98 protein-coding genes and 1 tRNA gene (1 of these 99 only partly in view) are annotated in these 115,343 nt (G+C 61.0%); 46 read left to right on the top strand and 53 right to left on the bottom strand.

Going from position 1 to position 115,343, the window contains the following annotated elements:
* Window positions 1–749 precede the first annotated feature (749 nt).
* Window positions 750–986 carry a helix-turn-helix domain-containing protein gene (locus CWC48_RS30455; protein ID WP_218261619.1) on the top strand — a complete coding sequence of 79 codons (237 nt, stop codon included), beginning with the start codon at window positions 750–752 and terminating at the stop codon, window positions 984–986.
* 576 nt (window positions 987–1,562) lie between these two features.
* Here the strand turns inward: CWC48_RS30455 and CWC48_RS19955 are convergent.
* The 7 genes from CWC48_RS19955 to CWC48_RS19925 all read right to left on the bottom strand — a co-directional run bounded on the left by CWC48_RS19955 (window position 1,563) and on the right by CWC48_RS19925 (window position 8,494).
* The gene (locus tag CWC48_RS19955; protein WP_078049512.1) at window positions 1,563–1,793 is read right to left on the bottom strand and encodes a hypothetical protein; all 231 of its coding nucleotides are present in this window, start codon (window positions 1,791–1,793) and stop codon (window positions 1,563–1,565) included.
* A 398-nt stretch (window positions 1,794–2,191) separates the two neighbouring features.
* Window positions 2,192–2,590, bottom strand: coding sequence for a hypothetical protein (locus CWC48_RS19950; protein ID WP_078049513.1), 399 nt, complete (start codon window positions 2,588–2,590; stop codon window positions 2,192–2,194).
* A gap of 188 nt (window positions 2,591–2,778) precedes the next feature.
* Window positions 2,779–3,929 (bottom strand): IS3 family transposase gene (locus CWC48_RS19945; protein WP_100490110.1). Its coding sequence is split into 2 segments (ribosomal slippage): window positions 2,779–3,695 and window positions 3,695–3,929, totalling 1,152 coding nucleotides; the frame shifts between segments, so codons are not numbered across the junction.
* Window positions 3,930–4,053: 124 nt separating this feature from the next.
* The gene (locus tag CWC48_RS19940) at window positions 4,054–4,833 is read right to left on the bottom strand and encodes an IclR family transcriptional regulator (protein ID WP_100490109.1); all 780 of its coding nucleotides are present in this window, start codon (window positions 4,831–4,833) and stop codon (window positions 4,054–4,056) included.
* A gap of 120 nt (window positions 4,834–4,953) precedes the next feature.
* The gene (locus tag CWC48_RS19935; protein WP_058424970.1) at window positions 4,954–6,270 is read right to left on the bottom strand and encodes an MFS transporter; all 1,317 of its coding nucleotides are present in this window, start codon (window positions 6,268–6,270) and stop codon (window positions 4,954–4,956) included.
* An 86-nt stretch (window positions 6,271–6,356) separates the two neighbouring features.
* On the bottom strand, window positions 6,357–7,556 hold the full coding sequence (locus tag CWC48_RS19930; RefSeq protein WP_100490108.1) for a CaiB/BaiF CoA-transferase family protein: 1,200 nt from the start codon (window positions 7,554–7,556) through the stop codon (window positions 6,357–6,359).
* Complete coding sequence (locus CWC48_RS19925) at window positions 7,553–8,494, bottom strand: hydroxymethylglutaryl-CoA lyase (protein WP_071492792.1); 942 nt, start codon at window positions 8,492–8,494, stop codon at window positions 7,553–7,555. Before CWC48_RS19925 ends, CWC48_RS19930 begins: the two co-directional genes overlap by 4 nt.
* A gap of 329 nt (window positions 8,495–8,823) precedes the next feature.
* On the opposite strand from CWC48_RS19925, the gene CWC48_RS19920 reads away from it, so the two are divergent.
* Window positions 8,824–9,750: an SMP-30/gluconolactonase/LRE family protein gene (locus tag CWC48_RS19920; protein ID WP_100490107.1), complete on the top strand. Its 927-nt coding sequence runs from the start codon at window positions 8,824–8,826 to the stop codon at window positions 9,748–9,750.
* Between the two features lie 108 nt (window positions 9,751–9,858).
* On the top strand, window positions 9,859–11,145 hold the full coding sequence (locus CWC48_RS19915) for a CitMHS family transporter (RefSeq protein WP_100490106.1): 1,287 nt from the start codon (window positions 9,859–9,861) through the stop codon (window positions 11,143–11,145).
* Between the two features lie 86 nt (window positions 11,146–11,231).
* Here the strand turns inward: CWC48_RS19915 and CWC48_RS19910 are convergent, their stop codons facing one another.
* The 3 genes from CWC48_RS19910 to CWC48_RS19900 are packed head-to-tail and all read right to left on the bottom strand — an operon-like array spanning window position 11,232 to window position 13,697.
* Window positions 11,232–11,900, bottom strand: a complete 669-nt coding sequence (locus CWC48_RS19910; protein ID WP_256581726.1) for a hypothetical protein — start codon at window positions 11,898–11,900, stop codon at window positions 11,232–11,234.
* Between the two features lie 3 nt (window positions 11,901–11,903).
* Window positions 11,904–13,265 (bottom strand): M48 family metallopeptidase, encoded by a 1,362-nt coding sequence (locus CWC48_RS19905; RefSeq protein WP_256581725.1) that lies wholly within the window; start codon window positions 13,263–13,265, stop codon window positions 11,904–11,906.
* A 3-nt stretch (window positions 13,266–13,268) separates the two neighbouring features.
* The gene (locus tag CWC48_RS19900) at window positions 13,269–13,697 is read right to left on the bottom strand and encodes a hypothetical protein (protein ID WP_100490105.1); all 429 of its coding nucleotides are present in this window, start codon (window positions 13,695–13,697) and stop codon (window positions 13,269–13,271) included.
* A 173-nt stretch (window positions 13,698–13,870) separates the two neighbouring features.
* On the opposite strand from CWC48_RS19900, the gene CWC48_RS19895 reads away from it, so the two are divergent.
* Window positions 13,871–14,818 (top strand): AraC family transcriptional regulator, encoded by a 948-nt coding sequence (locus tag CWC48_RS19895; protein WP_100490104.1) that lies wholly within the window; start codon window positions 13,871–13,873, stop codon window positions 14,816–14,818.
* Between the two features lie 186 nt (window positions 14,819–15,004).
* On the opposite strand, the gene CWC48_RS19890 is transcribed toward CWC48_RS19895, so the two are convergent.
* Window positions 15,005–15,080: transfer RNA gene (locus CWC48_RS19890), tRNA-Asn, on the bottom strand.
* A 60-nt stretch (window positions 15,081–15,140) separates the two neighbouring features.
* Complete coding sequence (locus CWC48_RS19885) at window positions 15,141–16,037, bottom strand: LysR family transcriptional regulator (RefSeq protein WP_078049520.1); 897 nt, start codon at window positions 16,035–16,037, stop codon at window positions 15,141–15,143.
* Window positions 16,038–16,138: 101 nt separating this feature from the next.
* Between CWC48_RS19885 and lldD the strand changes: the two genes are divergently transcribed.
* Window positions 16,139–17,269, top strand: a complete 1,131-nt coding sequence (lldD, locus tag CWC48_RS19880) for an FMN-dependent L-lactate dehydrogenase LldD (protein ID WP_099492300.1) — start codon at window positions 16,139–16,141, stop codon at window positions 17,267–17,269.
* Here lldD and CWC48_RS19875 read toward each other — a convergent pair.
* From CWC48_RS19875 to CWC48_RS19865, 3 genes are read right to left on the bottom strand one after another with little or no spacing between them, the layout of a single operon-like run.
* The gene (locus CWC48_RS19875; protein ID WP_099492299.1) at window positions 17,266–18,498 is read right to left on the bottom strand and encodes a CaiB/BaiF CoA-transferase family protein; all 1,233 of its coding nucleotides are present in this window, start codon (window positions 18,496–18,498) and stop codon (window positions 17,266–17,268) included. The two genes, lldD and CWC48_RS19875, sit on opposite strands and share 4 nt — an antisense overlap.
* Window positions 18,499–18,524: 26 nt before the next feature.
* Window positions 18,525–20,054 (bottom strand): 3-hydroxyacyl-CoA dehydrogenase, encoded by a 1,530-nt coding sequence (locus CWC48_RS19870; protein ID WP_100490103.1) that lies wholly within the window; start codon window positions 20,052–20,054, stop codon window positions 18,525–18,527.
* Window positions 20,055–20,056: 2 nt separating this feature from the next.
* Entirely contained in the window at window positions 20,057–20,842 is a 786-nt protein-coding gene (locus CWC48_RS19865) for an enoyl-CoA hydratase (protein WP_100490102.1), read from the bottom strand.
* A 358-nt stretch (window positions 20,843–21,200) separates the two neighbouring features.
* Between CWC48_RS19865 and CWC48_RS19860 the strand changes: the two genes are divergently transcribed.
* The 4 genes from CWC48_RS19860 to CWC48_RS19845 all read left to right on the top strand — a co-directional run bounded on the left by CWC48_RS19860 (window position 21,201) and on the right by CWC48_RS19845 (window position 25,764).
* Window positions 21,201–21,977, top strand: a complete 777-nt coding sequence (locus CWC48_RS19860; protein WP_252994303.1) for an IclR family transcriptional regulator — start codon at window positions 21,201–21,203, stop codon at window positions 21,975–21,977.
* A 69-nt stretch (window positions 21,978–22,046) separates the two neighbouring features.
* Window positions 22,047–23,201 carry an acyl-CoA dehydrogenase family protein gene (locus CWC48_RS19855; protein ID WP_078049524.1) on the top strand — a complete coding sequence of 385 codons (1,155 nt, stop codon included), beginning with the start codon at window positions 22,047–22,049 and terminating at the stop codon, window positions 23,199–23,201.
* A 54-nt stretch (window positions 23,202–23,255) separates the two neighbouring features.
* The gene (locus CWC48_RS19850; protein WP_100490101.1) at window positions 23,256–24,530 is read left to right on the top strand and encodes an MFS transporter; all 1,275 of its coding nucleotides are present in this window, start codon (window positions 23,256–23,258) and stop codon (window positions 24,528–24,530) included.
* A gap of 307 nt (window positions 24,531–24,837) precedes the next feature.
* Entirely contained in the window at window positions 24,838–25,764 is a 927-nt protein-coding gene (locus tag CWC48_RS19845; protein WP_078049526.1) for a GGDEF domain-containing protein, read from the top strand.
* 19 nt (window positions 25,765–25,783) lie between these two features.
* Here the strand turns inward: CWC48_RS19845 and CWC48_RS19840 are convergent, their stop codons facing one another.
* The 7 genes from CWC48_RS19840 to CWC48_RS19810 all read right to left on the bottom strand — a co-directional run bounded on the left by CWC48_RS19840 (window position 25,784) and on the right by CWC48_RS19810 (window position 33,570).
* On the bottom strand, window positions 25,784–26,551 hold the full coding sequence (locus CWC48_RS19840) for a TenA family transcriptional regulator (protein WP_250883706.1): 768 nt from the start codon (window positions 26,549–26,551) through the stop codon (window positions 25,784–25,786).
* A 79-nt stretch (window positions 26,552–26,630) separates the two neighbouring features.
* Window positions 26,631–29,093 carry an EAL domain-containing protein gene (locus CWC48_RS19835; RefSeq protein ID WP_100490100.1) on the bottom strand — a complete coding sequence of 821 codons (2,463 nt, stop codon included), beginning with the start codon at window positions 29,091–29,093 and terminating at the stop codon, window positions 26,631–26,633.
* A gap of 71 nt (window positions 29,094–29,164) precedes the next feature.
* Window positions 29,165–30,982, bottom strand: coding sequence for an ABC transporter ATP-binding protein (locus CWC48_RS19830; RefSeq protein ID WP_099492293.1), 1,818 nt, complete (start codon window positions 30,980–30,982; stop codon window positions 29,165–29,167).
* Window positions 30,975–31,577, bottom strand: coding sequence for a DsbA family protein (locus CWC48_RS19825; RefSeq protein ID WP_177409499.1), 603 nt, complete (start codon window positions 31,575–31,577; stop codon window positions 30,975–30,977). The genes CWC48_RS19830 and CWC48_RS19825 overlap by 8 nt, the downstream gene beginning before the upstream one ends.
* Window positions 31,578–31,613: 36 nt before the next feature.
* Window positions 31,614–32,555: a rhodanese-related sulfurtransferase gene (locus CWC48_RS19820; protein ID WP_078049531.1), complete on the bottom strand. Its 942-nt coding sequence runs from the start codon at window positions 32,553–32,555 to the stop codon at window positions 31,614–31,616.
* Window positions 32,556–32,751: 196 nt separating this feature from the next.
* Complete coding sequence (locus CWC48_RS19815; RefSeq protein WP_069077894.1) at window positions 32,752–33,045, bottom strand: BolA family transcriptional regulator; 294 nt, start codon at window positions 33,043–33,045, stop codon at window positions 32,752–32,754.
* Between the two features lie 6 nt (window positions 33,046–33,051).
* Window positions 33,052–33,570 carry a DUF2059 domain-containing protein gene (locus tag CWC48_RS19810; protein WP_003236690.1) on the bottom strand — a complete coding sequence of 173 codons (519 nt, stop codon included), beginning with the start codon at window positions 33,568–33,570 and terminating at the stop codon, window positions 33,052–33,054.
* A gap of 193 nt (window positions 33,571–33,763) precedes the next feature.
* Between CWC48_RS19810 and CWC48_RS19805 the strand changes: the two genes are divergently transcribed.
* The gene (locus CWC48_RS19805; RefSeq protein WP_100490098.1) at window positions 33,764–35,146 is read left to right on the top strand and encodes a class II fumarate hydratase; all 1,383 of its coding nucleotides are present in this window, start codon (window positions 33,764–33,766) and stop codon (window positions 35,144–35,146) included.
* Here CWC48_RS19805 and CWC48_RS19800 read toward each other — a convergent pair.
* From CWC48_RS19800 to pap, 3 genes are all read right to left on the bottom strand, one after another.
* Window positions 35,143–36,099: a DMT family transporter gene (locus CWC48_RS19800; RefSeq protein WP_078049533.1), complete on the bottom strand. Its 957-nt coding sequence runs from the start codon at window positions 36,097–36,099 to the stop codon at window positions 35,143–35,145. The genes CWC48_RS19805 and CWC48_RS19800 overlap by 4 nt on opposite strands.
* Before the next feature lie 499 nt (window positions 36,100–36,598).
* Complete coding sequence (locus CWC48_RS19795; protein WP_100490097.1) at window positions 36,599–37,783, bottom strand: thiolase family protein; 1,185 nt, start codon at window positions 37,781–37,783, stop codon at window positions 36,599–36,601.
* A 108-nt stretch (window positions 37,784–37,891) separates the two neighbouring features.
* Window positions 37,892–39,406, bottom strand: a complete 1,515-nt coding sequence (gene pap, locus CWC48_RS19790) for a polyphosphate:AMP phosphotransferase (RefSeq protein ID WP_100490096.1) — start codon at window positions 39,404–39,406, stop codon at window positions 37,892–37,894.
* Window positions 39,407–39,547: 141 nt separating this feature from the next.
* On the opposite strand from pap, the gene mnmC reads away from it, so the two are divergent.
* Entirely contained in the window at window positions 39,548–41,536 is a 1,989-nt protein-coding gene (gene mnmC / locus CWC48_RS19785) for a bifunctional tRNA (5-methylaminomethyl-2-thiouridine)(34)-methyltransferase MnmD/FAD-dependent 5-carboxymethylaminomethyl-2-thiouridine(34) oxidoreductase MnmC (protein WP_078049536.1), read from the top strand.
* On the opposite strand, the gene CWC48_RS19780 is transcribed toward mnmC, so the two are convergent.
* Window positions 41,533–46,365 (bottom strand): NEL-type E3 ubiquitin ligase domain-containing protein, encoded by a 4,833-nt coding sequence (locus tag CWC48_RS19780; RefSeq protein WP_100490095.1) that lies wholly within the window; start codon window positions 46,363–46,365, stop codon window positions 41,533–41,535. The two genes, mnmC and CWC48_RS19780, sit on opposite strands and share 4 nt — an antisense overlap.
* A 309-nt stretch (window positions 46,366–46,674) precedes the next feature.
* Between CWC48_RS19780 and CWC48_RS19775 the strand changes: the two genes are divergently transcribed.
* The 4 genes from CWC48_RS19775 to CWC48_RS19760 all read left to right on the top strand — a co-directional run bounded on the left by CWC48_RS19775 (window position 46,675) and on the right by CWC48_RS19760 (window position 51,805).
* Window positions 46,675–48,447 carry an N-acetylglutaminylglutamine amidotransferase gene (locus CWC48_RS19775; protein ID WP_078049538.1) on the top strand — a complete coding sequence of 591 codons (1,773 nt, stop codon included), beginning with the start codon at window positions 46,675–46,677 and terminating at the stop codon, window positions 48,445–48,447.
* Window positions 48,448–48,450: 3 nt separating this feature from the next.
* Window positions 48,451–50,184, top strand: coding sequence for an N-acetylglutaminylglutamine synthetase (ngg, locus tag CWC48_RS19770; protein ID WP_078049539.1), 1,734 nt, complete (start codon window positions 48,451–48,453; stop codon window positions 50,182–50,184).
* Between the two features lie 149 nt (window positions 50,185–50,333).
* Window positions 50,334–51,518, top strand: coding sequence for an osmoprotectant NAGGN system M42 family peptidase (locus CWC48_RS19765; RefSeq protein WP_015885092.1), 1,185 nt, complete (start codon window positions 50,334–50,336; stop codon window positions 51,516–51,518).
* A 59-nt stretch (window positions 51,519–51,577) separates the two neighbouring features.
* Window positions 51,578–51,805, top strand: coding sequence for a YheU family protein (locus CWC48_RS19760; RefSeq protein WP_003192759.1), 228 nt, complete (start codon window positions 51,578–51,580; stop codon window positions 51,803–51,805).
* A 2-nt stretch (window positions 51,806–51,807) separates the two neighbouring features.
* Here CWC48_RS19760 and csrA read toward each other — a convergent pair whose 3' ends face one another.
* Entirely contained in the window at window positions 51,808–52,011 is a 204-nt protein-coding gene (gene csrA / locus CWC48_RS19755; protein ID WP_078049540.1) for a carbon storage regulator CsrA, read from the bottom strand.
* A gap of 128 nt (window positions 52,012–52,139) precedes the next feature.
* Entirely contained in the window at window positions 52,140–52,955 is an 816-nt protein-coding gene (locus tag CWC48_RS19750; RefSeq protein ID WP_078049541.1) for an SDR family oxidoreductase, read from the bottom strand.
* Between the two features lie 328 nt (window positions 52,956–53,283).
* Between CWC48_RS19750 and CWC48_RS19745 the strand changes: the two genes are divergently transcribed.
* Complete coding sequence (locus tag CWC48_RS19745; RefSeq protein WP_015885095.1) at window positions 53,284–53,436, top strand: DUF3309 family protein; 153 nt, start codon at window positions 53,284–53,286, stop codon at window positions 53,434–53,436.
* Between the two features lie 71 nt (window positions 53,437–53,507).
* On the opposite strand, the gene CWC48_RS19740 is transcribed toward CWC48_RS19745, so the two are convergent.
* The 5 genes from CWC48_RS19740 to CWC48_RS19720 all read right to left on the bottom strand — a co-directional run bounded on the left by CWC48_RS19740 (window position 53,508) and on the right by CWC48_RS19720 (window position 59,228).
* Window positions 53,508–55,595, bottom strand: coding sequence for an LTA synthase family protein (locus CWC48_RS19740; RefSeq protein WP_099492288.1), 2,088 nt, complete (start codon window positions 55,593–55,595; stop codon window positions 53,508–53,510).
* 344 nt (window positions 55,596–55,939) lie between these two features.
* Entirely contained in the window at window positions 55,940–56,131 is a 192-nt protein-coding gene (locus CWC48_RS19735) for a PLDc N-terminal domain-containing protein (RefSeq protein ID WP_003172956.1), read from the bottom strand.
* Between the two features lie 68 nt (window positions 56,132–56,199).
* Entirely contained in the window at window positions 56,200–56,730 is a 531-nt protein-coding gene (locus CWC48_RS19730) for a hypothetical protein (RefSeq protein ID WP_099492287.1), read from the bottom strand.
* Window positions 56,731–56,771: 41 nt separating this feature from the next.
* Window positions 56,772–57,287, bottom strand: a complete 516-nt coding sequence (locus CWC48_RS19725) for an ankyrin repeat domain-containing protein (protein WP_078049544.1) — start codon at window positions 57,285–57,287, stop codon at window positions 56,772–56,774.
* Window positions 57,288–57,401: 114 nt separating this feature from the next.
* Window positions 57,402–59,228: a long-chain-acyl-CoA synthetase gene (locus CWC48_RS19720; protein WP_100490094.1), complete on the bottom strand. Its 1,827-nt coding sequence runs from the start codon at window positions 59,226–59,228 to the stop codon at window positions 57,402–57,404.
* Window positions 59,229–59,580: 352 nt separating this feature from the next.
* Here CWC48_RS19720 and CWC48_RS19715 point away from each other — a divergent pair, with 352 nt between their 5' ends.
* Window positions 59,581–59,859 (top strand): DUF3509 domain-containing protein, encoded by a 279-nt coding sequence (locus CWC48_RS19715; protein WP_010208870.1) that lies wholly within the window; start codon window positions 59,581–59,583, stop codon window positions 59,857–59,859.
* Between the two features lie 73 nt (window positions 59,860–59,932).
* Here the strand turns inward: CWC48_RS19715 and CWC48_RS19710 are convergent, their stop codons facing one another.
* The 4 genes from CWC48_RS19710 to aroC form a co-directional block, all read right to left on the bottom strand.
* A complete protein-coding gene (locus tag CWC48_RS19710; RefSeq protein WP_078049546.1) occupies window positions 59,933–60,202 on the bottom strand; it encodes a response regulator transcription factor in 270 nt (89 codons plus the stop codon).
* A 211-nt stretch (window positions 60,203–60,413) separates the two neighbouring features.
* Window positions 60,414–60,944, bottom strand: a complete 531-nt coding sequence (locus CWC48_RS19705) for an acireductone dioxygenase (protein ID WP_100490093.1) — start codon at window positions 60,942–60,944, stop codon at window positions 60,414–60,416.
* Entirely contained in the window at window positions 60,941–62,104 is a 1,164-nt protein-coding gene (locus tag CWC48_RS19700) for an MFS transporter (RefSeq protein ID WP_100492427.1), read from the bottom strand. The genes CWC48_RS19705 and CWC48_RS19700 overlap by 4 nt, the downstream gene beginning before the upstream one ends.
* Window positions 62,105–62,201: 97 nt before the next feature.
* Entirely contained in the window at window positions 62,202–63,293 is a 1,092-nt protein-coding gene (gene aroC, locus CWC48_RS19695; protein ID WP_078049548.1) for a chorismate synthase, read from the bottom strand.
* A gap of 143 nt (window positions 63,294–63,436) precedes the next feature.
* Between aroC and CWC48_RS19690 the strand changes: the two genes are divergently transcribed.
* Entirely contained in the window at window positions 63,437–64,399 is a 963-nt protein-coding gene (locus CWC48_RS19690; protein ID WP_100490092.1) for an alpha/beta hydrolase, read from the top strand.
* Between the two features lie 99 nt (window positions 64,400–64,498).
* Window positions 64,499–65,305 carry a hypothetical protein gene (locus tag CWC48_RS19685; RefSeq protein WP_058424625.1) on the top strand — a complete coding sequence of 269 codons (807 nt, stop codon included), beginning with the start codon at window positions 64,499–64,501 and terminating at the stop codon, window positions 65,303–65,305.
* Between the two features lie 987 nt (window positions 65,306–66,292).
* Here CWC48_RS19685 and prmB read toward each other — a convergent pair.
* Window positions 66,293–67,201, bottom strand: coding sequence for a 50S ribosomal protein L3 N(5)-glutamine methyltransferase (gene prmB / locus CWC48_RS19680; protein ID WP_078049551.1), 909 nt, complete (start codon window positions 67,199–67,201; stop codon window positions 66,293–66,295).
* Between the two features lie 240 nt (window positions 67,202–67,441).
* On the opposite strand from prmB, the gene CWC48_RS19675 reads away from it, so the two are divergent.
* From CWC48_RS19675 to CWC48_RS19655, 5 genes are all read left to right on the top strand, one after another.
* Entirely contained in the window at window positions 67,442–68,032 is a 591-nt protein-coding gene (locus tag CWC48_RS19675) for a cysteine hydrolase family protein (protein ID WP_078049552.1), read from the top strand.
* Window positions 68,033–68,174: 142 nt separating this feature from the next.
* Window positions 68,175–68,495, top strand: a complete 321-nt coding sequence (locus tag CWC48_RS19670; RefSeq protein WP_078049553.1) for a hypothetical protein — start codon at window positions 68,175–68,177, stop codon at window positions 68,493–68,495.
* A gap of 75 nt (window positions 68,496–68,570) precedes the next feature.
* Window positions 68,571–69,128 (top strand): Smr/MutS family protein, encoded by a 558-nt coding sequence (locus CWC48_RS19665; protein WP_078049554.1) that lies wholly within the window; start codon window positions 68,571–68,573, stop codon window positions 69,126–69,128.
* A 78-nt stretch (window positions 69,129–69,206) separates the two neighbouring features.
* Entirely contained in the window at window positions 69,207–69,752 is a 546-nt protein-coding gene (gene folE / locus CWC48_RS19660; RefSeq protein ID WP_003442011.1) for a GTP cyclohydrolase I FolE, read from the top strand.
* Window positions 69,753–69,854: 102 nt separating this feature from the next.
* Entirely contained in the window at window positions 69,855–70,226 is a 372-nt protein-coding gene (locus CWC48_RS19655) for a glutathione S-transferase N-terminal domain-containing protein (protein WP_078049555.1), read from the top strand.
* A 95-nt stretch (window positions 70,227–70,321) separates the two neighbouring features.
* Here CWC48_RS19655 and CWC48_RS19650 read toward each other — a convergent pair whose 3' ends face one another.
* From CWC48_RS19650 to CWC48_RS19640, 3 genes are read right to left on the bottom strand one after another with little or no spacing between them, the layout of a single operon-like run.
* Window positions 70,322–70,636 (bottom strand): hypothetical protein, encoded by a 315-nt coding sequence (locus tag CWC48_RS19650; protein WP_099492378.1) that lies wholly within the window; start codon window positions 70,634–70,636, stop codon window positions 70,322–70,324.
* Window positions 70,633–71,958 carry an acyclic terpene utilization AtuA family protein gene (locus CWC48_RS19645; protein ID WP_100490091.1) on the bottom strand — a complete coding sequence of 442 codons (1,326 nt, stop codon included), beginning with the start codon at window positions 71,956–71,958 and terminating at the stop codon, window positions 70,633–70,635. Before CWC48_RS19645 ends, CWC48_RS19650 begins: the two co-directional genes overlap by 4 nt.
* A 1-nt stretch (window position 71,959) precedes the next feature.
* Window positions 71,960–73,252, bottom strand: a complete 1,293-nt coding sequence (locus tag CWC48_RS19640) for a CitMHS family transporter (protein ID WP_100490090.1) — start codon at window positions 73,250–73,252, stop codon at window positions 71,960–71,962.
* Between the two features lie 111 nt (window positions 73,253–73,363).
* Here CWC48_RS19640 and CWC48_RS19635 point away from each other — a divergent pair, with 111 nt between their 5' ends.
* Window positions 73,364–74,254 (top strand): LysR family transcriptional regulator, encoded by an 891-nt coding sequence (locus CWC48_RS19635; RefSeq protein ID WP_099492376.1) that lies wholly within the window; start codon window positions 73,364–73,366, stop codon window positions 74,252–74,254.
* 21 nt (window positions 74,255–74,275) lie between these two features.
* Here the strand turns inward: CWC48_RS19635 and CWC48_RS19630 are convergent, their stop codons facing one another.
* Window positions 74,276–74,878, bottom strand: coding sequence for a glutathione S-transferase family protein (locus tag CWC48_RS19630; protein ID WP_078049560.1), 603 nt, complete (start codon window positions 74,876–74,878; stop codon window positions 74,276–74,278).
* Window positions 74,879–74,888: 10 nt separating this feature from the next.
* Window positions 74,889–76,055: a PLP-dependent aminotransferase family protein gene (locus tag CWC48_RS19625; protein WP_100492426.1), complete on the bottom strand. Its 1,167-nt coding sequence runs from the start codon at window positions 76,053–76,055 to the stop codon at window positions 74,889–74,891.
* Window positions 76,056–76,136: 81 nt separating this feature from the next.
* Here CWC48_RS19625 and CWC48_RS19620 point away from each other — a divergent pair, with 81 nt between their 5' ends.
* From CWC48_RS19620 to CWC48_RS19610, 3 genes are all read left to right on the top strand, one after another.
* Window positions 76,137–76,565, top strand: coding sequence for a MarR family winged helix-turn-helix transcriptional regulator (locus CWC48_RS19620; protein ID WP_078049561.1), 429 nt, complete (start codon window positions 76,137–76,139; stop codon window positions 76,563–76,565).
* Between the two features lie 182 nt (window positions 76,566–76,747).
* Window positions 76,748–78,094 (top strand): NCS2 family permease, encoded by a 1,347-nt coding sequence (locus CWC48_RS19615; RefSeq protein ID WP_078049562.1) that lies wholly within the window; start codon window positions 76,748–76,750, stop codon window positions 78,092–78,094.
* A 10-nt stretch (window positions 78,095–78,104) separates the two neighbouring features.
* A complete protein-coding gene (locus tag CWC48_RS19610) occupies window positions 78,105–78,743 on the top strand; it encodes a LysE family translocator (protein ID WP_099492375.1) in 639 nt (212 codons plus the stop codon).
* Here the strand turns inward: CWC48_RS19610 and CWC48_RS19605 are convergent.
* A complete protein-coding gene (locus CWC48_RS19605; protein WP_100492425.1) occupies window positions 78,727–83,910 on the bottom strand; it encodes a dermonecrotic toxin domain-containing protein in 5,184 nt (1,727 codons plus the stop codon). The genes CWC48_RS19610 and CWC48_RS19605 overlap by 17 nt on opposite strands.
* 155 nt (window positions 83,911–84,065) lie before the next feature.
* Entirely contained in the window at window positions 84,066–84,419 is a 354-nt protein-coding gene (gene uraH, locus CWC48_RS19600) for a hydroxyisourate hydrolase (RefSeq protein ID WP_078049565.1), read from the bottom strand.
* Between the two features lie 389 nt (window positions 84,420–84,808).
* Between uraH and puuE the strand changes: the two genes are divergently transcribed.
* The 7 genes from puuE (at window position 84,809) to CWC48_RS19565 (ending at window position 92,037) form a co-directional block, all read left to right on the top strand.
* Window positions 84,809–85,735: an allantoinase PuuE gene (gene puuE, locus CWC48_RS19595; RefSeq protein WP_078049566.1), complete on the top strand. Its 927-nt coding sequence runs from the start codon at window positions 84,809–84,811 to the stop codon at window positions 85,733–85,735.
* Window positions 85,732–86,247: a 2-oxo-4-hydroxy-4-carboxy-5-ureidoimidazoline decarboxylase gene (gene uraD / locus CWC48_RS19590; protein WP_078049567.1), complete on the top strand. Its 516-nt coding sequence runs from the start codon at window positions 85,732–85,734 to the stop codon at window positions 86,245–86,247. The genes puuE and uraD overlap by 4 nt, the downstream gene beginning before the upstream one ends.
* Before the next feature lie 41 nt (window positions 86,248–86,288).
* Window positions 86,289–87,284: an allantoicase gene (gene alc / locus CWC48_RS19585; protein WP_078049568.1), complete on the top strand. Its 996-nt coding sequence runs from the start codon at window positions 86,289–86,291 to the stop codon at window positions 87,282–87,284.
* A gap of 119 nt (window positions 87,285–87,403) precedes the next feature.
* Window positions 87,404–87,907 (top strand): ureidoglycolate lyase, encoded by a 504-nt coding sequence (locus tag CWC48_RS19580; protein WP_100490089.1) that lies wholly within the window; start codon window positions 87,404–87,406, stop codon window positions 87,905–87,907.
* Window positions 87,908–87,958: 51 nt separating this feature from the next.
* Window positions 87,959–89,260, top strand: coding sequence for a urate hydroxylase PuuD (locus CWC48_RS19575; protein ID WP_078049569.1), 1,302 nt, complete (start codon window positions 87,959–87,961; stop codon window positions 89,258–89,260).
* 194 nt (window positions 89,261–89,454) lie between these two features.
* A complete protein-coding gene (locus CWC48_RS19570) occupies window positions 89,455–90,801 on the top strand; it encodes a nucleobase:cation symporter-2 family protein (protein ID WP_016976352.1) in 1,347 nt (448 codons plus the stop codon).
* A gap of 450 nt (window positions 90,802–91,251) precedes the next feature.
* On the top strand, window positions 91,252–92,037 hold the full coding sequence (locus tag CWC48_RS19565; RefSeq protein WP_078049570.1) for an outer membrane protein OmpK: 786 nt from the start codon (window positions 91,252–91,254) through the stop codon (window positions 92,035–92,037).
* A gap of 53 nt (window positions 92,038–92,090) precedes the next feature.
* On the opposite strand, the gene CWC48_RS19560 is transcribed toward CWC48_RS19565, so the two are convergent.
* Both CWC48_RS19560 and CWC48_RS19555 read right to left on the bottom strand, forming a co-directional pair.
* Window positions 92,091–93,224, bottom strand: a complete 1,134-nt coding sequence (locus tag CWC48_RS19560; protein WP_100492424.1) for a patatin-like phospholipase family protein — start codon at window positions 93,222–93,224, stop codon at window positions 92,091–92,093.
* Window positions 93,225–93,266: 42 nt separating this feature from the next.
* Window positions 93,267–94,199 (bottom strand): lipid A biosynthesis lauroyl acyltransferase, encoded by a 933-nt coding sequence (locus CWC48_RS19555; protein WP_099492369.1) that lies wholly within the window; start codon window positions 94,197–94,199, stop codon window positions 93,267–93,269.
* A 119-nt stretch (window positions 94,200–94,318) separates the two neighbouring features.
* Between CWC48_RS19555 and minC the strand changes: the two genes are divergently transcribed.
* The 8 genes from minC (at window position 94,319) to CWC48_RS19520 (ending at window position 102,511) form a co-directional block, all read left to right on the top strand.
* Entirely contained in the window at window positions 94,319–95,056 is a 738-nt protein-coding gene (minC, locus tag CWC48_RS19550) for a septum site-determining protein MinC (RefSeq protein WP_078049573.1), read from the top strand.
* 200 nt (window positions 95,057–95,256) lie between these two features.
* Window positions 95,257–96,069 carry a septum site-determining protein MinD gene (gene minD / locus CWC48_RS19545; protein WP_003175251.1) on the top strand — a complete coding sequence of 271 codons (813 nt, stop codon included), beginning with the start codon at window positions 95,257–95,259 and terminating at the stop codon, window positions 96,067–96,069.
* A 3-nt stretch (window positions 96,070–96,072) separates the two neighbouring features.
* Window positions 96,073–96,327: a cell division topological specificity factor MinE gene (minE, locus tag CWC48_RS19540; RefSeq protein ID WP_003175252.1), complete on the top strand. Its 255-nt coding sequence runs from the start codon at window positions 96,073–96,075 to the stop codon at window positions 96,325–96,327.
* A gap of 95 nt (window positions 96,328–96,422) precedes the next feature.
* Window positions 96,423–97,058, top strand: coding sequence for an RluA family pseudouridine synthase (locus CWC48_RS19535; RefSeq protein ID WP_078049574.1), 636 nt, complete (start codon window positions 96,423–96,425; stop codon window positions 97,056–97,058).
* A 197-nt stretch (window positions 97,059–97,255) separates the two neighbouring features.
* Complete coding sequence (locus CWC48_RS19530; RefSeq protein ID WP_025854984.1) at window positions 97,256–98,545, top strand: M18 family aminopeptidase; 1,290 nt, start codon at window positions 97,256–97,258, stop codon at window positions 98,543–98,545.
* 207 nt (window positions 98,546–98,752) lie between these two features.
* Window positions 98,753–98,929 (top strand): hypothetical protein, encoded by a 177-nt coding sequence (locus tag CWC48_RS30375; protein WP_177409498.1) that lies wholly within the window; start codon window positions 98,753–98,755, stop codon window positions 98,927–98,929.
* A 52-nt stretch (window positions 98,930–98,981) separates the two neighbouring features.
* A complete protein-coding gene (locus tag CWC48_RS19525) occupies window positions 98,982–101,147 on the top strand; it encodes a mechanosensitive ion channel family protein (protein WP_100492423.1) in 2,166 nt (721 codons plus the stop codon).
* 17 nt (window positions 101,148–101,164) lie between these two features.
* On the top strand, window positions 101,165–102,511 hold the full coding sequence (locus CWC48_RS19520) for an amidohydrolase (RefSeq protein ID WP_100492422.1): 1,347 nt from the start codon (window positions 101,165–101,167) through the stop codon (window positions 102,509–102,511).
* 113 nt (window positions 102,512–102,624) lie between these two features.
* Here the strand turns inward: CWC48_RS19520 and CWC48_RS19515 are convergent, their stop codons facing one another.
* From CWC48_RS19515 to CWC48_RS19495, 5 genes are all read right to left on the bottom strand, one after another.
* Entirely contained in the window at window positions 102,625–102,846 is a 222-nt protein-coding gene (locus CWC48_RS19515; RefSeq protein ID WP_065873388.1) for an MbtH family protein, read from the bottom strand.
* Between the two features lie 82 nt (window positions 102,847–102,928).
* Complete coding sequence (locus tag CWC48_RS19510; protein ID WP_100492421.1) at window positions 102,929–104,323, bottom strand: aspartate aminotransferase family protein; 1,395 nt, start codon at window positions 104,321–104,323, stop codon at window positions 102,929–102,931.
* Window positions 104,324–104,586: 263 nt separating this feature from the next.
* A complete protein-coding gene (locus CWC48_RS19505) occupies window positions 104,587–105,354 on the bottom strand; it encodes an N-acetylmuramoyl-L-alanine amidase (protein WP_100492420.1) in 768 nt (255 codons plus the stop codon).
* A gap of 124 nt (window positions 105,355–105,478) precedes the next feature.
* Complete coding sequence (locus tag CWC48_RS19500; protein ID WP_100492419.1) at window positions 105,479–106,801, bottom strand: ATP-binding protein; 1,323 nt, start codon at window positions 106,799–106,801, stop codon at window positions 105,479–105,481.
* Window positions 106,798–107,478, bottom strand: coding sequence for a response regulator (locus CWC48_RS19495; protein ID WP_025858611.1), 681 nt, complete (start codon window positions 107,476–107,478; stop codon window positions 106,798–106,800). The genes CWC48_RS19500 and CWC48_RS19495 overlap by 4 nt, the downstream gene beginning before the upstream one ends.
* A 164-nt stretch (window positions 107,479–107,642) precedes the next feature.
* Here CWC48_RS19495 and dsbD point away from each other — a divergent pair, with 164 nt between their 5' ends.
* Genes dsbD through dsbG form a run of 3 tightly spaced genes read left to right on the top strand, consistent with a single transcriptional unit; the run spans window position 107,643 to window position 110,958 of the window.
* Window positions 107,643–109,370 carry a protein-disulfide reductase DsbD gene (gene dsbD, locus CWC48_RS19490; RefSeq protein WP_100492418.1) on the top strand — a complete coding sequence of 576 codons (1,728 nt, stop codon included), beginning with the start codon at window positions 107,643–107,645 and terminating at the stop codon, window positions 109,368–109,370.
* Window positions 109,370–110,221, top strand: a complete 852-nt coding sequence (locus tag CWC48_RS19485) for a TlpA disulfide reductase family protein (RefSeq protein WP_078049581.1) — start codon at window positions 109,370–109,372, stop codon at window positions 110,219–110,221. The genes dsbD and CWC48_RS19485 overlap by 1 nt, the downstream gene beginning before the upstream one ends.
* The gene (gene dsbG, locus CWC48_RS19480) at window positions 110,197–110,958 is read left to right on the top strand and encodes a thiol:disulfide interchange protein DsbG (protein WP_078049582.1); all 762 of its coding nucleotides are present in this window, start codon (window positions 110,197–110,199) and stop codon (window positions 110,956–110,958) included. The genes CWC48_RS19485 and dsbG overlap by 25 nt, the downstream gene beginning before the upstream one ends.
* Window positions 110,959–111,067: 109 nt before the next feature.
* Here dsbG and CWC48_RS19475 read toward each other — a convergent pair whose 3' ends face one another.
* Window positions 111,068–115,343, bottom strand: partial view of a non-ribosomal peptide synthetase gene (locus CWC48_RS19475; RefSeq protein WP_100492417.1) — the end only. 8,603 nt of this gene lie beyond the right edge of the window; only the last 4,276 of its 12,879 coding nucleotides appear in the window; the start codon falls outside the window, past its right edge; its stop codon occupies window positions 111,068–111,070.

Genomic DNA, 115,343 nt, shown 5'->3' with positions numbered 1-115,343 from the left:
TCAAGAAAGTACTCATTAATCGAATTCTCAATCATAGACCTACATCTAAACTCTTGCACAAACTCATTACCAGTAGACGTTTTTTGGTCTGCAGCATACTCATAAATTATTCTTCTCGAAAAACTAACACCCGAAAATACGAACCAGCCCCCCCCACGTATTCATGCATCGCATATAAGCTTTCACTTTCACTTTTACTTTTATACTTAACCCATTCCCCATCTTTACCGAGAGCATTCAACACCCCCCTCAAGCTCCCATTCAATGTACTCAGTATCTCTAGCGGGATCATATACGTAGTGAATTGGAAAAATCTTCTCAACTTAGGAGCATTCCTCATCTCCGCACTCAACAACCTTTAAACTCAAGGCATCCTTGATTAACTTTGACTTTTTAAGAGCCAGCCCCTTCTCGACAAAAACCCGAACAACCCCTTCATTGAACACCCACTCTCCATATGTACAGTCAAATGTAATTAGAGAATCAAACCCCACTGAAACTATCATTTTATTTTCTCTAAAACGATGGTCTTCATACTGTCTAGATCCTTAATAACACTGCCATCTGTACGTAAAAATGTTTGAGGCGTTCTAGTTCGGCTTCGCGGATGCGGGCCATCAGGTTTTCTCCTAAAATGCGTCAACAATCATATTAGCTATATTTAATTAATCCTAATATGCTATCTCACGTCAAGCGCCAAAAAAACGAGGCATAGACTCATGGTCCATTTCCCAACGCTGGTTCTGCCCATGAGCTTCCCGCAACGCTTGGCGGCCCTGCGCAAAGAGCGCGGACTGACACAGCAACAGATGGCTGACACCATAGGTGTGCATATTTCGCAGCTACGGCGCTATGAAGCAGGCACAACGCAACCGACCATCGAAGTCTTTCGAAGGACCGTTCTGGCTCTGAGTGTCAGCGCCGATATGCTGCTATTTGATGAGGGAGAACGTGGGCCGGATGACCGCCTGAAACTTCAGTTTTAGGCCATTTCCAAGCTGGATGACAAAGAGCGCGAAGCCCTGGAGACAGTGATCAGTAGCGTATTGCCTATGCACGACGCCAAGCGCTGGACACAAGCTGCGACTAAAAGAGACAGCTTGCCGGGCCAATAAAACGGGCCAACCTTGAAAAAAGGACCAGTTCTGTGGGGCTGCCGCTGTGTATAACAAATGCTATACAACTCACGTCAGTGCTTGCTGGGTGAAACACTCGTTTTGTATTACAAATGTATAACAGCACCCAGAAAACAGAAACCGGATAACTAATTGATAAATATAGAAAATACCCACCTCGCGAGAGGTGCTTGATGTGTATTGAGATTTTGCTCCTGTTAAGGAGCGAAAATTCATGCTGAAAAAGGGCGTATTGAGCAGGTAGACCGTAGGTCGTCAGGTTGGTAGACAAAAAGGAGACAAAAGGACTACAAAAAGGGTACAGCTTGAGTACAAGAAGACTACAGGATGAGTGCAGGAAGGCGGCAAAAAGGGTGCAAATAGAGTGCAAAACACCGGCGCAAGGCCGGTGTCGATAGTGCCTGATCAAGTTGGGTATATTGAAAACTACATCTGTCGAATATCAGATAAAAAATCATAAAATTCTTTTTCTGTCATCTCAAACTCTGGCCCTTCGACCATTGCCATTAATAACAACAACGCAATGTCTAAATCTTTTGTGAGAGAAAGGCATGGATCTTGGTAAATATCAAGTGCCTCTTTTGATATTTTAAAAATAGCAAATCCATCAGCAACTACTCTTCCAAGTCTGTCAGCCACTATGTCTTCCATGCTCATTGCTGCCCCCAACTCTTTAGCTCTGCTCCGGTCGGAGGCTAGTGCTGAGCATCAACCGGCTGCCCATTAATACTTTTTGGGTGGACACGGATTACTTCTCCTGCATGGTCATAGCTTTCTATCCATTGCCTCGTACTGCCCGTTTTAGGATCAAACTCCGTGGCGAAAGAAGCACCCAGAGTAGGTCCTTCTGTCCGTGCAGGAACCTCTTGTGTGTAGTAACGAATACGGCCATCAGGCAGTGTTCTAGTGACCGCTGCTGTCTCTTGAGCTTTTTGTAGCCCTGATAGTTTCGCTCTCAATGCAGCTTGGGCATTTGCACTTGTGGCTTCAGTAGCTACAACTTCACCCGTTGTAGCAGTAGCTTTTGCACCATTTAGGCAGGAGAAAAATTAACTTTAAACATCATCGACCATACTCTTCAAAAAATTGACACCATACTCGTCTCGAATTGCATACACGCTCTCATATTGAAAAGAGAGTACAAACCTTAGGTTTGTACCAATAGAAAACTCCGTAAGAAAAATCTTAATGTCATTCCAACTCTCAGAGAGGGACTTAATAGGCGAATGAAATGCACCTCGCACACCGACCTTCCAACCAACTTCTACACCCTCTGCGGCTACGGCATCATGAGGGACAATATAGCGAAAGACAAAATAGCAGTTCGAACAATTAAAATTCCCAGTCAAATATTTTTCATCAACTGAGTGGTCAGCTCCCATTTTTGATAGAGCTAAGGAAACCTTATCAAATGAGGTGCCTTCTTCAACCTCAAGGCTCATAGTAATAGTCATTTTGAAGCCTCAATCACCCTGAATTCATTATTTTTCATCAAATAAAGCTTTTTCAGTCCCTCAACAGGGCGAGATAGTAATGCTTTCTCTATCTCGCCAAATGTTAGTGGAGAGTCCGCCAAATTCACAACAACACTGCTAGCCTGTTTTTCAACCTTCTCAGTGACAGTTGAATCGCCCCGGATTCTCTAGACACCTTGCAAGCTCATTGCGTAACGCTTTTCAAACTCTACCGGTGACAGCTGATTGTTGAAACCATGGCGGCGTTTTACGTTGTAGAACATCTCGATGTAATCGAACACATCACTACGAGCATCTTCCCGCGTGATGTAGATTTTTCGCTTGATCCGTTCCCGTTTTAGAAGCTGGAAAAAGCTCTCGGCCACGGCGTTGTCATGACAGTTGCCTCGGCGACTCATGCTGGCAACCAAATTGTTTGCGCTCAAAAAGCTGCGCCAGTCGGAGCTGCTGTACTGGCTGCCCTGGTCGGAATGAACCATCACCTCTTGCTTCGGTTTACGCCTCCAAACCGCCATCAACAACGCATCAATAGCCAAATCACTGGTCATCTGCGCCTTCATTGACCAGCCAACGACCTGACGAGAAAACAGATCCAGCACCACCGCCAAATACAACCAGCCTTCATACGTACGAATGTAGGTGATGTCGGTGACCCAAACCTTGTTGGGTTCCACGACATCGAACTGGCGCTTCAGCAAATTGGGTGAGGCGACCGCTGGCTTACCGCCGTACTTTCCAGGGCGGCGTCGATAACCTGTCTGAGAGCGCAGCCCTTCAAGACGCATCAGCCTTGCCACGCGATGGCGCCCGCAAACTTCACCGACCTCGCGCAGATCGTCATGGATTTTGCGATAGCCATAAACGCCGCCACTTTCCAGCCATGAATGCTTGATCAAACCCAGCAGTCGCTGGTTGTCTTTGGCGCGTGCAGATTGCGGCTCAGACAACCAGGCGTAATAGCCACTTGGATGGACTTTCAGCGTCAGGCAAAGCCGTCGAATGGAATAGTCGCCGGCTCGCTGCTTGATAAAGGCGTACTTCAACCGCACTCCTTGGCAAAGTACGCGGCGGCCTTTTTTAAGATATCTCGCTCTTCAGTGACGCGCTTGAGCTCCGCTCGCAGACGACGCAGTTCAGCGTGTTGATCATCGTCTTGCTGTCGTTCTTCTAGAGGTTTGCTGTAGCGCTTTATCCAGGCATAGAGGCTATGCGTCGACACACCAAGACGTGCTGCCACCTCAGCGACAGGCAGCTTCTTTTCGGCCACTTGATTGACCGCTTGGATTTTGAATTCTTCGGGATAACGTGGGTTGCTCATGGCACCTCCTAATTGGCCTCAGTTTAAGGCAAAGAGGTGTCTACGAAACCCGAGGCGATTCAAATGTCTGCTTTTGGCCGACTGCTGCCTCTCACAACATCGGCCCTAAGCGGTCGCTCGCCGGTTAACGACGGACCATCGATTCGCCCAGACGTGTCAGAGCTGCACGTAGTTCTCGGTCATTACCTCCGAGCGCATTGCTGGCGATGACTGCGTTTCTCAACAGGATCGACGCCGCATGTTCGATGTGTTCCTTGAGCAGACGGTCGGACGGACCGGACAAGGTCAGCGCCCCTTTCAACTCATGGCCCATGGCAAACACCGGCACTGATACGGCGGTAGTTTCCGGGTCCCGCTCGCCGAAGGAACAGGCCCAGAAGCGTTCGCGGACCTCGGTCAATGAAGGCTCCGCATCGCGGGAAAAGGCCCGAAGGATCTTGCCTGACGCTCCGGCCTGCAACGGAAAGCGCGCGCCTTCCAGCACCGAAACCCGCACCGCACGCTTGGGCTCGACCCGAAACAACACGACGCGGCTGCCGTTTTCCAGCACGTAGAACGAAGAGGTTTCACCGCTTTCCTCAGTGATCGACTCCAGCAAGGGGTGAATCACGTCGCGCAGTCGAAACGAGGTCTGGTACAGCTGCGACAAACGCAGCGGCTCAGGGCCGACCGAGTAACGACCATCGGTGAGGCGACGGACGAACCCGGCTTTTTCCAGCGAGGCGATCAGGCGCAGGATGGTGCTTTTGTACAAACCCGTCCGCCGCGCGATTTCGGCCAGCGCCAGACAGTCCTGCTCGATGCTGAAGGCCGACAAAATGGCAAATGCGCGGTCGACGGCAGCCACGCCGCCTTCAGCATTGGCGGCCTGGTCGGAAAGGTTTTTTTCAGATTCGGTAGTCATAGACACTCATTGTCGATTCGTCGCTCGCAGGCGGCGGATGATTCGCAAACCACCCCGCCAACCCGCAAGACAATATCAGAGCCGCCCGATCCCTTCTGAAAAAAGTGCAGCCGCTGCTCACTACTCGCGCAGGAAGAAGCGAAGCGAGACGACCATTGCTGCGGCAACGAACATGATGCAGCCCATGACCATCAGACCTGCGGTGAACGACCCGGTGTAGTCCTTCAAAAAGCCCATCAGGTAAGGCCCGACAAACCCGCCAAACGCGCCAATGGAATTGATCAGTGCGATTCCACCCGCTGCGGCTTGCCCGCGCAGGAACTTGCCCGGCAAAGTGTAGAAAATCGTCTTGCCAGCGATCGTGCCGATCAGCGCTAAAGTGATCCCTGCCAGTGCCGGAACCAGCGCGTCCATTCGCAGCGCCAGGATTAACGCAAAGCCTGCCAGCAGCATGGCCACGGTCAGGTTGAAAATGCCTTTGCCGGTACGGTCCACATGTTTGGCCCAGATCAGTAGCGCTACAGTGGCAAAGAAGTACGGAATGGCCGCAACCCAGCCGATCATGCTGACTTCGACACCATGGGCCTTGAGCATCTGCGGCAACCAGATACCGATGCCGTAGGAGCCCAGGGTGAAGCTGAAGGTGATCGAGCTGAGAATCCACACGCGTGGGTCTTTGAGTGCGGCCTTGAAGCCATGGCTGTGCTGACCTTTGCTCTGCTCTTCGGCGAGCATGCCGGTCAGCACATGGCGTTCTTCGGCGGTCAGCCATTTGGCCTCGGCCGGGTGGTTGGTCAGCACCTTCAAGGTAATCAAACCGAGGATGCACGCTGGCACCCCTTCGATGAGAAACATCCATTGCCAACCCGCAAGCCCGAGCAAACCGTGCATCTGCAACAGCCAGATCGACAGCGGCCCACCCACCAGAAACGAGATCGGCGTGGCCACGGTAAACCAGGCCAACACCCGCGTGCGGTATTGCGCGGGGAACCACAGGGTAAGGAAGAAAATCACGCCGGGAAAGAAGCCGGCTTCAGCGATGCCGAGGATCAAGCGCACAATATAGAAGCTGTACGGCCCGACGATCATCGCGGTGGCGGCAGCGGCCAGGCCCCAAGTGATCATGATCCGCGCCATCCAAAGGCGGGCGCCGAAACGGTACATCGCCAGATTGCTCGGCACTTCGCACAGGCAGTAGCCGAAGAACATGATGCCCGCGCCAAGACCGAACTGCGTGGCGGTCAGGCCCAACTGCTCGGTCATCTGCAACGCGGCGTAGCCGACGCTGGTGCGGTCCAGGTAATTGAAGAAATACGCCAGCGCGAGCAAGGGGATCAAGCGCCAGGCGGCCTTGTGCAGGACGCGGGTCTGCTCGGCATCCAGGGAGCGCACGCTGCTGATATCGCTGCTGTGCGGGGGTGTCGTGACGATGGCCATGACGGGTTTCCTCAGCATTTATTTTTATAAGGCTGACGGCGAGAATGTCCGTCAGCTACAGGAATCAGGAATCCCTTCCAGCGGTATCAGCGAACGATGCCACGCCCGCGCAACGCTTCGATTTCACCCGACGCGTAGCCCATTTCTTCGAGCAGCTCGGCAGAGTGACTGCCCATTTGCGGCACATTGAGGCGGGTATTGAAGCGACGACCATTCATCTCGAACGGCAGCATTGGCACCTTGACCGCGTCGCCGTTCTCCAGCGTCAGATGGGCCAGCCCACCCGACTCGTTCAGGTGCCGGTCCTCGAACAGGTCCTGCGGCCGCTGGATCGGCGAAAACGGCAGGCCCGTCTGCTCGCACAGGTCCATGACCTCCTGCTTGCTCATTTGCGCCAGACGCTCGCGGACCTGCGGCAGAATCCTCGCCCGGGCCTGCACGCGCTGGGTGTTTTTCACCAGTTCAGGGTCGCGCCCCAGCTCTGTAAAGCCAAAACCCTGGCAGAAATTGACCCACTGGCTATCGCTCACCACGCCCATGAACACCTGCTCATCGCCCAGGGTATTGAACACGTCGTAGATCGCCCAGGCTGACAAACGACTGGGCATCGGCGCGGCAGGCTTGCCAGTGGTTGCCATCTGCATCATGTGTTGCCCCACCAGAAACGCTGAGTTCTCGAACAGCCCGGTCTGCACGAACTGCCCTTCCCCGGTGTTTTTGCGTTGCCACAGCGCCGCCAGAATCGAGATGGCGCTGAACATACCGCCCATTACGTCATTGACCGAGGCACCGGCGCGTAGCGGGCGGCCTTCGGGACCCGTCATGTAGGCCAGGCCCGTCATCATCTGCACCACCTCGTCCAGCGCAGTGCGATGTTCATACGGCCCCGGCAGAAAGCCTTTCATCGAGCTGTAGATGATGTCCGGCTTGATCGCCTTGACCTGCTCGTAGCCCAGGCCGAGCTTGTCCATGGCGCCGGGACGAAAATTCTCGGTGACCACATCGGCGCTTTCGATCAGCTTGCGCACCGCGGCCATGCCTTCCTCGGTCTTGATGTCGACCGCGAAGCTTTTCTTGTTGCGGTTGTAGGTCATCCAGTAGCCAGCGCCGGAGCCGGTCAGACGACGCGTGTTGTCACCCTCGGGCGTCGGCTCGACCTTGATCACTTCAGCGCCGAGGTCAGCCAGCACCAGTCCACAGGTCGGGCCCATGACCATGTGCACGAACTCGACCACGCGCACGCCTGCCAGCGGCAGCGCCTGAAGGTTCCGATTGAGCAGGCTCATCGCGCACCTCCGGCGTAATGGAAATTCTTGCCGACGCCTGCGTCAGGGATGAAGCCATACAGCGGCTCTCCCGGCAGGCCCTGTTTCAGCCAGGCGCGAGCGGCCACCAGCTTGTCGATGTCCACGCCGGTGCGCAGGCCCATGGACTCGAGCAGGTAGACCAGATCCTCGGTCACGATATTGCCCGACGCCCCCGGCGCATACGGGCAACCGCCGATACCGCCCTGAGAGGCATCGATGGTGGTGACGCCAACGTCCAGCGCCGCGACCACATTGGCCAGGCCCTGCCCACGGGTATTGTGAAAATGCGCGCTGCCGGCCTTGCTGCCGATCTCGTTGCGCAGACGGGTGAACACGCGACGCACCTGCGCCGGATTGGCGTACCCCACAGTGTCGGCGAGCCCGACTTCATCGACGCCCAGCTCGACCATCGTAAGGGCCATGCGCAGCACGTCGTCCTCGGGCACCTCGCCCTGAATCGTGCAACCGAACACCGTCGACAGCCCGGCCTCGACCTCGACGTGCGGGAAGCGCTCGTTGCGCAGGGCCATCACCGTGCGCACTTCGTCGTAGACCTGTTGATGGGTCTTGCGGATGTTGGCCAGTGAATGGGGCTCGCTGACGGAAATGGGCAGGGTGATCTTTTGTACGCCCGCGTTGAACGCTGCCTCGGCGCCCTTGAGGTTCGGCACCAACGCGGTAACGAACACGTCCGAACGCTGACGCATGTGCGCCACCAACTCGGCGGCATCGGCCATTTGCGGCAGCAGTCGGGGGGACACGAACGAGCCGACCTCGATCTCCTTCAAGCCCGCGTCGGCCAGGGCCGTCAGCCATTGAAGCTTGAGCGCAGTGGGCATGGTCGCGCTAATGCTTTGCAGGCCATCACGGGGGCCGACCTCGCTGATCAGGATGTCCAGGTTGTTATTAGAGTTCATCGCCGGGTCTCCGGGTGGTGGAATGCAATAGTTCTATCTGACAGAACACTGTTCTGAAATAATCATGAGCCGACAAAATCCCACTGTCAACGCCTCTCATCCCAAGCGATGCGCCAGGGCGCTCCCGAGAGCGTTGGGAGTGCCTGGTGATGAATGGCGAAATGAAAAACAGACAATCCCGGTGGGTTGACAGCTGAAAAAATAAAGTCGAACCTTGTTCTATCTGCAAACACAACGTTCTGCCAGATAGAACAAAAACAATAAGGCGAAAAGGTCTCGTCACCAGCAAGATCGGTGCTTTCCGTTCGCCCCCCGTAGGAGCTGATCCTGTGAGCCTGTATGCCCCGCCTCGCGATTTGTCGACCCGCGTGTTCACCACGCTGCCCGAAGAATTCTGGAAAGACGGCGACTCCGACTGGGTACGCGCCAACAAACCAGGGCAGAAGGTCAAAAGCTTTCTCGAAGGGCCGTCCTTCGACCGGGACGGCAACCTGTACGTCACCGACATTCCCTACGGCCGCATCCTGCGCATCGACCCTCATGGCCACTGGACGTTGATCGCCGAGTACGATGGCTGGCCCAACGGTTTGAAAATCCACCGCGACGGGCGGATTTTCATCGCCGATTACAAGCAAGGGATCCTGACGCTCGCTCCGCACACCGGCGCGGTGACGCCGTTCCTCACTCACAGCCGCAGCGAAGGCTTCAAGGGTGTCAACGACCTATTCTTCGATGCCGGCGGCAAGCTGTACTTCACCGATCAGGGCCAGACCGGCCAGCAGGACCCGACCGGTCGCGTCTACGCCTATGATCTGGAAAAGCAGACCCTCACGCGTCTGATCGACAACGGCCCGAGCCCCAATGGCCTTGTCATGGACCTCGCGCAGAACGCGCTCTTCGTGGCGATGACTCGGGGCAACGCTGTCTGGCGCCTGCCGATCCAACGCGACGGCGGCACCAGCAAGGCGGGCATTTTCACCGCCATGGCCGGGGGCGTCAGTGGCGCCGACGGCATGGCGCTGGACAGCGAAGGCAATCTGTATGTGTGCGATGCCGGTAACGGCTGCGTCTGGGTGTTCGACCCTCACGCCGTGCCGCTGTACCGCATTCGCTCGTGCACCCAAGGCCGCACCCTGACCAACCTGGCGTTCGGTGGCGAGGGCAATCGGCAATTGTTCATCACCGACTCTTCTACCGGTTCCATCCTGGTCGCCGACCTGCCCCACAGCGGCCAGCCGATGTTCTCGCACCACTAAACCCGCAACACGCTGAATCCTGTGCGCCTGCTGCACCGGCTTCGTTCGGCCCGAAGAACGCGAGCCGTCCCGCGCTCGCCCCCTACAAAACCAATAAAAGGGATGCCCATGTTGATCTTTCTGAGCTACGCCATGATCGTCTGCTTCATGTACCTGATCATGAGCAAGCGCCTTTCACCGCTGGTGGCGCTGCTGCTGGTGCCGATCCTCTTCGGTTGCCTCGGCGGTTTCGCCACGCAACTGGGCGGCATGATGTACGACGGCGTGAAGATGCTCGCCCCCACCGGCATCATGTTGACCTTCGCGATCCTGTATTTCTGCATGATGACCGACGCCGGTCTGTTCAACCCGCTGATCAAGGTGCTGTTGCGGCTGGTCAAGGGCGATCCGCGCAAGATCGTTGTCGGCACCGCCGTGCTGGGGTTGTGCGTTGGCCTGGACGGCGACGGCGCAACCACGTACATCATCGCCACAGCAGCTTTTTTGCCGCTGTATCGTCTGACCGGCATTCGTTTGCAGGTCATGGCCACCGTGCTACTGCTGGCCATCGGGGTGATGAACATCCTGCCGTGGGCCGGGCCGTTTTCGCGAGCGGCCAGTGCCATGCACGTCGACATCACCGAGCTGTTTTTACAGATGGTTCCCATCATGATTGCTGGCGGTGTATGGGTGATTTTTGCCGCCTGGTGGCTAGGTCGAATGGAATACCGCCGTTTGGGTATTGTCAGCGTCAGCGAAGACAAGGTGCTCGAAGGCTACGCACACGTTCGCCTGAGCGACCCGAAATTTCTGTTCAATGTGGTCCTGACGGTCGCCCTCATCAGCTCGATGATGCTCAGCCTGATGCCGCTGCCGATCCTGTTCATGGTCGCCTTCGGCCTGGGTTGCCTGATCAACTACCCGACGCTCAAACAGCAGAAGGAAGTCATCGGTCGGCACGCCGACAATGTGTTGGCCGTGACCCTGCTGATTTTTGCGGCGGGCATCTTCGTCGGCATCATGGGCGGCACCGGGATGATCAAGGCTATCTCCGATAACCTGATCGCCATCCTGCCAGAGCAGGCTGGCCACGGCATGTCAGTCATCACCGCGCTGCTCAGCATGCCGTTCACCTACGTCCTGACCAACGACGCGTTCTATTTTGGAGTGCTGCCCATCCTCGCCGAAACCGCTACCCACTACGGCATCGGCCCCCACGAAATGGCCATCGCATCGTTGATCGGCCAGCCAGTGCACCTGCTCAGCCCGCTGGTGGCCTCCACTTACCTACTGTGCGGGCTGCTGGACATTGACTATGGCGATAACCAGCGGGTCTCGCTGAAGTGGACCTTCGGCACCGTGCTGGTGATGTTGGTCGCGGCCATCGCAACTGGCGCGATCACGGTCATAAACTGAATGCTCAACAGGTTGATTTGCGGATCTGGATGTCAATGCAGCGAGGCAATTTCAACAACCCTGAACCGGCTCTACCGTACAACCGCTCAGGAATCGCGCTGAGTGCCCTGGCGCAGCGCATCAAGATGTTGTTGGGCCTGGGCGGCTTGGCAATAGGCGTTGAGGATGCCTGCGATCTGGTCGTCATCCAGGGTATGGCCCTCATGCATCACGCCGGCGGATTGAATCAGGATCTGCGGCTGGGGTTTGTTCAGGGCCAGCGCCTGGTTGCCGAACAGCTGTCGCGTGGCGCGATGCACAGGCAGGGGCGCACCGGGTCGCAAAATCAGTTTCTGCACGGTCAGCCAGCCTTCCTCACTGACGCTGACGTCGGCAATTTCGACGAGATCGACCGGCGCACTCAAGGTGTCCACAAACAACTGGCGGCGGGTCAGGCGCATAAAGGTATGTTGCCCGGCGTTGCGGTGCTGCCAAGTGAGCAGTACGAACACCACGGCCATCACCGCGGCACACACGGCCAAGCCGTTGTAACCTCGGTGCAGCCCGAAGCCCAGCAAGCCCAGGGCAATCAGCAAAAACAGCGGACCGCGCACCTTGTAACGGCGCGAATTGGTGAATTCGGTCTGCTCGGGCACGCGATGGATGACCTGCTCGAGTTCGGCGATCGCACGCTCGCGCTGAACTTCGCGGGAGTCGGCATATTCCTGACTGAGTGTGCTGGCGAGATCCGACAGCGGATCGGAGGGTTGGGTCATGGGTCATTCTCCTTGAGCGATTGATATAGGCGGTGATACAGGCAGCCCGACATCGGAGGACGATGCATGGGTGAATTGGCTGAACCAGTGGCGGTCGTGCTCGGTAGGCACGCGAGTGGCCTGGGCCAGCAGGTCGTCATCCAGTCGCACGCCCAGTTGCTGCATGCGCAGTGCTGTCGGCGGGTGCGTATCGAACGGGTGCGCGATGGCATGGTCCAGCGCTGCCTTGTCCAAGCGCAGCGGTGTATGGAGCAGGTGGTCGGTAAGGGCCTGGATCAGGTTCGGGTGGCGCTCGGTGAGCAGCGTGTGGATCTCACCGTCGAGCGCGATAACGCGTAACAGTGCCTGGCAAAATAAGCGCTCACCGCCGATGTTGCCGCCCACCCTATCTGCGACCAATTCCTGGGCGCGGCCCCAGTGGTGCACCGCCAGTTGAAAGTGGTGCAGGAAACGCTGCGTCATCCAGATTGCCGGGCGCTCGACCCACGCCGGGTCGGCATCCCCAGCGCTGATATACGAAAAGTGCAGGCACATCAGGCTGAAATGCGCCCCGATCTCGCTGCCCCGTTCGGTGTCGCGACTGCTGAAATGGCCCAGCTCATGGCCGATGATCGACGCCGCTTCGGCCTGGCTCAGGCTCGAGAGGTAGGTCAGCGGCAAGTAAAGGGTGCGCCCGCTGAGCACGTCACCGGCGGGTTGCAGCGCGACATCGACGCTGGTGACGAAAAACGCCTGGTCGATGCCCACCACGATATGGTCGGGCACCGGCGCGCCGGCCGTATTGGCCAGTTGCTCAACCCACGCCCATAAGGCCGGTGCCTTGGCGCGCCCCAGGGTTTGGCCCAGAAACGCCGAGGAAGGCCGGTCCAAGGCGTGCCATTGCCGGCGCAACCGCTCAATCAACAGACAGCCTGTCCAGAGCACGGTAATCACTGGCACCGCCACCAACAGCATGAACCAGCCGCCGGCCTTGAAGTGGCTCCAGCCCCAGCTCAGTTCATACAGCAGGCACAGCGCCAGCGCGCAGACCAGCAGCCCGGTGTAGGCCACCAACCAGTGGCCCAGAGCACGCCAGCAGAGGAACAGACGGCCGTAAAGAAAGTCCTTGGATTGCCGCGCGCGCCATGCGTCCAGCCGCATCTTGAGCCATGTTGAGAGCCCGGCCACCAACGCGGCGATGGCCAGCCAGTACGCCAACCCCGCCAGGGCCTGACGCACACGCAGCCAGGCGTAGTCGCCGTCGATACTTTGCGCGTCCCGCAGCACTTCATCGGCGCGCCAGCTCTGCAGACTGGCCCACCCCATCAGGGCCAGCGGCAGTACCAGTATCGTCAGCGCCCACGACCACCGTGCGAATCGACCCACTGCTCAGTTGGCCTGCAAATAATCGGTCAGGAATGCCTGCGCATTGCCTTGGCTGGACAGGAACTCGTCATAGCCAACGTTCAACGCTTGAGCTTCGCCGGGCAAGTACAGCTCGCCCCAGCCTTGACGCAGCACCAGCACGACGAACTTCTGGCCGTCCACGGTGGTGGAATAGCGGGTGTCCTTGCCGGTCTTTTCCACGGCCATTTTCTGGATCTTCATGTTCCAGTCGTGGTCCACGCCCTCTACCTGCACCAGCGCCTGATTGTCACTGCGCGTGCCGATGCGCAGGGTCCAGACTTTCACGCCGCCTTCGCCGGCATAGGCCAGCACTTTTTCCGCGACTTCCGGGCGGTTGTCAGCCTGGGCGATCCCCGCAATCACGGCCAGAACCAGGCCCAGCAGCGCTGCCCACTTGCGATATATCAACATTTACGGTTTCCTCGACAGTTCAAAGCCGACCATTGAAATCAACGCGCCGACGCCTGCCAAGCGGCCCGGCCGGGGCGCACAACAATAAGGCCGTGACTCACAACAACTGATCGGGCTGCCCGATGTCGATATCATGCAACGCTGCCCACCCGCTCTGACGGACGCTTTTACCAATGGACCGCCGCAACCCCTATCTGGACACCCACTTCTGCTTCGATCACCCAGAGGCCCTGGACCAGGCCGGTGTATTCGATGACAGCGCGCAGCAGGTCATGGGCAGCGCGATCGGCCATTACCGTGCGCAGACGGTGCGGCCGCACCTGCAGTATTTCGACTGCGATCTGCGGTTCCCCGAACCGTTACGCATCCACAAGGTGCTGCCCGACAGCGTGTGCATCGTGCAGGTACTGGGTGGGCAATGGCAGCATCGGGTAGACGGTCGGCTAAATGAATACACCCCCGGCGCCCCCCATGTGCTGGGCTTGAGCGAAAGCATGGAAGCCATGGACCAGATGCCTGCCGGTAGCCGTGCGCGCATGGCCGGGCTGCGCATCGGCGGCGACTATCTGCGCCAATTGGCCGAAGAAGACCCGTCACTGCAATCGCTGGCCAGGCTGCTCGACGATGGCATGCACTTTTCAGAACTGCACGGCTGTCGCGCCGTCGGGCGTTTGTTCGAGCGCCTTTATCACTCGCCCTACCAGGGGGCGTTGGAACGGCTGAACCAGGAAAGCCTGAGCCTGGCCGTGCTGGTCGAGCTGGCCACGCACCTGGCGCCACAACCGGCCAAGCCCACGGCCCCGTTGCGCAGCCATTCGGACCTGGCACATGAAGCACGCTTCAAGCTCGACGCAAACTTGATGAAACCACCCGGCACGCTGGCGCTGGCACGGGAACTGGGCGTGGGTGAAACCACCCTCAGACGTGCCTTCAGCCGGGTGTACGGCCAATCGATGCTCGATTATGTGCGCCAGCAGCGCCTGGAGTTGGCGCGCACCCTGCTGCGCCAGCGCAAATGGCACGTGGCGCAGATTGCCCACCGCCTGGGGTACGCCAACCCTGCCAACTTCAACCACGCCTACAAGGCGTACTTCGGTCATCCGCCTGGGGCTGAATCCTGACGTTCGCTACGCCGACTCTGCCGTCTTTGGTTGAAACCACTGCAGCGACTTTCATGGGGCTTCCCTCTGAATCGTAGGATTAGAGACGCCTTCATGCCTATCACGCTGTGCGCTTTGATCCCCCCCAGAGAAATCCAAGGCAAAAAAAAGCCTGCATCTCTGCAGGCTTCTCTTTATGTCGCTATCTGGCTCCACGACCTGGACTCGAACCAGGGACCCAATGATTAACAGTCATTTGCTCTACCAACTGAGCTATCGCGGAATGCGCCGTATGTTACTGATTGAAAAGGAGAAGTCAAGCTTTCTCTGGCACTCGGCGTGATTAAACCGGATGGCCGGTTGAAACGGCGTGCTCCCTAGCCAGTTCCAGCCAGGCCAGGGCGGCGGGTGGCAGGTGGGCGCTGGCGCGCCAGGCCAGGGCGATGTGCCAGTCGGTGTGCGGTTCGTCCAGAGGGATCAGGGCGATGCCGGCGTGTTGATGCTTGTGCGCCAGCATGCGTGGCAGGAAGGCCACGCCCAGGCCGGCCGCGACCAGGTCGACAATAAAGTCGATCTGCCCGCTGCGGGCTGTCACTTTGGGGGTGACGCCTTTGCGCTCACAGGCGGCGAGGATCTTGGCATTCAGGGCGAAGCCGGCTTCGAACAGGATGAACGGCGAATCGGCCAGGTGGGTGAAGTCGATACGCCCGAGGTGAGCCAGTGGGTGGCTGATGGGCAGCACGGCCATCAGCGGCTCATTGCGCACCGGCTGGTAATCGAAGTCTTCGTCGACCGGCAGCAACAGCGCCGCCAGGTCGACCTCCCCCGCTTCCAGGCACTCGCGCAGGCGTTTGCTGCCGTATTCGGTGAGTTCGATGTCGATGTCCGGGTAGCGGCTGCGGTAGGTGGCGAACATTGTTGCGAAGAGCACGCCGCAGCCCACGGGTGGCAGGCCGATGCGCAGCACGCCACGCTTGAGGCCGCGCAGGTCGTTGATTTCGGCCACCAGGTCATTGCGCTCGGCGAGCAGCACCAAAGCGCGGCGGTAGGCAATTTCGCCGGCAGCGGTGAGTTCGTTGCGGTGGCCCAAGCGATTGAGCAGCGGCGTGCCCAGTTCCTCTTCCAGGGTCTTGACCGCCTTGCTTACGGTGGATTGAGTCAGGGCCACCACCTCGGCAGCCTGGGAGAAACCGCCCTGGCGCACCACTTCGACAAAGGCCCGCAATGTTCTGAGGTTCATCAGTATTCCTTTGGCGACTGGCTACCAGTGATAAAAGTTGTTTTTATCATGCCAGAGAGTTGCCTATCCTGAACCCACTTTGCCTTGTGGAGCCCCTAATAATGATCATCTCGTCCGCCTCCGACTACCGCGCAGCCGCCAAGCGCAAGCTGCCGCGCTTCCTGTTCGACTACATCGATGGCGGCGCCTACGCCGAACACACGATGCGTGCGAACAGTTCGGACCTGGCCGAGATCAGCCTGCGCCAACGCATCCTGCGCAATGTGGACAACCTGAGCCTGAAAACCACCCTGTTCGGCCAGTCACTGGACATGCCGGTGATCCTCAGCCCGGTCGGCCTCACCGGGATGTACGCGCGGCGCGGCGAAGTGCAGGCGGCCAAGGCAGCGGCGAACAAAGGCATTCCGTTCTGCCTGTCGACGGTGTCGGTCTGCCCGATTGAAGAAGTGGCGTCGCAAAGCGCGCAGGCGATCTGGTTCCAGCTGTATGTGCTCAAGGACCGTGGCTTCATGCGCAACGCGCTGGAGCGCGCGCAAGCCGCTGGGGTCACCACCTTGGTGTTTACCGTGGACATGCCCACGCCCGGCGCGCGCTATCGCGATGCTCATTCGGGTATGTCCGGGCCGTTCGCGGCACAGCGGCGCATGCTGCAAGCCGTGACCAAGCCGCAGTGGGCGTTCGACGTCGGGTTGATGGGCCGCCCCCACGACTTGGGCAATATCTCCAAGTACCTGGGCAAACCGACCCATCTGGAAGATTACATTGGCTGGCTGGCGAACAATTTCGACCCGTCGATCAGCTGGAAAGACCTGGAGTGGATCCGTGAGTTCTGGAAAGGCCCGATGATCATCAAAGGCATCCTCGACCCCCAGGACGCCAAGGACGCGGTGAGCTTCGGCGCCGACGGCATCGTGGTCTCCAACCACGGCGGCCGCCAGCTGGACGGCGTGCTGTCCACCGCCAAGGCCTTGCCGCCGATTGCCGATGCAGTGGGCGATGACCTCACGGTGCTGGTGGACTCGGGCATCCGCTCCGGACTGGACGTGGTGCGCATGCTCGCCCTGGGTGCCAAGGCGTGCCTGCTGGGACGCGCCACCGCCTATGCACTGGCCGCCGATGGCCAGCACGGCGTGGAAAACCTGCTGGACATCTTCGCCAAGGAAATGCGCGTGGCCATGACCCTGACCGGCGTCACCTCCATCGAGCAGATCGACCGCACCACCCTGGTCTAACCCTGCTGCTCGACGATCCCGCGTGCCTTGAGTTGGGCCAGTTGCTCCGGCGTCAGGCCCAACCGCCCGCCGAGGATATCGTCGGTGTGTTGCCCCAGCATCGGCGCCGGCCGCACATACTCCACGGGCGTACCAGACAGCTTGATCGGGCTGCCGACCATGGCAAAGTCCGGGTTGCGGGGGTGGGGGATTTTCACCATCAGGTTGCGGGCAATCACCTGGGGCTCTTCCAGGGATTGGGCGATGGAATTGATCGCCCCCACCGGTACTTTCGACGCATGGATGCACGCCACCCACTCATCGGCGCTGCGTCCCAGGAAGTGCGCCGAGAGCAGCGCGACGATTGCTTCGCGATGCGCCACGCGGTCGGCATTGCGGCGAAAGCGCGGGTCGTCCGGCAGGTGTGGCAGGCCAATGCTCTGGCACAAGGCAATGAACTGGCTGTCGTTGCCGCAGGCGATGATGAAGTCGCGGTCGGCGGCGCGGAACACCTGGTAAGGCACGATATTCGCGTGGGCATTGCCATAGCGCTGCGGCACCTTGCCCGAGGCCAGGTAATTCATGCTCTGGTTGGCGAGCGTGGCGACCTGCACATCCAGCAGCGCCATATCAATGTATTGACCCACACCGGTACGTTCCCGGCTGAGCAGCGCGGCCTGGATTGCCACGGTGGAATACAGGCCGGTCATCAGGTCGGAAAACGCCACGCCGACTTTTTGCGGGCCGCCGCCCGGCAGGTCATCACGCTCACCGGTGATGCTCATCAGGCCGCCGATGCCCTGGATGATGAAGTCGTAGCCGGGCTCTTCGGCACGCGGACCGGTCTGGCCGAAGCCCGTGATGGAGCAATACACCAGGCGCGGGTTGAGCTCTGCCAGGGTCGCGTAGTCCAGACCGTAACGGGCCAGGGAGCCCGCTTTGTAGTTTTCGATCAATACATCCGAGCTGGCCGCCAGTGCGCGTACCAGCTCCTGGCCTTCGGGGCTGGCCATGTCGATGGCCACGGATAACTTGCCACGGTTGGTCGACTGGTAATACGAAGCTTCGCCCGACGACTCGCCGTTGTCAGCCTTCATCCAGGGCGGCCCCCAGCCACGCGTGTCGTCGCCGCTTTGGGGGCGTTCGATCTTGATCACTTCCGCACCGAGGTCGGCCAACACTTGCCCACACCAGGGACCGGCCAACACACGGCTTAAATCCAGCACCCGCAAACCTGTCAATGCACCCATTGTTCTTATCCTGTGAGGTTGGGAAATCAGCCGAGTGTCGGCTCTTCATGGCGCAGGGAAATCCCCAGCATCGCCCGCCGCCGCAACCAGGGGCTGGGGCGGTAACGCGGGTCGTGGGTGAGTTCGCTCATGCGCTGCAAAATCGTCAGCAGCCGCCGTGGCCCAAGGGCATCGCCCCACGCCAGCGGACCATTGGGGTAGCCCAGGCCGAGCTGCACCGCCTGGTCGATATCCTCGACGCTGGCAATGCGTTGCTGGGCGATGTCACACGCCAGGTTGACCACCATCGCCAAGGTGCGCTGCGCCACGAAGCCAACGCTGTCACCGATCACCGTGACGCCCACGCCATCCGCCGCCAGCAAGGCGTGTGCCGCGTCGCGCATGGCCGTGGATGTCAGCGGGTTTTGCATCAGTGTGCGATGGCGTGACAGGTCCGTCAGCAGGTCGACGCACAGGGTCCGTGCAGGGTCGGTATCGAAACGCACGCAGGCGCTGGTGGCATCGAGGCCATACGGGGCCAGCAGGCACAACGCGTCGGGCGAGGGTTGCGCGGCGTGCTCCACGTGGGCGCCCGAGTTGATCACCAGGGCACTCAAGCGCTCGTAATCTTCACTGTTCTCGGTGGCGATCCATACCGGTGGCTGCTGTTGCACACGGGGCACCGGCTGGGGTTGCGGGCCGTTGATGAGCTGGCCGTTCTCATAGTGGTAGAAGCCATGGCCGGTCTTGCGCCCGAGGCGGCCGCCCACCAGCATCTGCCGGGTCAGGGGCGACGGTCTGTAGCGTGGCTCCTGATAGAACTGGTTGTAGATCGACTCCATCACCGGGTGCGACACGTCCAGGCCGGTGAGATCCAGAAGCTGCAGCGGCCCCATGCGGAACCCCGCGCCGTCGCGCAGGATGCGGTCGATATCGCCGCGCTCGGCGATGCCTTCATCCAACATTTTCAGGGCCTCGGTGCCGTAGGCACGGCCGGCGTGGTTGACGATGAACCCCGGAGTGTCCTTGGCGCGCACACCGCGATGGCCGATCCGCGCCACCAGCGCCAGCAGCGCGTCACCGACCGCCGGCGCGGTGGCCAGGCCGTCGATCACCTCCACCACACGCATCAGCGGCACCGGGTTGAAGAAATGCAGCCCGGCCACGCGCTCAGGGCGCTGGCAACCGGTGGCGATGGCCGTGACCGAGAGTGACGAGGTGTTGGTCGCCAGGATGCAGTTCGGGCTCACGATACCTTCAAGCTGTTGCAGCAGCCCGCGCTTGGCATCGAGGTTTTCGACGATGGCTTCCACCACCAGGTCGCAGCCCTCCAGCTCGTCGATGAGGCCGACCACCTGCAAGTTGGCCAACGCCGCGTCCATCGCCGCCTGGCTGATCTTGCCCTTGCTTACCAACGTCGCAAACGTGCTGTCGAGGTGGTCCCGCGCCGCTTGCGCAGCGCCGTCACGGGCATCGAACAGGCGCACCGCCACACCGGCTTGAGCGGCGATTTGCGCAATGCCTGCGCCCATGACACCGGTGCCCACCAGCCCCATCGTATTCAGGGTGTCGGTCATGCTTATTCCCCTCGGTATTGCGGCGTGCGTTTCTCGAAGAACGCCGCGGTGCCCTCCTTCTGGTCCTTGGAATCGAACAGCAATTGGAACGCCTTGCGCTCCAGCACCAAGGCGCTTTCCAGCGGTAGGTCGGCACCGGCCAGCATCACTTCCTTGATCTGCTGCACCGCCAGTGGCGGCAGCGCGGCGATCTGCGCGGCCAGTTCCAGTGCGCGCGGCAGTGTCTGGTCGTCGCTGACCATTTCGCTGAGCATGCCCATCGCCAGGGCTTCCTTCGCACTGACCATGCAGCCGGTGAGCGCAATGCGCATCGCCTGGAACTTACCCACCGCACGCACCAGGCGCTGGGTGCCGCCCGCGCCCGGCATCAAGCCCAGCTTGACCTCGGGCTGGGCAAAGCGCGCCGATTCGCCAGCCACGATCAGGTCACAATGCATCGCCAGCTCGCAGCCACCGCCCAGGGCAAAACCGTTGACGGCAGCGATCACCGGCTTAGGGCAACGGCTGATGGCTTCCCACAGGTATTCGGTATGGCGGCGGTACATATCAATCGCGCCCGCTGCGGCGAACTCCTTGATATCCGCCCCGGCGACGAAAAACTGTTCGCCACCGGTCAGCACAATGGCGCGTACATCCTGGCGCCGGGACAGCGCACGGAAATGCTCGGCAAGGGCTTCACGCACCTGGGCATTGAGGGCGTTCTTGACCTCGGGCCGATGGATAAGGACCACGGCCACGCCATTGTCCTGGACGTCGAGGGTCACTACGGGTGGGTTAGCGCTGGTCACATTCACTCCTGCTACAACGTTCTTGTTAGTGGAATTGTTATTGGTTTCGCTGTGCGAAATAACATTCCGTATTTATCGATAATCATAAGTATCGACCCCGCACGTGTAAACGTAAAAACCCTAAGCCTGACTAAAACGATCGATAACTTGCTGTTTTAAAGGCTTTTATCAACGTTAACTATCACAGATTAAAAAGTTGCTTAGTTTCGCTGTGCGGAATACTATTTTGTTTTGTTGATTTTATAAAAATATGAGGATTAACATGCGCCGTCGAAACGCGGACTCGGACACCCCAGGAGCTCCTGCAGGAAACGTCCCTACAGGCAACAACGCCTTCGAGCATTTGTTGATTGACCCGATGAACAACGATGAGGAGGAAGACAAGGACCGCCAGTTCGTCACCGCCCTGGCCCGTGGCCTTGAACTGCTGCGCTGTTTCACGCCGAGCGAGAGCGTGCTGGGCAACCAGGAACTGGCGCGCAAGACCGGGCTGCCAAAGCCGACGATCACCCGCATGACCCACACGCTGACGCGCCTGGGTTACCTCAAGCACCTGCCGCAGTCGGGCCGGTACCAGTTGGAGGTGGGCGTGATGGCGTTCGGTTACGCGATGCTGTCGAACCTGTCGATCCGGGCCGTGGCGCATCCGTTGATGGAGACCATGGCCAGGTACGCCCAGGCTGCCGTCGCGATGGCCACCCGGGACCGCCTCGACGCGGTGTACCTGGATGTGGTCCAGGGCGAAGCGAATATGACCATGCGCCGCCAGGTGGGTACGCGGTTGCCGTTGCACTTGAGTTCAGCAGGCCGCGCCTGCCTGGCAGCGATGCCGGAAAACGAGCGGGATTTCATTCTCGACCACATCCGCCAGCGCCATCTGGAGGACTGGCCGACGATCCGCAAGGGGCTGGAACGCGCCTTCCGGGACTACACCGATTTCGGCTACTGCATGTCGATCGGTGAGTGGCACCGCGATGTCAACGCCATCGCCGTACCGCTGCGACACGCACAACACGGCTTGCTGGCATTCAACTGTGGCGGACCGAGTTTCCACCTCTCCCGGGAGAAACTCGAAGACGACATCGGCCCACGCCTCAAGCACATGGTGAACAATATCGAGGCCGCCACCCGCTAGCTGGACCGGTGCATGGCCTCGGCAGATCGACGATAACAGGCCCGCCGAACGGGCCGCTGAGGAATGCACATGATCCGAGACGCACAAACGCTTCATATCCTGGTGGACGCCATTGCGCAGTTCGTCGACGAAGCGCTGATCCCACGGGAAAACGAAGTCGCCGAGACCGATGAGATCCCGGCGGATATCGTCAGCCAGTTCCAGGACATGGGCCTGTTCGGCCTGACCATTCCCGAAGCCTACGGCGGCCTGGGCCTGACCATGGAAGAAGAGGTGACTATTGCCTTTGAACTGGGCCGCACCTCCCCGGCCTTCCGCTCCTACTTCGGCACCAACAATGGCATCGGCTCCATCGGCATCCTGCTCGACGGCACCGATGCGCAGAAAGAACACTACCTGCCGTTGCTGGCCAGCGGCGAGCTGCTCAGCTCGTTCTGCCTCACCGAACCGGACTCCGGCTCCGACGCCGCCTCGCTGAAAACCACGGCGGTGCGCGATGGCGATGACTACATCATTAACGGCACCAAGCGCTTCATCACCAATGCCCCACACGCCGGGATCTTTACGGTAATGGCGCGCACCAATCCTGGCATCAAGGGTTCGGGTGGGATCAGCGCTTTTATCGTCGAACGTGAAACGCCAGGCCTGTCGTTGGGCAAGCGCGACCACAAGATGGGCCAGCAAGGCGCCCACACCAGTGACGTGATTTTCGACAACGTGCGTGTGCCCGCCAGCCAGTTGATCGGTGGCGTGGAAGGCGTGGGCTTCAAGACCGCCATGAAGGTCCTCGACAAAGGCCGCTTGCACATCGCCGCCGTCAGCGTGGGCGCAGCCGAGCGCATGTTGAGCGACGCGCTGAACTATGCGATCGAACGCAAGCAGTTCGGCCAACCGATTGCCGAGTTCCAACTGATCCAGGCCATGCTCGCCGACAGCAAGGCTGAAATCTACGCCGCGCGCTGCATGGTGCTCGACGCCGCCCGCCAGCGCGACGAAGGCCGGGACATCGGCACCGAAGCCTCGTGCTCGAAGATGTTCGCCACCGAGATGTGCGGCCGCGTCGCTGACCGTTGCGTGCAGATCCATGGTGGTGCCGGTTACATCAGCGAGTACGCCATCGAACGTTTCTACCGGGATGTGCGCCTGTTCCGACTGTACGAAGGCACGACGCAGATCCAGCAACTGGTGATTGCCCGCAACATGATTCGCGCGGCGCAACGCTAAGCCTCACCGCACCACCATACCCAATGCCCTAACAACTACAAGCAAGGTATCGTTATGGAAGTCGCCGCATCGGCGGGCGCGTTGTCGCCTGCACAAAGCAAACTGTGGATCATCGTTTTTATCTTCTGCTTCCTTGGCCTGTTGATCGATGGCGCAGACCTGATGCTGCTGTCCTACAGCCTCAGCAGCCTCAAGGCCGAATTCGGCCTGACCAGCGTCGAGGCCGGCAGCCTCGGCAGTTTCACCCTGGCCGGCATGGCCATCGGCGGCATCTACGGTGGCTGGGCCTGCGACCGCTTCGGCCGGGTGAAGACCGTGGTGTGGAGCATCGTGCTGTTCTCCGTGGGCACGGCGATCCTGGGCATGACCCACAGCTATTGGCAGTTCGCGAGTACGCGGTTTTTCGCCTCCCTCGGCCTGGGCGCGCTGTATGTGGCGTGCAATACGCTGATGGCGGAATACGTGCCGACCCGCTACCGCACCACCGTGCTCGGCACCCTGCAGGCGGGTTGGTCGGTGGGTTACATCGTCGCCACCCTGCTGGCCGGCTGGATCCTTCCCGAGCACGGCTGGCGCTGGCTGTTCTACGTGGCAATCATCCCGGTGATCCTCGCGGTGCTGATGCAACGCCTGGTTCCCGAGCCCCAGGCCTGGCTGACCGCACGGGCCGAGCGAGCACGGGAGAAAGCCACTGGTAGCCAGCAGGCCATGACGAAAAAGCCCGACGGCATGTTCAAATTGATCTTCAGCGACCCGAAGGCCAGCCGCATGTTTCTGCTATGGGCCCTTACCGCAGGCTTCCTGCAGTTCGGCTACTACGGCGTGAACAATTGGATGCCGTCCTACCTGGAAGGCGAGTTGGGGATGAACTTCAAGTCAATGACCAGCTACATGGTCGGCACCTATGCGGCGATGATCTTTGGCAAGATCCTCGCGGGGCTGGCGGCGGATCGCCTGGGACGTCGCGCCGTGTTTGCATTTGGCGCCCTGGGCACGGCGGTCTTCCTACCGGTAATCGTGTTGTTCCAAAGCCCCGAGAACATCTTGTGGATGCTGGTGGTGTTCGGCTTCCTGTACGGGATTCCCTATGGCGTCAATGCCACGTACATGACCGAAAGCTTCGAAGCGAAGTTTCGCGGCTCTGCAGTGGGCGGCGCCTATAACATCGGGCGCATTGGTGCGGCAGTGGCACCGGCGGCCATCGGTTTCCTGGCGTCCCATGGCTCGATCGGCATGGGCTTCCTGGTGATGGGCGGCGCGTATTTTATCTGCGGTGTGATCCCCGCGTTGTTTATTCGCGATAAGCAGTTTGATCCGCAAAAACAGTAAGCCCCGCCTTCAGTTGCCAAATAACTGGCGTCATCATTCGGCGACTGTTTTTAGCGATAAAAACAGTCGCTTGATTTATAAGCCATTTAATTAGATTGAACCTATTTGGCATGAATCTCGCTCTAACCTCACCCAAGCAGGTTAAGCGATGACAAGACGTGCGGCAGTACCCAGGGGTTATAACCCTTGGCAAAGCGGTCTAAACTGTTACCTATGTTTTACGGAACTGAAGGAACAGTAAGACGCTTGGCACTCGCCACTCTCATCGAGCCTGTAAGACAGCTATGTGCTTTGAGGCCGATCGCTTATGAAAACACCTACCCAGACCAACGCAATTGACTTTGACACCGCCAAATTGCAACGCCTGGGATTTGGTCAGCCATCCCTCCTTCCACGCCGCCCCACGACCCTTGCGCAACTTCGCCAGCAGCTGAGCCAGCAATTGCAAACCAGCCTGGAACCGGAGCGCATCCTCGGCGTGTTCTTCCGCGAGATCCAACGCCTGGTACCGCTGGACGCCCTGCAGTACCGCCATCAAGCCAGCGACTTGCGCCTGGAGTTCGGCCATCGCGGCCACCATTCGGTGAGCTACTGCCTGAGCCATGAGGGCGAGCACCTCGGCGAGCTGATCTTTCGGCGCAACCAGCGTCTGGTGGAAGAAGAACTCGGCCAGCTCGAATCCCTGCTGTCCACCCTGCTCTACCCGATGCGCAACGCCTTGCTTTATCGCGCCGCCACCCGCAGCGCGCTGCGCGACCCGCTGACCGAGACCGGCAACCGCATCGCCATGGACCAGACCCTGCAACGGGAAATCGACATGGCGCGTCGGCACCTGAACCCGCTGTCGTTGCTGATGCTGGACATCGACCACTTCAAGACCATCAACGACACCCACGGTCATGCCGCTGGCGATAACGTACTGCGCGCCGTCGCCGGGGCGATCAAGGGCCAGTTGCGGAACGTGGACATGGTGTTTCGGTTTGGCGGGGAAGAGTTTCTGATCCTGCTGTCCAACACCGGCCGTGACGCGGCGGCGATGGTCGGTGAACGCCTGCGCCAGGCGGCACAGAACCAGGAATACTGGGCGGACGGGACACGGATCGAATTGACGGTCAGCCTGGGTTGCTCGACCCTACTGGCCGCCGAGTCTGGCGAAAGCCTGCTGCGCCGGGCCGACAGTGCGTTGTACGTGGCCAAGCGCGAAGGCCGCAACCGCCTGGCAATGGCGGGGTAACCCCCGCCATTGAATGACGTCAGGCTTCGCTGGCGACCCGCGCCTGGCGTTCACGCAGCACGGCTGGGGCTTTTTCTTTCTCCAGGCGCATGCAGCTTTCCAGGAACAGGTACATGTAGTCGTAGCTCTTGCACACGGCCTGGCGCAGCTCTACCTGCAATTCCTTGCTTGGGTTCATCCCGGCCAGGGTGCAGATGATCTCCAGTGCTTCCCACGGATGGGCGTCGTCGTACTGGGCGTGCATCTTCAGCCACTTCATTGCACGCTTGCGCTCTTCCTCGGGGAAGGCGGCCGCGTAGACACCGGTAGAGCACACCACCGCAGACCACTCCCCCGTCGCCCCCTCGATCGCGTAGTTGGTCGCGGCAATGGCCACGATCAGCGAATCGGCGGAGCTGGTGTGCCAGCACCAGTGGCTCAGCGCATGCAACTCCGGCGGCACGTTCTGGGCCTGCAACTCCTCCAGGCTCACACCGTGGGCACGGGCCCAATGCACCCAATAGTCGGCGTGGTTGAGTTCCACGCGAATATTGCGCATCAGCCAGCGGCGCGCCATGTCCTCCCCAGGATGGCGGGCGAATTTGGTCTTGGTGAGGTTCTGTGCCATGTACAAGGCAAACTGTTCCACCACTGGCCAGCCACCGATCAGGTAGTGACGCATGGTCTTGGCGCTGAGCGCGTTATCGCGCATGCGCTGGTACAGTTCGTGTTCGACAACGCGGCGCTTGCTCTCGCTACAGTCCAGGATCAGTTTCTGAGCCCAGGCGGGGTAACTCGAGGCTTCCATAAGCGGGCCGGTTCTGATGAATGTGTCGATCACTGTTAAGGCTCCTTTTTAAGTGTGATTGTACAGACCAGCAAATGTTTCAGCGGAATGTGCCGGGCGCCTTGAATAACAGAGGCTGCGGCCGCACAGGTCGACACTGCAAGCTATCAAAGGTAAACAATTGCGGTCGTTCAATCAGGTAGCCCTGAGCGTAATCCACACCAATCTCGAGTAACGCCTGTTCGATTTGCGGTGTCTCAACAAACTCTGCAATTGTGCGCTTACCCATGACATGGCCGATGTGGTTGATCACTTCGACCATCGCGCGGTTAATCGGGTCGTCCAGCATATCCTTTACGAAACTTCCATCGATCTTCAGGAAGTCTACAGGTAAATGTTTGAGATAGGCGAATGAGGACATTCCGGCACAGAAGTCATCCAGGGAGAAATGACACCCTAAGGCTTTGAGTTCATTAATAAAGCGGATCGCACTGCCCAAGTTTGCAATCGCACTGGTTTCAGTAATTTCAAAACAAATCATTCCTGGCGGAATATTGTATGTATGAAACTTCTCACGTAAAAACCCAAGGAAGTCATCATCGCCAATGGTGATGCCTGACAGATTGATCGCACACATAGCCATGGGGCGCTCCGGACGCTCCAGCAGGCAACGGGCGATGATCCTGAACACGTTCTCCACCACCCAACGGTCCAGGGATGTCATCAACCCGTAACGCTCGGCGGCCGGGATGAAGCTGTCGGGCAGGATGATCCGCCCGGCCTCGTCATGCAGGCGCAGCAGAATCTCGATATGCCCATCGCCGCCGTCGGTGTGGCCCAGCGGTGAGATCTCCTGGGCGTACAGGCAGAACCGGTTCTCTTCCAGCGCCATGTGCAAGCGCTGCACCCAGGCCATTTCGCCAAAGCGCAGCGACAGTTCAGAATCGTCGGCGTGGTACACCTGCACACGGTTGCGGCCTTTTTCCTTGGCCATGTAGCACGCCATGTCGGCGGCGCGCAGTGAGGTTTCCAGGGTGGTCGGGGTGTTCCCGAGGTGCACCAGGCCGATGCTGACGGTGGTCATGAATGGCCGGCCCTTCCAGACGAAGTGCAGGCTTTGCACAGTATGGCGCAGGCTCTCGGCGATTTTTTCCGCCACCGCCGGCGGGCAGTTCTCCAGCAGAATCCCGAACTCATCGCCGCCCAGGCGCGCCAGGGTGTCGCCCTCGCGCAGGTCCGACTGCAGCAGCGCGCAGATATGCCGCAGCAACTCGTCACCCGCCGCATGGCCACAGGTGTCGTTGACCAGCTTGAACTGGTCCAGGTCGAGGAACATCAAGGCATGGCGCCCGCCGTTTTGCTGAGTGGAAGGATGCAGCACCTGCTCCAGGCGGAACTCGAACTCGCGGCGGTTGGCCAGGCCGGTCAGGGCGTCGTGGGTCGCCTGCCAGGACAGGTTGGCGATGTATTGACGCTCCTGGGTCATGTCATGCAACACCAGCACCGCCCCCGTGATTTTGCCGGCACTGCGGATCGGCGCGCCCACCAGTGTCACCGACACCGTGCTGCCATCCAGGCGCTGGATGGTTTTGGAGTGTTCGCTGCCCCCGCTGAGCTGGCCCTTGACGATATGCTCGATCAAGGTAAAGCCGTCAGGCTGGGCATTGTCATCCAGCAACTTGAACAGCGCCGCCAGCGGCAGCCCCTGGGCCTGGGCCGAATTCCAGTGGGTCAGCGCCTCGGCTGCCGGGTTCATATAGGTGATGGCGCCGTCGACGTCGGTGGTGATCACCCCGTCGCCAATTGACTCCAGGGTGATCTGCGCCCGCTCCTTCTCTTGCTGCAGTGCGTCGGCAAACGCGTGGCGCTGGGTCAGCAGCTTATGGGTACGCAACAACGCCAGCACGATCAGGCCCAGGGCCGTCGCCAGGTTAGTGATCAACAGCAGCCGCAGGATCATCCGCGAGCCTTCGCCCAAGGCATCGCTGAAGGCCTTGGCCGCTGGCGTCACACCTTCGTTGATGGCGATGATGTGCGCCTTCCATTGCCGCACATCGTTGGCACTGACCTGGTCACGGGTGATTGCACCGTGCATCTCCCGCGCCAGGTCATCGAGTTGCACCAGGTAGCCATCGCCCACGGTCCATAGCTCGATGGCTTTTTCCAGATAGCTGAAATGGCGAAAGTTGAGGTACAACCAGATCAGGCTGGAGACGTCATCCGGGTGGTTGCCGCCCTTGAGAATCCCCAGGCGTGCAGCGCTCAGGTCGGGGGTGGAGCGGTCCAGGGCGATGCGCAGCTCATGCCCGCCCTGGGGCACGGCGATGGCCTGCTGGTATTTGAGGTAAGTGGCTTCGTCGCGGTTGTCGGCGTAGAGGGTCAGATAGTAGATGGCGTCCTTCTGGCCCTTGGACCACAGGCTTTCGCCAGCCACGTAACCACGCACCGCCGAGAGCACATAAAGACTGACGCAGCCTAACAATGCCTGGAACAGTACGACGGCGATAAAGGGCCAGACAATGCCCAACAGCCTTGGCGTTCCGAGAGTCCGCTTTTGCTTCATGAAGTCCCTTGCACATGCACTGCTGGATACGCACGCGAAAATCCGCTTCCGATAGCTCAGCCTAGGCTAAATCAACGCACTTGTTGTAAGTGTCCGTAGAGTTTGGCGTACAGCCCACCGTCAGCAATCAGTTGCTGATGGTCACCGTCCTCTGCAATGTGACCGCCGTCGAACACTAATACTCGATCGGCCTGCTTAACCGCCGACAGGCGGTGGGCAATAATCAGTGTAGTACGCCCACTGAGGAATCGCGCCAGCGCCTGGTGCAGGTTGTACTCGGTGGCGGCGTCCAGGGCGGAGGTGGCTTCGTCGAGTATCACCACCTTCGGTTCGGCCAACACCATGCGCGCAATCGCCAGGCGCTGACGCTGCCCGCCGGAAAACCGCACGCCCGAACGCCCGACCACACTGTCCAGGCCCATGGGCAAAGCCCTGACAGTAGCATCCAACTGGGCGATTTCCAGTGCCTGCCAGCAGGCCTGGTCACTGCGCTCACGGCCCATGGTCAGGTTGGCACGCACGGTGTCGTTGAACAGCGCAGGGTGCTGCAGCACCACGGCGACGTGCTCGCGAATTGTCTCCAGGCCGATTTCCTGCTGGGTTGCACCGCCAAAACGGATCGTGCCGGCCTGGGGCGTGTAGAGCCCGAGCAACAGTTGCACCAGGGTGCTTTTGCCCCCGCCGCTGGCGCCGACAATCGCCACCTTTTCACCGGGCGCAATGGCCAGGTTCAACTGGTCGAGCACCAGCTCTTCGCCATAGCCGAAATTGAGGCCACGCACTTCGATGCCGACGGTCTCACGCCCGGTGAAGGGGTCTTGGCCACCGGCGTATTGCGGCTCATCGGCGCGCGCCAGCAGCTCATTAATCCGCGTCAGCGCCCCGCCCGCTGCGTAGTAGGCATATTGCAGGTTGAGCAATTGCTCCACCGGACCAATCATGAACCACAGGTAGCTGAACACGGCGAGCATCTGGCCGATGGACAGGTCGGAAAACAACACCGTCAGCATCGCCGCCGCGCGGAAGATGTCGATGCCGAACTGGAACAGCAGCCCGCTGGCACGGCTGGAGGCGTCGGTTTTCCACTGCGAGTGGATCGCGTAGTCGCGCACCTCCTGGGCACGCTGGCCCAGGCGCCCGAGGAAAAAGCCCTGGCGGTTGCCGGCGCGCACTTCCTGGATCGCGTCCAGGGTTTCGGTCAGCGCCTGGGTAAAACGCGAGGTGCTGTCGTTTTCCAGTTTTTTCAAGTGTTTGACGCGCTTGCCCAACTGCACCGTGGCGTAGATCACCAGTGGGTTGAACAGCAGGATCAGCAACGCCAGTTGCCAATGCATCCAGACCAGAATGGCCGAGGTGCCCACCAGGGTGAGCATGGCCACGAGGAAACGGCTGAGGGTTTCGCCGACGAATTTATCCAGGGTATCCAGGTCGGTGACCAGGTGCGTGGTGACAGTGCCACTGCCCAGGCTTTCATATTCGCCCAGTGATATACGCTTGAGCCGTTCGATCAGCCGCACGCGGATGCGATACACGATGTCCTTGGCCAGCCGCGCAAACAGCCGTGCCTGCACCACGTTGAACACCAGGGCGCCGCAGCGCAGGCACAAGGTCACCAGCAGCATCAAGCCGATATAGCCGGCTGCCTTCTGCCAGCCCAGGGGCAACGCGTGGTTCATCACCTTGAGGGCGGCATCGCCATGGCCCAGCAGCACTTCGTCCACCAGCAACGGCAAGAGCAGCGGGATGGGTACGCTGCACAGGGTCGCCAGTACCGCAACGCCATTGGCGATCCACAGGGATTTCTTGTGGCGCAGGGCCAGGCGGCGAATTTCCGCCCAGGTCAGGCGGTCGATGCGTTTACCGGGTTCTTTGTCGGGCTGATCATGCACAGGTTGCTCGCTCCAGCCATCGACCCAACAACGGCGACAGCTCGGACAGCGGCTGATACCCATTGGTCAACAAGGCCAATTGGCCATTACGCTCGGCCAGCAACGTCGGGAAACCGGCGATGCCCAAGTCTTGTACCCAGGTGAAATCGGCAGCGGTGGCCGCGTGTTGCTCGGCGCGGTCGAAGGCGCCGGCAAACTCGATACGCGGGATGCCCGCCTGCTCGGCCAGCTCCACCAGCACACTGGCGAGGGTCACGTCGCGGCCCTCGACGTAAAACGCGCGCTGGATCAGCCCCAGCAACTTCCAGGCACAATCCGGCGCCAGGCTGCGGGCAGTGACGATGGCACGGCACGCAGGCTCAGTGTCGTAGACAAATCCCTCGGGCAACGCACCTTCACGCTTGAACGACTGGCCGGTGGCGTCGGTGACCGCCTGCCAGTGCTCCAGGATATAGCGCCGGGTCGTCGGCTCCAGCGCCGCGCCGCTGCCGGTGCGCAAGCCACCCACCACCAGGTGCAACTCCACGCCGGCCGCCTGGGCCTGCTCCACCAACGCTTCGGCCACCGGGGCAAAGCCCCAGCACCAGGAACACATCGGGTCCATTACATAGAGCAGGCGCGCGGACATGGCTCAGGCCTCGGAAGGAGTTTGCTTATAGTTGAAGCCAATCGGGTGCGGCATGTTGCGGGCCTTGGCCAGCTCGATCTGCTTCTGGCGGTCAATCGCGCTGCGACGGGTCTTCTCCGGCAGCTTATCCCAGCAATGCGGGCAACTGATGCCAGCCACGTAGTGCTCGGAGGCGCGGTCTTCGACGCTCACCGGTGTGCGGCAGGCATGACATTGATCGTAGTCGCCTTCGCTGAGGTCGTGGCGCACGGTCACGCGATTATCGAAAACAAAGCAGTCGCCCTGCCATTTGGTGTCTTCCTGGGGCACCTCTTCGAGGTACTTCAGGATGCCGCCCTTGAGGTGGTAGACCTCGTCGAAACCTTCGCTGAGCATGTAGCTCGAGGCTTTCTCGCAACGAATGCCGCCGGTGCAGAACATGGCGACTTTCTTGTGCTTGGCCGGGTCGAAGTTGGCTTTGATGTAGTCGGGAAATTCGCGAAAACTGGTGGTTTTCGGGTCGATCGCACCTTCGAAGGTGCCGATGGACACTTCGTAGTCGTTACGGGTGTCGATCAACAGCACTTCCGGGTCGCTGATTAGCGCGTTCCAGTCCTGCGGGTCGACATAGGTGCCAACCTTTTTGTTCGGGTCGACGCCTTCGACACCCAGGGTCACGATCTCTTTCTTGAGCTTGACCTTGGTGCGGTAGAACGGCTGGTCGTCGCAGTAGGATTCTTTGTGGTCGATGTCGACCATGCGTGGGTCGTTCTTCAGCCAGGCCATCAGGCCATCAATGCCTTCACGGCTGCCGGAAACGGTGCCGTTGATGCCTTCTTCGGCAATCAGCAAGGTGCCTTTGATGCCGTTGTCGACCATCGCCTGCAGCAATGGCTCGCGCAGGGCGACGTAATCTTCGAGGGTGACGAACTTATACAGTGCCGCCACGACAATCGGTTGAGTCATGGGTGTTCTCTCCAGGTGGCTACCCTCGTAAGGGGTGAACCGGATTTGGGCAGTTGCGAGTTTTAAGCTGCAAGCTGCAAGTAAAAGCGAAAGCAAAAAAAACGCGCCGACTAGGCGGCGCGTGGGATTCTAACAAAAACGCAGAGGCAAGCGCGCTTCAATCTTGCAGCTTGAAACTTGAAGCTTGCAGCTGCTGTCAGTGCCCTCCGGCGCAGGTCGGCGAAGCCGGGGCTGCGTCGATTTTCGCCCATTCCTCAGGCGTGTAGGTATGCAGCGCCAGCGCATGAAACTCGCTCATCAGGTCACCCAGGGTGGCGTAGACCTTCTGGTGGCGCTTAACGCGGTTGAGCCCCTCGAACTGCGGGCTGACCAGCACGGCCTTGAAGTGGGTCTGCAACCCACGGCTGTGCATATGGCTTTCATCCAGCACGCTCAAGTGGTCGGTGCCCAAGGCGGCAAGCGCCGTTTCGATACGCTGTTGCATGGTCATTCCTGCTTACTTCTTCTTGGCCGGTGCGGCGGCTTTTGGCGTCAGCTCGTTGGTCATGTCTTCCAACAGCTTGTTCACTACCGGTACGGCGCTTTCCAGCTTGGCCTGGGTCATCTGGGCCGATTGCTGGGTCAGCTGCGGCATTTTTTCCAGGACTTTCTTGCCCAGTGGCGACTGGTAGAAGGCAACCAGGTCCTTGAGCTCGGATTCGCTGAAGTTGGTGGTGTAGAGCTTGACCATGTCAGGCTTCAGCTTTGGCCAGCCAATGGCCTGGTCCAGGGCGGCGTTGGCCTTGGCCTGGTAGCTGTCCAGTACGGACTGCTTGGCGGCAGGCGCCTTGGTCTGCTCGAAACGCTGGGCGAACATTTGCTGCACTTGCATGTACACCGGGGTACCCAGCTTGTCGGCATGAGCCAGGGTAAGGAAGGCTTCGGCACTGGCGTTATGGCTGGCGGTATCGGCAAAGACTTGGCCGCTGGCGCAAACCAGAGCAACCGCGGTACAGATGGCACGAAGACGAGTCATCGAGTTTCCTTTTCTAGCAGGCGAGGTAAGACCCCAAGGGCGCCCATTCTGCGCCTAAAAAACGCCATGGCTCAACCCCACCCCTTGTCGCGCCTGGATTTGCGGCGCTCAATCCGATGAAAAGTCTTTTAGGGGAACCCCCAGGGCCCATCACAGCCTAAACTGCGCAAACGAACCTGAAGGAGTGTGCCCGATGAGCCGTATCGAAACCGACAGCCTGGGAGAAGTCCACGTCCCGGATGACGCTTACTGGGGCGCCCAGACCCAACGTTCGCTGGTGAACTTCGCCATTGGCGAACAGCGCATGCCCCTGGCGGTATTGCACGCCCTGGCCTTGGTCAAGAAGGCGGCGGCACGGGTCAACGACCGTAATGGCGACCTGCCCGCCGATATCGCCCGCCTGATCGAACAGGCCGCCGACGAAGTACTGGCGGGCCAGCACGACGACCAGTTCCCCCTGGTGGTCTGGCAGACCGGCAGCGGCACCCAGAGCAACATGAACGCCAACGAGGTGATCGCCGGGCGCGCCAATGAACTGGCGGGCAACAAGCGCGGCGGCAAGAGCCCGGTGCACCCCAACGACCACGTCAACCGTTCCCAGAGTTCCAACGACTGCTTCCCTACGGCCATGAGCATCGCCGCCGTACAAGCGGTGCATCAACAACTGCTCCCTGCGATCGCGACCCTGTCCGGCGGGCTCGCCGAGCAGGCTGCCAAGCATATGAAGCTGGTGAAAACCGGGCGCACCCACATGATGGACGCCACGCCGATCACCTTTGGCCAGGAACTCTCGGCCTTTATCGCCCAACTTGATTACGCTGAACGCGCCGTTCGCGCGGCCCTTCCCGCCGTGTGCGAACTGGCCCAGGGCGGCACCGCCGTCGGCACCGGGCTCAATGCGCCCCACGGTTTTGGCGAGGCGATTGCCTCCGAGCTGGCCGCCCTGTCGGGCTTGCCGTTCGTCACCGCGCCGAACAAATTCGCCGCCCTCTCCGGCCACGAGCCGCTGGTGACCCTGCACGGCGCACTGAAGACCCTGGCCGTGGCCTTGATGAAAATCGCCAACGACTTGCGCCTGCTGGGCTCGGGCCCGCGCACCGGCCTGGCCGAGGTGAAGTTGCCGGCCAACGAACCGGGCAGCTCGATCATGCCGGGCAAGGTCAACCCTACCCAATGTGAAGCGCTGTCGATGCTGGCCTGTCAGGTCCTGGGCAATGACGTGACCATCGGCATTGCCGCCAGCCAGGGGCACTTGCAGTTGAATGTGTACAAGCCGGTGATCATCCATAACCTGCTGGAGTCCATCCGCCTGCTGGCCGATGGCTGCAACAACTTCCAGGAGCACTGCGTGGCCGGTCTCGAACCGGATGCCGTGCAGATGGCCGAACACCTGGAGCGTGGGCTGATGCTGGTCACAGCGCTCAACCCGCACATCGGCTACGACAAGTCCGCAGAGATCGCCAAGAAGGCCTATGCCGAAGGGCTGACGCTACGGGAGGCCGCGCTGGACCTGGGCTACCTCACCGATGCGGAATTCGACCAGTGGGTGCGCCCCGAAGACATGCTCGGCGCCTAGGACGCCATGCGCAACCGCCGGGCCTTGAGCCCGGCGAGCAATGATGGCGCCAGCGCCACGGTCGCCGAGCCCAGCACCACCACCAACGCCCCGGTATACCCCAGGGCGTTGATCTCTTCGGCCTGCACGTATTCCGGCCACAGCCACGCCGCCAAGGCCACCGCCACGAACGTCACCAGAGGCGTGAGCGCCAATGTCGCACTGACCCGCGAGGCTTCCCAGTGGGCGAGCGCTTCGGCAAAGGCGCCGTAGGCCACCAGCGTATTCATGCAACACGCCAGCAACAGCCAGCCTTGCAGCGGGCTCAGGTCCAATGCCTCCAAGGGATGCGCCCAGGGTGTCAGCAGCGCGGCGCAGCACAGGTAGATCACCATCATCACTTGCAGCGAATTCCACACCGTCAGCAATTGCTTCTGGCCCAGGGCGTAGAACACCCAAATGGTAGTGGCGAGCAGGATGGTCAGCACGCCGGCGGTGTAGGCACCGAGCGAGGTGAGCATTTCTTCCAGGCGCTGGTTGAAGAACAGGCCAAACCCGATGATCAATACCACCAGGCCCACGCCCTGCCCCAGGCTGAAGCGCTCCTTGAACACGAACACACTGGCGATCATCAAGAAGATCGGCCCCATCTGCACCACCAACTGCGCGGTGCCGGGGCTGAGCATTTTCAGGCCCACCAGGTACAACACATAGTTGCCCACCAAGCCACACACCGCCATCCCCACCAGCCAGCCACCCTTGGGGCCGAGTACCTTGCGGCTGGGCAAGCGCCTGGTGAGCGCCAGGTAGACGAACAGGCAACCGCCGGCCACGGTCAGTCGAAACCAGGTGACGGTGATCGGGTCCATCACCTGCAGGACCTGCTTGAGTTTGATCGGCAGAATGCCCCACAGAAACGCGGTCAGCAGGGTCAGGAGAAAACCATAGACCCAGCGGCCGGAAGAGATGTGCATGAGTGCCCCGAATGCCTGAGGAAGTGGAAGCCGCATTCTAGGGGCAAGCGAACGATCCGGGATACGCCGCCGTTCAAAATGTAGAAGCTGGCTTGCCAGCTCCAGAGTGCAAAAAAACGTACCTACGATGCGAAGCGAGTCGCTCTTGATCTCGCTTTTGATCCTAGGCGCCCCGTCAAACACGCTGGCCGGAATTCGACAGGGACTTGGGGGGTAAACCGGCAGGGATGCCGGTTTAGCCGCCCCGCGCCATGGATGGCGCGTGGCGGCGGCCCCCCAAATACCTGGCGGATTACGGGCACACCGAGCGTGAGCGAGGTGCCGAGTGTTGGGGCAAGAGCCCTTTGGTTACTTTGGGCTGGGCCGGCATTCCGGCTCTTTTCCAAAGTGACCCGCCGTAAGGGCGGAACCCATAGCAGCCGTTACCCAAATAACGGATATGTACACCGCACCACCGCCATCGCTGTCAAGCCAGCGCCTACAAGGGCCGCGTTAAGCTTCAGCGCACAGCTTCGAAAAGCCCGCTGGCACCCATGCCGCCGCCCACGCACATGGTGACGATGCCGTAGCGCAGGTTACGCCGCTGCAACTCACGCACCAGGTGCCCCACCTGCCGCGACCCGGTCATGCCGAAGGGGTGGCCAATAGAAATCGAGCCCCCATTGACGTTGTACTTGGCATTGTCGATTTCCAGGCGGTTACGCGCATACAGGCACTGGGACGCAAATGCTTCGTTGAGTTCCCACAGGTCGATATCCGCCACCTGCAAGCCTTTGGCCTTGAGTAGCTTGGGCACCGAGAACACCGGGCCGATGCCCATCTCGTCCGGTTCGCAGCCGGCGACGGTGAAGCCGCGGAAAAACGCCTTGGGCTTGAGCCCCAGCGCCAGGGCTTTTTCCAGGCTCATCACCAGGGTCATCGAAGCGCCGTCGGAAAGCTGCGACGAGTTGCCCGCCGTCACCGAGCCGTCTTCGGCAAATACGGGCTTCAAGCCTTGCAGGCTGGCCAAGGTGGTGTCCGGGCGATTGCAGTCATCACGGTCGACCACACCATCGAGCACCTGCACCTCACCGGTATTCTTGTCCTCGACCTTGTACTTGACCGTCATCGGCACGATTTCATCGTTGAACAGGCCGTCGGCCTGGGCCTGGGCGGTGCGCTGCTGGCTTTGCAGGGCGTACAGGTCCTGGTCTTCGCGGCTGACGTTGTAGCGACGCGCGACGATCTCGGCGGTCTGGCCCATGGGGAAGTAGATGCCCGGCATCTGCTCCTTCAGCAGCGGGTTGATCAGGTTGTCGGTGTTCACGCTTTTCATGGTCAGGCTGATGGACTCGACGCCGCCGGCGACGATGATGTCGCTGCAGCCCGAGGCAATCTGGTTGGCAGCGATGGCAATCGCCTGCAAGCCCGAAGAGCAGAATCGGTTGAGGGTCATGCCCGCGGTCCCCGTGCCCAATTGCGAGAGCACCGCCACGTTGCGCCCAATGTTGTAGCCCTGGGCGCCTTCGTTGGAGCCGGCGCCGACGATGCAATCTTCCACCGTGGCCGGGTCGATGCCATTGCGCGCGAGCAGCGCATTGACGCAATGGGCGGCCATGTCATCCGGACGGGTCTGGTTGAACTTGCCGCGAAAGGATTTGGCCAGGCCGGTTCGCACGCTGTCGACGATCACTACTTCACGCATGGGCTACCTCGATCTTGTCATTGTTGGAGAGATGGATCGAGGATAGATCCAGCTCAGCGCAACCGCGACGATCATTCACCCCGCCTATGCAAAAGCATGGCGTCGAACCTACTTCTTGCGTTTCTTATCGTGCTTGTCGGTCTTGGCGAACGCCTCTTCCAACGCCAGGTTAATGGTGCGCAACACCTTCACCCGTGCCCAGCGCTTGTCATTGGCTTCCACCAGGGTCCAGGGCGCGACTTCGGTGCTGGTGCGGTCGACCATGTCGCCCACGGCCGCACGGTAGTCGTCCCATTTGTCGCGGTTGCGCCAGTCGTCTTCAGTGATCTTGAAGCGCTTGAACGGAATCTCTTCGCGGGCCTGGAAGCGTTCCAACTGGGTCTGCTTGTCGATGGCCAGCCAGAACTTGACCACAATCACCCCCGCGTCGCGCAGTTGCTCTTCAAAGTCATTGATCTCGCCATAGGCGCGCATCCAGTCCGCCGTGGTGCAGAAACCCTCGATACGCTCCACCAGGACGCGGCCATACCAGGAGCGATCAAACACGGTGAACTTGCCCCGCGCCGGGATTTTCTGCCAGAACCGCCACAAGTACGGCTGGGCGCGCTCGTCCTCGGTGGGCGCGGCAATCGGCACGATATGGTACTGACGCGGGTCAAGCGCCGCCGCCACGCGCCGGATAGCCCCGCCCTTGCCCGCCGCGTCATTACCTTCAAACACAGTGACCAGAGCGTGCTTGCGCATGCGTTTGTCCCGCATCAGGCCGGAGAACCGCGCCTGTTCGGTGATCAGTTGTTCCTCGTAATCGTCCTTGTCCAGGCGCAGCGTCATGTCGAGGCTGTTAAGCAGGCTCATCTGGTCGACGGCGGTGGGCAGCGGCGCCGGGTTCATGCCACTGGCCTTGCCTTTGGGCAACTTCAAGGCGTTCTGCAAGCCTTCGAGCAGGATCTTGCCCACGGTCAGGCTGCGGTAGTTGCTGTCGACGCCTTCGATCACATGCCACGGCGCATAGTCGCGGCTGGTACGGCGCAGCACGCGCTCGCCGAAATGCACGAACTTGTCGTAGGTCTCGGACTGCTGCCAGTCCAGCGGGCTGATGCGCCAGCTGTGCAGCGGGTCATCGGCCAGGGCCTTGAGCCGCGCCTTCATCTGTTTCTTGGACAGGTGGAACCAGAATTTGAAGATCAGCGCGCCTTCGTCGCAGAGCATTTTTTCCAGGCGTTCGGCGCCGGCAATGGCCTGGTCGAGCCGTGCGTCCTTGATCTGCCCGTGCACGCGGCCTTGCAGCATCTGGCTGTACCAGTTGCCGAAAAAGATGCCCATGCGCCCTTTGGCCGGCAGTTGCCGCCAGTAGCGCCAGGCCGGTGGCCGTGCCAGCTCTTCGTCGGTCTGCTGGTCGAAGGTGCGCACTTCAATCAGGCGCGGGTCCATCCATTCATTCAACAGCTTGACGGTCTCGCCCTTGCCGGCGCCCTCAATGCCGTTGATCAGGATGATCACCGGGAAGCGCTTTTGCTGCTGCAGTTCGTATTGCACTTCCAGCAAGGCTTCGCGCAGGGCGGGCACCTCGGCCTCAAAGGTGTCTTTGTCGATGGCGTGACCGATTTCGGCGGATTCGAACATGGGCAGCTCCGTTTCAAGATGGATCAAGACTAGCGGATTGGGCAACGCCATGCGGGAGGAAATTCCACCCGCGCTTGCCATGGGTCAATTCAAAGCCTGTTGATCGGCTAGAATGGCGGCCTTGTATTAGCCGAGCCGCCCATGAACCCCATCACCCACGCCCAACTCGACTGGGATGACCAAGGTCGCCCGCACTCGCGGGTGTTCGACGACGTGTACTTCTCCGACCAGTCGGGCCTTGAAGAAACCCGTTATGTGTTCCTTGAACAGAACCGTCTGCAAGCGCGTTTTGCTGCGCTGCCGGTGGGCGGGCGGTTGGTGATCGGCGAGACCGGGTTCGGCACCGGCTTGAATTTTCTGTGTACCTGGCAACTGTTCGAGCAACACGCTGTGGCAGGCGCACGCTTGCATTTCGTCAGCGTGGAAAAGTACCCACTGAGCCACGCCGACCTGCAACGCGCCCTCAACCTCTGGCCCGAGCTTGCGCCCTTCGCCGCGCCTCTGCTGGCCCAGTACGTCGCCATTCATCAAGGCTTCCAGCGCCTGGTGCTGGATAACGGCCGCGTGACGTTGACCCTGCTGATCGGCGACGTCCTGGAGCAATTGCCGCAACTGGATGCACAGATCGACGCCTGGTTCCTGGACGGCTTCGCCCCGGCGAAAAACCCCGAGATGTGGACCGCTGAACTGTTCGCCGAGTTGGCCAGGCTGTCAGCACCGGGTTGTACCATCAGCACCTTCACCAGCACCGGCTGGGTGCGTCGGCTGATCAACGCCGCCGGGTTCAAGATGAAGCGCACGCCGGGGATTGGCCATAAGTGGGAGATCCTGCGCGGTGAGTTTCTCGGTTGGCCTTCGGATAAACCAACGCCTGCACAACCCAAGCCGTGGTTCGCCCGCCCCCCTGCCCCTCAGGGTGAGCGCCAGGCATTGGTGCTCGGCGGCGGCCTGGCCGGTTGCGCCACGGCGGCCAGCCTGGCGGCGCGGGGTTGGCAGGTGAGTCTGCTGGAACGCCATGCGGCCCTCGCCCAAGAGGCTTCCGGTAACCCGCAGGGGGTGCTGTACCTCAAGCTATCGGCCCATGGCACGGCGTTGTCGCAACTGATCGTCGCCGGGTTCGGCTACACCCGCCGCGTGCTCGAACACCTGCATCGCGGCGTGGACTGGGACGGTTGCGGCGTGCTGCAACTGGCCTTCGACGCCAAGGAAGCGCAACGCCAGGCACAACTGGCCGACGCTTTCGCCCCGGACTTGCTGCACCTGCTCGACCGCGAACAGGCCCAGGCCCGCGCCGGCATTGCGCTGGAGCACGGCGGGCTGTTTTTCCCAGAGGGCGGCTGGGTGCATCCACCGGCCCTGTGCGAATGGCAGGCGCACCGGCCTGGCGTCCGCGTACTCACCCACCATGAGGTGCTCGACCTGCGCCGAGTCGACGGCCAGTGGCAGGCCTGGGATGGCGAGCAGCTGCTGGCCAGCGCCGCCGTGGTGGTGCTGGCCGGTGCGGCCGAGGTCAAGCGCTTTGCCGCCAGTGCCGAGTTGCCCCTCAAGCGCATTCGCGGGCAGATCACCCGTTTGCCACACACGACCGAGAGCCAAGCCCTCGCCACCGTGGTGTGCGCCGAAGGTTATGTGGCCCCGCCGCGCCTGGGCGAGCACACCCTGGGCGCCAGCTTTGACTTCACCAACGAAGACCTCACCCCCACGGCCGCCGAACACGCCGACAACCTGGGCCTGCTCAACGAAATCTCCACGGACTTGGCTCGACGCCTGCACGCCGACACCCTGGACCCTGCCACCCTACAAGGCCGCGCGGCGTTCCGCTGCACCAGCCCGGACTACCTGCCGATTGTCGGGCCACTGGCTGACAGCCCGGCGTTCACCGAGGCCTACGCGTCGCTGCGCAAGGATGCCCGCAGCGTGCCAAACATCGACTGCCCCTGGCTAGACGGCCTGTATATCAACAGCGGCCACGGCTCGAGAGGGCTGATCACCGCACCGCTGTGCGCCGAGCTGCTGGCCGCGTGGCTCGACCATGAACCCTTGCCGGTACCGCGCAGCGTGGCCGAGGCTTGCCACCCCAATCGGTTTGCCGTACGCGGGCTGATCCGCAGCAACGCCGCAAAGCCCTAGGGCATGACACACCCGCCCAGGTCTCCGTGTTTCAAGGCTTCCTGGGTCAAGCGCTCAAGCTCATCCCGTTCGGCCTTCACCTGTTCCTGGAGTATCGTGTTCATCTGCTCGCGATAGCTGGCGTCGTCCAGCGTCAGGCTTTGGTCGAAGACTGCCTCCAGGCGTAGGTCCAATGGCTCGTTCAGCGCCTCGAACCGCGCTGCGTGAGTGTGCTTGAGGTACTGGGTCCAAAACGGCAAATCCACCAGATACCGCAACAAGCGCGGCGACAGCTCGGCGGACTTGACCACATCCTCTGCGTCATCGAGGTCTTTCGCGGTCACCCCGCCCAAGCGCGAAAAGCGCATATGGGTGGGCTGCCCGGGCAGGTGAAAGCGGTCCACCAGGCCGGTCCGATATGCCAGGCTGACCTCCAGCGGGTCAGCGGCGGGATGTTCCAGGCAATGGTTGTATGCCAGGCGCTCCAACTGATCGATACGGAACAGCCCTCTGGCCAGCTTCAACAAGGGTTCGGCCGTCAGTTGTCCACTGGCGACCAGACGGGCTGCTGCGCGTACTTCGACCAATACTTCCAGGTTGCTGAAACTGACGGCCGCAGCGTCGTCGCAGTTGAGCGGCGTGGCGGCACGCTCGAAAATTTCTTCGCGCAGCTGGGTGTCCTGGCTGGCAGCATCGAGTACCCGCCAGACTCGCCGGTCCATGTCCTCACGCACGTGCTCGGTGTCGGCCGTGCCGCCCAGCTCGGCCAACAGCGTGAACAACCCGTCACCGCCCGGCTCATCCTTGAGCCCGGTCCAGATCTGGTGTTTCTCGCTAAACCCTGCCACACGCTCATCGGCCAGCCACAGGTCACGCGCCTTCTGCTCAGTCAAGCGGGCAAGATCATCCTCCAGGTACCCCATGCCCACGCCATGCACGTTGCGGTATTCACGGAGCAATTGTTGGCTGCGCGCATCCAACGGGTTATGCCGCAGGTTGACGATCCGCGCATAACTGCGCGGTGCCTGGAACAACCACTCGGGCAATACACTGATATCGTTCCCGCGCAGGTCGAGATTCTCCAGGTACGGCAGGCGCGACACGCCTTTGGGGAATTCCTTGAGTCGGCAATTGCGCAACATCAATTCGCGCAGCATGAACATCCTGCTGACATCCGGTGGGTCCACCAACGGGTTGTTGCTCAGGTTCAACACCCGCAGGCTGCGCAGCCCCGCCAGCGTGTTGCGCGAATACTCATCGAGCAACACGGCATTATTGGCCAGGCACAGGTATTCCAACTCCGGCATCAGCGCCAGCGCCTGCGGGATGCGGCTGACACGATTATCCGCCAGGTTGAGGGACATCAGGTTTTTGAAATGCTTGAGAAAATAGGCCGCAGTATCGGTCAGCGCCATTTGGCCCAGGGACAGCAGCCGCACTTGCTCGAAGCTGACCTGCGCCGGCAGCGTCGGCAAGGGATCATGCAGCATGCTGTCCAGTGACAGCGCCGGCACGCTGCGGCGTTGGTGGTCGAACCGCTGGGTCATGCCTTTCCAGCCATGCTCTATGGCCTTGGCGACCTGATAGCGGCTCAATCGGTAATCCCAGCGCGATATGACGCTGGGATCATGTGCGGAGCGGTCGCTGCGCCAGATTTCCAAGGCATTGTGCAGCGCTACGAATTGCCGTTCCAGGGCCTCCACCGCCTTCGCACGGCTCAGGTGATCCGCGCCGGCGGACTGGACAATGCCCGCCAATTGCGTGTCATCCGTCAACGGGTAGAGTTTTCTCATCTTGCGCAACAAATTGGGCACCAAGGACGGCAATGCCGGGGGCGCGCCCTGTATGCACGGGACAGGTTCAGGCTCGGCGGGCACCCATTCGGCTTGCAGGTAGGCTGCCACGCGCGCCCGTCGATCCTGGGTCTGCAAGCGGATACGCGTGAGCAGTCGCTGGGGTACGCCATTGCCTTGCAGGTTCAGGGCTGCACGGTGGCGATTCGGCACTGAATCCACCAGCGCCTGATAAAAACCCAGTGCCCCGTCCGCCCGTTCGGCCAAGGATCTGTTCGCCTGATCAAACGCCTGGAAACCCTCGGCAGTCTGCACCAGCGTGTGCCGCACACTGGCCGTCGGCTCCCCGACCTCGGCCACGACCTCGCCGTCCACTGCCTGCTGGCGAAGTTGCAGAAACAGCTCGCGGGGCCAGCCTGGCAAATCCTGCATCACCCTCAGGGCGAGGCGTCGGGTCATGGCCTGCGCCTGCTCGGGCAAGTACAAACCGGTCACCGCCTGATCCTGTTGCGTCAGGGCCGCCGCCTCGCGCGCACGTTCGGCAAGCGCCAGCGGAACACGGCCCTGTTTGTGCAGGTACAGGCGCTGGGCATAGGGCGCGTCGGTCAGCACCTCCCAGGCCCGGCGGTTAGAGAGCTGCGGGAAGGCTTTTTTGAGCAGCAGCAGTTCGCCCTGCGTATACCCTTCATGTGCCTGGTACAGCTGTTGCGTCAGCACTTGTTGTTGAGTCTTGAGTGTTACCAGCAAGCGGCGTCTCAGCAGCGCAGGCGCCTCGTCCAATGGAGCCTTTTCGCCCAACAGGGCGCTGCGCTCATCCTCGCTGAGCGCCTGCAACACCGTCTGCATCACCTGCCCGTCCTTGAGCTGGCGCTGGGTGAGGTGAACGCTTAAATCTTTATAATCGAAGGGGCGGACATCGGGGTAGCGTTCCAGCAGCTGGTCCTGCTCATCCAGCAGCTCGATAAACCTTCCCCTCGGCCAGCCTGGGATCAATGGAATCGCCAGCATCTGTGTGAGCGACGTATCGGCGGACGGCACCTCGCCGCGCTTCAGTTGGCCCATCAGGTCAGCCACCTTTTGATGCTGTTTGAAGCGCATCACGCAGTCCTGGAAGCGCTGTGGCAAAGGTTCGTGTTCGAGGGCCAGGCGACGCACCCGAGGGATGTTCAGGTCGGTGACATGGGCCATCGCCTCGGTGGCCTCCGGGCTCCACTCATCGAGGCTGGGGTCGAGGCGGGTCAAGTTGTAGCGCAGGTCATTCCACTGCTCAGGCTGCTCAAAAACATGCTGCCAGCCACCGCGATAGTTATGGTTCAACGGCGGGCGGTAGGCATGTGGACGCAACGGATGGTTGATCCGCCATTTGCCAATGCCCGGGTCGTAGCTGATCGCATAGGTTGCACCATCGAGCTTGACCCAGGACTGCCCTTTCGACTGGACCACACCTTTGCTGTCGGCGACCCAAGGCAGTGCTTCGGGAAGCGCCTGGCTGTAGGGCGCCAGGCGCGGTCGCCACAGGCCCGGGCGGTGGTCGGTGCGCGTGACGGCCTCGACATTGCTGAAAAAATCCGCCGACGACACCCGGGCCTTCAAGGTGCCCACTACCCGCCCGCCCACTGCAAACGCGGCCATGGCGGCCAGGCTCTCGCCAATATTGGCCAGGTGATGCAGGGCCTCGACCTTGTCACCATGGGACCAGTCTTCGACGCCATCGAACACCTCGCCCAACAGTTGCCCGACGGCCACGCCCATCATCAACTGGCCGAGTACCGGCACGACTAAAGCAGCCACATTAAGTACATCCAGCCCGGTCTCCAGATAACCCAGCCAGCGGGCCTCATCGGCGTCCTTATCGACCAGCACCGTAGGGGGTGCCAAGGCCAGGGCATCACGCTGTACCTTGCCCACATAGGCATTGAAATAAAACCCTGAAAACCCGCTGTTGACCGGCAAGGGCTCCAGCGAGCCCAGGCTTTTGTCCTGCTCGAAACGCTTAAAAAAATCCAGCCGCACGAACTCATCCAGGTAGCCTGCGAAAAAGCTGCGGTAGGACGCCACTTGCAACTTCAAGCGCAAGTACAGCTTGAAGTCCTCAAGCCGCTCGTACTCGTACCACGGCCTGACCGGCTCGTTGGGCATATACACCAGGAAAGACCCGGCCCCCAACTTGCCGGGGTCATCATCGGAGACCACCAATACGCTCCACAGACAAGCGTCATGCAGGTTCAGGCCTTGCCAGCGCAGTGGCTTTTCCAAGGGTGCGAGGTATTCCAGTTCACTGGCGGGGCGGTCAGCCTTGATCAATCTGAGCAGCCGCTCGGCCGTTGCGGCGCTGACGTGCTCCTTGGCGCAGGCGATGTGCAGGTCGATCTGCATGTCCAGGCACTTGGACTGGCCAATCGTCACGGCCGCCGGGTTGTAACTCAAGCCCATCGGCGGCGGCGCTTCGGACGGATGGGGCAAGTTGAACACCTCACGCAGGTGGCGCTGGTAGGCTTCACCCAGGTCCAACTCCCGACAATGGCTCATGAATTGCTGCCCGGTGATACCCGCGAGCACCTGCTGCGTCTTGCCGGAGCGTACCCGTGCCAACGGCGGCCTTTTATCATCGCGCGCCTGGGCCGCATCGAAATTCTGCATGGCTGCCTTGATCAGGCTGTGCTTTTCCCATCGAATCGCTTCAATCAAAGGACCGCTCAGTGGCGGCGCGGGGGCTGGAATCGTGCGCTTGGGTAGCTCCAGTTGGTCATGTTCGACATCAATATTCTCCACACCCTTGCTCAGCAGGAAGGTATGCAAGCGCTCCGTGCTGAACTGGTGCAACGGCTGCACGCGTTCCAATAGCTGTTCGAGCTGACGACGTGGCTGTTCACTGTCGGCATGGGCTTTTTCCAGGGCTGCCAGGGTTGCGGGTTCGGCTTCAACCAGCCAGGCAGGCAGGGTCTGGCGCAGTACCTGGGCTTTATCCAGGTCACCGGTCACGTCCAACAGGACTGCCAGCAGTTCATCGTCCGTTACTGAGTCGGTGACCGCACTCAAATCGCGTTTTTCCGTCATGGATGGGCATCCCTGTCACGCTGCAAAAGAATCACCCACCCTAAAGGCGTGCCGGTTGAAAACGCATTCGAATAACGAGACGGTCAGCCGTCGGATCGGCCGCTTTTTTGTATGCAACCTGGCGTTATGTAACGCCCTTTGCGCCCAGCCCGCGCGGCGTCTGGGGGCTCATATGAGGCGCTAAGGCCATGTGCCTTATAACGTATTGTTCTAAAACTCCCACTGTAGCCCCGTGTCAGTTTCTGGGTACGCGCCCTCAAGGCGTATTGAGTGTTTCCCCTCCCCAACGGAAAAACCGGTAAGGAATTTATGTGCGGATTAGCTGGCGAATTACGTTTCGATGCCCAACCTGCCGACCTGGCTGCGATTGAGCGCATCACCCATCACTTGGCCCCCCGTGGCCCCGACGCCTGGGGCTTCCATGCCCAAGGGCCGATCGCGCTGGGCCATCGACGCCTGAAAATCATGGACCTGTCGGACGGCTCCGCCCAACCGATGGTTGACGCCCACTTGGGCCTGTCCCTGGCGTTCAACGGCGCGATCTACAATTTCCCGGAACTGCGAGAAGAGCTGGAAGCCCTGGGCTACGCCTTCTATTCCGGCGGCGACACCGAAGTGCTGCTCAAGGGCTACCACGCCTGGGGCGAAGCGCTGCTGCCCAAGCTCAACGGCATGTTCGCCTTTGCCATCTGGGAGCGTGATGCCCAGCGTCTGTTCATCGCCCGTGACCGTCTCGGCGTGAAGCCGCTGTACCTGTCGCGCACCGGCCAACGCCTGCGCTTTGCTTCGGCCCTGCCCGCGCTGCTCAAGGGCGGCGATATCAACCCGATCCTCGATCCGGTCGCCCTCAATCATTACCTGAACTTCCACGCCGTGGTGCCTGCGCCTCGCACCTTGCTGGCCGGTATCGAAAAACTGCCACCGGCCAGCTGGATGCGCATTGATGCCAGTGGCAAGACCGAGCAGAAAACCTGGTGGACCCTGCCCTACGGTCCCCATGACGATGAAAAACACCTGACCCTCGAAGACTGGACCGACCGCGTGCTCGACAGCACCCGCGAAGCCGTGGCGATCCGCCAACGTGCAGCCGTGGATGTCGGTGTGCTGCTCTCGGGCGGTGTCGATTCGAGCATGCTTGTGGGCCTGCTGCGCGAGGTTGGCGTGCAGGATTTGTCGACCTTCTCCATTGGCTTCGAAGACGCCGGTGGCGAGGCCGGCAACGAGTTCCAGTACTCGGACCTGATCGCCAAGCACTACGGCACGCGTCACCATCAATTGCGCATTGCCGAAAGCGAGATCATCGAACAACTGCCGGCCGCCTTCCGCGCCATGAGCGAGCCGATGGTCAGCCATGACTGCATCGCGTTCTACCTGTTGTCGCGGGAAGTGGCCAAGCACTGCAAGGTCGTGCAGAGCGGCCAAGGCGCCGATGAGCTGTTCGCCGGCTACCACTGGTACCCGCAAGTCGAGGGTGCCAGCGACCCGTATGCCGCCTACCGCGAAGCGTTTTTCGACCGCAGCTACGACGACTATGCCGCCACGGTCGCGCCCAAATGGCTGACCGCCAACGATGCTGCCGGCGACTTTGTGCGCGAACACTTCGCCATGCCCGGCGCCGATGCCGCGGTGGACAAGGCCTTGCGCCTGGACAGCACCGTGATGCTGGTGGACGACCCGGTCAAACGCGTCGACAACATGACCATGGCCTGGGGCCTGGAAGCGCGCACGCCGTTCCTTGATTACCGCCTGGTGGAATTGTCAGCCCGCGTACCCGGTAAGTTCAAGTTGCCCGACGGCGGCAAGCAGGTGTTGAAAGAAGCCGCGCGCCGTGTGATCCCAAGCGAAGTCATCGACCGCAAGAAAGGCTACTTCCCCGTGCCCGGCCTCAAGCATCTGCAGGGTGACACCCTGAACTGGGTGCGCGAATTGCTGCTCGACCCGAGCCAGGATCGCGGCCTGTTCAACCCGGCCATGCTTGACCGCCTGCTCACCGACCCGCAAGGCCAATTGACCCCGCTGCGCGGCTCGAAGCTGTGGCAACTGGCAGCGCTGAACCTGTGGCTCAGCGAACAAGGAATCTGATTGATGAAACCCCATGCAGCGGCTTATAGCCAACGCTTGCTCAAGGGCCAGGCGCCCACCTATGAGCGCCTGCAAGCCCGCCTGGCGGAAGACGGCAGCCCACTGGCCGCCGAGCCGATTGCCGTGCATTGCGGTTGGGGCCGGTTGCTGATCGGGCATACCTTCCCCGACCCGGCGAGCCTGGCCCAGGAACTGCTGAACGAACAGCCTGGCGAGCGTGACATCGCGCTCTACGTGGCGGCACCGCAGCAGATCCTGGGGATCGACCCGCAGCAATTGTTCCTCGACCCGTCCGACACCCTGCGCCTGTGGTTCAGTGACTATCGGCCTGCCACCCGTGTGTTTCGCGGTTTTCGCATTCGCCGGGTGCAGACCGACGCCGATTGGCAGGCCGTCAACCAGCTGTATCAAGGGCGCGGCATGCTGCCGGTCGACGCCGAACGCCTGACCCCGCGTCATCAAGGTGGCCCGGTGTATTGGCTGGCGGAAGACGAAGACAGCGGCGCGGTGATCGGCAGCGTAATGGGCCTCAACCATCAGAAGGCGTTTCACGACCCGGAAAACGGTTGCAGCCTGTGGTGCCTGGCGGTCGACCCGCAATGCACGCGCCCAGGCGTGGGTGAAGTGCTGGTGCGCCATCTGGTGGAGCACTTCATGAGCCGTGGCCTGAGCTACCTGGACCTGTCGGTGCTGCACGATAACCGCCAGGCCAAGAACCTCTACGCCAAGCTCGGTTTCCGCGCGCTGACCACCTTTGCGATCAAGCGCAAGAACGGTATCAACCAACCGCTGTTCCTCGGTCCTGGTCCGCAGGCGGGGTTCAATCCGTATGCGCGGATCATCGTCGAAGAAGCCCACCGGCGTGGCATTGATGTGCAAGTGGATGACGCCGATGCGGGCTTGTTCACCCTCAGCCATGGCGGGCGTCGTGTGCGGTGCCGCGAGTCGTTGAGTGACCTGACCAGCGCCATCAGCATGACGCTGTGCCAGGACAAAAGCCTGACCCATAAAACGTTGAAAGCGGCCGGGCTACGGCTGCCGTCGCAACAGCTGGCGGGCAGTGCCGATGACAACCTGGAGTTTCTCGACGAGCACCAGCGCATCGTGGTCAAGCCGCTGGACGGTGAGCAAGGCCAAGGCGTGGCGGTGGATTTGCAGAGCATCGAAGAGGTGCAGCAGGCGATTGAAGCGGCGCGCCAGTTCGACAGCCGTGTGTTGCTGGAGAGCTTTCACGAAGGCCTGGACCTGCGCATCCTGGTGATTGGTTTTGAGGTGGTGGCCGCCGCGATCCGTCGACCTGCGGAGGTGACCGGTGACGGCCAGCATTCCATCGGCGCGCTGATCGAAGCCCAGAGCCGTCGGCGCCAGGCCGCCACCGACGGCGAAAGCAAAATCCCCCTCGATGGCGAGACCGAACGCACGCTGAAAGCGGCCGGCTTCGACTACAGCAGCATCCTGCCCCGTGGCCAGACCCTGGCCGTGCGCCGTACCGCCAACCTGCACACCGGCGGTTGCCTGGAAGACGTCACCGCCATCCTGCACCCCACGCTGGTGGACGCCGCCGTGCGCGCCGCCCGCGCCCTGGACATCCCCATGGTGGGCCTGGACCTGCTGGTGCCCGCCGCCGACCAACCCGAGTATGTGTTTATCGAAGCCAACGAACGGGCCGGCCTGGCCAATCATGAACCGCAGCCTACGGCCGAGCGGTTTGTGGATTTGTTGTTTCCTCACAGTTAACCGATGGCTTGAGCGATGGGTGGCCTGCCCCGGCCACATCGCGGGCAAGCCCGCTCCCACAGGTTGAACGCCTTCCAATGGGGGAGCTGGCTGGCCGGCGATGAGGCCATCAATGGCCCCCCCATCTTCCCGAGTTATCAGGAGTCTTTATGAGCCGAACCATCCCAGAACCCGATCTGAACTATCTGCAAAAAGTCCTGCTGGAAATGCTCGCCATTCCCAGCCCCACCGGCTTTACCGACACCATCGTGCGGTATGTCGCCGAGCGCTTGGAAGAACTGGGCATTCCCTTCGAAATGACCCGGCGCGGCACCATCCGCGCCACTCTCAAAGGTCAGAAAAACAGCCCCGACCGCGCGGTGTCCGCGCACTTGGACACCATCGGCGCCGCCGTGCGCGCGATCAAGGACAACGGCCGCCTGAGCCTGGCGCCCGTGGGCTGCTGGTCGAGCCGCTTCGCCGAAGGCAGCCGCGTCAGCCTGTTCACCGATAACGGCGTGATCCGCGGCAGCGTGCTGCCGCTGATGGCCTCCGGGCATGCGTTCAACACCGCCGTGGATGAAATGCCGGTGAGCTGGGACCATGTGGAACTGCGCCTCGACGCCTACTGTGCCACCCGCGCCGATTGTGATTCCCTGGGGATCGGCATCGGCGACTACGTGGCCTTCGACCCGCTGCCGGAGTTCACCGAGAGCGGGCATATCAGTGCCCGCCATCTGGACGACAAGGCGGGTGTCGCCGCCCTGCTTGCCGCGCTCAAGGCAATTGTCGACAGCGGCGAGCCCTTGCTGATCGACTGCCACCCGCTGTTCACCATCACCGAGGAAACCGGCAGTGGTGCAGCGGCCGCCCTGCCCTGGGACGTCAGTGAATTTGTCGGTATCGACATTGCCCCGGTCGCACCCGGCCAGCACTCCAGCGAGCATGCAGTGAGCGTGGCGATGCAGGATTCCGGCGGGCCGTATGACTATCACTTGTCGCGGCATTTGCTGCGCCTGGCGTCTGACCACGAATTACCCGTGCGCCGCGACCTGTTCCGCTACTACTTCAGTGACGCCCACTCGGCCGTGACTGCTGGCCACGATATCCGCACCGCCTTGCTGGCCTTCGGTTGCGATGCGACCCACGGCTACGAGCGAACGCATATCGACAGCCTGGCGGCATTGAGTCGCCTATTGGGCGCCTACATCCTCAGCCCGCCCGTGTTCGCCAGCGATGCGCAGCCGGCCCAGGGTTCCCTGGATCGGTTCAGCCATCAGATCGAACACGAGACGCAGATGGAGAGCGACACGCGGGTGCCGTCGGTGGACAGTCTGGTGGGCAACAAGTCCTGAGACTGGCAACTCTGATCCCGGCGCAGTAGGATCGCCGGGATCCATCACCCGAGGCTTGTATGCTGATTCCCTACGACGCACTTGAAGTCGACACCCTGACGCGCCTGATCGAAGACTTCGTCACCCGTGACGGCACCGACAATGGCGACGACACGCCCCTGGAAACCCGCGTGTTGCGCGTGCGCCAGGCGCTGACCAAGGGCCAGGCGCTGATCGTGTTCGACCCGGAAAGCGAGCAGTGCCAGCTGATGCTCAAGCACGATGTGCCCAAGCATCTGTTCGACTGACCTCAGAGATTGGGCACCGGTACCGGATGGGTAGCGGCGCCCTGGCGGTCGCGGATCTTCTGGTAGACCTCGGCCCGGTGTACATGCACCCCGCTCGGCGCCTCCACACCGAATTTCACCTGGGTACCGTTCAGTTCAAGAATGTGCACGGAGATGTCATCGCCGATGGAGATGACTTCGCCCACGGCGCGGCTTAAAACCAGCATGGCGGTTATCCTTTTAGCAATGAAAGGACCTTGACCATGCGCGCTCGGTGTAGGGGCATCAATGGCTTGCGGAGAATTCAGGCAAGCCCTACAAACGCAGGTAAATTGCCTGACAGACTGCTGCCGGATTAGCCCTTGGCTGCCTGCGCCTTGGCACGCATCTTATCGGCCATGCTAGTCATTTCGTCGTACAGCAACTGCGGGTTCTTCTGCTTCAATGCCCATGCCATCCGCCCCTGTTCGTGGGGCAGGATCATGAATTCACCCGCTGCGACCCGCTGATAGATGTAATCCGCGATGTCCGCCGCCGAGATCGGAGAACTCTCCAGCAACTTGCCCACCTGGGCTTTCATTGCCGGGGTCGGCCCGCGGAACGAGTCCAGCAGGTTGGTCTGGAAGAACGACGGGCATACCACATGCACCCCGACTTCCTGTTGCTTGAGCTCCACCAGCAAGCTTTCCGACAGCGCCACCACGCCGGCCTTGGCCACGTTGTAGTTGCTCATGGCCGGCCCCTGCATCAGCGCGGCCATGGACGCGATGTTGATGATGCGGCCCTTGCTCTTTTCCAGCAGGGGCAGGAATGCCTTGCAGCCCTTGACGACGCCCATCAGGTTGATTGCAATCTGCCAGTCCCAATCCTCCAGGGACAATTCGGCGAAGAACCCTCCCGAGGCCACGCCGGCATTGTTGACGATCACATCGACCCCGCCGAGTTTCACCTCGCAGGCCTGGGCAAAGGCGGTGAGCTGGCTGTAGTCGCGCACGTCGCAGCGCTGGGTAAACCCATCGCCACCGGCCTCGCGGACGCGCTTGAGGGTTTCCTGCAGGCCCGCCTCGCTGACATCCGACAAGGCCAACTGCCAACCTTCGCGCGCCCAGCGCAAAGCGATTTCGCGACCCAGGCCGGACCCGGCGCCAGTGATCATCATGCGGTTTTGCATAGGAGGTAGCCTTGTGGTTCACGGAAGAAGTGACCGGCAGTGTAGCGAAGGATTTTCCTGCACCCATCCACCATCAGGGTGATGAATGCCCCCGGCAAACCAGCGGCCCGGTACGAGGTTCGCCTATAGCCTAAGTTCAATATTTTTCAACTTATAAGGTGAAGTTGCGAACGTATTAAAAGAAATAAGCAAGTTCGCAAATTGCTTTAAAAAAATAGTGAATCTTTCGCGATGGACGGCAGTCGGAGTTGTTAAGGCGTTCGTGAATTAACTAGCGGGCCTATCGTTAATAACCGGTCTTTGCAGAAGGCCAATAAGGAAAAAAACCATGAGCCTCATTCTGATCATTATCTTGATCCTCCTGCTGGTCGGTGGTCTGCCAGTGTTCCCTCACTCGCGTAACTGGGGTTACGGCCCGTCGGGTATCCTGGGCGTCGTACTGGTGGTCCTGCTGGTCCTGTTGTTGCTCGGCCGGATATAAATCCGCGCCGCAGTAAAACACGCACAAAAAAAAGAGGCCTTTAAAAGGCCTCTTTTTTTATGGCCGGTTAATTAGTCCGGCTTGCCGTCAACCACGCCGGCGGTGTTATCCAACAGACTCTTGGTGGCCGTCTGCAGGAAGGACTCGAGTTTCTGCCTCAATGCACCTTCATCCGGTGATTCAGGAATCACTTTACCCGTCGGGTTAGCGCCCAATTCGTATTCCCACAGCTTGGGTGGCATTTCCTTCGGCAGCACCAGAATTCGGTCGCCGGTAACCAACGCAACAGTCTGATCGCTGCCGGACGGTTTGATGACACCAAAGCCTTTATCGCCTTCCGGCAGGTTCAACAGATCGCGACCCCAGCACTGGTGCAGGGTTTCGCCGCCCAGACGGCCCATGATGGTCGGCACGATGTCGATCTGCGTACCCACCGTGTGGTCACGCTCGCCGAACTTCTCCTGCATGCCCGGTGCAATCATCAGCATCGGCACGTTGAAGCGGCCCAAGTCCATTTCGGTGATCTGCTGTTCGTTGCCGAAGCCGTGGTCGCCCACGATCACGAACAGGGTTTCCTTGAAGTACGGCTCCTTGCGGGCCTTTTCAAAGAACTGGCCCAGGGCCCAGTCGGAGTAGCGCATCGCCGTCAAATGCTCATCGAGACTGCCACGGCCTGTCACCCGCTCCACCGGCAATGGCGTCGGCAAGGCATACGGCGTGTGGTTCGACAGCGTTTGCAGCAAGGCATAGAACGGCTTGCCGCCTTCGCGGGCCTTCAACTCTTCCAGGCCACGGTTGAACATGTCCTGGTCGGACACGCCCCATGTCGGGTCGGAGAACACTGGGTCGACGAAATCGTTGCGACCAATGAAGTTGGTCATGCCCTGGTTGCTGAAGAAGCCCGATTGGTTGTCCCAGGCGAAGTCGCCGTTGTAGACATACACGTCGTCAAACTTGCGCGCGCTCAGCAGCTGCGGCAGGCCCGACAGCTTGTGGCTGCCTTCCGGGGTCTGCATCAGGTATTCGAATGCCGGCAGGTTCGGGAAGCACGCCATGGTGGCGAACATCCCCTGGTGAGTGTGAGTACCGTTGGAGAAGAAGCGGTCGAACAACAGGCCTTCCTTGGACAGTTTGTCGAAGTACGGCGTGATGTTGCCCGGACGACCCAGGGCGCCCACCGAGTGGCCGGCGAAGCTTTCCATCAGGATCACTACAACGTTCTTGATCGGCAGGGTTTTCTCTGCCGGCGGCGTGAACTCGCGGCGCACGGCGGCGGTGTCGGTGTCGACCAGTTTTTCTGTCGGCAGCACCAGCATATCGCGCACGGTCTGGGTGGCCAGCGGCTGTTCCAGCGTGGCTTTCCAGGTGTTATCACGATGCTCGGAGAAACGTGCCTTGGCCGCGCCGATCAGCGACAGGGTGCCATTGAGGCCCAACTGGTTGGCGAAGTTGGATTCGGTGGTGTAGACGTCACCCCAGCGCAGCGGCGGGCCCTGGCGCAGGGTGCCACGGGCGGCGACCACGGCGATCAGCAGGCAGACCACGAACACCGCGATGCGTGTGTACCACGGGGCAACCTGGCGGGTGCCAATGCTGCCGCCACTGAACGGGCCACGCGGGCGCGTCGCCCGGTCGGCACCTTTGAACGCGATGCTCAGGATCAGCGTGCCCACGGCCCAGGCCAGCAGGTAGCGCACCACCGGGAAACCGTACCAGAGCATGCTCATCACGGTTTTCGGGTCTTCCTTCACGTACTGGAAGACCAGGCCGTTGAGGCGCTGGTGGAACTCACGGTAGAAGTCCATCTCCATCAGGCCCAGGAACAGCGCGATGCTGGACGCAACGGTGAGCCAGAAACGGAAGAACCCGCGCGCGGCCATGGCCCGTACGCTGAACAAAGCCAGCAGCAACGGGATCAGCAGGTACACCACCAGGCGGATATCCAGGCGCAGGCCGTTGGCGAACGCTTCAAGGAAGGTCGAGGCCGGCGTGTCGAGGATCATCTCGCGGTTGTAGACCAGCAGCGCCAGGCGCAGCAGGGAGAACATCACCATCATGACCAGTGCGCAGAGCAGCGTGTACGCCAGATGGGATTTGACGGTCGGTTGCAGCAGGCGATTAGAAGCTCGCTGCTGACTCAGGGCGTCCGGGTTTGCCATGTCGTTTCAGGACCCATTGGAAGTTTAAGTGACGAAGTAGTGCAGTGGCGCGAATGGTGCCCGATCAACGGCAGCAAGGCTATTAATTACTGAACGTGCACCGCTGCCCCGCCTTTAGTGGCGCGTGCGATAGAGCCTTGGCAGGGAAATAAAGCCGGCGAATTGTCTTGGATGGAATGTGAAAATTCTGTGCAGCGAATATTTCGATACACAAATCTAAGGGTTGTGCTGAAACCAATGTGGGAGCGGGCTTGCCCGCGAATGCAGTGGGTCAGTCGAAATAGCGCTGACTGACCTAACGCATTCGCGGGCAAGCCCGCTCCCACATTTAGCGTGCTACGTCATCAAATCCGCACATTGCCCCGCGGCCCGGCAATCGCCCAGATGATCAGGCCCAGCACTGGCAGCAGCAGGATCAACAGGATCCACAGCACCTTGGCGCCCGTGCTCGCGCCGCTTTTGAATACGTTGATGATCGCCCAGATATCCAGCGCCAGGATGATCAGGCCGATCAAGCCATTAAAAGTGGAACCCATGGTGTCGCTCCTAAAGTGAGGGCATGCACCTTTAGGATAGTCAGCCCTGGCCGGGGTTCCGTTTTATTTCAGACGTGGACGGCGATCTTCAGCGCTTCCAGGGACGGCTCGCCCTTGATGCCCACTTCGGCGCACAACTCCAGCACGCGCGGCAGGTCGTTGCCGTACACCAGCACCGCCTGGATTTCATCATCCAGCAGTTGGCTGAAGTTAAGCAGCACGTAGCCGCCGTCTTCCGGGCTGAGGGCGCTCATCTGGATCTGGATACGGTTCAGCGCCGTCAGGTCTTCGGTCTTGGCCAGTTGCTTGGGCTTGAGGTTGAACGCCACGCCGGGGCCGAACGACGCGACGATCTGCGCGAACAGGTCGGCGTAGGTGTCGGCCTGGAACAGCACGGTGTCCGGCAGGCTGCCGACCACCACCCACTCACCCAACGGAATGGGGAAGGTGTCGTCGTAGTTGATGTCCGGGTTGGCTGCCAGAAACGCCTCAGGATCCGCGTAGGCCTGAGCCGCTTCATCGGCAATACGCGCCACCTCGTCTTCGCCCATGACCCCGGCGCTGATTTTGCTGATAAGTTCGACGAGGGCGGTTTTCATGGGGCAATCCTGTGGCGTGCTGGTTTTCGAGGGCGCAAAGCCTACACCAGTTTCTGCAGTTTCGCCGCCGTATCCACCGCGCCCATGGTCAATGCTGCTGCCAATGCCGTTGCGCCCTGGGCATCGGTAGCCTTGGGGTTGGCGCCCTGGCCGAGCAGGTAGTCGAGCATTTCGACGCGGTTGAACATCGCCGCCATCATCAATGCCGTACGCCCGTCCGAGGAGCAAGCATCGACCGGCGCCCCGCCTTCGATCAGCGCCTGCACCACTGGCAAGTTGCCTTTGAACGCAGCACCGGCAATCGGCAGTTGGTTCTTGTCGTTGGCGATCAGGGGGTCCGCCTTGAACTCCAGCAACACTTTTACCGCATCGGCATGGCCGTGGTAGGCCGACAGCATCAGCAGGGTGTCGCCATTGTGGTTGCGAAAGTTGGCCGGCAAACCTTTGGCCAACAGCGCGGCGAGCATGGCCGCGTCGCCACGGCGCGCCACGTCGAAGACCTGCTCGGCAAATTCGGCGGCTTCGTCATCGGTCATTTGTTTGGCTTGGTCTGACATGTGGGACGGCTCCATAGGTAGTGCTTTATATGGCGCCCAGTGTCGCGATGGAGTTCCCACATGTCATGGCTTTTTTGTCAAAAGCCCCGATAGGCACATTCAATAGCGCTGCCTTTAGTAACGAAAGTGTCCCCCCTGGATCTGCGCCAGCAACTGCCCGGTGACGGGCACATAGCTGTCCGACCCCGGCAGCCAGGCGTAGACCGGGTCATTGCCCGCCTTGTCCGGGTCGAATGCTTCCTCCTTGAGCCGGACCTTCTGGTATTTGAAGGTGCCAGTGGTTTCCATCTTCACTTTGATCCGCAGGAACAGCGGCACTGCGTAGTGCGGCAGCTGACCATGGGCAAACTGCAGCAGCTCACGCAGATCCAGGGCCGCCAAGGACTCGCTCGGGGTAATGGCGACCATGCCCGCGCGGCCGTTGGTGTTTTCGATTTCCACCCCATAGGCCACAACCTCGGCGATCTGCGGGTGTTGCAGCAGGATATTTTCCACTTCCGTGGTGGAGACGTTTTCGCCTTTCCAGCGATAGGTATCCCCCAGGCGGTCGACAAATTGCGCATGGCCAAAGCCGATGCTACGCACCAGGTCGCCGGTGTTGAAGTAGCGGTCGCCCCTCTCGAACACATCAGTGAGGATCACCTTGCGGTTTTTTTCCGGGTCGGTGTAGCCGTCATAGGGCGATTTTTCATCGATCCTGGCGAGCAACAACCCCTGCCCGCCTGTCTTCACTTTGTGCATGAAGCCATCGCTGCCACGGATCGGTTCACCGGTGTCATGGGCGTAATCCACCAACGCCCAATGCTGCAGGCAAAAGCCGACAGTGTTATCGAAGTTCAAGACGTTGGTGAAACCGATATTGCCGTCGCTGGCGGCATACAACTCGCAAACATGCTCTACGCCGTAACGCGACTTGAACTGCGCCCACACGCCTGGGCGCAGGCCATTGCCGACCATTTTGGTCACGCGATGCCCGCGGTCGTTTGCACCTGCAGGCTGGTCGAGCAAGTAACGGCACAATTCGCCGACATACCCGAGGGTGGTCGCGTTGAATCTGCGGGCGTCATCCCAGAATTGGCTGGCACTGAACTTGCGCCGGATGGCGAACCCCGACGCCCCCACAATCGCCGACCCCCAGCACACGCACAGACCCGTGGCGTGGTACAGCGGCAAGGTGCAATAAAGGACATCGTCCGGCCCCATGTCCAGGGCAATGCTGCCGAAGCTGACGGCAGTCTTGGTCCAGCGGCCATGCTTCATGATGCCGGCCTTGGGCAATCCGGTTGTGCCGGAGGTGTAGATATAGAAGCAGGGGTCGTTGAAGAAGATCTGCGCGGTGCTTGGCGGGTTGTCCACCGAGCACTCGGCGCTGGCGGCCAGCAAGTCGCAATAACCGCCGGGCGCTGCACTGGCCTGTTGGTCTGCTACAAACCAGGTCCGTTCGGCGGGAATCTCTACCTGGTCACGCACCGTTTCATAAGCAGCCACCAATTCTGCACCGACTACAATCGCCACCGGGCTCACCAGGTTCAGGCTGTGCACCAGCGCCGCCTGGGTCTGCGCGGTATTGAGCATCGCGCAGATGCCGCCCAGCTTGGCCACGGCCAGCACGCTGAGGAGCAACTCCGGGCGGTTTTCGATAAACATTGCTACCACGTCGCCCTTGCCGATGCCTTGGGCATGCAGATGGTGGGCAATGCGGTTGGCCTGCTGATTGGCTTCGGTGTAACTAAGCACACGATCGGCGTACAACAACGCCGTGCCCTGCGGGTTGCGCAGGGTCGCTTGTTCGAAATGCCAGCCAAGGCCACAAGGTTGTGCGGGGTCGGTGACATTGGCGGCGCGCATGCCGCGGACCACGCGGGGCAGTGCGCGAACGATGGCAGGCACCTTACGCAGCATCATGCCCCAGGTGATCATGTCGTTTTGCGGGTGGTTCATGGGAACGTCCTTTTTCTTATTCTTCTTAAACCTCGAAGGAAAGTACGCCAGCCCCTCTTCGGCTGTACACGCGGGATTTGAAAAGTTTTGTATCCCGATGGGTGAGCGTTGAAAAAAGGAATTTAGTCGGGCGGCGGCAGTCTTTATGAGTAAGGACGCGCCCGTTCGTCCGTGTCGAGCAACGCAAAATGCAGGATGCATGATGGCCATTCATGCAAATTGCACGAATCCGAAAAATTGCATTTTCCATAACGTGCTGATTTATAACGATATTTTATAAATTCAGTAGCTGGCACAATCACTGCACCTATCTCTCCATGCTTGCCCAATTGAGCCAACGGAGCTGATAGACATGAGCCTGATCCAAGATAAATTCGCTTCAGTATTCTCCAACTACGACGTCACCACCCAGCCACGTCCTGACGGTGGCATCCTGTTGACCCTGCGTAACAGTGAAGGCAAACAGGTCAAGCGCTCGATCTCTTACCAACAGCTGCACACTGCCGACCAGCTGACCTGGGTCATCAGCGCCATTCGCCGCGACCTGGCAGAACAAGCCAGCGATCTGCCGCAAATTTCGATGTTGCAAAGCCAGAACCGCTTTGCCCTGCCGACCTACCATTCGGCTTAAGCGCCTAAGCTTAAGTAGCAGAAACAGAAAAGGGCCGCGACACCGTTGAGTGTCGCGGCCCTTTTTCATGGATTCAGAATAGCCCCATGCGCGCCGCTTCGTTCAGCGCCTGGACACGGTTGCTGACTTGCAACTTGCCATAGATGTTGCGCAGGTGGAATTTCACCGTGGCTTCGGAGGTGGCGCGTATCTGACTGATCTCCCAGACAGTCTTGCCTTCGGAAGCCCAACGCAGTATCTCCCGCTCCGCAGGCGTCAGCGGCTTTCCGGCCAGGTTGATCCGTCGCCTCAGCGCATTGGGCACCGAATAAGGCGCTTGGGATGATTCCCTTGGACCTCTCATTGGTTTCTCTCCTTATTTATGGGCTTAGCGTTATCACCCTTCGGATTCCTCCTATTGACAGGTGATATAAACGTTAATACCGAGGAGAGTTACACAATGAGGGAGACTCAGGCGTAGGCCTTGAAATAAACAGCAAGGCCTCACAAAGTTTTAAGCTTCTTCCCACAACAACTTCCACCCTTCAAGGGTTGAAGTTTCTGATAGCCCGCGATTAATCGTCCAAACCGGGTAAGCGACGGGCAATCTCGTCACCGGTGAATTGCGGCAACAACCCTGTTGCGGTGTTGAATAACCGCAATGCCACAACGTGCGGGTTCTCACCTATATCAAACCAGTGCGCCATGCCGGCCGGGATCACCAGCAGGTCGTTTTTCTCACAACGCACGGCGTAGACAGAGTCGCCTATGTGCAGGGCAAACAGGCCCTGCCCTGCCAGGAACACCCGTACGTCGTCTTCGCTGTAGCGGCGTTCATCCAGAAACTGCGCACGCAGTTCGTCCTTTTGCGCGTGGTCGCCGGTAACCCTGAGCACTTCCACGCGGGCGTAGCCAAGGGCATCGATCTGCGCCTGGTAGGCCGCAACCAGTTCAGCATCGCTGGCGCCCTTCTCGGTCGCGACGGGTTGCCAACGCTCAAAGCGCACACCCTGTTCGGCGAGGGTCGCGGCGATGTCATCGAAATGGGTCAGGACCTTGTTCGGAGTGTCCGGTGTAGCGACGGAGTAGACAGCGACATAACTCATTGAAGGGTTCCTTGGTTCTGCTCGTGCAATCGAAGACCGATGATAATGGCGGCGGCCAGGGCCGCGACACTGGCGATACTGAAGGTCAGGGTCGGCCCCAACAGGTTCCAACTGTAACCCGAATACAACGCGCCCAATGCGCCGCCGGTGCCGGCCAGGGCGGCGTACAGCGCCTGGCCCTGACCTTGTTGCCTGTCGCCGAAACTGCGCTGCACAAAAGCAATCGCCGCCGCATGAAAACTACCGAAGGTGGCGGCGTGCATCACTTGCGCCAGCAGCAGCACCCAGAAAAACTCGGCAAACGAGCCCAGCAGTAACCAGCGCAGCGCCGCCAACAGGAAGCTGGCCAGCAGCACCCGGCGTACTGAGAAGCGCGCGAGGATGCGGCTCATGGCCAGGAACATCAACACTTCCGCCACCACCCCCAACGCCCACAGCAGGCCGATCACGCCACGGCTGTAGCCCAGGTGTTCGAGGTGCAGGGTCAGAAAGGTGTAGTACGGGCCGTGACTCATCTGCATCAAGGCCACGCAGGCGTAAAACGCCAAGACCCCGGGGCTGCGCAGTTGCTTGAGAAAGCCATCGCCCGCCAGGCGATTACCCTGGGTGGCGGGCTGCGCATTCGGCACCCACAGGCTGGCGCCAATGATGCCGGCCATGATCACCACAACCACCACCGGGTAGATGTCCAGGCTCAGCCAATCGAACAGGCGGCCCATGATCACCACGGTAAGGATGAATCCGATGGAACCCCACAGGCGGATCTGGCTGTAGCGCGCGGTCTGTTTTTGCAGGTGTGCGAGGGTAATCACTTCGAACTGTGGCAACACCGCGTGCCAGAAGAAGGCATGCAGGGCCATCACCAGGGCCAGCCAGGCGTAGGTGTGGCTGACGAAGATCAGCGAAAAACTCACCAGCGTGCACACCGCGCCAAACCGCACGATGGCCAGGCGTCGTCCGGTGTAGTCGCCCAGCCAGCCCCACAGGTTGGGTGCCACGCAACGCATCAGCATGGGGATGGCCACCAGCTCGCCGATGCGCGCGCTGGAGAATCCCAGGTGGTCGAAATACAGCGCCAGGAATGGCGCTGTCGCCCCGAGCAGGGCGAAGTAGAAGAGGTAGAAGCTGGAGAGGCGCCAGTAAGGAAGTGCGGGCGTCATGTCGATTTTTGGGCCTGCTTCGCAGCCCAGCGCGAGCAAGCTCGCTCACCACAAAAAGCTTGCTGAGCACAGCAAGCTCGCTCACCACAGCAGGCTGTCACAGCTGGCCCAGCACCGGTGTATTCACGCGCACATCGGCGTTTTGCCCACGGTTGCGCAGCAGGTGGTCCATCAACACGATGGCCATCATGGCTTCGGCGATCGGCGTGGCACGGATGCCGACGCACGGGTCGTGGCGGCCCTTGGTGATCACGTCCACCGGGTTGCCCTGCACATCGATCGAACGGCCCGGGGTGGTAATGCTCGAGGTGGCCTTGAGCGCCAGGTGCGCAACAATCGGCTGGCCGGAGGAAATGCCGCCGAGGATGCCGCCGGCGTTGTTGCTGAGGAAACCTTCCGGGGTCAGCTCGTCGCGATGCTCGGTGCCGCGCTGGGACACGCACGCGAAGCCGGCGCCGATTTCAACCCCCTTCACGGCATTGATGCTCATCAGCGCGTGGGCCAGCTCGGCGTCGAGGCGGTCAAAGATCGGCTCGCCCAGGCCCGGCTTGACGCCTTCGGCCACCACGGTGATCTTGGCGCCGACGGAGTCCTGGTCGCGGCGCAGCTGGTCCATGTAGGCCTCCAGTTCCGGCACTTTATCCGGGTCCGGACTGAAGAAAGCGTTGTCTTCGACGCTGTCCCAGGTCTTGAACGGAATTTCAATCGGCCCCAACTGGCTCATGTAGCCGCGAACAGTGATGCCCTGGCTGGCCAGGTATTTCTTGGCAATGGCACCGGCAGCTACGCGCATGGCCGTTTCGCGGGCCGAGCTGCGGCCACCGCCGCGGTAGTCGCGCTCGCCGTATTTGTGATGGTAGGTGTAGTCGGCGTGGGCCGGGCGGAACAGGTCCTTGATCGCCGAGTAGTCCTTGGACTTCTGGTCAGTGTTGCGGATCAGCAGGCCGATGGCGCAACCGGTGGTGCGGCCTTCGAACACGCCGGAGAGGATCTCGACTTCGTCAGGCTCCTGGCGCTGGGTGGTGTGGCGACTGGTGCCGGGCTTGCGACGGTCGAGGTCACGCTGCAGGTCTTCCAGGGACAGCTCGAGGCCGGGCGGGCAGCCGTCGACAATGGCGACCAACGCCGGGCCATGGCTTTCGCCCGCGGTGGTGACAGTGAACAGCTTGCCGAAGGTATTGCCGGACATGCAGGGCGCTCCGTGAAATCAGTTGAATCAAGTCAACCGTAATAACTTAAGGCGCCCAGTATACGCAGGCTAACCGAGTAGTTCATCCTCGAAACCTTACCGGTAGACCTTGGTCCAACCGGCACCTTCCTCATGATGGCGCGATGATGCTGCGAGTTCTTCTGTTCACCCTGACGTTGTTTACCGCCGTGGCCCAGGCCGCCTCCCCTGTTGTGCTGCAACGCCCCATCAGCCTGGACACCGGCAGCGGCGAGCTATTTGGCTCGTTGTTGCTGCCTCAGTCTGACAAGCCCGTGCCGGTGGTGCTGATCATCGCCGGTTCCGGCCCCACCGATCGCAATGGCAACAGTGCCGACGGCGCCCGCAACGACAGCCTCAAGCGCCTGGCCTGGGTGCTGGCGCGGCATAACATCGCCAGCGTGCGCTACGACAAGCGCGGCGTGGCCGCCAGCCTGGCCGCCACGCCGGATGAACGCAACCTGACCCTGGACGCCTACGTGGCTGATGCGGTGGCCTGGGGCAAACCGCTCAAGGCCGACAAGCGCATGGGCCCGCTGATTGTGCTGGGCCATAGCGAAGGCGCCCTGGTTGCCGCCCTCGCCGCCCCCCAACTGGACCCGGCGGGCGTGATCTCCCTGTCCGGCAGCGCACGCCCGGTCGATCAAGTCATTCGCCAGCAATTGGCCGATCACCTGCCCCCTGCCCTGTTGCTGCGCAGCAACGAGATCCTCGATCACCTCAAGGCCGGCCAGGTGGATACCGATGTGCCTGGCCCTCTGGAAGGCATTTTCCGGCCCAGCGTGCAGCCTTACCTGATCAGCCTGTTCCGTGCCGACCCGTCGGCCGCGTTCGCCAAATTGCGCATGCCCGCGCTGATCATCCAGGGCAGCAACGATATCCAGGTGGGTGTGGGCGACGCGCAGCAACTGAAGAAGGCCAAACCCGATGCGCAACTTGTGCTGATCGAGGGTATGAACCATGTGATGCGTATTGTGCCCAACGACGTCAAGCAGCAATTGGCCTCCTACAATGACCCCCAACTGCCGCTCGCTGCCGAGCTGGGCAGCCGCCTTGTGCGCTTTATCGACGGACTTCAACCCCGTTAAGCGACAATTTGCCTCCAGTCCTGAGAGAAACGGCCGATAAGCCCAGAGTCGACAGTAAAAAGACTGTCGACTTGCTGGGTTTGGACAGGATCGCGCCGCATGACAACCACTGAAGCAACACCGGAATCCACCGCCGACACCCCGGCTGAAAAAACCGAGGCCGTCGACGCGGCACCCCTGCCATGGGCGGATGTACAGGCCGAGCATTTCAAGATGCTGCGCCTTGCGCCCCTGGCCACTGACCGTGCCACCGGTGTACGACCGTTGCGCTTCGTGCAGTTCGGCTATGCCGAACGCAATGACAAACACCACAGCTTGCTGCGCATGGTCATCCAGCTGCCAGGCCAGCGGGTACGCCGTGAACAGAACCATCTGGATATCTGGGTCGACCACGACAAGCACCGTGTGCACTTCGGCCCCGGCAACAGCCTGGAAATCGAACCGGCCAACCGCGGCATCGGTCGCTTCCTGGTGGCCCAAGGCGCTGCATGGGCGAAGAAGAAGTGGTCGCACTACCGCGTCGACGGCGTTGACCTGGCCAACAAAGATGCATTGAACGAGGCCACCCGCCTGCGCCGCGATCACTTCTTGCGCATCCAGGGGTTTGATGTGGCCTACGCCGATGTGCAGCACCTGAAAGGCAACGTGCAGCCGGGCAAGGTCGGCGATGTGCTGGACAGCTGGAACACCGAGAAAGTGCAGTTTGTGGAGATTCTCGAAGCCGCGCAGATGCTGCAGCAGGCCGAGCAGAACCTGGCGGAGCAGGAAGTGAAGCTGCGCAAGGAAGAGGAAAAGGTTACCAAGTTCAAGCGTGAGGACAGCGGGTTGCGGTTTACCATCACGTGCTTGGTGGCGTTTACGGTGTTTCAGGCGGGGTTGCTGATCTGGATTGCCACCCACCGCTAGTGAGCTGGAACGCAGTCAAAGGTGGGAGCTGGCTTGCCTGCGAAGGCGGCCTCACAGCCGACCACAAACTAACTGCCACCCCACGATCCAAATATGGAGCTGGCTTACCTGCGAAAGCGGCCTCACAGCCGACCACAAACTAACTGTCGCCCCGCGATCCAAATGTGGGAGCTGGCTTGCCTGCGAAGGCGGCCTGACAGCCGACCACAATCTAACTGTCCCCCCGCGATCCAAAAATGTGGGAGCTGGCTTGCCTGCGAAAGCGGCCTGACAGCCGACCACAATCTAACTGTCCCCCCACGATCCAAAAATGTGGGAGCTGGCTTGCCTGCGAAAGCGGCCTGACAGCCGACCACAATCTAACTGTCACCCCGCGATCCAAATGTGGGAGCTGGCTTGCCTGCGAAGGCGGCCTGACAGCCGACCACAATCTAACTGTCATCCCGCGATCCAAATGTGGGAGCTGGCTTGCCTGCGAAGGCGGCCTGACAGCCGACCAGGATGTTGGATCAGACCGAGTACATATCCGTGACTTGGGTAACGGCTGCTAATGGTTCCGCCCTTACGGCGGCTCACTTTGGAAAAGCCCCAAAGTTACCAAAGGGCTCTTGCCCCAACACTCGGCACCTCGCCTAGGCTCGGTGTGCCCGTAATCCGACAGGTATTTGGGGGGCCGCCGCCACGCGCCATCCATGGCGCGGGGCGGCTAAACCGGCATCCCTGCCGGTTTACCCCCCAAATCCCTGTCGAATTCCGGCCAGCGTGTTTGACGGGGCGCCTAAGGTCAAAAGCCAGATCAAAAGCTAGATCAAGATCAAGATCAAGAGCGGCTCGCTTCGCATCGTGGTTAGGGTTGGTTGGTGCGAAGATACCTGTGGAATACGAACCTGTAGGAGCCGGCTTGCCGGCGATTGCGGAGTGTCGATGACGATTGCGGTGTCTGACACGGCGCGATCGCCGGCACGCCGGGCGCCTACAGATTGTGCCTCACACTCGGGCGGCGAAGACGGCCTGGTGCTGGCGGCACTGCTCCGCGGTGAGCATGAACACGCCGTGGCCACCGCGCTGGAAGTCCAGCCAGGCGAAGTCCACTTCCGGGTACAGCGCTTCGACGTGCACCTGGCTGTTGCCCACTTCAACAATCAGCAGGCCCTTCTCGGTCAGGTGGTCTGCCGCTTCGGCCAGCATGCGCCGCACCAGGTTCAAGCCATCGTCGCCGCAGGCCAGGCCCAGTTCCGGTTCGTGCTGGTATTCATCCGGCATGTCGGCGAAGTCTTCGGCATCCACGTACGGCGGGTTCGACACGATCAGGTCAAAGCGCTGGCCCGGCAGGCCGTCGAAGCCGTCGCCCTGCACGGTGTACACGCGCTCGTCGACGCCGTGGCGCTCGATGTTCTGGTTGGCGACTTCCAGGGCTTCGAAGGACAAGTCCCCCAGTACCACTTCAGCGTCCTGGAACTCGTAGGCGCAGGCGATGCCGATGCAGCCGGAGCCGGTGCACAGGTCGAGGATGCGCGCCGGTGGCTGGGCCAGCCAAGGTTCGAAGCGGTTTTCGATCAGCTCGCCAATCGGTGAGCGCGGGATCAACACGCGCTCGTCGACGATAAACGACAGGCTGCAGAACCAGGCCTCTTTCAGCAGGTAAGCGGTGGGCACACGCTCATGGATACGGCGATGCAGCAGGCGCTGTACGTGGGAGATTTCCTCTTCTTCCAGGTTGCAATCCAGATAGCTATCGGCAATTTCCCACGGCAGGTGCAAGGCGCCGAGCACCAATTGCCGGGCTTCGTCCCAGGCATTGTCGGTACCATGCCCAAAAAACAGCTCTTCCCCATGGAAACGGCTGACAGCCCAACGGATGTGGTCGCGCACGGTGCGCAGGCGGGATGTGATCACGGGGGCAAGCTCCTGGGAAAAAACGACTGGCGATTCTAACAGCCTTCACCTGTACCGACGATGTACGAAAACCCTTCGCCATCCGTCGGATTTCATACAAATTGCCATCATTGTGTTAAACAGGCCCACCTCTTGACATGGCTGCACGTCAACAACGGCGTACCTTATGATGGTAGCGATTCACAGAACCGCTCAGCCAGTGGACAATGTCACAAAAGCCCCCCTCACAGGAGCCCCAGAATGTCCGTTCCAAAGACGATGTTTCAACTCAGCGGTCGTGGTTACGCAGCAGCGAACCTCAGCCATGCGACCCTCGTGATCATCGACGCCCAGAAGGAATACCTCAGCGGTCCGCTCGCCCTCTCGGGCATGGACGCTGCCGTTGGCAACATCAAGCAACTGGTTGGCGCAGCGCGCAATGCCGGGCGCCCGATCGTGCACGTGCGCCACCTGGGCACCGTGGGCGGCCTGTTCGACCCCCAGGGCGAGCGCGGCGAATTCATCCCGGGCCTTGAGCCTGAGGGTGACGAAACCATCATCGGCAAGCTGCTGCCCAGCGCGTTCCACGGCACCGGCCTGGAAAAACACTTGCAGGACCTCGGCTCCCTGGACCTGATCGTCTGCGGTTTCATGAGCCATTCCAGCGTCAGCACCACCGTACGTGCCGCCAAGAACCTGGGCTTTCGCTGCACCCTGGTGGAAGACGCCTGCGCCACCCGTGACCTGCCGTACAAAGGCGGCATCCTGAGCGCCGAACACGTGCAGCAGACCGAAATGGCCATCATGGCCGACAACTTCGCCACCCTGGCGTTGACCAAAGATCTGATCTGATCGACCTTCTGATGAGCGGCGCGGCAGTGTTTATTGCCCCGCTCATCCGCAATGCCTTTTCATTTGGCGCATTTACCCCTCGTCCCGGAACAACCTGTGTATTGTCCGGTCGAAGGGCCGATACCCTGGAGGAAAGGTCGGAATGAAGATATCCGATGGTTTTGATGCTCGTCGCTTGCGCCCCAAGGGCCCGAGCAATTGGCGTCTGCGCCTGGTGGCCGGCATTGCCGCGCTGCTGGCGATTGTAGGTGTGCTGTTGGCCGGCGCTGGTGGTGCCGGTTTGTTTGGTCATTCACCGGCCCTTGGCGAACTGAATGCCAGCCCCGGTGGCTCGGCGATTCTGTTGGTGATCGGCCTGCTGGTGCTGTGGCTGGGTATCTGGTTGTGGCGGCGCAGCCGTCGGAAAATGCGCCAACCGTTGTCGCTGAATATCGCATCGCACCTGATGAAAAAGCACGACTAATGGCGCTTGGATAGCGTTTCCTGCGCCCCGGCCGCCGCGATTTAGGTAAACTGCCCGCCCTTCGCGGAGGCTGACATGCAAGACGACGATTTTTCCCTGTTCAAAAACGAGCTGCGCGGCGTCAAGCCGATCAAGCACGACCGCGCCGACACCGGCAAACCCAAGGCTGACCGGGCGCAAATCGCCAAACTGCGCCAGGCCGCGACCGTGCGCACCGATGCCACCACCGTGGACGGCCTCTCGGACCAGTTCGTGATCGACGTCGGCCCCGAAGACGAGCTGATGTGGGCCCGCGACGGCGTGCAGGAAAGCCAGATGCGCAAGCTCAAGGCCGGCCAGATCCCGTTCGAAGGCAGCCTCGACCTGCACGGCATGACCGTGGAAAAAGCCCGGGAAACCTTGTGGGCCTTCCTGGCCGAAGCGACCAAGTTCGAAATCCGCTGCGTACGCGTCACCCACGGCAAGGCCGTGCGGTTGGACGGCAAGCGCCCAATGATCAAGAGCCACGTCAACACCTGGCTGCGCCAGCATGCCCAGGTACTCGGCTTTACCTCGTGCCAGCCCCGCCACGGCGGCGCCGGTGCGGTGTATGTGATGCTCAAGCGCACCATGATGGAAGGGCGCGACGAGTAACAAGTGCCATCGTCAGGCTTGCAGCGATGTGCCCGCCACCGTAACCTTGCGCTTTGCGAAAATCCCACAGGTAGTTTCATGTCCCTGGAACAGAATTACACCGCGATCCTCGGCCAACTCGGCGAGGACGTTTCCCGCGAGGGCCTGCTCGACACGCCAAAGCGTGCCGCCAAGGCGATGCAGTACCTTTGCCGCGGCTATGAGCAGACTCTGGAAGAGGTCACCAACGGTGCCTTGTTCAGCTCCGACAACAGCGAAATGGTGCTGGTCAAGGACATCGAGTTGTACTCGCTGTGCGAACACCACCTGCTGCCGTTTATCGGCAAGGCTCACGTCGCCTATATCCCGAGCGGCAAAGTGCTGGGCCTGTCCAAGGTTGCGCGAATTGTCGACATGTATGCCCGCCGCCTGCAGATCCAGGAAAACCTCAGCCGCCAGATCGCCGACGCGGTGATGCAAGTGACCGGCGCCCTGGGCGTGGCCGTGGTGATCGAAGCCAAGCACATGTGCATGATGATGCGCGGTGTGGAAAAACAGAATTCGTCGATGATCACCTCGGTGATGCTGGGTGAGTTCCGCGAAAACGCGGCCACCCGTAGCGAATTCCTCAGCCTGATCAAGTAACGGGCTGCGTAAGAAAAAACCGGCGTTCATCGCCGGTTTTTTTTCGCCTGCAGAATTAAGGTAAGCTGCGGCCCCTTCTGTCATGGGCAAGAGGTTTCAGCCATGTTCGTCAAAGCACTTCGAGTCGGCCTCGGCCACATCATCATCGCGGGCGACTTCCTGACCCGCCCCCGCAAAAAGCAGCGTCCCGCCGAGCAGCAGGCGCAGGTGAATGCCGCCGCCAAGGAACTGACCCTCTATCAATTCCACGCCTGCCCATTCTGCGTGAAGACTCGCCGTACCCTGCATCGCCTGAATGTACCGGTGGCCCTGAAGGACGCGAAAAACAACGAGCAGGACCGCCAGACCCTGCTGGAACAAGGCGGCAAGATCAAGGTGCCGTGCCTGCGTATCGAAGAGAATGGCCAGACCACCTGGATGTACGACTCCAAGGTGATCATCGATTACCTCGACAAGCGCTTCGCCGCAATCTGACAGACACCGCCCTCCCGTTGGCGCCCGACTTGCCGGCGATGGCGTGCAAAAAACCACCGCCTGGCTTTCGGGCCCATCGCCGGCAAGCCGGGTTCCTACAGGTTGATGTCTAAATCCAGCAGCGCGGACCCCAGGCACTTGCCATGGGCATCCAGCGCCAGCGAACGGGTGACCCCGCCGCGCAAGATCCCCGGTAGCACGAAGTTGAGTGCCTGCACATTTGGCAATTCGTACCGCCGCACGGGTGCGGCGCCGGGCTCCAGCAGGTCCGCAAAAAATGCTGTTACGCGCTCGGCCGTCAGGTGTTCGCACAGCAACGGGTAATCCTCGCCACGGTACGCAATGATCGAGATATTCGACGTGTCGCCCTTATCCCCGGTGCGGGAATGGGCCAGTGTGTGCAGCTTCATGCTTCGATCCTCGGTTTGACCGCACCACGCGGCAGCAGCAAAGACGCCACCGCCACCACCTGCCGCAGGCTTTTAATGGCGCCACCACCACCGGACGGGCCGTTGGTGTAGAGGGTTTCCACTTCATTGCCCACGCGCACCGCTTCACCGCGCTCTTCACAGCGCGCCGCCACGCGCAGGCGCACTTCCCAGGGCTCGACCGTGCTGCGCGGGCCGTGCAGCGAGTCCATGCCGATCAGTTCGGCGCGCACGTCCTGCATGTTCACGCCCATCAACTCAAGCCGCTTGAGGACGACCTCTCGCGCCAACTGCGCCCGCGCGACCGCGCCGGGGCCGCCGTAGGACATCTGCCCTTCGCCGATCCAACCGTCCAGGTAACCCACGCTGACTTTCAACTGCTCGGGTCGTGCACGGCCATCCGCCCCCACGGCGCGAATGCGATCAACGCCCTCCTCCACAAAGCCCACGTGGGAAAAGTCCGCGGTCACATCCGGCGTCAGATACGCCGCCGGGTCGTGCACTTCGTAGATCAGTTGCTCAGTGCAGGTGGCGCGGCTGACCCGCCCACCGGAGCCGCTGACCTTGGTGATCAGCGCGTCGCCATCGGCATCGATCTCGGCCAGCGGAAAGCCCAGGCGCGCCAGGTCGTCCACATCCTTGAAACCGGGGTCGGCAAAATAGCCGCCGCTGACTTGCCCGGCGCATTCGAGCAAATGCCCGACCAGGGTGCCTCGGCCCAGGCGTTGCCAGTCGTCCGCCGCCCAGCCGAATTCGAACATCTGCGGCGCCAGGAACAACGAAGGGTCGGCCACCCGCCCGGTGATCACCACATCGGCATCAGCGCGCAACGCCTCCAGAATGCCGTCGACACCTAGGTAGGCATTCGCAGAGATCAGCCGCTCACCCAGGGAGCCGACGGTCTGGCCGTTGTCCAGCAACCACTCTGGCTGCAACACCGTCAACACATCGTCGCCAACCACGGCAACCACCTTGAGACCAAGGCCCAACTCGCTGGCAATTCGCCGCACTTCAACTGCCGCTGCCACCGGGTTGGCCGCGCCCATATTGGTGATCACCCGCAAACGCCGGCGCCCGGCCTTCACACCAACGAACGGCAACACCCGGCGCATGCGCTCACTCAGGAGCGGGTCGTAGCCACCCTGCGGGTCACTGATGCGCGCCTGCTGCGCCAGGGCAATCGTGCGTTCGGCCAGGCATTCGAACACCAGGTAATCCAAGTCGCCGTATTCGGCCAACTCGACTGCAGGTTCGATTCGGTCACCGGAATAGCCGGCGCCGGAACCGATGCGCAAGGTTTTCATTTCAAATAACTCCCAGGAGCAACGCCGTCAGGGTCATCAACACTGACGCGGCAAACAGAAACGGAATGGTGAAGCGTTGGTGGTCGGCCAATTCGACCTTGCACAGGCCCACCAGCAGGAAGGTTGCGGGGGTCAGCGGGCTGACCGGGAAACCGGTGGTGTGCACGCCCAGCAACGAGGCCTGGGCCACTTGCAGCGGGTCGACGCCCAGGGCCTTGCCGACTTCGGCGATCACAGGCATCACGCCGAAATAATAGGAATCAGGGTCGAACAGCATGCTCAGCGGCATGGAAATGAAGCCCACCACCGCCGGGATCAACTTGCCATGGCCCGCCGGAATCTGCGCCACCGCCACTTCGGCAATGGCCTTGAGCATGCCGGTACCCTGCATGATCCCGGTGAACACCCCGGCGGCCAAGAGGATGCTGGCCATGGTCAGGGCGGTCTTCGCATGGGCATCAATGCGGGCGCGCTGGGCGTCGACGTTCGGGTAGTTGATGCACAGCGCCACGACGGTGCCGAGCATGAACATCACCACCGGGTCGACCCAACCGGCAATCATCACCACCATCACCAGCACGGTGAGGATCAGGTTGACCCAGAACAGGCGCGGACGACGCAGCTTGATGTCATCGTCACTGAGCACCCGCTGCGGCACGGCATCCACGCTGGAGCCGGCGCCGAGGCCCAGGCGTTTTTCTTCGCGACGGCCGAGCCACCAGGCACAGGCAAACACAAAGATCAGGCCGACGATCTGCACCGGGATCAGTGGCTGGAACAGGTCCGCCACCGGCACATGCAGTGCCGCAGACGAGCGCAACACCGGCCCGGTCCAGGGCAGGAAGTTGACCCCGGCCGCCATCGCGCACACGCAGGCCAGGATGCGTTTATCGATGCCCAGCCGCGTATACAGCGGCAGCATCGCCGGCACCGTCACCAGAAAGGTCACCGCGCCGGAACCGTCCAGGTGCACCAGCAGCGCCAGGGTCGCGGTGCCTACGACAATTCGTGTAGGACGCGTCCCTACCGTGCGCAAGATGCGGTCAATGATGGGGTCGAGCATGCCAGCATCGGTCATGATCCCGAAAAACAGGATCGCAAACACAAACATACCCACCACGGGGGCGACGTTCTTGATACCGGTGATGATGAAAGCGCTGGTTTGCAGGCCGAATCCGCCGAGCAGCGCAGCGATGATCGGCAAGGCGATCAGGGCCACCAGCGGCGAAAGGCGTTTGCTCATGACGGCAGCGAGCAGGCACAGGATGGTAATGACACCCAGGGTAGCGAGCATGGGTTACTCCAGAGCGGCCTTGATGGCCGGTTATTGTTTTCCCTGGAGTATTGGAAGCGGGTTAGTCTTTGTAAATTGGAATATTCACCAGCCAGTGTTCGGAAAAACAAAATGAAGAACAGCATCCAGCACATTCAGGCGTTCCTTGCGGTCGCCCGCACCGGCAGTTTCACCAAGGCGGCCAATGAGCTGCATCTGTCGCCGTCGGCGCTGACGGTGCAAGTCCAACAGTTGGAAGACTGGCTAGGCGTCGCCCTGCTCGATCGCAGCCCGCGCCATGTCAGCATTACCGCCGCCGGCCAGGACGCCCGCGGGCCGATGGAAAAACTGCTGCTCGACCTGGACAACATTGTCACCGGCTCCCGCGACCTTGCCGCCTTACGCCGTGGCGTGGTCACCATCGCCGCCCTGCCCTCGGTGTGCGCCGGCACCCTGCCGCCGGTTCTACGCCTGTTCCGCGAACGTTTTGCCGGGATTGAAGTACGCCTGCATGACCTGGTGGCCCATCGCATTCATGCCCAGGTGCGTTCCGGCGAAGTGGATTTCGGCATCGGCGTGCGCGCACGGCTCAGCCATGGCCTGGACTTCGTGCCGGTGCTGAATGATCGCTTGTGTGCATTTGTGCCGGTGGATCATCCGCTGACCCGCCATCGCACACTGGCCCTGGAACAACTGGCGGACCAACCGATCATCCTCACAGGGCGTGACAGCAGCGTGCGTGAACAAGTAGACGCGCTGTTCGATGAGACGCGCCTGACGATGAATGCGGGGATGGAGGCCAACTACATGTCAACCGTGTTGGCGCTGGTGCGCCAGGGGCTGGGGATCAGTGTGCTGCCGGAGTCGGCGGCGGACAGCCTGGAGGGGTTGAAGCGCATCGACATCGATCACCCCGGCGTGAACCGGGAGATCGGGTTGATCAGTCGCAGCGGGATGGGGTTGAGTCCGGCGGCACAACGCTGCTTTGACCTGCTGCACGACGAACTATCTGACACACCGTAGCCCCACATTTGCGCCTCGTTGTCAGTCGAGCATTGGCACGTGCTTGGGATGGCTGGCAACGCGCTTCAACCACGCCTGTACACCCGGATAAGCATCCAACTCAAAACCACCCTCATTTGCCACATGGGTGTAGGCATACAAGGCCACGTCCGCAATGGAGAACTGCTCGCCGACCAGGTACGGCGTCAGTTGCAGTTGGCGCTCCATGACCTTGAGGGCCTTGTAACCGCCCTTGTGCAGTTTCTTGTATTCCTCCAGGCGGTCTTCGGGCAGGCCCAGGTAAAACTGGATAAACCGCGCCACCGCAATGTACGGCTCATGGCTGTATTGCTCGAAGAACTGCCATTGCAGCACTTGTGTGCGCAGGCGCGGCTCGGTCGGCAGGAACTCACTGCCATCGGCGAGGAAGTTGAGAATCGCGTTGGACTCCCACAGGCAGGTGCCGTCTTCCAGTTCCAGCACGGGGATCTTGCCATTGGGGTTCTTCGCCAGGAACTCGGCGGTCTGGGTGTCACCCTTGAGGATGTCCACATCGATCCATTCATACGGAATGCCCAGCAGGCTGAGCATCAATTTGACCTTGTAGCAGTTGCCCGACTTGTAGTCGCCATAAACCTTGTACATGGGGCTCCCCTTATGCCGCTTGCGCGTGCTGTGCTTGACGGACCACCGCGGCCAGGCGCTTGAGACCTTCGTCCAGGCGGGCCGGGTCGATATGGCTGAAATTGAGCCGCAACGAGCCAAGGTGTTGGTCTGGCTCGGAAAAGAACGGTTCACCGGGCATGAACGCGACGTTCTGGTCGAGCGCTTGAGCCAACAAGGTGCGGGTGTCGAGCGGCTGTTTCAAGGTCAGCCAGAAGAATAATCCACCCTGGGGCACTTGCCAGTCGGCCAGGTCGCTGAAATGCCGTTCCAGTGCGGCCTGGAAAGCGTCGCGGCGTTCGCGGTAAAAGCTGCGCAGTTGCACCAGATGATGCTGGTATTTTTGCGTGCCGATCCACTGCATCGCCTGCCATTGACCGACGCGGTTGGTGTGCAGGTCCGCCGACTGCTTGAGCTTGAGCAGGTGTGGGAACAAGTCCGGGCTGGCGATCAGGTAGCCGACGCGCAGCCCTGGCAACAAGGTCTTGGACACGGTGCCGGTGTAAATCCAACTGGCCTTTTGCAGGCGCCCGACGATGGGTTTGGCGCTGCCGCCGTCGAAGGTCAATTCGCGGTAGGGTTCGTCTTCGATCAGGGTCACGCCGAACTCATCGAGCAACGCCGCGACGGCCTCGCGCTTGGCTTCGCTGTAACGCACGGCCGAGGGGTTCTGGAAGGTCGGGATCAGGTAGATGAACGCCGGGCGATGGCGTTCGAGGTTTGTACGCAACGCGGCCAGGTCGGGACCGTCGGCTTCCAGTTGCACGGTCAGGCAGTGCGCGCCGAACAATTGGAAGATCTGCAAGGCGGCCAGGTAGGTCGGGCCTTCCAACAGGATTTGCGTGCCTTTATCGATATAGAGCTTGGCCGCCAGGTCGAGGGTTTGCTGGGAGCCGCTGACCACCAGCACCTGGCTGGCCTGGCACGGCACACCCAAGGCGCGTGCTTCTGCGGCGAGCAGTTCGCGCAGCTGTGGTTCGCCTTCGCTCATGCCGTACTGGCCGATGTTCAGCGGCATGTCGTCCCAGTTCAGTGCGGGCAGCATGGCTTCTGCGGGCAGGCCACCGGCGAACGACATCACTTCCGGACGCTGGGCGGCCGCGAGGATTTCACGGATCAAGGAGCTTTTAAGGCGCGTAACACGTTCAGAGAAGGCCATAAGGTCACCGGTAGCGAAGCCTGGGGGAAATACGTCAAACTGGTTGACCGAAATTACGATGACTTGCACGGATACGTCAATATGCTTGACCTTAAAAACCCAACCGCCCAGCAAGAGGCCATGGAAGCGTTCTTCTTTGGTTACCAGGCGTTCACCGCCAAGGCTGACGAAATGCTCGAGCGCCGTGGCCTGAGCCGGGTGCACCAGCGCATCGTGTTTTTTATCGCGCGCTACCCTGCCTTGAGCGTGAAAGAACTGCTGGAACTGCTGGGCGTGAGCAAGCAGGCGCTGAACATACCGCTGCGCCAACTGCAGGAAATGCACTTGGTGAACAGCGTTGCGTCCGAGACCGACAAGCGCAAACGCCTGCTTGAACTCACGGAAGAAGGCCTGCGTTTCGAGCAATCCCTGCGCCGTGAACAAGTGAAGTTGTTGCAGCGCGCGTTCGGCGAGGCCGGGGAAGAAGCGGTAGCGGGATGGCTGGCCGTCAATCAAGCATTGAGCGGTTGACCTATCCCCTCACACCGCTATTCGAAAACATTATTTGCTTTATTTGTATACAAAAGCATAATTCGCCTCGTGCGAGTTCCTGACCTATTGGTCAACAAAACCCGCCAGTACCTCAAAGCGCTGTTGCCCACACCTGTGACCGGCGCTGGAAATAACAATAAAACTCTTGAGGAGTACTCGCTGTGGATAGCCGCAAATCCGAAGCCCCGACGCTGGACCTTGCCCCCTCACAGAACAGTTGGCTGGAACGCCTGTTCAAACTGCGCTTGCATGGCACCACAGTGAAGACCGAGCTGATCGCCGGCCTCACTACCTTCATCACCATGGCCTACATCATCTTCGTCAACCCCAACATCATGGCCGACGCCGGCATCGATCACGGCGCGGCGTTCGTCGCCACCTGCATCGCCGCCGCCTTGGGCTGCCTGTTGATGGGCCTGTACGCCAACTGGCCCGTGGGCCTCGCGCCGGGCATGGGCCTGAACGCGTTTTTCACCTACACCGTGGTCGGCACCATGGGCTACACCTGGGAAACCGCGCTGGGTGCGGTGTTTATTTCCGGCGTTCTGTTCATGGGCCTCACCCTGTCCCGCGTGCGTGAATGGTTGCTCAACAGCATCCCCGTGAGCCTGCGGCATGCCATGGGCGCAGGGGTGGGCCTGTTCCTCGGAGTGATTGGCCTGAAGACCGCCGGCATCATCGTCGACAGCCCGGCTACCTTGATCAAGCTCGGCTCCTTGCACGAGCCGGCGCCGCTGCTAGCGGCCGTGTGCTTCCTGCTGATCGCCATTCTCAGCTATCACCGTGTGTTCGGCGCGATCCTGATCAGCATCATCGCCGTGACCCTCGCCGGCTGGGGCCTGGGCCTGGTGCACTACAACGGCATCCTCTCCACCCCACCCAGCCTGGCGCCGACTTGGATGGCCATGGATATTAAGGGTGTATTCAATGTAAGCATGATCAGCGTTGTATTTGCCTTTCTTTTTGTACACATGTTCGACACCGCAGGTACACTGATGGGCGTCGCGCAACGGGCCGGCCTGGTGAATGCCGATGGCAAGATCGACAACCTGTCCCGCGCCTTGAAGGCTGACAGTGCTTCCAGCGTATTCGGCGCCATGGTCGGCGTTCCACCGGTTACCAGCTACGTGGAGAGTGCCGCAGGTGTGGCCGCTGGCGGTCGCACCGGGCTGACAGCGGTGACGGTAGGCATCCTGTTTGTGGCGGCGATGTTTTTCGCGCCGTTGGCCGGCATGATTCCGGCGTACGCCACGGCGGGTGCGTTGATTTATGTGGCAATGCTGATGATGGCAAGCATGGCCCATATCAATTGGGATGAAGCCACCGACAGCATTCCGGCAATCGTCACCGCGATCATGATGCCGCTGACGTTTTCGGTCGCCGACGGGATCGCCCTGGGGTTTATCACCTACGTGGCGCTCAAGGCGGGCACCGGCAAGTACCGCGAGATTTCTGTGAGCCTGTGGGTGCTGTGCGCAATTTTTATCGCCAAATTCATATTTCTATAAGGAGTAACGGATGAACCTGGAAACCTGGCTACTGTTCAGCGGCGCGGCATTGGTGGTGATTCTGATCCCCGGGCCGTTGTCACTGTTGATGATCAGCAACAGCCTCAATTATGGCTTGCGTCGGTCATACCCAGCGTTTCTGGGTGGGGTGTTTGCCTCTATCTGTTTGCTCAGCGCCTCGGCCCTCGGTTTAGGCGCGCTACTGCTGGCGTCGGAACAACTGTTCAGCGCCTTGAAAGTGCTTGGCGCGGCGTACCTGTTTTATCTGGCCTGGCAAAGCTGGCAGCAATCGCGGCAGCCGGCACACGCTGCTGAAGTCCCACCGGTAGCGAGCACACCGCGCTTTCGCGCCCTGTTTGGCCGTGCGTTTGTACTAGGCGCCAGCAACCCCAAGGACATTCTGTTTTTCGCCGCGTTCCTGCCGCAATTTCTCAGCAGCCAGCAAGCGTTCCTGCCGCAGTTGCTGATAATGATTGCGACGTGGACGCTACTCGATTTGCTCTGCAAGCTGGCCTACGGCCTGGGCGCGCACGGCGCCGCCCGCTACTTGCGCAGCGGCAAGGGCCAGAGTTGGTTCAACCGCATCAGCGCCGCCCTGTTCAGTGGGGCGGGCATTGTTTCGCTGATCAAGGTCAGGCTGCCAGTTTGACGAAGTAAACGGTGGCCGATACCCGCCCATTAACGGGCCACTGGATGCCGGCCAAAATACGCACCAAGCGTTGCTCACTCAGTGCGAGCTTGACCTCGGCCGACAACGCCGTGTTCATATAGACGGCGGATCGCCCCAGGAACCAATTATCCGTCAACCTGTTGCCCAAGGGGAGGCTGGCCTTTTCAATCCAGTGAAAAGTCAGGTAGTAGAGCATGCCGGGTGAACGGGGGTGTGTGGCGACGGCTTCCTGTACGGATTTGCCGCGTTTGACTTCGAGCTCCCGAACACTGAACCCTTGCTCCTGCAGCACGCTCTTGACGGCATCGCGCTGCGCGACACCGCGTTCAGCCGCCCGCCCTTTGCCTTCGCGCTGCAGCGGTTTTGCCAAGCGGCGCGGCGGCGTGAAATCAACACGCGTGAAGCCAGGGGCTGCGCCCTGATAGCCGACGAATGTAGTGCTTCGTCCTCGTTCAGTTGGCCGTAACATCCTCAGCAAATCGTCCGTCTGCCCCGGTTTTGCAGGTGCTGGCGGCAACCAGCCGTCCAGCGTTGCGCGCACATTGAGCATATGAGTCGCCGTCGCCGCCCTGGTTGTATCTGACAGCTCAATCATCCTCGCCACGGCAAATTCGCGACTTTTATGCGTCATGGACGGAAAGGCGTCCGCCACATACTCCGTGAGCGGCTTATCGAACAAGGGCGCATGCAGTTGCCACCCGCCCGTTGGCGTGCGAGACGCTGGAAGGGGTTGCTCAACCAGATGCGTGCTTGTCCAACGCTCGATATCGACGCGAGCCAACGAGACCGGGGGCTCATTCTTCGTAATAAACACGATACGGTTCAAAGGTGCTTGCCCACCCTGCGGCAGCAACCTGTAAAAACCGCTTGAGGGGTCTGTGAAGCTCGCATAGGCAGGGGCGACCCGGAGGGCATTGTAGGAAAACCCGTGTGCATCCAATGGCACAAAGAAAATGCCAGGTGCGGGGGAGTTTAATTGCGGACTGATCTGGATTTGCATACGCCAATCGAGCCAATGGAGGGCGGGTGTGGAGGACTGGAGGATCCTGTTTTCGGTAGCCGTGCGCACGACGGGTGGCCACCAGTCCGGCGCCGGCGATGCCCGTGAGGGCCATGGATCAAGCACGCCCGAACTCGTTCCAGCCGCCGGCAGAGGCGCGTCGGCGCCGAGTAACCACTCCCGGGACTCATGGATGTTGATGATCAGTTCGTCCTGTTCCGGCAGCTGCTTGTTTTTCAAGCGCAACGACGGCTCGTTCGCGCGCCGGTAAACCGGATAATGGTGAGTGCCGTCCACCACAAACAGCTCGCCATTTTTGACGTAGACACCTTCCCGCCCCGGCCCCTTCAACGCCACAGCGTCTTCGGGCACCGATTTGACTTTAAAACGCTCCAGTGCCGGAAGCTGCCTCACCGATGGGGTCGAGGGGACGGTAGGGGCCGGCTCCACACGCCAGCGATGCATCCGCCGCAAAGCCGGAGGCAGAGCAGACCGTGCAGCACCCGCCCCCGCTCTACCCGGGCCAGGTATGAAGGTCATGACCAGGCCGACCATGAAAAATTTTATCGTATCGGCGAGCACGCCTTTATCACGGGGGTCGCCAGAGCGTTGATAACGTTGCGCGGCGATGTGCAACTCATAGAGGTCACTGAACAGCCCGAGAATCGGAATAAAGACACTCAATACCATGCGTATTTTGGCGACGCTCTCATCGCGAAGACGGCGGGTTCGATATTTTTCCAGCGCCTTGTTGGAGTAACTGGCCGCCTGTGTCTGGCGCTGCAGCTCATGTACGTACCCGCGGTACAGCAACGCCTGGGCATCGCAGCCGGGGTTGGCGACGATTGCCAGCCAATCCTGCGGATCACTGGCAATCTGTTCGGACACCTGCTCCTCTATCTCGTCAAGCGACAGCGATGGCTCCCGATGCTTCACCCGAAGCGCGCGAGATAACCGCCAAATCCCTTTCACAAAGGCGTTACCGGTGGCCACATCGAGAATGCTGGTGGCCTCTGGTTCAAGCGTTGCCTGAAAGGCCCAGCCCGGCGCGACCTGCCGCGCCAGCGCCTTGGCGTTATCGGGCAATGCGCCCAGACGGTTCAACTCAGCTCGGGCCTTTTCAAGACCGCTGTACTCAGTGAGCACCAAAGCGTGCGGGGCCTGGGGCCAATAGACCACGCAAAGTCCGGAGCGCTTGTCTTCTACCACCACTATTCCGGTGACATAGCGATCATGTTGCATCGTATGTCCCACCACATGAATCCCATGCAGCCGTACTTCATGTTGGTTTTTCAACAGATCCTGCGGCGCACGTGCGGCCATTGCCGTGCTGAACACGCTCTGTGCTGTGGTGGACAACCCCTGTTGAACCGCGCAAAACAGATGATAATCAGCGCCCGTGCGCAACACGCGATTCAATAACTCGGGAATACGTCCTTCGCTGGGCGAGTGGTCGGGGCTGGCCGGTGGGTAAAAGGTGTTTTTTATCAACCCGTCGTAGTGACCGCCGATATCCAGCGAAGAGATCATTTGCCTCAGATGGTTAACATGAAAGCCTGGCCATGGCCTTCGCAGAATACAGGCACGGTTTAATTTGTACTGCGTCCAAGATGCCAGCGGATCAAGGTTTTGCAGCGCCACCTCCAACAGACTGAAGGCCCTGCATGCAGAAGACAGAGGCAATAGGGTTCGCGGGCCCTTCAGGAGGCAAGCCTCTTCATAATCACAATACGTGCCGTGAATATCGCCAGACATCGCGATAAAGGGCTCATCCACACCAATCTCCAAGGCGATCCCCTCGCGACGCAAGCGGGCGGTCAACGCTTGGCGGGCATAGGTGTGCAAGTCCGGCAGACGTTGCTCTTGCCGCGCTAAAAATGCCCAGACGCTGCTCATGTAAAGCGTCTGCAAGCGCCTGAAGGGTCTACGCTGCGCACGCGTTGCCCCCGTTAACCATGCCGGCAGTTTTTTCGCTTCAAGCGCAACCTTGCGCAGCAGCTCAATATTCGCCTGCGCGCGGCTCAGAGTACTGTTGACAGGAACCTGCAGGTGTTGCTTCAGCTCAATCAGCAGCAGCGCACGGCTCAACTGCGGATCCTTTACCTCGCTGAAAACACGGGTGATATCTTCACTGCTTTTGTGCAAACGGTCGTAGGCCCCCAGCAATTTCTTGAGCGTGGCCAGCGCGGGTTTACCTGGGATCTCTACATAGCGCACGCTCAGGGTTTCACGGGCGGCGTGTGCACGTAAGTCGCGACGCTTATCGCGCTCCACACAGCCCCACAGCACAGAGTCGTCCCGGCTGCTCAGGCTCGCCTTGAGACTGCGGGTTAACCGGTCCATCCCGGAAAAAGCCAACACCCCCCCCTCCACCCCAAAAGCGTACAGAACCACGGGAAGCTGGCGCGTCGGCCTCCTCAGCGCCGCTGCCGTGGTGACCACCCACAGGTTATGGAGCGAAAAGAAGGCGCCTAGGTCGTTGCCGATTGCGACTGACATCACCCTTGTTTGACTGCCGGGGCGCTTGCTTGCCAAAGGCTGCTCTATCACTTCAATCATCAAGTCCCGATGGGCCGTGCTGAGGAGTGCGAGTCGGTGTTGCAATTGAACCTCACAACGCAGAGCCTCGGCCTGGGCGTTCATGAACAGAGAAACACGCCTGGGAGTACCCGCTCCGCCGGGTCGCTCAGCCCAAAAAACCAGATCAAGCGACCGTTGCAGCACCTCCTTCATCAACGTCTTCAACGCCTGTGCATGCACCTCCAATTGACTCATCAGCGACCGGAGCTCTTGGTACGCGGGTGTCTCTGCGGCGGGATCATCCGGGGCCAACAGCGCGACCAGACCTTTTTCATAGCGTTTTAACTGATGCTTTTCGGTGAGTAACGCGAGGCCCGGTGCCATGCTCGCAAACACTATTTCTGCGTGTCGTCGCTGATGATCCCACTCAAGTAATGAGTCGCGGATGGGCCCCAGGCGAACGCCGCCGATCAACTGCTTTCTGGTGCGCTCCATGAACCTGAGAAAGGGCACTGCCTCCATCGGTTGAGACCGGGGGGGCTCTGCGGAGTAGACCTGCGCCAGATTAATCGTAAAGGCACAAGCGACTTCATTGGCCCATTGCCCCTCCAGCAACATCTGAGCGCCTTGCGTCAGTGCATCCCCCACAATCTTCGGACCACACGCGAATCCAGTTGTCGGCGACAGGCCAGCCGGTGGGCACAATCGATTGCGTCGATTCAACGGCATACACTGCCACAGCTGGTGAAAACGCTCTCTGTCCAGCTCCAGCAGGCCGCATTGAAGGTCGGTGAAGCTCGGATACTCGTAAAAATTGCGCACCACACCTGGAAGGTAAATTACGTGGAGGGCTCTAGCAGGCTCGCCCTCACGATAAATATGCAATGCTCCGGGGATCGCTTCAGCGGGCGCACCCGGCCACATCAATTGGCTCACGTGCACGTTGGCCCAAGGTTCACCCGCCCGCTGGCGTGCCTCAGCAGTCGGGGCATCGATGACGGCCTGGACCATCTGCATTGCCGCACTCGACAGTTCGTCCAATTGCCAGGTAATAAAGGCCCGGTCAGCGAACAGTCCCACGTGCAGCTCGATCCAGCGCTCACGCCGCGTCAGCCAGGAACCCATGGCCAGGGTATTCCAATAGGTTTCCTGCGCGTGGGCCAGCCGGTCAGTCAGCCGCATCTCGATAGCCCGTTGCACCACCTCCGACGGCGTATAGAGCAATCGACGATTCGGCTCGCCCTTGACGCTCAGTGCGGTGAAGGCGTTGACGTTGATTTCCACCGCCGGCTTCACCAGCACCAACAATGCCCGCTCGGTCAGCGTCTGGACCTTCTCGGGCAAGAGCGGCGGCTTGGGCTGGGTAAACAACAGCGTGTCCGGGTCAATCTCAAACGCCTTGTGCAGCTCGGCGCGAATGACCTTCAATACTGTGGGCGAACGTCCTATCAGGTGGGCAAGTGCCCGAGTCGACTCGACACACCGAAGGTCGGCAAGGGCAATCTTATTGACCAAGCGGCTGGGATGCGTACTGGCGTTTATTCGCCATCGCAGTGTGTTGCGCATGTCCTGCGATGCCGTTTGGGCGGCTATATCTGCATCATTGGTATCGAGGGGCGGGCTCATGGTGTTTTCTATCAATGAGAAAAAACCAGCCTAGATGGGGCGCATATTCAAAAGGCGCTAGATAGTTAAGCCCATCCAAGAATCGAAAAAAAGCCCGCAGTGTGGGCGGGCGAAAAACCAACGAAGAGCTTTGGGGGTGTGAAGCAAGGTGACGCTCAGCTACCGCGATAGGTGGAGTAGCTGTAAGGCGAAATCAGGAGGGGAACATGGTAATGATCCTGCTCGGCGCTGATGCCAAAGCGCAGCACCACTACATCCAGGAAGGCCGGCTCTGGCAGTTGCACACCACGCGCGCGGTAATAGTCGCCAGCGCTGAATTGCAGTTGGTACACGCCGCTGCGATAGTCATCACCTTGCAGCAGCGGCGCGTCGCAACGACCGTCGCTGTTGGTCAGGGCGGTGGCAACCCGTTCCAGCTGCGTGCCTTCGACGCGGTACAGTTCAACCTTGATCGCGCTGCCGGGGCAGCCGTGCGCGGCGTCCAATACGTGTGTGGTCAAGCGTCCCATGGCGTCTTTGCGCCTCCCGTAGACAGTAAGAAGAGTGATCCGCACTTTTTCGGGGCAGCGAAAAAGTCGGCGATGGCTGATTAAGACACTTTCTAAAAAAATTGTACACAATAAATTTAACAAATATCCCAACCCCTGTAGGAGCCGGCGTGCCGACGCCAGTGTCTGGCCTGATACGCCGATGGGAACCCCTCGCTGGCAAGCCAGCTCCTACAGGTGGGCGTCTGGCAAAAAGATTTTGCGGTTTAGCTGACCAGTCAGGCAGGTTTCTTGCAATAGCCTATTCATGTGCCGTTTAGAAAAAATGCAGAAATGCAGGCTTACAAAGTCGGCGATAAGTTGTATACAATTACTCATCGCTACTACGACGAACAAGAAGGAAGACTGCAGTGAGCGCTGACTACCCACGCGACCTGATCGGTTACGGCAGTAACCCTCCTCACCCCCACTGGCCGGGCAAGGCGCGCATTGCGCTGTCTTTCGTACTCAACTACGAAGAAGGCGGCGAGCGCAATATCCTCCACGGCGACAAAGAGTCCGAAGCCTTCCTGTCGGAAATGGTCTCGGCCCAGCCGCTGCAGGGCGAGCGCAACATGAGCATGGAGTCGCTGTACGAATACGGCAGCCGTGCCGGCGTGTGGCGTATCCTCAAACTGTTCAAAGAATTCGATATCCCGCTGACCATCTTCGCCGTGGCCATGGCCGCCCAGCGCCACCCGGATGTGATCCGCGCGATGGTCGCCGCCGGCCACGAGATCTGCAGCCACGGCTACCGCTGGATCGACTACCAATACATGGACGAGGCCCAGGAGCGCGAGCACATGCTCGAAGCCATCCGCATCCTCACCGAACTGACCGGCGAACGACCGCTGGGCTGGTACACCGGGCGCACCGGCCCCAATACGCGGCGGCTGGTGATGGAGGAAGGTGGCTTTCTCTACGACTGCGACACCTACGACGATGACCTGCCCTACTGGGAACCCAATAACCCCACCGGCAAGCCGCACCTGGTGATCCCCTACACCCTGGACACCAACGACATGCGCTTTACCCAGGTGCAGGGTTTCAACAAGGGTGATGACTTTTTCGAGTACCTCAAGGACGCGTTCGACGTGCTCTACGCCGAAGGCGCCGAGGCGCCGAAAATGCTTTCCATCGGCCTGCATTGCCGCCTGATCGGCCGCCCGGCGCGCCTGGCGTCGTTGAAGCGTTTTATCGAATACGCAAAAGGTCATGAACAGGTGTGGTTCACCCGCCGCGTCGACATCGCCCGTCACTGGCACGAAACCCACCCGTACACGGGAGCCGCGAAATGACTGCGTTCCACACCTTGAAACCCTCGACCCTGAGCCGCGATGCATTCGTCGCAGCCTTCGCCGACATCTACGAACATTCGCCATGGGTGGCCGAAAAGGCCTTCGACCTGGGCCAGGACACTTCGATCGACCAGATCGAAACCCTGCACCAGCGCATGAGCGACATCCTGTTGAGCGCCGATCATGCCAGCCAGCTTATGCTGGTAGTCGCTCACCCGGACCTGGCCGGCAAAGCCGCCGTCCAGGGGCAACTCACCGAAGCCAGCACCAATGAACAGGCTGGCGCCGGTATTCACCAATGCACGGCCGAAGAGTTCTCGCGCTTCACCGAGCTGAACGATGCCTACAAGGCCAAGTTCAAGTTTCCCTTCATCATGGCGGTAAAAGGCAGCAACCGGCACCAGATCCTCGCCGCGTTCGAAACGCGCATCCACAACTCGGTGGACACTGAGTTCAAGTGCGCCCTGGACGAGATCAACAAGATCGCGTTGTTCCGCTTACTGACCCTCTAAACGACCATCCCCAGCCACTTTATCTAAGGCAGACAAGAAGAATGAAAGCTTACGCCGTACCTTTCGAAAAGTTCGTCAACCTGGCCGACGCCCGCCTGGGCACCAAGATCATCTCCGTCACCGATGACTGGTTCGCCGACGCCAACCGCCTGTTCCAGCCGACCCCGGCCGTGTGGAAGGAGGGCGTTTTCGATGACAACGGCAAGTGGATGGACGGCTGGGAGTCGCGCCGCAAGCGCTTCGAAGGCTACGACAGCGCGGTGATCCGCCTGGGCGTGCCGGGTTCGATCAAGGGCGTGGACATCGACACTTCATTCTTCACCGGCAACTACCCGCCGTCGGCGTCCCTGGAAGCCTGCTTCCTGGCCTCGGGCGAGCCTGACGAAAACACCCAGTGGGTGGAAGTGCTGTCGGCCGTCGAGCTGCAGGGCAACAGCCACCACTACCACGAGATCAACAACGACCAGGCATTCAGCCACCTGCGCTTCAACATCTACCCGGATGGCGGCGTGGCGCGTCTGCGTGTGTACGGCGTGCCGTTCCGCGACTGGTCTTCGGTGGGCGACAACGAACAGGTCGACCTGGCTGCTGCCTTGAATGGTGGCCGCGCGCTGGCGTGCTCCGACGAGCACTTCGGCCGCATGAGCAACATCCTCAACCCGGGCCGTGGCATCAACATGGGCGACGGCTGGGAAACCGCACGTCGTCGCACGCCAGGCAATGACTGGGTGATTGTCGCCCTGGGCCACCCAGGCGAGATCGAGAAGATCATCGTCGACACCCTGCACTTCAAGGGCAACTACCCGGACACCTGCTCGATCCAGGGCGCGTTCGTGAAGGGCGGCACCGACAGCCAGATCGAAACCCAATCGCTGTTCTGGCGCGAACTGCTGCCGGCGCAGAAGCTGGAAATGCACGCTGAACACACGTTTGCCGAGCAGATCAAGGCGCTGGGCCCGATTACCCACATCCGCCTGAATGTGTTCCCGGATGGTGGCGTGAGCCGCCTGCGCGTATTGGGCAAGGTAGCTAAGTAAGCGGTGAACCCATCGCAGGCAAGCCCGCTCCCACAGGGGAATGCATTCCCAGTGTGGGAGCGGGCTTGCCCGCGATGACAATAGATCAAACAACACAGTATTCGGATAAGAAGACAGCCATGCGCACACTGATGATCGAACCCCTGACCAAAGAAGCCTTCGCCCCTTTCGGAGACGTTATCGAAACCGACGGCAGCGATCACTTCATGATCAACAACGGGTCGACCATGCGCTTCCACAAACTGGCAACGGTGGAAACCGCCAAGCCAGAGGACAACGCCATCATCAGCATCTTCCGCGCCGACGCGCAGGACATGCCGCTGACCGTGTGCATGCTGGAACGACACCCGCTGGGCAGCCAGGCTTTCATTCCGCTGCTCGGCAACCCCTTTCTGATCGTGGTCGCGCCACTTGGCGATGTACCTGTATCGGGCTTGGTCCGCGCCTTCGTCACCAACGGCAGGCAGGGCATTAATTACCATCGCGGCGTCTGGCACCACCCGGTGCTGACGATCGAAAAGCGGGATGACTTCCTGGTGGTTGATCGCAGTGGCACAGGCAATAACTGCGATGAGCATTTTTTCAAAGAGGATGAGCGGTTGATCCTCGCCCCCCACCAATAAGAGAAGGTCTGATCACCCGACAACAAGGGTGACAGGCGAGAGGTAAAGACTGTGGAAGCACATTTGATGGAATGGCTGAACCTGAGCGTGCGCTGGGTTCACATGATCACGGGCGTCGCGTGGATCGGCGCTTCTTTCTACTTCGTCTGGCTGGAAAACAACCTCAATCGCGTCAACCCCAAGAGCGGCCTGGCCGGTGACTTGTGGGCGATCCACGGTGGCGGTATCTACCACCTGGAAAAATACAAACTGGCCCCTCCGACCATGCCGGACAACCTGCACTGGTTCAAATGGGAAGCCTATTTCACCTGGATGTCCGGCATCGCGCTGCTGTGCGTAGTGTTTTACTGGAACCCCACGTTGTACCTGCTGGCCCCCGGCAGCAGCCTCAGTGGTCCGGAAGGCGTATTGCTGGGCATTGGCTCATTGTTCGCCGGCTGGTTCATCTACTCCTTCCTCTGCGATTCGGCCCTGGGCAAGCGCCCTGCCCTGCTCGGTTTCATCCTGTTCGTGCTGTTGATTGCCGCCGCGTACGGCTTCAGCAAAGTGTTCAGTGGCCGTGGCGCCTACCTGCACGTGGGTGCAGTGATCGGCACCATCATGGTGGGCAACGTGTTCCGCATCATCATGCCGGCGCAACGTGCACTGGTCGCGGCGATCGCCGAGAACCGCACACCAGACCCGGCGCTGCCGGCCAAAGGCCTGCTGCGTTCACGGCACAACAACTACTTCACCTTGCCGGTGCTGTTCATCATGATCAGCAACCACTTCCCGAGCACCTACGGCAGCCAATACAACTGGCTGATCCTGGCCGGTATCGCGGTGGCGGCGGTGTTGGTGCGGCACTACTTCAACACCCGGCATAACAGCCAGAAGTATGCGTGGACGTTGCCGGTAGGCGCGCTGGCGATGATTTGCCTGGCGTATGTGACCGGGCCAAAACCGGTATCGACTTCGCCAGAAGTGGCCAAGGCACCCGCGGCAATCGAGTATCAGCCACTGCCGGAAACCGCAGTGGGTGGTGGCCTGAAACCTGCTGCACCTGCCGCACCGGCTGCTCCGGCGGCCGAACCGGCACCGGCCCAGGCCACCACCGATTTCGGCCAGGTCCACAGCGTGATCGAACAGCGTTGCACCGTGTGCCATTCGGCCAAGCCCACCAGCCCACTGTTCAGCACCGCGCCGGCTGGGGTGATGTTTGACACCCCGGCACAGATCCAGCAGCAGGCCGCGCGTATTCAAGCGCAGGCCGTAGCGAGCCAGATCATGCCGTTGGGCAACATCACCCAGATGACCCAGCAGGAACGGGACTTGATTGGCACTTGGATCAATCAGGGGGCCCGTACCAACTGACAGCCTGATGCAAATCCAATGGTGGGAGCGGGCTTGCTCGCGAGTGCGAGGGTTCAGTCACTTATGTTTTGAATGACACTCCGCTTTCGCGAGCAAGCCCGCTCCCACAGGGGCTTTGCAGCGTTTTCAAGCGCAAGTTCCACCCGGCAATTGAATGCCAAACAACACAACAATAAAAAGATCCGAGGTGTTGCATGACCGAGTTAGCCGAACCGCAGATTCCTGCCGCGCCCGCCATGGTGCGGCTGCCCCTCTTGCAACTGATTCTGGTAGGCCTGCAACACGTCTTGCTGATGTACGGCGGCGCCGTCGCCGTGCCCCTGATCATTGGCCAGGCCGCCGGTTTGAGCCGTGAAGAAATCGCTTTTCTGATTAACGCCGACCTGCTGGTGGCCGGGATCGCCACCATGGTGCAGTCGTTTGGCATCGGCCCGGTGGGCATTCGCATGCCGGTGATGATGGGCGCCAGTTTTGCCGCCGTCGGCAGCATGGTCGCCATGGCCGGCATGCCCGGCATCGGCTTGCAGGGGATCTTCGGCGCAACCATCGCCGCCGGGTTCTTCGGCATGCTGATCGCGCCGTTCATGTCCAAGGTCGTGCGCTTTTTCCCACCACTGGTGACCGGCACGGTGATCACCGCGATCGGCCTGTCGCTGTTTCCGGTGGCCGTGAACTGGGCCGGGGGCGGCAGTGCCGCCGCCACATTTGGCTCGCCGATCTACCTGGCGATTGCCGCACTGGTACTGGCCACCATCCTGCTGATCAACCGCTTCATGCGCGGCTTTTGGGTGAACATCTCGGTGCTGATCGGCATGGGCCTGGGCTACGCCTTGTGCGGTGCGCTCGGCATGGTCGACCTCAGCGGCCTGGCGATGGCGCCGTGGGTACAGGTGGTGACGCCGTTGCACTTCGGCATGCCCAAGTTCGAGTTGGCGCCGATCCTGTCGATGTGCCTGGTGGTGGTGATCATCTTTGTCGAATCCACCGGGATGTTTCTCGCGCTGGGCAAGATCACTGGCCAGGATGTCACGCCGAAGATGCTGCGCCGTGGCCTGTTGTGTGATGCCGGCGCGTCATTCTTTGCCGGCTTCTTCAACACCTTTACCCACTCTTCGTTTGCCCAGAACATCGGCCTGGTGCAGATGACCGGCGTGCGTTGCCGTTCGGTGACGATCATGGCCGGGGTCTTCCTGATTGTGCTGAGCCTGTTGCCCAAGGCCGCCTACCTCGTGGCATCGATTCCACCGGCGGTGCTGGGCGGCGCGGCCATCGCCATGTTCGGCATGGTGGCGGCGACCGGAATCAAGATCCTGCAGGAAGCCGACATCGCCGACCGTCGCAACCAGTTGCTGGTGGCGGTGAGTATCGGCATGGGCCTGATCCCCGTGGTGCGCCCGGAGTTCTTCGCGCAGCTACCGCTGTGGATGAGCCCGATTACCCACAGTGGTATCGCCATGGCCACGCTCAGCGCGTTGTCGCTGAATATCCTGTTCAACATTCTCGGTGGCGCTGAACGCCCTGAAGTCGCTCATACGCATTGATTCCCCCTGTTACTAAAAAGCAAAGAATAAAAACAATAACGAAACAGGGAACACAAGCATGCACACCCTTCACCTGGGGCCGGCCACAAGCCGTGCCCCATTCTCGCCCCACGCGCTCTGTTACAGCGCACTTGAGCCACGGCCTGGGAGCCAGTATTCTCCGCGCCCGCTCGAATCGACTCAAAAAAAAACAGCAAATGTAAAAGCTGACTGCAAGGCCAACTTATCCCGGCCTCATGTCTGCGGCCAAAGTGCGCAAACGTCCTCTGAATTCGACTGCATCCCATGCAGCCGACGGGGATTTTTTGGCTTTTTAAACACCTTGGCGCAGCTCTTGCTAAAAGCACTAAAGCTGACCGAACAGACGATTTTTGCAGCGAACCAAAAGGCGCCACACCAGAGCGTCTGCGTAGAAGAAAAACCATAAAACTTTAACTCGGGAGCAACCGAATGAAACCTATGTTCAAAGGCCTGATGCTGGCGGGATCCCTGCTGGCCGGTGGCCAAGCCGTGGCCGGTGACCTGTTGCAGTGGCAGAACAACAGCCTGACTTACTTGTGGGGCAAGAGCTTTACCGTCAACCCGCAGATCCAGCAAACCGTCACGTTCGAACATGCCGATGCCTGGAAGTACGGCGACAACTTCTTCTTCCTCGACCGCATCTTTTATAACGGCAAGGAAGACGGCAATGTGGGCCCGAATACTTACTACGGCGAGTTCAGCCCACGTTTGTCGTTCGGCAAGATTCTGGACAAGGACCTGTCATTCGGCCCTATCAAGGATGTATTGCTGGCACTCACTTACGAGTTCGGCGAAGGCGATAACGAGTCGTACCTGGTGGGCCCTGGTTTTGACTTGAACATCCCCGGTTTCGATTACTTCCAGTTGAACTTCTACCAGCGCCAGACCGAAGGCAATCGCCCGGGTGACGGTGTTTGGCAGATCACCCCGGTGTGGTCGTACACAATCCCGGTGGGCAACTCGAATATCCTGATCGACGGCTTTATGGACTGGGTAGTCGACAATGATACGAACGCCCGTGGTACTTACCACGCCAACCTGCACTTCAACCCACAAGTTAAATACGACCTGGGCAAAGCGCTGCATTGGGGCGACAAGCAGTTGTATGTGGGTTTTGAATACGACTACTGGAAGAACAAGTACGGGATTGAAGATTCGGGTGCATTCAAGACCAACCAGGACACGGCGAGTTTCCTGGTCAAGTACCACTTCTGACCCTGGCTGAGTTCCATGCCCCTCCCCCTGTAGGAGCCCGGCTTGCCGGGCGCCTACAGGTTCGGCGTGAGGCCTAGGAACCGCGACAACTCTTCACGCTTGGCCAACGCATCGCGCCGCCCCAACTCAATCAATTCGCTGCAATACCCCGCCTCGAACAGCAAGTAACTCAACACCCCTGCCCCGCTGGTCTTGGTCGCTCCCGGCCCGCGTAAAAACATACGCAATGCCGCCGGCAATTCCTGCCGATGCCGCGCCGCGATTTCATCGATGGGTTGGCTCGGTGCAATCACCAGCACCTCCACCGCCGCCACGCCAGGCGCGGCATGGCTGTACTGATTCAAGCGTTCCAGCAATTCGATGTCGCTTTCCAGGCTGTCAATGAACGTGCTGTTGAGCATGTGCCCGCCGATCTGCGCCAGGGTCGGCTCCTGGCCGGTGTAGGTGCGTTGCGTCGCCGGTTCATTGCCGCGCGGGTTGCCACTGACGCCGACCACCAGCACGCGGCTGGCGCCCAGGTGCAACGCCGGGCTGATCGGTGCCGATTGCCGCACGGCGCCATCGCCAAAATACTCCTGGTCGAGCTTCACCGGGGCGAACAGTAAGGGAATCGCCGAACTGGCCAGCAGGTGCTCAACCGTCAGTTGGGTCGGCACGCCGATGCGGCGGTGGCGTAACCAGGCGTCGATGGTGCCGCCGCCCTGGTAGAAAGTTACCGCTTGCCCGGACTCGTAACCGAAGGCCGTCACCGCAACGGCGTGCAGGTGCTTGTGGCGGATAGCCTCGTCGATGCCCTCAAGGTTCAAGCGCTCTTGCAACAATTCGCGCAACGGCGAGCTGTTCAGCAGTGCCACCGGCACTTGGGCACCAATGCCCAGCAGGCTGTGGATGAAAAAGCGGCCCGCCTGACGAATCACCCCCGGCCAATCGCTGCGCAGCACCAGATGGCTGCGAAAGCCCTGCCAGAACGCGGTCAGGCGTTGGATGGCGGCGGTGAAGTCCATGGCACCACTGGCCAGGGTTACTGCGTTGATCGCGCCGGCCGAGGTGCCGACGATCACCGGGAAAGGGTTCGGCGACCCTGGCGGCAACAACTCGGCAATGGCCGCCAATACCCCTACCTGATACGCCGCTCGCGCCCCACCGCCGGAAAGAATCAAGCCAGTAACCGGTTCAGCTGGGCGCATTGCGTCACTCCATGTGGGCCATCAAGGGAAGGTTCGGTCTTGTCAGCGGCGTTTTTCGTACAGCTTGGCTTCACCTGGCGGCCGGCTCTTGAAGCGGCGATGGGTCCACAGGTATTGCTCGGGGCATTCACGTACCGAGGCTTCGACCCACTGGTTGATGCGCAGGCAGTCGACTTCATCGCTCTCGCCGGGGAAGTCGGTCAACGGCGGGTGGATCACCAGGCGGTAGCCGCTGCCGTCGGCCAGGCGCTCCTGGGTGAACGGCACCACCAGCGCCTTGCCCAGGCGGGCGAACTTGCTGGTGGCGGTCACGGTGGCGGCCTGGATGCCGAACAGCGGCACGAAGATGCTTTGCTTGGCGCCGTAATCCTGGTCCGGTGCGTACCAGATGGCGCGGCCGGCGCGCAGCAGCTTGAGCATGCCACGCACGTCTTCGCGCTCCACGGCCAGGGAATCGAGGTTATGACGCTCGCGGCCACGGCGCTGGATATAGTCGAACAACGGGTTGCCGTGCTCGCGGTACATACCATCAATGGTGTGCTTCTGCCCCAGCAGCGCTGCGCCGATTTCCAGGGTGGTGAAGTGCAGGGCCATGAGGATCACGCCCTTGCCATCCAGCTGGGCCTGCTTGAGGTGTTCCAGGCCTTCGACGTGGGCCAGGCGCGCCAGGCGCTGGCGCGACCACCACCAGCTCATGGCCATTTCAAAGAACGCGATGCCGGTGGAGGCAAAGTTTTCCTTGAGCAAATGTTTACGCTCTTTGGCGGATTTTTCCGGGAAGCACAGTTCCAGGTTGCGTGCAGCGATGCGGCGACGTTCGCCGGCCACGCGGTACATACCCGCACCCAGCAGGCGACCAATCGCCAGCAGCGCACGGTACGGCAGTTGGGTGACCAGCCACAGCAGGCCGAGTCCCAGCCATAACAGCCAAAAACGCGGGTGAAAAAATACAGCTCGAAAACGCGGGCGATCCATTACAGATTCCGGTAAAGACAAGGGCCGCGCATTCTACAACGGTTCGACTCGGCTTGCGGCCCGTGAGTGTTCTCGTTATAAGTCTCGACACTTTTCGTGACAAGCCGCTTTTGCCGACCATGAGCCAAACCGAACCGCTAGACCAAGATCCCGTGTTCCAGCTGAAAGGCAGCATGCTCGCCATCACCGTGCTGGAACTCGCCCGTAATGACCTCGAGGCCCTGGACCGCCAGCTGGCCGCCAAGGTCGCCCTGGCGCCGAATTTCTTCAACAATGCCCCGCTGGTGCTGGCCCTGGACAAACTGCCCGCCGGCCAGGGCAGCATCGATCTGCCTGGCCTGATGCGTGTGTGTCGCTCCCATGGGCTGCGCACCCTCGCGATTCGCGCCAGCCGTATCGAGGACATTGCCGCCGCCATCGCCATTGAACTGCCAGTACTGCCACCGTCCGGCGCGCGCGAGCGTCCGCTTGAACCATTGGTCGGTGAAGAGAAGAAAAAACCGGAAAAACCACCCGAGCCTGCGATCAAGCCTACAAAGATCATCACCTCGCCCGTACGCGGCGGGCAGCAAATTTACGCCCAGGGTGGCGACCTTGTGGTGATCTCCTCGGTCAGTCCGGGGGCGGAACTTCTGGCCGATGGCAACATCCATGTATACGGCCCGATGCGCGGACGTGCCCTCGCCGGCATCAAGGGAGATACCAAGGCCCGTATTTTTTGCCAGCAGTTGACCGCTGAGCTAGTGTCCATCGCAGGCCAGTACAAGGTTTCAGAAGATTTGCGCCGTGATCCGCTGTGGGGGGCTTCGGTGCAGGTCAACCTGTCGGGCGATGTGTTGAACATCATCCGTCTTTAACGGATACTGCCGCATTTTCCAAGCATCTCTAGACTCTGATAGCACAGCGAAACCGGCAAGACTTGCGTAGGAATAATCGGAAGTGGCATTTCCCCTAGGGAAACCCCATCTTTTTCCTACAAAGGCTGTCCGCCTGCAGCGAGTTCCAAGAGATGTTTTTCAGGGACCGAAATGTCCTTTTTCCTTAGGGGTGAAACACCTTGGCCAAGATTCTCGTGGTTACATCCGGCAAGGGTGGTGTGGGTAAGACCACCACCAGCGCCGCTATCGGTACCGGTCTCGCTCTGCGCGGCCACAAGACAGTTATCGTCGACTTCGACGTCGGCTTGCGTAACCTCGACCTGATCATGGGCTGCGAGCGCCGCGTGGTGTATGACTTCGTCAACGTGGTCAACGGTGAAGCCAACCTGCAACAGGCCCTGATCAAGGACAAGCGCCTTGAGAACCTGTACGTGCTGGCCGCGAGCCAGACCCGTGACAAAGACGCGCTGACCAAAGAAGGCGTAGGCAAAGTCCTCGCCGAGCTGAAGGAAACCTTCGAATACGTGGTCTGCGACTCGCCGGCCGGTATCGAGACCGGTGCTCACCTGGCGATGTACTTCGCCGATGAAGCCATCGTGGTCACCAACCCGGAAGTGTCCTCCGTACGTGACTCGGACCGCATGCTCGGCCTGCTGGCCAGCAAATCCAAGCGCGCCGAGGAAGGCCAGGACCCGATCAAGGAGCACCTGCTGCTCACCCGCTACAACCCTGAGCGCGTCAGCAACGGCGAAATGCTGGGCGTTGAAGACGTGAAGGAAATCCTCGCCGTGACCCTGCTGGGTGTGATCCCGGAATCCCAGGCCGTCCTGAAGGCTTCCAACCAGGGTGTTCCAGTGATTCTTGACGACCAGAGCGACGCCGGCCAGGCGTACAGCGATGCCGTTGATCGCTTGCTGGGCAAGACCGTGGAACATCGCTTCCTCGATGTTAAGAAGAAGGGATTCTTCGAGCGTATCTTTGGAGGCAACTAAACAATGAAATTTCTCGACTTCTTTCGCGCCAACAAAAAGCCAAGTACCGCGTCGGTAGCGAAAGAGCGTCTACAGATCATCGTGGCGCACGAACGCGGCCAACGCAGCACGCCGGACTACCTGCCAGCCTTGCAGAAGGAACTGGTCGAGGTGATCCGCAAGTACGTCAATATCGGCAACGATGACGTGCATGTCGCCCTGGAAAATGACGGCAGCTGCTCGATTCTGGAACTCAATATCACCCTGCCTGATCGTTGATCGAAAAGGCGGCTGCCACGGCGGCTCGTTCACCCTGACCTGTTTTACGGGCCGGGTGGGCGAGCCGCCGTTGGCGTTTGTTACGAGGCTGTTTAATGCCGTTGTCCACTATCCATATCCTCTATCAGGACGACGCTGTCCTGGTGGTGAACAAGCCCACCCTGCTGCTCTCGGTGCCTGGCCGCGCCGATGACAACAAGGATTGCCTGATCACCCGCCTGCAGGAAAACGGCTACCCCGAAGCCCGCATCGTCCATCGCCTGGACTGGGAAACCTCTGGGATCATCCTGCTGGCCCGGGACGCCGATACTCACCGCGAACTGTCCCGCCAGTTTCACGACCGTGAAACCGAAAAGGCTTACACCGCCCTGGCCTGGGGCCAACCGGAACTGGACAGCGGCAGCATCGACCTGCCCCTGCGCTACGACCCGCCGACCAAGCCTCGCCATGTGGTCGACCATGAATTCGGCAAGCATGCGCTGACCTTCTGGAAGGTGTTGGAACGGTGTGGCGACTGGTGCCGCGTCGAGCTGACGCCGATCACCGGGCGCTCGCATCAGTTGCGCGTGCACATGCTCTCCATCGGCCACCCGCTGTTGGGTGATGGCCTGTATGCCCATGAGCAGGCCCTGGCCGCCTGGCCGCGCCTGTGCCTGCACGCCAGCATGCTGAGCTTCACCCACCCGCAAAGTGGCGAGCGTTTGCGCTTCGAGTGCCCCGCCCCTTTTTAAAGCTGCGAACGCAGTACATTGTGGGAGCTGGCTTGCCTGCGATAGCGGTCTATCTGTGCCAAATGCATTGACTGACACACCGCTATCGCAGGCAAGCCAGCTCCCACAGTAGTTTTGTGTGTTGCTCAAGAAGGTAGCTTCACGCCAAATCGCGAGCCAATACGGTAAACTCCGCGCATTGCTGTCTGGAGCTATTTATGCGCGAAGCGTTGAATCAAGGCCTGATCGACTTCCTCAAGGCCTCCCCTACTCCTTTTCATGCCACTGCTGCCCTGGCCCAGCGCCTGGAAGCGGCCGGCTACCAGCGTCTCGACGAGCGCGAAACCTGGACCACCGAGGCCAACGGGCGCTATTACGTCACCCGTAACGATTCCTCGATCATCGCCTTCAAGCTCGGCCGTCATTCGCCGCTGCAAGGCGGTATCCGCCTGGTCGGCGCCCACACCGACAGCCCGTGCCTGCGGGTCAAGCCCCAGCCTGAACTGCAACGCCAGGGCTTCTGGCAGTTGGGCGTGGAAGTCTACGGCGGCGCGCTGCTGGCGCCGTGGTTCGACCGCGACCTGTCCCTGGCCGGCCGCGTCACTTTCCGCCGCGATGGCAAGGTCGAAAGCCAGCTGATCGATTTCAAGCTGCCGATTGCCATTATCCCCAACCTGGCCATTCACCTGAACCGTGAAGCCAACCAGGGTTGGGCGATCAATGCCCAGACCGAGCTGCCGCCGATCCTCGCGCAATTTGCCGGTGACGAGCGCGTGGACTTCCGCGCCGTGCTCACCGAGCAGCTTGCACGGGAACATGGCTTGAACGCCGATGTGGTGCTCGACTACGAGCTGAGCTTCTACGACACGCAAAGCGCTGCGGTCATCGGCCTGAACGGCGACTTCATCGCCGGCGCACGCCTGGATAACCTGCTGTCGTGCTACGCGGGCCTGCAAGCCTTGCTCACCAGCGACAGCGAAGAAACCTGCGTACTGGTGTGCAACGACCACGAAGAAGTCGGCTCCTGCTCGGCGTGCGGTGCCGATGGCCCGATGCTGGAACAGACCCTGCGCCGCCTGCTGCCGGAAGGTGATGAATTCGTACGCACCATTCAGAAATCCCTGTTGGTATCGGCCGACAACGCCCACGGCGTGCACCCGAACTACGCCGAGAAGCACGACGCCAACCACGGTCCCAAGCTCAATGCCGGCCCGGTGATCAAGGTCAACAGCAATCAGCGCTACGCTACCAACAGCGAAACCGCCGGGTTCTTCCGCCACCTGTGCATGGCTCAGGAAGTGCCGGTGCAGAGCTTCGTGGTGCGCAGCGACATGGGTTGCGGCTCCACCATCGGCCCGATCACCGCCAGCCACCTGGGCGTGCGCACCGTGGACATCGGCCTGCCGACGTTTGCCATGCACTCCATTCGCGAACTGTGCGGCAGCCATGACCTGGCGCATCTGGTCAAGGTGTTGGGTGCGTTTTATGCAAGCCACGACCTGCCCTGATAATTAGGGCTGACTCGGTCAAAAATGTGGGAGCGGGCTTGCTCGCGAATGCAGAGTGTCAGTCAAAGATGTTGTGACTGATCCACCGCATTCGCGAGCAAGCCCGCTCCCACATTAGTTCTGCGTACACCTGATCTGCATCACCTGCATTTTCCGCAATCCGACCTAGACTTGTCAGTATTCCCACTCCGACAAGGCCGTCGCACCATGATCTCCATGTCCTCCTTCCACGCCATGCTTATCCCGATCATGATCGGCATGATCCTGTTGGCGGTAGGCTTCAACTTCCGTGACAAGCCCCTCGGCGTATTCGGCATGTGGATCGGCATGCTGCTGATCCTGGGCACCGTGGTGTACAAGATCCTCGCCAAACTGGCCGAATGACGATTGCACTCGTACACTCGGTCAATTCGTCGTTTCCAAGGTTGACCGCCTCGTGCTTTCCCGTCTGTTTGCCCTGCCCTGCTATTGCCTGATTGCCCTGCTCACCCTGCTGCCGCTCGCGCCTGCCCAAGCCGTGAGCTTGCCTGGCTTGCTGGGCAGTACCAATAAGACCCAACCCCAGGCCGAAGTGCCGCTCGGGCAGTCGTTGGACGAGGTGATCAAAACCCTGGAGAACGACCAGCAGCGTACCCAGTTGCTCACTGACCTGAAAAAACTGCGCGCCGCCACACAAAAAGCCCAGCCTGCCGCCGAGCAGGGGGTACTGGGGCTGATCGGCAGTACGCTGTCCGGTTTTGAGCATCAGTTCTCCGGCGCCGACAGCCCGTTGGGGCGCTGGTCCAACGAGGTCGACCTGGCCAAGGAAGAACTCAGCGCGCTGATGCTGCCGGCCAACGAATGGCTGCCGATCATTTTCGGGTTTGCCCTGATCCTGGCGGTCTGGAGCCTGCTCGCCGCCGCGCTGATCTGGCTCAGCCACCGCGTTCGCGAACGCTTCGGCCTGCCCGAAGAACTGCCGCAACACCCGCGCACCTGGGACATGGTGCGCTTTGCCCTGCGCAAACTCGGCCCGTGGCTGATCGCCCTGGTGATCACGGTCTACCTGAGCTATGCGCTGCCCTCGTCCCTGGGCAAATCCCTGGCGATGGTCCTGGCCTACGCGCTGGTGGTGGGCACCTGTTTTTCGGCCATCTGCGTGATTGCCTTCTCCGTGCTCGACGGTCCCCATCGTCATCGCGCGTTGTATATCCTGCGCCACCAGGCCTTCCGCCCACTCTGGTGGATCGGCAGCTTTGCCGCCTTCGGTGAAGCCTTGAGCGACCCGCGCTTGGTTCAGGCCCTGGGCCAGCACTTGTCCCATACGGCTGCAACGGTCGCCAATGTAATGGCGGCGCTGTCCACCGGCGTATTCATCCTGCGTTTCCGCCGGCCCATCGCCCACCTGATCCGCAACCAGCCACTGTCGCGCCGCCTGACGCGCCGCGCCCTCAGTGACACCATCGAAATCATCGGCTCCTTCTGGTACATCCCGGCGTTGTTGCTGGTGGGCATCTCGCTGTTCGCCACCTTTGTCTCTGCCGGCGATACCAGCACCGCCTTGCGCCAGTCCCTGCTGTGCACCGTGTTGCTGGTGCTGTGCATGGTGATCAACGGATTGGTGCGTCGCCACGCCCTCAAGCCGCAACGCGGGCACAAACGCCATGCGCTGTACTCCGAGCGCCTGAAAAGCTTCGTCTACACCCTGGCCCACCTGGTGGTATGGCTGGTGTTTATCGAATTAGGCCTGCGCGTGTGGGGCCTGTCGCTGATCCGTTTTACCGAAGGCGACGGCCATGAAATCAGCGTCAAGCTGTTCGGCCTCGGCGGCACGCTGCTGTTCGCCTGGCTGATCTGGATCCTCAGTGACACCGCGATCCATCACGCCCTCACCCGTTCGCGCAAAGGCCTGGCCAATGCGCGGGCGCAAACCATGATGCCGTTGATCCGCAACGTGTTGTTCGTGACCATCTTTATCATCGCCGCGATTGTCGCCCTGGCGAACATGGGCATGAACGTCACGCCGCTGCTGGCGGGTGCCGGTGTGATCGGCCTGGCCATCGGCTTTGGTGCGCAATCGCTGGTGGCAGACTTGATCACCGGCCTGTTCATCATCATCGAAGACTCCCTGGCCATCGATGACTACGTGGATGTCGGCGGCCACCTGGGGACGGTGGAAGGCCTGACCATCCGCACCGTGCGCTTGCGCGACATCGACGGCATCGTGCACACCATTCCGTTCAGCGAGATCAAGAGCATCAAGAACTACTCACGGGAGTTCGGCTACGCGATCTTCCGGGTGGCGATTCCCTACAACATGGAAATCGACGACGCCATCAAGCTGATGCGCGATGTCGGCCAGAAAATGCGCAACGACCCTCTGCAACGTCGCAATATCTGGTCGCCACTGGAGATCCAGGGCGTAGAGAGTTTCGAATCCGGCAGCGCGATCCTGCGCGCACGCTTCAAGACGGCGCCGATCAAGCAGTGGGAAGTGTCGCGGGCGTTCAACCTGTCGCTCAAGCGTCATCTGGATGAAGCCGGGCTGGACCTGGCCACGCCGCGCTTGAGTGTGCAGGTGGTGACCGCCGGCACGGTGCAGGAGAAAGATCAACAACAATAAACTCAGGAGAGGTCCTTATGCGTTTAACCGGTCTGACACACCAATGGGCGTTCGGCATGCTGTGCGCTGTAGCCAGCAGTGTCGTGGTTGCCGCCAGCAGCGACCAGGAGAGTGCCCGGGAGGCAATCGCCACCCAGGCAACGGCACTTGAGCCGGCGCTGCTGGAAACCCGACGCGACATTCACGCCCACCCTGAACTGGGCAACACCGAAACCCGCACGGCCGAGCTGGTCGCCAAACAGCTGCGTGACCTGGGCCTTGAGGTCAAGACCGGCGTCGCCCGCACCGGCGTGGTCGCCGTACTCAAAGGCGCCCTGCCCGGCCCGACCGTCGCCTTGCGTGCCGACATGGATGCACTACCGGTGAAGGAAGTCGCCGACTTGCCTTTCGCCTCCAAAGCCAAAGGCACCTACTTGGGCAAGGACGTCGACGTGATGCACGCCTGCGGCCACGACGCCCATGTCGCCATCCTGCTGAGCACTGCGAAGATCCTGACCGGCATGCGCGAACGCCTGCCCGGCACCGTGGTGTTCTACTTCCAACCGGCCGAAGAAGGCCCGAGTGATTTCATCCCCGACGGTAAAAATACCTGGGGGGCCAAAATGATGGTGCAAGAAGGCGTGATGAAGGCGCCCAAGCCGGACGCAGTGTTTGGCCTGCATGTGTGGGCGGGTGTACCCGCCGGCCAGATTGCCTACCGCCCGGGACCGACCTTGGCCAGCTCGGATGACTTGCGCATCAAGATCCTCGGCAAACAGACCCACGCCGGTCGCCCCTGGGACGGCATCGACCCGATCACCGTGGGCGCAGAGACCATCGTCGGCCTGCAAACCGTGGTCAGCCGCCGCACCGACATTTCCTCGTTCCCCTCAGTGGTGAGCATTGGCACCATCAACGGTGGCACGCGCTACAACATCATCCCTGAGTCGGTGGACATGACCGGCACCATTCGCTCCTACGACTACGGCATCCGCCAGAAACTGCACGCGGATGTGCGGCAGACCGTGGAAAAAATCGCCGAAAGCGGCGGCGCCAAAGCCGAAGTCACCATCATCGAGAAGTACGACCCCACCATCAACAACCCGGCGTTGACCGAGAAGATGCTGCCGAGCCTGCGCTGGGCGGCCAAGGATGACGTGGTGCAGGCCCCGCTGGTGGGCGGCGCCGAAGATTTCTCGTTTTATGCCAAGGAAACACCGGGGCTGTTTGTGTTCCTGGGGGTGACGCCGAGGGATCAGGACATGAGCAAGGCGGCGCCGAACCACAACCCGGGGTTCTTTGTGGATGAGTCAGCGCTGGTAGTGGGGGTGAGGACGTTGGCGTCGTTGGCGACGGATTACCTGTACGCCAACCAGGCACTGTAAAGCGTTTCTGTGGGAGCGGGCTTGCCCGTGATGGCGGTGTGTCAGGCAATGTATTCGATGACTGGTAGACCGCTATCGCGGGCAAGCGCGCTCCCACATTTGATTTGCGGTGCTTAAGCGAGCGTGGCGCCATCCATCTTCTGGCGCAGGCTCAGTGGACGCATATCGGTCCAGACTTCTTCGATGTAGGCCAGGCACTCTTTCTTCATGCCGCTCTTGCCCACGGTGCGCCAGCCTTCCGGCACAGCCTTGTAATCGGGCCAGATGGAATACTGTTCTTCATGGTTGACCACTACCTGAAACAGGATGTCGTCGCGGTCAAATACTGAGGTCATTGCTGTTCTCCATCGCTAAAAGGCTGGCTGCGCACCGCGCGCAGCACTGATATCTGTAGAAACGTACCGAACCGGAAAAAAATTAGAGGCTGGCGACCGCTGCCGCCAAAGCGCGCCCGAAGATATCCGCCACCCGGTCGATTTCAACAGCGGTGATCACCAGTGGTGGCAGGAACCGTACCACGCTGCCATGCCGGCCACCGAGCTCGAGGATCAGCCCACGCTTGAGGCATTCGCGCTGCACCAGCGGCGCCAGCTGGCGATGCACCGGCGGGTGGCCCTGGATGTCTGGCGTGCCAGTCGGGTCTACCAGTTCCACGCCGAGCATCAGCCCACGGCCGCGAATATCCCCCAGGTGCGGGAAGTCGCGCTGCAGGATGCGCAGGTGCTCACCCAGGCGCTCGCCCATGGTTGCGGCGTGACCGGCCAGGTCGTGGTCCTTGAGGTAGCGCATCACCGCCGAGCCCGCCGCCATCGCCATCTGGTTGCCACGGAAGGTCCCGGCGTGTGCGCCCGGCAGCCAGGTGTCGAGCCAGTCGCGGTACACCACCACCGCCAGCGGCAAGCTGCCGCCGATGGCCTTGGACATCACCACCACATCCGGAATGATGCCGGCGTGTTCAAAGGCGAACATCTTGCCGGTGCGGCCGAAACCGCTCTGGATTTCATCGACGATCAACGCCACGCCCGCCTGCTCGGTGATGCGTCGCAGGCCACGTAGCCAGTCGAGGTCAGCCGGAATCACACCGCCCTCGCCCTGCACCACCTCGACAATCACCGCCGCCGGCAGCAATACCCCCGCCTCAGGGTCATTCAGCAGGTTTTCCAAGTAGTGCAGGTTGACCTTCACCCCTTGCGCCCCGCCTAAACCAAACGGGCAACGGTAGTCGTAGGGGTACGGTAAGAATTGCACGCCATTGCCGAGCAAGGCGCCCAAGGGTTTCTTCGGCCCCAGGCTGCCCATCAGGCTCAAGGCACCCTGGCTCATGCCGTGGTAACCGCCCTGGAACGACAACACCGTGCTGCGCCCGGTGGCGGTGCGCACCAGCTTCAACGCGGCTTCCACCGCATCGGTGCCGGTGGGCCCGCAGAACTGGATCTTCGCTTCCCGCGTCAATGCCGGCGGCAACAGGCCGAACAGGTCCTGCACGAACTGGTCCTTGACCGGCGTGGTCAGGTCCAGCGTGTGCAGTGGCAGTTCATCGGCCAGCACTTGCTGGATGGCCTCGATCACCACCGGGTGGTTATGCCCCAACGCCAGGGTGCCGGCGCCGGCCAGGCAGTCGATGAAGCTGCGGCCTTCCACGTCTTCCACGTAAATACCCTTGGCGCGCTTGAGCGCCAGGGGAATACGCCGAGGGTAGCTGCGGGCGTTGGACTCCTGCTGGCGCTGGCGGGCGAGCAAGGGTGTTTCGTCGAACTGGTAGAGCGTTTCATGCACCTGGGCGTCTTCGATACGGCTGGTAGCGACTGACATTTCTCGATCCCTCAATTCGCTGATGTGGTGACCAAACTGCCGATCCGCTGGCGTCTGGCCCAAGGGGCATGCGCACGGATTTCCTGTTCTGGAAACGCACCAGCATGAGAGGGATTTAGTGACTGTGATCGTTAACTGATGGATGAAGATCCAAATGTGGGAGCGGGCTTGCTCGCGAAGGCGGTGCGTCAGTCGCCACTCCCATCAACTGGCAGATTGCATTCGCGAGCAAGCCCGCTCCCACATTTGAACCGCGTTCGGCATCAGAGCCCCAGGTATTTTTCGTTCAGCGCATACAAAATCGCGCAGGTCTCCCCGTCCAGAAACCCGCAGTAATCCCGAGGCCGAAAGTGCATCTGAAACGCCCTCGTCCTCTGCTGAAACCCTTGCCGATTTTTCGCAGGCGCATACCCGTAACGCTGGAACGCCCGCTCCACCTCGACCTCTGGCGGCAACCCGAGGCAAAAGCGGCGCTGGTACATTGCCCGCGTCGCCTCATCAAACCAGGCCCCTACCCCCGCCTCATGCAAACCCTGCCACGGCAGCCGAGGCCCCGGATCACTCTTGCGCCCGTACGCCACGTCCGAGTGCCCGAGGATGTCGGTCGGCCCGATCTGCGGATAACGCCCCAGAACGTCGCGGACCAGCGCAATCAACACCTCGATTTGTTCCTCCCCGTAGGCAGGAAACGTGAACACGCCGCCGTCATCCCGCGCCAGGTTGACGATCTCGATGCCAATCGAGCGGCTATTAAGGTTGTCACGCCCCGCCCAATGGCTCACCCCGGCATGCCAGGCGCGTTTTTCCTCCTCCACCAACCGGAAGACCCGCAGTTCTTCATAGCCCGCAGCGCGGTAGCTGGGGTCCTCTGGATCGGGCAGCAGGTAGTGCGCACTGACCCCGTCCTGGGTCAGGGTGCGCAGGGATGAGCCAAAAGGCGCCGCGGTGTAATGCAGGATCAACTGCCGCACCGGCTCGCCGTTGCGTTCGTTGAAGCCTTTGGCAGGGAAACTTGTATCAATGACCAACATAAGAACCGTCCTTTTCAATACAGGCCGAGTCGTTCAGCCCGTTCAAGCGCAAAAAAATTACCGCCATCCTGAAGACTTGATCCTCAGGAGGGCGGTAACTATTTGGCACGTGAGAGAAAAGGGATCAGCGTCGCAGCGGCATGCCCAGGTCGACGCGCAGGCCGTCCGGTTGGCTGTCGAACTTCAACGAGCAGGCGCAACGCTGCACGATCGCTTGCACGATCGCCAGGCCCAGGCCGCAGCCTTCGCTGTTGCCATTGCGCCAGAAGCGTTGGGTCAGGTACTGCAGGTCCTCGGGGGAGATCTGCTTGCCGTGGTCGCGCACGCGAAACACCACCGTGTCGGCGCCGGTGATTACGCTGAGTTCCACCCGGGTGTCCGCCGGCGTGTGGCGCAAGGCGTTGTCCAGCAGGTTGCGCAAGGCCGCAACCGCCAGGCCCACCGGCATTTCCACCGGGGTGGCCGAGAGGTTGGCCGGCAGGATCAGGTCGATGCGCGCGTTGTCACCGGCATTGGCATCCTGGATCGCCAGCCTTGCCACATCCTCGCCACTGGAGTGCATGCCATCGTCAAACGACAGGTTGCCCTCCACTCGCGCCAGCAACAGCAATTGTTCCAGGGTCCGGTGCAGGCGGTCGGCGCCCTCCTCGGCATGGGCCAGGGACTGGTCGCGGGCCGCGCCCTCGGTCATGCGGGCTACTTGCAGGTGGGTCTTGATGGCTGTCAGCGGGCTGCGCAGTTCATGGGCGGCGTCGCCGGTAAGGCGGCGTTCGCGCTCGATGGTCTTGGCGATGCGTTGCAGCAGTTGGTTCTGGGTGTCGAGCAGCGGCTTGAGCTCGCTGGGCAACGGATGGATCTGCAGCGGTTCGAGAGAGTCGGCACTGCGGCGCATCAAGGCGTCGCGCATGCGATTGAGCGGCAGCAGGCTCTGGCCGATACCCAGCCACAGCAGGCACAGGCAGCCGAGCATCGCCACGCCCACCGGCACCGATGCCGCCAGCAGGATCGACAGGTTCAGCGCTTCACGCTCCACCTGGCGGTCGGCGGTGGTGATTAAAAGGTCGCCACGGGACAGGGTGAAACTGCGCCAACCCACGCCATCGATGACTTGGTCACGAAACCCGCTCATGCGCGATTCCAGCCCCTCGTCCGGCGTGGTGTGGCTGCGTGCCAGGATTTCCCCGCGCAGGGAGCTGACCTGGCAGGCCATGCCACCCGGCACCTGCAACTGTTCGGCGCTGAAATGCGCGCCGCCACTCACACTGGCAAGGCCCGGCATCTGCTCGGTCAGCCCCGCCACCATGCGCGCCGACGCCACCAGGCGCTGGTCGAGGGAGAACATCATCTGGTTGCGCAGGTCGTTGAGCATCCAGGCGGCCGCCAGGGCCCAGATCAACACAAAAGCGGCGCCCAGCTTGAACGTCAGGCGCAGGCGCAGGCTTTTCACGATGCGTCCTCGCCCCCGTCAGCCGGGCCCAGGCGGTAGCCGAGGCCGCGCACGGTCTCGACGATGCCGTTACCCAATTTGCGCCGCAGGTGGTGGATATGCACGTTGAGGGCGTTGCTCTCCAACTCGTCGTTGAAGCCGTAGACGCTGTCCTTGAGCTGCTCGCTGGACAACACACGCCCCTTGTTGTGCAGCAAGGCTTGCAGCAGCGCCTGCTCGCGGCGCGAGAGGTCCACCGGCTGGCCGCCCAGGAAGGTTTCGCGGCTGCTGGGGTCGTAGGCCAGCCGACCATGCTCGATCAGGTTGACGCTGCGGCCCGCCACCCGTCGCAACAGGGTTTGCAGGCGCGCGGCGAGTTCGCGCAGGTCGAAGGGTTTGAGCAGGTAGTCGTCGGCGCCGGCTTGCAGGCCGTCGACGCGGTTGGTCACCGAGTCTCGCGCGGTGAGGATCAGCACCGGGATTTCCAGGCCCTGGCTGCGCTGTTGCTGCAATAGCTTGAGGCCGTCTTCATCCGGCAGGCCGAGGTCGAGCACCATGATGTCGAAGGTCGCCGCCTTGAGCATCGCGCGTGCGGCGCCCGCCGTGGCCACGCGCTCGACGGTAAAACCCTGGGCGGTGAGGCCGGCCACGATGCCGCTGGCGATGAGTTCGTCGTCTTCGCAGACCAATACGTGCATGCTGAACCCTTCATAAAAGATCGGGAGATTAAAAGTGCCGTGGATTAAGCGCCGATTATGCCGTGAAAAGACGCCCACTAAGACTCTAGAATAGCCTCGGTTAATCATCGGTTAATCAACGCCACACATTGTGTGCCTCACTTGCATCGAACTAAGGCTTGACCATGCGGCATCTGTTTACCTTACTGCTGGTGTTGTTCGCGGGATTGGCCCAGGCCGCGCCGGGCAACCCGTTTGAGACCAAACCTGATTTCCTTCCGGTGGGCAAAGCCTTCACCTTTACCTCCGAACGTCTTGAAAGTGGCGAGACGCAGCTGTATTGGCAGATTGCCGACGGTTATTACCTGTACAAGCAGCGCATGAAATTCGATGGCCTGGCCGAAAAGCCCGTGCTGCCGCAAGGCGAGGCCCACAGCGATGAGTTCTTCGGCGACCAGGAGGTGTATCGCCAGGGCCTGGAAGTGAAGATTCCGGCCGGCGCCACCGGCCAAATCAAGCTGGGCTGGCAGGGCTGCGCCGACGCGGGCCTGTGCTACCCGCCGCAATCGATCACCGTGGACCTGGGTGGCAACCCGGCCGTGGCCGCCACCGCCGAAGCTCAGGACCAGAGCCTGGCCAGTGGTTTGCAGCAGCGCAGCCTGGGCTGGAGCCTGTTGCTGTTCTTCGGCCTGGGCCTGTTGTTGGCGTTTGCGCCGTGCTCGTTGCCGATGCTGCCGATTCTCGCCGGCCTGGTGGTGGGCAGTGGCGCCAGCCCGCGTCGCGGCTTTGCCCTGGCCAGCAGCTACGTGGTGTGCATGGCGTTGGTGTATGCCGCGTTGGGTGTATTGGCTGCCCTGCTCGGCAGCAACCTCGCCGCGCTGCTGCAGACGCCCTGGATCCTCGGCAGTTTCGCCGCGTTGTTCGTGATCCTCGCCCTGCCGATGTTCGGCTTCTTTGAGCTGCAACTGCCGGCGTTCCTGCGCGACCGCCTGGACAACGTCAGCCGTCAGCAAAGCGGCGGCAGCCTGGTAGGCGCCGGGGTGCTCGGTGCACTGTCCGGCCTGCTGGTAGGCCCCTGCATGACCGCGCCACTGGCGGGCGTGCTGCTGTATATCGCGCAAAGCGGCAACGCGCTGCACGGTGGCTTGATCCTGTTCTGCATGGGCATCGGCATGGGTATTCCACTGTTGCTGCTGGTGACCGTGGGCAACCGCTTCCTGCCCAAGCCGGGCACCTGGATGAACGTACTCAAGGGCATCTTCGGCTTCCTGTTCCTCGGCACCGCCGTGTGGATGATTCGTCCGGTGGTCGGCGAAAACCTGTGGGTCGGCCTGTGGGGCGCACTCGCGCTGGTGATGGCCTACTGCGGCTGGACCCTGGCCCGCGAATACGGCCTCGCCGCCAAAGTGTTCGGCGCCGGCTCCCTGGTGTTGGGCCTGTGGGGCGCCGTGCTGGTGGTGGGCGCAGCGGGTGGCAGCGATGACCTGTGGCAACCGCTGAAGGTCTACAGTGGCTCACGGGCCGCCGCCGCCCCCACCGCCCACGACGCCTTCATGACCATCAGCGACCCCGCCGTGCTGCAAAGCCAGCTCGACAGTGCCAAGGCCCAGGGCCAATGGGTGCTGGTGGACTATTACGCCGACTGGTGCGTGTCGTGCAAGATCATGGAAAAACAGGTGTTCGGCAAACCTGAAGTACTCGACGCCTTGAAAGACGTGCGCCTGCTGCGCCTGGACGTCACCGCCGACAATGCCGCCAGCCGCGAGCTGCTCGGCCGCTATAAAGTCCCCGGCCCACCCAGCTTCGTGTGGATCGGCCCGGACGGTGAAGAACGCCGTGCCCAGCGCATCACCGGCGAAGTGGATGCCGCCGCCTTCCTGCAACGCTGGACGCAAGCCCGGGACGCCCTCTGATGCTGACGCTGACCATTGGCACCTTCGCCATCGCCCTGAATCACATCCTGCTGATCAGCGCGCTGATCCTCGCCACCCTGGTGGGCTGGCGCGTGGCCAAGCGTGGCGGTGAAAACCCGGAGTCGGTGCTGTTCAGCCTGTTCCTGCTGGGTATGCTGGTGGCCCGCGTCAGCTTTGTGCTGATGTACTGGAGTGACTACCGCAACGACTGGCTGCAAATGGTCGACCTGCGTGACGGCGGCTTCCTCGCCTGGCCCGGCGTGATCGCACTGGTGCTCGGCGCACTCGCCTACGGCTGGCGTCGCCCGGCCCTGCGCAAGCCGCTGAGTGCCGGGGTCATCACCGGCCTGGTGTTCTGGGGCATGGCCAGCCTGTCCCTGAGCCTGTATGACAAAGGCTCGCAACTGCCGGACATCACCCTGCGCAATGCCAATGGCGACGTGGTGCAACTGGCCGACTACAAAGGCGGCCCGCTGGTGATCAACCTCTGGGCCACCTGGTGCCCGCCCTGCCGGCGTGAAATGCCGGTGCTGGAACGCGCCCAACATCAACGCCCGGACGTGACCTTCCTGTTCGTCAACCAGGCCGAAAGCATGCAAAGCGTCAGCACCTTTCTCGCCACCCAGGGCCTGACCCTCGACAACGTGCTGTTCGACGCCAGCGGCCGGCTCGGCCAGGCCGTGGGCTCGATGGCCTTGCCTACCACCCTGTTCTATCGCGCCGACGGGCGCCTGATCAACAGCCACCTGGGCGAGTTGTCCCAGGCCAGCCTGGCCCGTGCCATGGAACCCTTCGACTCCGCTCCTGCTGCCACAAGGAAACCGACATGCCCCGCCTCCGCCACCTGCTGACCCTGCTGCCGCTGACGCTTGCCGCCACCCTGGCCCAGGCCGAAGACTGGCCGGCGCCGATCAAACAGATCGAAGCCAAGGGTGCCAAGATCCTCGGCAAATTCGACGCTCCCAGCGGCCTCACCGGCTACGCCGCCCAGTACCAGAACCGTGGCATGGCGCTGTACCTGACCGCCGACGGCAAGAACGTGATCGCCGGCAACCTGTACGACGCCCAGGGCAACGACCTGAGCAGCGCGCCCCTGGAAAAACTGGTGTACGCGCCGATGGCCAAGGAAGTCTGGGCCAAAATGGAGAAAAGCAGCTGGATCCAGGACGGCGACAAAAACGCGCCGCGCATCGTCTACCTGTTCAGCGACCCCAATTGCCCGTACTGCAACATGTTCTGGGAACAGGCCCGCCCCTGGGTGAAGGCCGGCAAGGTGCAGCTACGCCACATCATGGTGGGCATTATCCGCGAAGACAGCCCAGGCAAATCCGCCGCGCTGTTTGCCGCCAAAGACCCGCAAAAGGCCTTGGAAGAACACGAAGCCGCCGGCAAGGGCAGCAAGCTGCAGGCCCTGGCCAAGATCCCGGCCGATATCGAGGCCAAGCTTGATAACAACATGAAGTTGATGGACGAGCTGGAATTGTCGGCAACGCCGGCGATTTTCTATCTGGATGACAAGGGTGGCTTGCAGCAGCAGCAAGGGGCGCCGTCGCCGGAAAAGCTGGTCAAGATTCTTGGGCCGAAGTAAGCGGCGCCCGGTCTGACACCATCGCCGGCAGGCCGGCCCCTACAGTTGGAGTGCGTTTCACCTGTAGGAGCCGGCTTGCCGGCGATGAGGCCCTGACAGACAACGAAGCTTAAAGCCCCTCCAACTCCGCCATCAAATCACTCAACCGGTCCACCTTCTCGGCGCTGATCTCATTCGCCGCCAACCCATCGATGTACTCGGCCAACTCCGCCACCGTGCTGCACTCGAACATCGCCCGCAGCGGTACGTCACGTTGCAGGGTTTTCTGCACCCGCGAGGCAATCTGCGTGGCCAGCAGCGAATGCCCGCCCAGTTCGAAGAAGTTGTCCTCTACCCCTACCCTGTCGACTTTCAGCACCTCGGCCCAGATGGCGGCCAAGGTGGTTTCCAGTTCGTTGCGCGGCGCCAGGTAGTCCTGGCTGTGCAACTGGCCGATCTCCAGGGTCGGCAAGGCTTTGCGGTCGAGTTTGCCGTTGGCGTTCAGTGGCAGGCGGTCAAGCCATAGCCAGTGCAGCGGCACCATGTATTCCGGCAGTTCGGCCCGCAGGCGCTGCTTGATGCGGTCCAGGCGCTCGCCGGGCTTCAGCGCTGCATCAGCCGCCACCAGGTAGCCGACCAAGTGCTTGCCATTGACGCCTTCCTGCACGCCCACCGCCGCATCGCGTACTTCCGGTTGTTCGTGCAGGCGCGCTTCGATTTCACCCAGTTCGATGCGGTAGCCGCGAATCTTCACTTGATGGTCGATGCGCCCGACGTACTCCAGCACGCCGTCACTGCGACGGCGCGCTAGGTCGCCGGTGCGGTAAAGCCGTTCGCCCGCGGCACCGAAGGGGTTCGGTACAAACACTGGCGCGGTGCGCAGTGGGTCGCTGACGTAACCGCGACCGACGCCCGTACCGGCGACACACAACTCGCCAACTGCGCCTTGGGGCACCAGCTCCAGCGCCCCATCGAGCAGGTACAAACGGTTGTTGTCGGTCGGTGTGCCAATCGGCAAGTAAGTGCCACGGGTCGACGCCAGGTCGACGCGGTAGAACGCCACATCGTCCGAGCATTCCGCCGGGCCATATGCGTTCACCAGGCCAATCTGGGGGTAGCGCAACAGCCATTGGTGCGCCAGCTCCGGCGGCATGGCTTCACCAGTCGGCAGCATCCAGCGCAGACCGTCCAGGCCAATACGCTCCTGGGCCAGCATGCCCTGGATCAGCGACGGCACGCTTTCCAGCACGGTAATCCCTTGGGCCTGAACGTGCTCCAGCAAACCTTGGGGATCATGGGCGAGGGTATTCGGCACGATGTCCACCCGCGCGCCAAACAGCGGCGCGGCGAGGAATTGCCACACGGAAATATCGAAGCTCTGCGAAGCGGTCTGTGCGATCACATCTGCGTCACTCAAGGCCAGGTACGGCACCTTGCTCAACTGGTTATTGAGCATGCCGCGCTGTTCCACCATCACGCCCTTGGGCAGGCCAGTGGAACCCGAGGTATAGATCACATAGGCGAGGTTGTCCGGACCGCTGTAGATGCCGGGATTTTCGCCGCGTGCAGGCACTTCTTCCCACACCAGCAACTGGCAGTCGAAGCCTTCCAGCAACTCGATGGCCTGATCGCGACATGCCTCAGTGCACACCAGCAGCGGTGTGCGGCTCAGGTCGATGATGCTGCGCAGTCGCTGGCTCGGCAGGCCTGGGTCGAGCGGTAGGTAGCCGGCACCAGCCTTGAAGCTGCCGATGATCATGCCCAGCAGGTCGAGGTTGCGTTCGGCCAGCAACGCCACGGGTTGATCCAGACCGACGCCCGCACTGATCAGCGCGTGGCCCAGGCCGTTACTGCGGCGATTGAGTTCGTCATACGTCCATTGCTGATCAAGGCAACTGGCGGCAACCCGCTGAGGATGCGCGGATACCTGGGCCTCGAACAGTTCGACATAGCTACGCTCCAGCGGGTAGTCGTGCTCGCTCTGGTTACAGCCTTCCACCAGGAACCCGCGCTCTTGCTCACCGATCAGCGGCAGGTCGGCCATGTCGCCATGGAAGCCCTGCACCAGCGCCAGCAGCAGGCGCTTGAACTCGCCGAGCATGCCTTGCACGGTGGTCTCGTCGAAGTAGCGCTGGTCGTAGGACAGGTGCAAACCAAGGTCATCACCCGGGTAACACACGGCGGTCAGCGGGAAGTTGGTGTGGGTGCGGCCGGAGTCCGAGGTGGCATTCAGGCTTTGCGCACGGTCCAGCACCGAGACTTCCACCGGGGCATTTTCGAACACGAACAGGCTGTCGAACAGTGGCTGGCCCTTGGGCAATTCGCTGTGCTCCTGGATCGTCACCAGCGGCAGGTATTCGTACTCGCGCAGTTGCATATTGCTGTCGAGCAAGCCGCTCAACCACTGACGTACGCTGCAACGCTGATCGTCCTCGGGCAGTTTTACCCGCAGCGCGATGCTGTTGATGAACAGGCCGACGGTGCGTTGCATCTCCGGCATTGCCACCGGGCGCCCGGCCACGGTGACACCGAACAACACGTCACGGTCGCCGCTCAAGCGCCGCAGCACTAAGGCCCACGCCGCCTGGGCGAAGGTGTTGACGGTCAGTTGATGAGCCTGGGCCAACTCACGCAATTGCGCACCGTCGCGGGCATCGAGGCGGGTGTAGCAATCGCCCACCACCATGCCGCCGCTGTGGCCCGCGTGTTCACGCAGGAACGGCCGGTCACTCGGGATCGGCGTGGTGCGTTCGAACCCTTGCAGGTTCTGCTGCCACCATTGGCGTGCCTCGTTGAGGTTCTGGCGTTGCAGCCAGGCAATGTAGTCGCGATAACGCGGCGGCGTGGCCAACTGCGCCTCGCGGCCTTCGCTTAGGGCCATGTAGATCTCGAAGAAGTCATTCATCAGCAACGAACGGCACCAGGCATCGATAAGGATGTGGTGGTTGCTCATCATGAACCAGTAGCGTTCAGCGCCGACGCGGATCAGGCGCAGGTGGAACGGCGCCTGGTTGAGCAGATCGAAACCGGCTTCGCGCTCTTGCTTGAGCAGCGCTTGCAGACGCGGTTCCTGTTCGCTTTCCGGGTCCTCGCTCCAGTCCAGGTATTCAATCGGCGTGCTGCCCGGTGTGTGGATCACTTGCAGCATGTCTTCGCCGACGTTCCAGCAGAACGAGGCGCGCAAGGCTTCGTGACGGGCGATCACCGCCTGCCAGGCCTGGGCGAAGCGCTCGGGGTCCAGAGCGCTGTTGATACGGTAGCGGTCCTGCATGTAATACAGGCCGGTGCCCGGTTCCAGCAGGGTATGCAGCAACAGGCCTTCCTGCATCGGTGTCAGCGGGTAGACGTCTTCGATGACGTTGGCCGGTACCGGCAGGCTGTCGAGTTGCGACTGGCTCAGGTGGGCCAGCGGGAAGTCGGACGGTGTAAGACCACCGGCATCGTCCTGCAGGCAGTGCTGGGTCAGGCTTTGCAGTTCGGCCAGGTACGCCTCGGCCAATTCGCGCACGCTGTGCTGATCGAAGCGCTCACGGCTGAAGGTCCAGCGCAGCACCAGCTCACCGCCGTACACCTGGCTGTCGACGCTCAACTCGTTGGGCAGCGGCGCATCCGGGTCATTGGCCAGGCCTGTGGACTCGTCCAGCGGGTGGAACAGCGCATCGGCGCCAAAGCTCTGGTCGAACTGGCCCAGGTAGTTGAAGGTGATCTGCGCGCTCGGCAGTGCGCCCATGCGCTGTTTGCACAGGTCGTCGGCCAGGTAGCGCAGCACGCCATAGCCCAGGCCCTTATGCGGCACGCCGCGCAGTTGCTCCTTGATCGCCTTGATCGAGTCGCCCTGGGACGCTTGCGGGGTCAGGCGCAGCGGATAGGCACTGGTGAACCAGCCGACACTGCGGGTCAGGTCGATGTCATCGAACAGGGTTTCGCGGCCGTGGCCTTCCAGTTGGATCAGCGCCGACGCGTGGCCGCTCCAGCGGCACAGCACACGGGCCAAGGCGGTCAGCAGCAGGTCGTTGACCTGGGTGCGGTAGGCGCTCGGGGCCTGTTGCAATAACTGGCGGGTGTGCTCGGCATCCAGGCGCACGCTGACAGTGTCGGCATCGCGGTTACGCAGCGAGCCTTGCGGACGGGGCACCGGCAATACGGTTTCCGGCCCAGCCAATTGGTCTTGCCAGACGCTCAACTCTTCACGCAGGGATTCGCTGCCGGCATAGGCCTGCAAACGCGCGGCCCAGTCACGCAAGGCGCTGGTCTTGGCCGGCAGGCTGACGGACTGACCGTCGCTGAGTTGACGGTAGACGTTCTGCAGGTCTTCCAACAACACGCGCCACGACACGCCGTCCACCACCAGATGATGGATCGCGATCAGCAGGCGTTGCTGCCCCTCGGGCCCGTCCACCAGCAAG

This window comes from Pseudomonas sp. S10E 269, from assembly GCF_002798465.1.
GTDB lineage: Bacteria > Pseudomonadota > Gammaproteobacteria > Pseudomonadales > Pseudomonadaceae > Aquipseudomonas > Aquipseudomonas pergaminensis.
This window is presented reverse-complemented; position numbering and strand designations above follow the sequence as displayed.

Bases quoted from the DNA above. Each gene is read 5' to 3' on its own strand.
- ngg (WP_078049539.1), top strand. From the start codon at position 48,451: ATGAAACCCCATGCAGCGGCTTATAGCCAACGCTTGCTCAAGGGCCAG.
- uraH (WP_078049565.1), bottom strand. From the start codon at position 84,419: ATGGGACGCTTGACCACACACGTATTGGACGCCGCGCACGGCTGCCCC.
- CWC48_RS19870 (WP_100490103.1), bottom strand. From the start codon at position 20,054: ATGACCGACACCCTGAATACGATGGGGCTGGTGGGCACCGGTGTCATG.
- CWC48_RS30375 (WP_177409498.1), top strand. From the start codon at position 98,753: ATGATCTCCATGTCCTCCTTCCACGCCATGCTTATCCCGATCATGATC.
- CWC48_RS19745 (WP_015885095.1), top strand. From the start codon at position 53,284: ATGAGCCTCATTCTGATCATTATCTTGATCCTCCTGCTGGTCGGTGGT.
- minC (WP_078049573.1), top strand. From the start codon at position 94,319: ATGAGCCAAACCGAACCGCTAGACCAAGATCCCGTGTTCCAGCTGAAA.
- CWC48_RS19705 (WP_100490093.1), bottom strand. From the start codon at position 60,944: ATGAGTTATGTCGCTGTCTACTCCGTCGCTACACCGGACACTCCGAAC.
- uraD (WP_078049567.1), top strand. From the start codon at position 85,732: ATGACTGCGTTCCACACCTTGAAACCCTCGACCCTGAGCCGCGATGCA.
- CWC48_RS19750 (WP_078049541.1), bottom strand. From the start codon at position 52,955: ATGCAAAACCGCATGATGATCACTGGCGCCGGGTCCGGCCTGGGTCGC.
- CWC48_RS19715 (WP_010208870.1), top strand. From the start codon at position 59,581: ATGAGCCTGATCCAAGATAAATTCGCTTCAGTATTCTCCAACTACGAC.
- CWC48_RS19810 (WP_003236690.1), bottom strand. From the start codon at position 33,570: ATGACTCGTCTTCGTGCCATCTGTACCGCGGTTGCTCTGGTTTGCGCC.
- CWC48_RS19775 (WP_078049538.1), top strand. From the start codon at position 46,675: ATGTGCGGATTAGCTGGCGAATTACGTTTCGATGCCCAACCTGCCGAC.
- mnmC (WP_078049536.1), top strand. From the start codon at position 39,548: ATGAACCCCATCACCCACGCCCAACTCGACTGGGATGACCAAGGTCGC.
- CWC48_RS19560 (WP_100492424.1), bottom strand. From the start codon at position 93,224: ATGCGCCCAGCTGAACCGGTTACTGGCTTGATTCTTTCCGGCGGTGGG.
- CWC48_RS19760 (WP_003192759.1), top strand. From the start codon at position 51,578: ATGCTGATTCCCTACGACGCACTTGAAGTCGACACCCTGACGCGCCTG.
- dsbD (WP_100492418.1), top strand. From the start codon at position 107,643: ATGCGGCATCTGTTTACCTTACTGCTGGTGTTGTTCGCGGGATTGGCC.
- aroC (WP_078049548.1), bottom strand. From the start codon at position 63,293: ATGTCCGGCAATACCTTCGGCAAGCTGTTCACTGTCACCACCGCGGGC.
- CWC48_RS19520 (WP_100492422.1), top strand. From the start codon at position 101,165: ATGCGTTTAACCGGTCTGACACACCAATGGGCGTTCGGCATGCTGTGC.
- CWC48_RS19930 (WP_100490108.1), bottom strand. From the start codon at position 7,556: ATGAGCCTGCTCAATCGGAACCTTCAGGCGCTGCCGCTGGCAGGCGTG.
- CWC48_RS19735 (WP_003172956.1), bottom strand. From the start codon at position 56,131: ATGGGTTCCACTTTTAATGGCTTGATCGGCCTGATCATCCTGGCGCTG.
- CWC48_RS19955 (WP_078049512.1), bottom strand. From the start codon at position 1,793: ATGAGCATGGAAGACATAGTGGCTGACAGACTTGGAAGAGTAGTTGCT.
- CWC48_RS19725 (WP_078049544.1), bottom strand. From the start codon at position 57,287: ATGTCAGACCAAGCCAAACAAATGACCGATGACGAAGCCGCCGAATTT.
- alc (WP_078049568.1), top strand. From the start codon at position 86,289: ATGAAAGCTTACGCCGTACCTTTCGAAAAGTTCGTCAACCTGGCCGAC.
- CWC48_RS19730 (WP_099492287.1), bottom strand. From the start codon at position 56,730: ATGAAAACCGCCCTCGTCGAACTTATCAGCAAAATCAGCGCCGGGGTC.
- CWC48_RS19850 (WP_100490101.1), top strand. From the start codon at position 23,256: ATGGAAGTCGCCGCATCGGCGGGCGCGTTGTCGCCTGCACAAAGCAAA.
- CWC48_RS19915 (WP_100490106.1), top strand. From the start codon at position 9,859: ATGTTGATCTTTCTGAGCTACGCCATGATCGTCTGCTTCATGTACCTG.
- CWC48_RS19780 (WP_100490095.1), bottom strand. From the start codon at position 46,365: ATGACGGAAAAACGCGATTTGAGTGCGGTCACCGACTCAGTAACGGAC.
- CWC48_RS19935 (WP_058424970.1), bottom strand. From the start codon at position 6,270: ATGGCCATCGTCACGACACCCCCGCACAGCAGCGATATCAGCAGCGTG.
- CWC48_RS19710 (WP_078049546.1), bottom strand. From the start codon at position 60,202: ATGAGAGGTCCAAGGGAATCATCCCAAGCGCCTTATTCGGTGCCCAAT.
- CWC48_RS19565 (WP_078049570.1), top strand. From the start codon at position 91,252: ATGAAACCTATGTTCAAAGGCCTGATGCTGGCGGGATCCCTGCTGGCC.
- CWC48_RS19485 (WP_078049581.1), top strand. From the start codon at position 109,370: ATGCTGACGCTGACCATTGGCACCTTCGCCATCGCCCTGAATCACATC.
- CWC48_RS19530 (WP_025854984.1), top strand. From the start codon at position 97,256: ATGCGCGAAGCGTTGAATCAAGGCCTGATCGACTTCCTCAAGGCCTCC.
- CWC48_RS19665 (WP_078049554.1), top strand. From the start codon at position 68,571: ATGCAAGACGACGATTTTTCCCTGTTCAAAAACGAGCTGCGCGGCGTC.
- CWC48_RS19840 (WP_250883706.1), bottom strand. From the start codon at position 26,551: ATGGAAGCCTCGAGTTACCCCGCCTGGGCTCAGAAACTGATCCTGGAC.
- lldD (WP_099492300.1), top strand. From the start codon at position 16,139: ATGATCATCTCGTCCGCCTCCGACTACCGCGCAGCCGCCAAGCGCAAG.
- CWC48_RS19655 (WP_078049555.1), top strand. From the start codon at position 69,855: ATGTTCGTCAAAGCACTTCGAGTCGGCCTCGGCCACATCATCATCGCG.
- CWC48_RS19690 (WP_100490092.1), top strand. From the start codon at position 63,437: ATGATGCTGCGAGTTCTTCTGTTCACCCTGACGTTGTTTACCGCCGTG.
- CWC48_RS19535 (WP_078049574.1), top strand. From the start codon at position 96,423: ATGCCGTTGTCCACTATCCATATCCTCTATCAGGACGACGCTGTCCTG.
- CWC48_RS19570 (WP_016976352.1), top strand. From the start codon at position 89,455: ATGACCGAGTTAGCCGAACCGCAGATTCCTGCCGCGCCCGCCATGGTG.
- CWC48_RS19625 (WP_100492426.1), bottom strand. From the start codon at position 76,055: ATGGCCTTCTCTGAACGTGTTACGCGCCTTAAAAGCTCCTTGATCCGT.
- CWC48_RS19860 (WP_252994303.1), top strand. From the start codon at position 21,201: ATGAACAACGATGAGGAGGAAGACAAGGACCGCCAGTTCGTCACCGCC.
- pap (WP_100490096.1), bottom strand. From the start codon at position 39,406: ATGTTCGAATCCGCCGAAATCGGTCACGCCATCGACAAAGACACCTTT.
- CWC48_RS19610 (WP_099492375.1), top strand. From the start codon at position 78,105: ATGAACCTGGAAACCTGGCTACTGTTCAGCGGCGCGGCATTGGTGGTG.
- CWC48_RS19765 (WP_015885092.1), top strand. From the start codon at position 50,334: ATGAGCCGAACCATCCCAGAACCCGATCTGAACTATCTGCAAAAAGTC.
- CWC48_RS19900 (WP_100490105.1), bottom strand. From the start codon at position 13,697: ATGTTGATATATCGCAAGTGGGCAGCGCTGCTGGGCCTGGTTCTGGCC.
- CWC48_RS19670 (WP_078049553.1), top strand. From the start codon at position 68,175: ATGAAGATATCCGATGGTTTTGATGCTCGTCGCTTGCGCCCCAAGGGC.
- minE (WP_003175252.1), top strand. From the start codon at position 96,073: ATGAAATTTCTCGACTTCTTTCGCGCCAACAAAAAGCCAAGTACCGCG.
- CWC48_RS19650 (WP_099492378.1), bottom strand. From the start codon at position 70,636: ATGAAGCTGCACACACTGGCCCATTCCCGCACCGGGGATAAGGGCGAC.
- folE (WP_003442011.1), top strand. From the start codon at position 69,207: ATGTCCCTGGAACAGAATTACACCGCGATCCTCGGCCAACTCGGCGAG.
- CWC48_RS19820 (WP_078049531.1), bottom strand. From the start codon at position 32,555: ATGACTCAACCGATTGTCGTGGCGGCACTGTATAAGTTCGTCACCCTC.
- CWC48_RS19835 (WP_100490100.1), bottom strand. From the start codon at position 29,093: ATGAAGCAAAAGCGGACTCTCGGAACGCCAAGGCTGTTGGGCATTGTC.
- CWC48_RS19605 (WP_100492425.1), bottom strand. From the start codon at position 83,910: ATGAGCCCGCCCCTCGATACCAATGATGCAGATATAGCCGCCCAAACG.
- CWC48_RS19555 (WP_099492369.1), bottom strand. From the start codon at position 94,199: ATGGATCGCCCGCGTTTTCGAGCTGTATTTTTTCACCCGCGTTTTTGG.
- CWC48_RS19495 (WP_025858611.1), bottom strand. From the start codon at position 107,478: ATGCACGTATTGGTCTGCGAAGACGACGAACTCATCGCCAGCGGCATC.
- CWC48_RS19635 (WP_099492376.1), top strand. From the start codon at position 73,364: ATGAAGAACAGCATCCAGCACATTCAGGCGTTCCTTGCGGTCGCCCGC.
- CWC48_RS19950 (WP_078049513.1), bottom strand. From the start codon at position 2,590: ATGACTATTACTATGAGCCTTGAGGTTGAAGAAGGCACCTCATTTGAT.
- csrA (WP_078049540.1), bottom strand. From the start codon at position 52,011: ATGCTGGTTTTAAGCCGCGCCGTGGGCGAAGTCATCTCCATCGGCGAT.
- dsbG (WP_078049582.1), top strand. From the start codon at position 110,197: ATGCCCCGCCTCCGCCACCTGCTGACCCTGCTGCCGCTGACGCTTGCC.
- CWC48_RS19675 (WP_078049552.1), top strand. From the start codon at position 67,442: ATGTCCGTTCCAAAGACGATGTTTCAACTCAGCGGTCGTGGTTACGCA.
- CWC48_RS19910 (WP_256581726.1), bottom strand. From the start codon at position 11,900: ATGACCCAACCCTCCGATCCGCTGTCGGATCTCGCCAGCACACTCAGT.
- CWC48_RS19825 (WP_177409499.1), bottom strand. From the start codon at position 31,577: ATGTGTTCCTGGTGCTGGGGCTTTGCCCCGGTGGCCGAAGCGTTGGTG.
- CWC48_RS19800 (WP_078049533.1), bottom strand. From the start codon at position 36,099: ATGCACATCTCTTCCGGCCGCTGGGTCTATGGTTTTCTCCTGACCCTG.
- CWC48_RS19700 (WP_100492427.1), bottom strand. From the start codon at position 62,104: ATGACGCCCGCACTTCCTTACTGGCGCCTCTCCAGCTTCTACCTCTTC.
- CWC48_RS19815 (WP_069077894.1), bottom strand. From the start codon at position 33,045: ATGACCATGCAACAGCGTATCGAAACGGCGCTTGCCGCCTTGGGCACC.
- CWC48_RS19515 (WP_065873388.1), bottom strand. From the start codon at position 102,846: ATGACCTCAGTATTTGACCGCGACGACATCCTGTTTCAGGTAGTGGTC.
- CWC48_RS19720 (WP_100490094.1), bottom strand. From the start codon at position 59,228: ATGAACCACCCGCAAAACGACATGATCACCTGGGGCATGATGCTGCGT.
- CWC48_RS19580 (WP_100490089.1), top strand. From the start codon at position 87,404: ATGCGCACACTGATGATCGAACCCCTGACCAAAGAAGCCTTCGCCCCT.
- CWC48_RS19940 (WP_100490109.1), bottom strand. From the start codon at position 4,833: ATGACTACCGAATCTGAAAAAAACCTTTCCGACCAGGCCGCCAATGCT.
- CWC48_RS19740 (WP_099492288.1), bottom strand. From the start codon at position 55,595: ATGGCAAACCCGGACGCCCTGAGTCAGCAGCGAGCTTCTAATCGCCTG.
- CWC48_RS19620 (WP_078049561.1), top strand. From the start codon at position 76,137: ATGCTTGACCTTAAAAACCCAACCGCCCAGCAAGAGGCCATGGAAGCG.
- CWC48_RS30455 (WP_218261619.1), top strand. From the start codon at position 750: ATGAGCTTCCCGCAACGCTTGGCGGCCCTGCGCAAAGAGCGCGGACTG.
- CWC48_RS19640 (WP_100490090.1), bottom strand. From the start codon at position 73,252: ATGCTCGCTACCCTGGGTGTCATTACCATCCTGTGCCTGCTCGCTGCC.
- CWC48_RS19795 (WP_100490097.1), bottom strand. From the start codon at position 37,783: ATGCGTGAAGTAGTGATCGTCGACAGCGTGCGAACCGGCCTGGCCAAA.
- CWC48_RS19685 (WP_058424625.1), top strand. From the start codon at position 64,499: ATGACAACCACTGAAGCAACACCGGAATCCACCGCCGACACCCCGGCT.
- CWC48_RS19505 (WP_100492420.1), bottom strand. From the start codon at position 105,354: ATGTTGGTCATTGATACAAGTTTCCCTGCCAAAGGCTTCAACGAACGC.
- CWC48_RS19875 (WP_099492299.1), bottom strand. From the start codon at position 18,498: ATGGGTGCATTGACAGGTTTGCGGGTGCTGGATTTAAGCCGTGTGTTG.
- CWC48_RS19630 (WP_078049560.1), bottom strand. From the start codon at position 74,878: ATGTACAAGGTTTATGGCGACTACAAGTCGGGCAACTGCTACAAGGTC.
- CWC48_RS19510 (WP_100492421.1), bottom strand. From the start codon at position 104,323: ATGTCAGTCGCTACCAGCCGTATCGAAGACGCCCAGGTGCATGAAACG.
- CWC48_RS19925 (WP_071492792.1), bottom strand. From the start codon at position 8,494: ATGAACTCTAATAACAACCTGGACATCCTGATCAGCGAGGTCGGCCCC.
- CWC48_RS19885 (WP_078049520.1), bottom strand. From the start codon at position 16,037: ATGAACCTCAGAACATTGCGGGCCTTTGTCGAAGTGGTGCGCCAGGGC.
- CWC48_RS19645 (WP_100490091.1), bottom strand. From the start codon at position 71,958: ATGAAAACCTTGCGCATCGGTTCCGGCGCCGGCTATTCCGGTGACCGA.
- CWC48_RS19805 (WP_100490098.1), top strand. From the start codon at position 33,764: ATGAGCCGTATCGAAACCGACAGCCTGGGAGAAGTCCACGTCCCGGAT.
- CWC48_RS19855 (WP_078049524.1), top strand. From the start codon at position 22,047: ATGATCCGAGACGCACAAACGCTTCATATCCTGGTGGACGCCATTGCG.
- CWC48_RS19895 (WP_100490104.1), top strand. From the start codon at position 13,871: ATGGACCGCCGCAACCCCTATCTGGACACCCACTTCTGCTTCGATCAC.
- CWC48_RS19845 (WP_078049526.1), top strand. From the start codon at position 24,838: ATGAAAACACCTACCCAGACCAACGCAATTGACTTTGACACCGCCAAA.